This is a genomic window from Streptomyces sp. NBC_00647 (assembly GCF_045207245.1).
Lineage (GTDB): Bacteria > Actinomycetota > Actinomycetes > Streptomycetales > Streptomycetaceae > Streptomyces.
Genome location: NZ_CP109040.1, coordinates 400,918 through 516,260, shown reverse-complemented (window position 1 = coordinate 516,260; position 115,343 = coordinate 400,918). Strand labels below are relative to the sequence as shown.

Below are 115,343 nucleotides of genomic sequence, written 5' to 3'. Positions count from 1 at the left end.
GTGCCCTCCGTGGCGATCTGCGAGCTCCTCGGCGTCCCGTACGGCGACCACGACTTCTTCGAGGAGCGCTCCCGCAACTTCGTGGGCGCCGCGACGTCGGCGGAGGCCGACGCGGCCTTCGGCGAGCTGTACACGTATCTGCACGGCCTGGTCGGTAGGAAGCAGGCCGAGCCTGAGGACGGTCTGCTGGACGAGCTGATCGCACGCCAGTTGGAGGAGGGCGAACTGGACCACGACGAGGTGGTCATGATCGCGCTGGTTCTGCTGGTGGCCGGCCACGAGACCACCGTCAACGCCATCGCCCTCGGAGCCCTCACGCTCATCCAGCACCCCGAGCAGGTCGACGTGCTGCTGCGCGACCCCGGTGCGGTCTCGGGAGTGGTGGAAGAGCTGCTGCGGTTCACCTCCGTCTCCGACCACATCGTCCGGATGGCCAAGGAGGACATCGAGGTCGGCGGCGCGACCATCAAGGCCGGGGACGCGGTGGTGGTCTCCATCACGCTGATGAACCGCGACGCCAAGGCGTACGAGAACCCCGACATCTTCGACGCCCGGCGCAACGCACGTCACCACGTCGGCTTCGGCCACGGCATCCATCAGTGCCTGGGGCAGAATCTCGCCCGCGCCGAGCTCGAGATCGCCCTCGGCGGGCTCTTCGCCCGCATCCCCGGCCTGCGGCTGGCCGTCCCCCTGGACGAGGTGCCCATCAAGGCCGGACACGACGCTCAGGGCCCGATCGAGCTCCCCGTCGTCTGGTGAGGATCCGGGCGGAAGGAACGGAAGGAACGGAAGGAAGGGAGGCGGGCCACGCCATGCGCATCACCATCGACCGCGACCGGTGCATCGGCTCCGGCCAGTGCGTCATGACCGCACCCGGCGTTTTCACTCAGGACGACGACGCGCTGGTCGCCCTGGTCCCGGGACATGAGGACGGGGCGGGGGACCCGCGTGTGCACGACGTCCCCATGGCCTGTCCGGTGCAGGCGGTCGCGATCTTCGAGGACTGAGCGGCACCGGCCGTGAGGCATGGCGTCCGCAACCGTGCGCGTGGCGGCTCTCCGGGAGCTGCGCTCAGGCCACCGTTCGCCGGCATCCCGCAGCGGCGCATCACGGGGACGCGGAACTGGATGAGTCGACTCACGAGGCAGAGCATGGATCCGTCACGCTCATCGGCCGGGGTCGGGCCCGTCCCGTCCTGGGCCCCGGCCCGCACAGCGCCTTGTCCGCACCGTGGCCCAGCAGTTCGTGGAGCAGCGAAGTCGCGGGCAGTGCCGGGTGGAGGTACACGGACTCCCGGCGTTGTTCGACGGCGGCCAGCAGCTTCCGGAAGGTGGTCCTCGCCTCCTCGATCCGCCCGCCGTGATGTTGCGCCTGGCCCAACAGGCCCAGGTGGAGCGGGTGGCGGATGTATGTCCTGGACTGGCCCAATTCGGCCAGCGAGGTGTGGATGAGGGCGAGGCCGTCTTCGTGATTTCCTGCGTGCGCCAGACCCCACCCTTTGACGACGCCCAGCATGGCCTTCCAGTAGAGAAGTCCATGTTCGCCCGCAACGCGGGCGCCTTCGTCGCTCGAGGCGAGTGCGGTGCGGGTGTCACCCTCCCAGGCCGCCACGACCCCGTCCACGTACAGCGCGAAGGAGCGGTCGGACGGCCTGCTTTCGTACTCAGTGAGGCTCAACAGTTCACGTCGGCGCGCGCCGGCGGTCTGCCGGTGTCCCAGGAGCCAGTGGGTGAAGGTGTTGTAGGAGCGGCAGGAGACGCGTGGGTCGTGCTGGAAGGTACCCGCCAGCGAATGACCCTCGTTGGCGAAGCGATCCGCCATGCCGACGCCGCGCTCCAATTCGGCGAGCGCCTGCGGGAGCATTCCGCGCACATGCAGCACGGTGCCTTCGCCGTACGCCGCACCGAGCGCCGCCACGGGCTCCCAGGTCCGGCGCGAGATGTCCCGCAGCAGGCCGGACAACTGCCGCGAGGCGTCGTAGCGCCCGGTGACGAGGTGCGCCGCGCACAGCGCCCAGAGCACCGACGGGTCCTCGGCGGCATCAGTGGCCGTGTTGAGGGCGCGACCGCGCGTCAGTGCGGTCTCGGCCTCGGGGTGGCCGTAGCCGCGAGTGGTGGCGAGTACGTGGCCGAGTTGGATGTGCAGCTTCTGTTCCAACCTCACCGTGTCGGAATCGTCCGGCGGCAGAAAGCCGACCAGGTGCACCGCGCGGCGCAGCCAGATCTCCACCTGCTCGTACGCCATGGACTGCTCGGCGTGTTCCGCGGCGAGCAGCAGTCGAGGCAGCACCTCGGCGGCGGGCAGCGCACTCTTGGCGTGCCAGCTGTGATGTGCCACCCGCTCGATCTCCTCGTCCCCCACTTGCCCGCGCCCGCGTGCGCACAACGCGTTGGCGACCCTGGCGTGCAGGTGGTGGCGGTCCTCACGGGGGAGCTCGTCGACGAGCGTCTCCTGGACCAGGGCGTGTGCGAAGTGCAGCCGCCCCGGATGGTGCGGGTCCTCCCCGAGCAGGCCGGCGCGGATGGCCGACTCAAGACCCGCGACGACCGGTTCGGCGCTCGTGGCGGTCCGGTGCAACAGGCCGGTGCCCACCTCGGCGCCGATGACGGCGCACAGGCGAAGCACCCGCAGGACAGGCTCGGGTAGCGCGGCGAGCCGCTGGTGCAGCGCTTCACGTACGCCGGTGGGAATGTGGGCCAGGAGCGCGTCCACCGCATCCGGGCGACGGAGGTTACGGGCATCGCCCACGAGAGAGAGAAGCTGCATCACCAAATACGGGTTGCCTCCGCTGCGCCGGTGCAGCACCTCGACAACCTTCGGGGCCACACCAGATCCTGCGTGTGCCTCGACGAGGGCGCCGACGGCCTGGAGGGAAAGCCCACAGAGTTCCAGCGTCTCGGTCCTGGGGCCGCGTAGTACGTCGGAGACCATCCGGCGCAGCGTTGCGTCCGACTCGGCCTCGAACTTCCGGGCCGTGAGGACGATGCTGAGCGGATGGCCCTGGCAGCGGATGCTCAGGAGCCTGAGCAGGTCAAGGGAGGCGGTGTCCGCCCATTGCAGATCTTCGAGGAACAGCACGAGCGGGTGTTGCCCGGCGAGGGCGAGTAACACCTCGCAGACCGCGTCGTGGGCGAGGAAGCGGGCCTTGCACCAGTCGGCGGCCCATTTCGGGCCTCCGGTCCGGGCCGCCGACCGCTCGGGCATCAGTGGGGCGAGCAGGGCGCCGAACGGTTCCGTCGCGTCGCGAAAGGCATCCGGCCGGGTGGCGGACAGGCGCCGCAGGATCTGAGTCCACAGCCAGTAGGCGGGGACGCCCTCGCCGGGAAAGCAGTGGCTCCAGACCACCTCCAACCTGGACCCCTTCTCGGGCGCGTCCATGCTCTCCAGACGTGCCGCAAGTTCAAGCAGCAGGCGGGTCTTTCCGACTCCTGGGGGGCCGAGAACGCCGGCTACATGGCCGTGGCCCACGACCGTGCTCACGGCGGCGGTCGTCAGGCGGTCGAGCTCCTGGCTGCGGCCGGTGAACGGCGAAGGGGCAGCCGTCCACCCCGACGCGGACTCCGGGGATTCCCCGGCTTCCGGGGCGGCTGCCGGCCCGGGTACAGGCCGCCACTGGGCTGCCCCGGTCTGGGCGCCGACGGCGTCCGCCCGCGCGCCCTGCGGCACATCGGGCCGCGCCTCCGGGCGTGCGTCGGTCCCGGTGATCCCCTCGGTCCCCGTGATCCCCTCGCGTCCGACGGCCGCGCCCCAGTCGTCTGTCCCGTTGGCGTCGTCGGTTGCCACCGCCGTGCCGTGCTCCCGGGGCGTGACGGCCGCCCCAGCGTCCCAGGAGCCCTCGAAGCCCTCCGAGTTCTGTACTGCGTCGTCACCCTTCTCGTTCATCACGAGCGGGCTATGTGACGCTCCGGTGGACTCAAGTGGTCGGGGAGACACCTGCTTCGAGGGGGCGCTCGCTCCCGGCTCCGGGCGCAGGATCGCGCTTCTGACCCCGCGTAGTTCGGCTGCGGTGTCCACGCCGAACTCCTCGACCAGATGGCTACGCGTCCGCTCGTACACCTCAAGCGCCTCGGCCTGCCGACCGAGCCGGGACAGTGCCGTCATGAGGTGGCCGACCAGCCGCTCCCGCGTGGGATGACGGCGCGCCTCCCCGTCCAGATCGGCGGCGACCTCTTCGGCCGCGCCGAGGGCCAGCCGCGCCTCCGCGCGGGACTCGACGGCGGTGAGCCGGATCTGTTCGAGTCGGGTGCACTCGTCGCTGAGCGGCGGATGGTTGTCGAACTCCGCGTACGGCGAGCCGTGCCACAGCCCCAAGGCCTCGGTGAGCCGGGCGTGCGCGGTGCGCGGATCGCGCTGCTCCAGCAGCCGCCGTCCGTCGGTGACCAGACGCTCGAAGCGCCAGGCATCGACCTGTTCGGGGTCGAGATCGAGGACGTAACCGGGCGTCCGATGACGTAGCACCGAAATTTGGCCTGTTCCCGCCTTTGTGTGCAGGGACCGGCGCAGATGAGAGACATAGCTCTGGAGCGTGGCGACGGCATGACGGGGCGCTCCGTCACCCCACAGTTCCTCGACAAGCAGTTCGGTGGGCACCACGCGGCCGAGGCGGATGAGCAGCAGGGCCAGCAGGGTTCGCCGGCGTGGCGGGCCGAGCGGCAGGTCCTGCCCGTTCAGTCGCGCCGACATGGGCCCCAGGACGCTCAGTTGGAGCTCAATCTGACCGGTCGTCGTGGCTGACACGTTCGCGGTCGGAGGTAAAGGCATGAACGGTCCCCATCGTGCTTGCGGATATGGCTGACCGACGGTTTTGAAGTGGCTGGTCTCACACCGTCCTCTACGGATCCTGGCATGGCGAACGACGCCGTCCAAGCTGGAGATCCATCGATTGGCAAGAAAGCGGCAGGTGTTCGGCAAGGATTTCGACACGGGTCCGGAAAACGATGGCGGGCGACGGCAAGGGGTCGCCAGCGGCTCGACCAGGACCCCGCAAGGGCGGTGACGCACGATGTTCAACATCTGGCGATACCGCTGGTCCCAGGGCCGATGACGCCCCTGTTGACGGCCTTCACGGCCGCTCACCGGCCTCCGAATTTATTTCGCCGAAGTTTCCTGACAGGGGGCACTCTCTTGCTGATTCCAGCAACTGCAACTCCGGGCCTGTGCATGGCGAGTCTCGATAAGACCCTGACCATCCAGCAGGCGAACCAGGAGTTCTTCAGGCAGTTCAACGGCTCGTCCGAGGACATATGCGGTCGCAATTTCCGTGACGTGGTGCACCCGAGCGTGCAGCAGCCGCTGGTGCGTCAATTCTCCAATTTACTTGAAGGGAAGAACCATCGTTTCGTCACGCCCGTCATCGCCGTGGGGCCCGGCGAGGAGTCCGCCTTCACCGTTCCCCTCACCGCGGTCGCGGTGCGCGGTGGCCTGCCCGACACGACCGCGATCCTGGTCATGATGCCCACGGCCGGGGACGCCGAGCAGACGCGTGTGGTACCCAAACGCAAGAAGATCCTCTCCACGATGGACGCGCGCATCCTCGAAGGCATCGCCGCCGGCGTCTCCACCGTCCCCTTGGCCGCGAGCCTCTACCTCAGTCGGCAGGGCGTCGAGTACCACGTGACCTGCCTGCTGCGGAAACTGAAGGTGTCCAACCGTGCCGCGCTGGTCTCCCGCGCCTACTCCCTGGGCGTGTTCAAGGTCGGCACCTGGCCGCCCGAGGTCGTGGACGACTTCGTGAAGTGAGCGGGCATCAGGCCCTCCCGGCGCCCGCTCGCGCGCGTGGCTGTGGCCGCGTTCACCCGGGTCGAGCACAGGGGCGCCGGACTCGCCGCTCACGCAGTGCCCGGCAAGCACCTGGCGGAACGGCTCGAGTCGCGCCCAGTGGAGAAGCACCCCATCAGCGCCTACCACAAGCTCCGGATCGCAGGACGGTCCGAACCGGCCGCGTCTTCCCCTGCGCTGCCCGGCCCGGCGGACGCCTGACGGCAGGCTTGAGCGCTTCCCGCGCCCAGGAGCGGGCCGCACCGCAACACCCGCTTCCGTACCCCGGGTGACCGAACCCCCGGGCCCGGCCCCACAAGGCCGGCCCGCCCGATCCGGATTTCGTCGACGGCCTGGGCGGTCTCCATGCGGGCCGTTCTGCCCCGGACCGTGTCACTCCGGCCGTGTCACTCCGGCCGTCCCTCCGATTCATCCTTCATCTCTCCCAAGCTCAGGAGCCACAGCGTGATTGCACACCAGCCTCTGTCGCGGCGCCGCATGCTAGGCGTGGCGGCCTTGGGTGCCGCCGCACTCGCGGGGCAGACCACGATCACCGCCGCCGCCCCCCGGGCGGCCGCCGCCACCGCAACCAGTGGTTCCGGCGGCACGTTCGTCCCCGCCGTCGTGGTCGGCACCGGTTACGGCGCGGCCGTCCCCGCCCTGCGCCTCGGCGAGGCAGGGGTCCCCACCCTGATGCTGGAGATGGGCCGGCTGTGGAACCAGCCCGGTCCGGACGGCAACGTATTCAGCGGGATGCTCAAGCCCGACAAGCGCTCGAGCTGGTTCAAGACCCGTACCGAGGCTCCGCTCGGCTCGTTCCTGTGGCTCGACCTCGCCAACCGGGACATCGAGCCCTACGCGGGTGTACTGGACCGGGTCAACTTCGACCAGATGTCCGTGTACGTGGGACGCGGTGTCGGTGGCGGTTCGCTCGTCAACGGTGGCATGGCGGTCACGCCCCGGCGCTCGTATTTCGAGGAAGTGCTGCCCCAGGTCGACGCCGACGAGATGTACACCACGTACTTCCCCCGCGCGAACTCCACCCTCCGGGTCAACAACATCGACAAGAGCTGGTTCGAGCAGACCGACTGGTACTCGTTCGCGCGTGTCTCGCGCGGGCAAGCCTCGAACGCGGGCCTGAGCACCACCTTCGTGCCCAACGTCTACGACTGGGACTACATGCGCCGTGAGGCGGACGGTGCGGTGCCCAAGTCCGCGCTGGCCGCCGAGGTCATCTACGGCAACAACCACGGCAAGGTCTCACTCGCCAAGAGCTACCTGGCGGCCGCCCTGGGCACCGGCAAGGTCACCATCGAGACCCTGCACCAGGTCAAGACGATCCGTCAGCAGAACGACGGCACATACCTGCTGACCGTCGAGCAGAGGGACACCGACGGCACGCTGCTCGCGACCAAGGAGGTTGCCTGCCGCCACCTCTTCCTCGGCGCCGGCAGCCTCGGCTCGACCGAACTACTCCTGCGTGCCCGCGAGACCGGCACTCTCCCGGACCTAAGCCCTGAGGTCGGCGGAGGCTGGGGCCCCAACGGCAACATCATGACCGCCCGCGCCAACCACATGTGGAACCCGACGGGCACCAAGCAGTCGTCGATCCCGGCCCTCGGTATCGACGACTGGGACAACCCGGACACCCCCGTCTTCGCCGAGATCGCCCCCCTGCCTGCGGGTGTCGAGACCTGGGTCAGCCTCTACCTGGCCATCACCAAGAACCCGGAGCGCGGCACCTTCGTCTACGACGCAGCCAAGGACCGGGCGGACCTGCGCTGGACCCGGGACCAGAACGCGCCCGCGATCGCAGCCGCGAAGTCGCTCTTCGACCGCATCAACAAGGCGAACGCCACCATCTACCGGTACGACCTCTTCGGCAAGCAGATCAAGGCCTTCGCCGACGACTTCTGCTACCACCCGCTCGGCGGCTGCGTCCTCGGCAAGGCCACTGACAACTACGGCCGCGTCACCGGATACAAGAACCTCTACGTGACCGACGGCTCACTCATCCCCGGAAGCATCGGCGTCAACCCGTTCGTGACCATCACGGCGCTGGCAGAGCGGAACATCGAGCGCGTCATCAAGCAGGACGTCGCGGATTCCTGACGAGCGGCAGGCGCGGCCCGCCCGCGCCCCCTTCTCCTCCCGGCGAACGCCCCGCCACGGTGGGCGGTCGAACCGAAATCGAAAAGGAACGACTCCGTGAACTCCCCGCTCACCGAGGACAACAGCCTCTGGATCCGCAGGTTCCACCCGCGCCCCGACAGCCACGTCCGGCTGGTCTGCCTGCCCCACGCGGGCGGCTCCGCCAGCTTCTACTTCCCCGTGTCCCGGTCCATGCCCGACAGCGTCGACGTGCTGTGCGTGCAGTACCCCGGCCGCCAGGACCGCCGCACTGAACCTCTCCTGGACTCCGTACCGGCGCTCGCCGACAAGGTCTACGAGGCCCTGCTGCCCTGGACCGACCGGCCCATCGCCCTGTTCGGCCACAGTATGGGCGCCTCCCTCGCCTACGAGATCGCCCGACGGCTGGAGCGGGAGCGGGGCATTGTGCCCGCCACCCTCATCGCCTCCGGCCGCCGCGCCCCGTCCACGCACCGCGACGAGACCGTCCACCTGCGCGACGACGACGGCCTCGTCGCCGAGATGCGCGGCCTCAGCGGCACCGACCCCCAACTGCTGGGCGACGAGGACGTCCTGCGCATGATCCTCCCGGCCATCCGGGCGGACTACCGCGCAGCCGAAACCTACACCTGGGAACCGGGGCCGCCCCTGCGCTGCCCCGTGACCTGCCTCGTCGGCGACGACGACCCGAAGGTCACCGTGGAGGAGGCCGCCGCTTGGTCCGAGCACACCGACGGCCCGTTCATGCTGAAGGTCTTCCCCGGCGGCCACTTCTTCCTGGCCCGTCACCAGAAGGAAGTCGTCGGTCTCATAGCCACCAAGTTGGAGGTGCTCGACCGGCCATGAGCGGGCGTTCTGTGGGTCTCCGCCTGATTCCAGCCTGAGTCGGAGGGCAGCGCGCCGCGACCGACGAGGCGCGGCGCCACGGAGGGTCCCCTCTGCCACCGTCCGCGCTGGGCAGGGTGTCGCCCGACTGTCGCTGCCGACAGTCAGTCGCACCGTCCCGCCGTCGATTGCGCGCAATCGACGGCCATGAGCCCTGTCCTGCAATCCCGAACAATCTGCCTGCAGGCGCGGGCCCAGCGCATCCTGAGATCTCCAACCCGGCTGCGCGGAGGACGAGATGGCGCTCGGTAGGTGTTTCCACCCCGGCTCGTTGAGTGATCGTGAGCCCGGCTGGTCAGTGGATTCGCTGTCCAGAATGCACGCACACTCGACGAGGTCCCGGCAGCCGGGGAGAACTGGCCGGCCGTCACCTGCCGGGCAACCTCAAGTACGTCTTCCGCTGAACCAATTGGGCTGGCCACGGCAACGATCGTGGTCGAGGGCCAGCCTCGTGCCTGCACTGGCCACGGCAACGGGCCGGCACCCGGCTGGGCTCAGCGTTCGGTCACGAAGACGTGCGCGGCAGTCTGCGTGGAGAGTTCGGCGGCCTCACCGCCGTTGCCGACCATCACGCCGCCGGGCGATGACGTCACGCTCACGACCGCGCCGGGCTGCACCCCGGCGTGCCGCAGGGTGTACATGAGCTGGGGGTCTGTTTGGATCAGCTCTCTTATGCGCCGTACGACCGCGCTCGCGCCGTTCGGCCCGGGCTTGAGGTCGCTGAGTCTGACCATGCTTTCGTCGGGGAACGGATCCACGGTGCTCTTCTCGCCGAGTTCCTCCAGGCCAGGGATCGGGTTGCCGTACGGCGACTCGGTGGGGTGGTTCAGCAGCTTGAGTACGCGCCGCTCCACGGCCTCGCTCATCACGTGCTCCCAGCGGCAGGCCTCGGCGTGCACCTGTTCCCACTCCAGCCCGATCACGTCGACGAGCAGACACTCCGCGAGCCGGTGCTTGCGCATCACGCGCGTGGCGAGCCGGCGGCCCTCCGGCGTCAACTCCAGGTGCCGGTCGAGCGCGACGTGCAGCAGACCATCGCGCTCCATCCGGGCCACGGTCTGGCTGACGGTGGGGCCGCTCTGGTTCAGACGTTCGGCGATGCGGACGCGCAGGGGGACCTCGCCTTCCTCCTCGAGCTCCAGGGTGGTGCGGAGATACATCTCCGTGGTGTCGATGAGTCGGGACATGTCGATCGTCAGGCGTGGGTCTCGGCGGTGGCGGTCAGGACCGCGCGGCCGAGGATGTGTCCGGCCATGGTGAAGCCGAGGACGGCCGGGGTGGCGTCGGCCGCGACGCCGATGGACTCGACGCCGAGGGCGTGCACCACGACGAAGTAGCGGTGCGGTCCGTGCCCGGCCGGCGGGGCGGCGCCGATGAAACGGGCGGCGCCGGCGTCGCCCGGCAGCTGGAAGGAGCCCTCGGGCAGGCCCGAGCCGGTGTCGTCGCCGGCGCCCTCGGGCAGTTCGGTGACGGTGACGGGGATGTCGGCGACCGCCCAGTGCCAGAACCCGGACCCGGTGGGGGCATCGGGGTCGTAGACGGTGACGGCGTAGCTCTTGGTGCCTTCCGGGGCGCCGCTCCAAGACAGCTTGGCTGCGGTCGGGATTCTCGCCGGTGCCTGCAACCAGGGGCTGGGCGCCCAGACCGGCGGCCGGAGGGTGACACCACCGCACCGGAAGTCCAAGAAGAACCCCCCGGACTGGTAAGAGGAGATGTACGACCGCTGGCGCAAGGCGCACTCTTCGCGTCGTATCCGGGTCGAGCACGCATCGCACATCTGATCAGTGTGATCGGCGCGACGATCCAGACGGGTCGGGGCGTGCCAGCCCCGCGGGGCCTCGGGCCTGCGCCGAAGTGAGATGCCACGCCAAGAGCAAGGGGTCCGGTGGTCGGCGGCGGGCCTTTGGCCAAACAGGCGGGGCGAGGCTTGTCCGCAGGTGAGACGGATCTGCTCAGTTCTGCCGATCGGGGCCGCGCTCGTCGACGGTCACCGTTGGGTCGGAGAGGAGGCCATCGCCGTCGACCGGCCGGGTGACACCGCCGCCGAAAGTGGGCGGGCCCCGCCAATGCGCAGAGTCAGGGCCCGAACTGGGAACGTGGGGGAGCGGTGTGGCCCGGCGACATCCCCCGAACGTTGGGCCGGGCTGGCCTGCTGCAGGGGTTTGACCGAAGATGCGCGGTGGGGAGCGTCTCGCAGTGCATTGCACGGAGGCCCACGGCTGACGTGACCTTGGCATCAACCGCTCCGCCGTCGGTGTGTGCCCGTGGCATTCAGGCCGGCGCGACGACGGACTTCGTTTTGAACACGGGCGTCAGTCGCGCTCGCTGTACCGTCCCAATGTAAGCCGGGATCACTACCCATCACGCTAAGTGACGAGTCTATGTCGCCCTGATGTCTGAACAGTGGATGGCTGGCAGAATTGGTAGCAGCCCATGTGGCGTCGTGTGCGGGACTTAGCCCACCGTCTGCCTTGGGTGGAAGGGGACATCTCGTGCCATCGGACCGACCAGGGGGCGAGACTCCTGGTCCGCTCCGCTCGGAGCCAGGCACGTTGCTGGAGCACGTGGCCGTGGCTGTGCTCGGTATTGACGAGGATGATCAGATTTGTTTCTGGGGGCCTGGTGCGCAGCGCCTTTTCGGATACGAATCGGCGGCAGCGCTGTCCAAGCCCGCCGCGGCCCTCTTTCCCGATCCGCCCCGGGGCGCCCCAGAGGCCGCTATGCGGCTGGCGGAGCGAGGCCGAACTCTGGGGTACTGGCGCGGCCGTCTGCCCACACTGCATCGGGACGGTACGGTCTTCGACTGCGGTTTCCGAGCCTTCCCCGTGAACGGCGCCGAGGGCCGTTCCGTGGTCCTGTGCTTGGCGAGCAGGGCTGACGATCTCGACCGGGTGAAAACCAAGCTTGCCTTCCTCGACTCGCTCTTCGAAACCTGCCCCATCGGTCTGGTCATGCTCGACGAAGACTTGCGATACGTTCACCTCAACCAGGCGCTGGCCGACATGGACGGGCTTCCGATCGAGGACCATATCGGGCGGCGTATGGAAGAATTCATGATCACTTCCGACGGAGGCGAGTACCAGCGCATGCTGCGGGCCGTCGCCGAGAAGGGCCGGCCCGCCGTGAGCACTCTGGTAGTCCTCCGCGCGGCAGGTCATCCGGATCATGACCAGGTGCGGTCGGTGAGTTTCTTCCCCCTGAGCCAGGCCGGCGACACGCGGCCGGGAGTGGGCGGGCTGCTGGTGGACGTGACTGACCGGGAGCAGGCCATCGTGGAGGCCACAGCTGGCCGGCAGCGGCTGGCTTTGCTGGACCGGGCCGCGGCCCGGGTCGGCACTACTCTGGACGTGAACGTCACCGCCCGGGAGCTGGTCGAAGCCGCAGTTCCGGATTTCTCCGACGCATCCGTCGTGGAAGTCGTGGAGTGGCTGGATGAGGCTGAGGTGTTCAACCCGGAGCTTCCGCTGTTCACACGCCGGATCGCCTCCCGCACGACTCTGCCCCCACCCGCCGTCGAACTGGTGAGCGGACTGGAGAGCGTGACATACCCACCGGGCTCCGCCATCCACCAGATGCTGCGAACAGGGCGCCCCGTCTTCGTTGCTGTGAACGACGACTTCATGACCCGGACTGTCATGCATCAGGATCGCGCCCAGCTCCTACGCGACAGCGGCTTGACCTGCATACTCATCGCCCCGCTCATCGCCCGGGGCACAGTTCAGGGACTCGCCATGTTCGGCCGCTCAGCCGCCAGGCCGGAATTCACCGAGCAGGACCTCAGCCTCGCCAGTGAGCTCGCCTCCCGCGCCGCATTGTGCCTGGACAACGCGCGTCTCTACAGCCGCGTCCAGGACATCGCGCTCACACTTCAGCGCGCACTGCTCCCCACTGCCCTGGCGGCCAGCCCATACGTGAGCGTCGCCCACCGCTACCTCCCCGGCAGCCACATCACCGAGGTCGGCGGCGACTGGTACGACGTGATCAACCTGTCCGAGGACCGGGTGGCACTCGTCGTCGGCGACGTCATGGGACACGGAGTGCCGGCTGCCGCAGCCATGGGCAGGCTGCGCATCACCACCAAGGCACTGGCTCGCCGCAACCCGGAACCAGACGACCTGCTCACCGAGCTCGACGCCTGCGCCCAGGAGGCCGGCATCGAACTGGCGACCTGCCTCTACATCGTCTACGACCCTGCAACCGGCCGTGCCCGCATTGCCAACGCCGGCCACCCCCCGCCCATGGTGCGCCACCCGGACGGCACGGTCGAGACCATCAGCGACGTACTGGGAGTCCCACTCGGGGTCGGCGGGCTTCCGTTCCGAACGACCGAGATTGACCTTTCCGAGGGCGACACTCTCGTCCTGTACACCGACGGCCTCATCGAAGCACGCGGCCGGGACATCGAAGAGGGCATGGAGGCACTCCGCATCCAACTGCGTGGGACTTCGGGTTCGTTGGAAACGACAGTGGACCGCATCCTTTCGAGCCTGCTACCCGACGCACCGACGGACGACACGGTGATCGTCCTCGCCCAAGTGCGACCCGCTTCTCCGTCTGGTCGCCATCAAATCGTCGCTGTATGAGGGAGCGGGACGGAGTCTGGCGGACCGGGGTGGCCTATGTTGTGGCGGGAGCCGGCCTGGTCGTTGCCGCCGCGTTGTTCGCGGCTGGCCATGGTCCGGGACCGGCCTGGGTGACGGCCAGCGCCGGGGCGTTGTTCGTTGCACTGGCTGTTCCAGGCAAGCGGGCCATTGAGGCATGGGGAACCCGCTGGGCTGAGCCTGTTGAACAGATGGCCAGGCGTTCGACTGCCCGTAGTGCACTGCTTGGTCGGGGTCAACGTGTAGCCGATTCAAAACAGTGGATGGCACTCAGCATCCACACGGCTATCCCTCTGCCTGCGGACGCTGACCCAGATCTCTCGGGCAGTCTTCCTCAATACATCCCCCGAGAAGCAGACGCCGACATTCATGCATGGCTCAACAGCCACACGAAGACCGGCGGCCTCATCGTGCTGGTTGGGGACGCCGCAGCAGGGAAGACCCGATGCCTGTATGAAGCCTTGATTGCTGAGGTGGCCGATTGGTAGATGCCGGAGGTGGAGACTGGCAGCCAACTCAACACCTTGGTTCAAGAAGGGGTGAACCTGTCACGTTCGGTCATCTGGCTGGATGAACTACAGAACTTCTTCGCCGACGAGACCCTCACGGCCGCCTCAGTGCGTCAGTTGGTCCTCGGCCGACAGGGGGCCTGTGCTGCTCGCGGGCACGATCCGGGCCGCGGAACTCGACCGCCTCCTGTCTGCAGCTTCCCCTGCGAGCGGCACCGTCGGATCCGGTAGTCCGGATGCCATCGGGCTCAACCATGCACGGCAGGTCATCAAAATGCTGGCGCGTTGGTCGCCTCGCAGCGGGTTGGGGGAACGCGCGATCCGGTTTCACCTCAGCGGGGATCTGACACCGGACGAACTGATGCGGGCCCGGGCCCTGGCCGAGGTCGACCCGCGGATTGGGACAGCTCTCCTCGGGTCAGGTGGCCATCGGATCACCGCAACACAGAATTGATCGATCGTTGGAGGCTGGACACGGTGGAGGATCCCAGCGGCCAAGCGGTTATCACAGCAGCCGTTGTCGCCCGACGTTGTGGCCATCCAGAGCCGATCCCCGGACGGCTGTTGCAGGAACTGGCCCTCCTGTATCTGGCTGAGCGAGACGGCCTTCCGCTACCGGACGAATGGCTCTCGGCCGCTATCGCATGGGCCGAGAGCCCCATCATGGGCAAGATCAGGGCTCTGCGCAGATCGACGACGCATCCCGGTGCATTGGAAGGCTTCCGCGTGTCCGACGTCCTGCTTCAGCACTCCCACACGGCCTCCCAAAGCCCTGCGGACACGCTGCTCGGCCACAGCGGCATATGGACCACGCTGCTGGAACATGCGGGCGGTCGAACGGTAACGGAGGGCCCCACGACACCCAAGCGAACGGCAGACCCCATCTCAGTGCTGCGCACCTTGGGGTCATCCGTCGCCCCTCAAATCCGACTGGGACGTGTCCGGGCAGGCCATGGTGTCTGTCACCTGCGTGTTTCGTGGGTGCAGGTCCTGCTGGGTGGGGTAGAAGGGCGGGATGGATACCGCCGTGCTGGAACGGATGCTGGACGAGGCCTTCGATCATGCTGTTGTGCACCACGGCTACACCAGCTACATGCGTGACTACGAGGTGATTGTCTACGCGACGGCTGATCCTTCGACGGCCATGGAGTCGTCCTACAAGCGGTATCTGTTCCGGTACTGCGTGGAGGCCCGGTGTGAGACGTCGGTGCCGGCGGAGACCTGGCGGGTCTCTTTGGACGATCGGCTCATCGAGCAGGAAACCGGTACTGAGCTCGATGGATACGTCTGGGGCGTGAAGTGGCACTGCCTGTATCCGGGAGCCAGGCTCCTGCCCGACTCGGAGGCGGCCCGGCGCTGGTCGAACGAGCTCGGGATCGGCTTTCACAAGGTGTGCCTGGAAACCAACGCGCACACCCTGACCTTGCTCTTCTCCGACCTTCAGGTGAGCGAGGTCCCCGTCGGCTACGCCCCCTTCGTCACGGAGTAGGCGGGCAGGGTTCGTGAACCTGCGACCGATGTATGCCCAGGACAGGCGGCCGGTCTCTGTCGTTCCCGCTGCCTGCGCAGCAGGTAGCCCGGCCCCGCCAGAGCGCTCCAAGGGACCGGGCTACGGCTGAGAACCTTAGACCGGACAGCGGAAGCCAGAGCTCACTCATGAAGCCCAAGCTTTCGACGAGGTCTTCGGGCGAGGGCGCGTGCTGCCTGACCCGCGCGGGGGCTACCCCAGCCGCTCCCTGCCGCTTGAGGCGGGACTTGTGCGTTCTCCCCAGGGCCGCAGCATCGCGTGGCTGCACGGGCGGCCCGGTCCTTGAGGGTGGAGTCGGTACCGGGCCGCCGCCTCCAACGTGCCCCAGGCAGCGTGGCGCTGCCCGGCGGATGCGGCACACGGGTGATCAGGAGGCGACGAACGCCTCCGCCGACAAGTGCCCGCCCCCGCCAGAAGCTGACAGGGGCCGGGCTACGCGACGATCCTCGCGAACAAGCTGGCCTCCGCCCTGCTGGACCGCTCCTCGCCCGCACCGGCTACGCGTCGCAGCAGACCGACGGCGGTGAACCCGGCACCCGCACGGCCAACCTCTGGCACCCCGCGGACGAAGCCCCGGAACACGACTACGGAGCACACGGCTCCTTCGATGAGACGTCCCACCCCCGCTCGGCCCAAGCGGCACTCGCGCGACACCGCGGGCTTGTGTCGGCCGCCGCGAGGGGAGCGGTGGTGATGGGGCTGGGAGCGGTGATACGGCTCAGGCGACTGCGTTGCCCGGGAAGAGGCGCCGCTCAGTTCGCCGGGTGGCCCGGGGTGATGTCATGGGTGTCGTTCAGCGTCAGCAGAGGGGTGCTGCCCGCGAGATTCTCCGCCGCCTCCGGAGCGAGCAGGAAACCGACGTGGTCGCCGCCGTCGATCCGGTTCTCCACGCGGCCGACGAACCAGGCGGGGGCCTCGTCAAGGATCAGTGATCCGCCCGGTCCCGGGTGCCACGGGACGTCGGTGAACTTGTCCGTACGGTCGCCGGTCTCGCCGCCGAAGAGCCGGGCCAGCCGGTCCTGGTCGCGGCGGAGCAGATGGACCGCGATGCGTTCGGCGTGCTCGGCCACCCGGTACGTCCGGTTGGTTCTGGACAGCCAGACCATGAACCGGGCGGGCTTGAGCGAGCACTGCGAGGCGAATCCGACCAGGCAGCCGGCTTTCTCCCCGTCGGCCTCCGCGGTGACGAGGTACATCGGGTAGTCGAGCAGGTCGGTGAAGGGATCGAGATCGGTCACGGTGTTCGGCTCCCGCCTCAAGAGATCGGCTGTCGGCCAAGCGTTCACCATGCGCGTGTCCCGGTCGGCTCACGACGCACTGGGGGCGCGGTACGAGCGGAGTCCCTGGGTACCCGGACCTGTGCAGCAACGCGTCTCGGCGCGACCGTGAGCCCGGATCGGGCGACCTCCCCGACGGCCCGCGCCCAGGCGCGCGAGGCCACTTCGAACAGACCCCGACGGGCACCCGAACGCCACAGAACCAGCCAGCTTCTTCTCACAACAGTCCGCACAGAAGTACCAGAAATTTACAGAGGCGGTGATCAGCGTGGCCACGACGCGCCATGAGACGTCCACGCAACGCAATACCCGCGCCAGCGACAGGAAAAGCGACGCGAAAGTGGTGGGAGCCCTACTGAAGCGACAACAAAGAACATACGCGGCGCAGGCCGGAATCCGGTTGCGTGACACCCCGGCTCCGCTCTACCAGATGCTCGTACTGGCGAACCTGCTCAGTGCCCGCATCAAGGCGGACATCGCGGTCACGGCAGCTAGAGCACTGTTCGAAGCCGGGATGCGCGACAGCCGGTCGATGGCGCGGGCGACCTGGCAGAAACGTGTCGACGCGCTTGGCAAAGGCGGATACCGGCGCTATGACGAGCGCACCTCCACCATGCTCGGTGAGGGAGCGGAACTGCTGCTCGACCAGTACGACGGTGATCTGCGGCGGCTGCGCGAGGAATCCGATCCCACCAAAGCCCTGCAGCGCTTTCCGGGCATCGGTCCCACGGGAACCGATATCTTCCTCCGCGGAGTACAGGCCATCTGGCCGGAGTTCCATCCGTACGTGGATCGCAAGGCCCTGGACGGCGCCCGACGGCTCGGACTCCCCGCCTCGCCGGAGAAGCTGGCCGGCCTCGTGACCCGTCGCGAGGTGCCCTTGCTGGCGGACGGCCTGGTACACGCGGCCCTCGACAAACCCATGGTCGACGCGGTGCTCGCCGCCGCGGACCGGGCATGACGGGTGGGTGGCCGACTCTCGCTGCGCATCGGTGGGCGCAAGAGCGGTAGTGACTGTTGCCTGTGCAAGGTGGCTGTTGGCTGCTCGGTCAGGGACGAGGGGTCCGAAGAATTGCACCGCCCTGCTACCGAACGACCCCGGTATCGAACAACGCGCACAGACGGTCACGTGCGCGATCAGAGGCGGAGACCCTTGCGCCGGGCTGCCGCACGGGCACGAGCCCACGCCTCGGGGAGCTGCCGTTCCCGGACCCCGGCCGCGGTTCTCTCCTGACCGTGCAGCAGGCCCCAGGTGAAGCCGGGTTCTCCCGCCGCGTGTGCGGCGATCGCAAGACTGCGCAGGGTGTCACGGGCCACGACACTGTCGTGCTGGTCACCGCTCACCTGCTGTACGGCCTTGACGCGCTTGCCGAGGCGTCGAACAGGCTTGGCCAGGGCGGGGCGGGCCGCCTCCGCGGCGTAGCGAAGCCGCTTGGCGGCCTTGCGGGCGTGGTGGATCCGGGCGTCACGTTCCGGTCCGGACGGCATGTCGAGCGCCCGGTCCATTCGCTGGGCAAGTCGCCCGTACTCCTTCCCAAGCGCCTTGACCATGACCTTCTCCGGTTTTCCAGCCGCCTTCGCACGCAGCGGCGGCGCCTCGGCCAACCGGTTCAACTGCTCGAGCAGGTTCAGGTAGCGGGGCGTGGCGAGCGCGTCGAGGGTGCGTCGACGGCCCTCGGCCTGCCGCGCCGCGTCCCAGGCCTGCAGCCGTGCGCCAACCGGGCCCAGGACCAGTTCACCGGGAAGTTCCCGCACGCCGGAGGTCAGCCGCTCCCGGAGCACCTCATGGTCGCGCTCCACACCGAGCTCGGCCCCGAGCCACCTCAGATCCCGCCGGACGGGGTCGGTGACCTCACGGTCGAGAACGGATCGGTAGGAGCGCAGGCAACTGCGCAGACGGCGGGCCGTGGTGCGCATCCGGTGCACGGCGTCGGGCAGGTCGCGACGCACAGCGGGGTCGAGGTCCGTAAGGGCGTCGACCAACCGGCGAACGTACGTGAGCACGTGATCGCCGGCCGATCCCGGGGCGACCCCGGCGCGCGTATCCTCCGTGCCTTCGAGGAGGGACGTCGTCTCGGACAGGGCACGGACGACTTTCGAGGGGCCCTGCGCGCGGTCGACACCGTGGTTCCGGAGTACCTTTTCGATGGCGTCCAGGAGTGTCGGATCACCGTTGTCGGCGAGTTCGACCTCCATCTCCGTCCACTGCGTGTGCGCGTCGTCGTCCAGCAGCGAGTCGGCGCGCACCGCATCCGTACTCAGCTCGGCCAGGGCGTCGCCCCCGGCGTCGAGAAGTCGGCGCAGGGACCGGGTGGAGCGGATCCGCACGATCGGCCGCAGCTCTGCGCCGCGGGTGCGCGAGAGAGTCAGGGCCCGCAGGTCTTCAGGGACCTCTTCTGACGACAGCGGGAGCCGGATCTCCTCCCGGGTGTCTTTCTCCAGGGGTAGTTTCAGGTGCCAGCCGGCGTCGGTGCCGCCTGTGCGGCGCCGCAGGGACGCCCTGGTGTGTGCCAGTCGCAGGTCCTCGGTGTCGTAGTAGACGGCATCCAGCTCCTGCGTCGCATGTTCTGCGAGCGAGGCGACCCGGTCCACTTCCGTCAGCTCGGGCAGCCATGAGATGTCGTTCCCCGGCGGCGCCGCGTATTTGCGTTCTGTCTCTCGTGTCGAATGGACCATACAGATCGCGTTGACACATTCCCTGGGCTCAAACCCGACGTACGCCACTTCGCGGGTTCACCTTTGCGCGCACGGTGGATCGGAGGCGGACGGAGACCCGTGTCGCTCCAGCAGCCAGGTGACGGCGTTGTGGTCCAGGCGACCCTAGGACGCGCACCGAGCCGATGCCGGCGAGGCGATTCGTACCGTGGAGATGGCCTTCGCGGGTGTGGAACGGCGGGCGGCGGCGAGATCGACGGCCCACCGTTCCACCTGGGTCTGCCGTAGAGGACTGGTTGCGCTGCCTCAGGACACGTCTGGTGAGCTGCTGCAGCAGACCTCTGACCGACGCGGTGATCACCGCCGACGCTCTCCACACGCAGCACGATCACGCCTCCTAGCTGCGCGAACGCGGCGCCCACTACCTGGCCGTCGTCAAAGGGAACCACCCCGCACTGCACGAGAGGGTCCGCGGGCTGCCCTGGCGCGACATGCGCCTGGACCACTACGAACGCGGCCGGGCCCATCACCGCGACGAGATCCGCCGCCTGAGGACCGTCGCGTTCGCGCACCTGGACCACCCGCACGCCTGCCAGGCCCTCCAGGTCGTGCGCTGGAGACGGGACCCGGGCTCGGGCAAGCTCTCGATCGAGCGGATCCACCTGGTCACCAGCCTGCCGCCCGGCGCCGCCAGCGGCAGCGAACTCGCGGCCTGGATCCGCGGCCACTGGAAGATCGAAAACCAGCTCCACCATGTCCGCGACCGCACCTTCGGTGAAGACGCCTCGAAGATCCGCACCCGGCACCTGCCCCGCATCATGGCCGGCTTGCGCAACCTCGCCATCGGCGTCCACCGCCAAGACGGCCGCACCAACATCGCCGCCGCCCTCCGCCACACCAGCCGCGATCCCCAGCGGCCCCTCACCGCCCTCGGACTAACCTGACAAACCCAGACGCAAGATCACTTCTCAAAGACCCTGGGGCTGGGGCCACGTACGGCTGATGGGATGGTGCGCCCGCGAGCGCTTCCATCAGGTCGCCGGGTGATCCTGCCGCGGCTGGATGCCGCCGGACAGACCTTCGGGGGCGCCGGTCAGACCCTCGGCCGTGCCCTCTGCGCCGCCGCGTGGGTGTCAGCAGGTCGAGCCGGCCGGCGCTCCTCGGGGCCGCGCCGCGCGCAGCCGCGGCCCCGCTGCCCGTACGGGCAGCGCGGACACGGCCCTGCAGCTCCTCAGGGAGGCGCACGGTGAGCTGGACGCCGGCCCCAGGCCGTTCGCGGCCTTCCTGGACGTCGCCGGCATAGGGGCCCCGACCGCGGCGTTCACCGCTGCCGAGGCCCATATGCCCTCTGCCGCCCAGCAGTTCGCAGCCCTGGCGGAACAGACCGCAGCCCGCCGTGTCCGTGGCCGGGGGCAAGGAGTTGTCGCCGGCGCAGTGCGTGTTGTACGCGGGTGTTGCCGGGCCCTGCGCTAGAAGGTCAGGTTCCAGGCGTCGATCTTGCCTGTGTCGGAGGCGGCGTTGTCGTTGACGCGCAGCTTCCAGGTGCCGTTCGCGGCCTCCGAGGAGGCGTTTACGGTGTAGGTCTGGGCGATGTTGTCGGCGCTGCCGCCGGCGTGGTTGTGCAGCGTGTAGACGGTGCCGTCCGGCGCCACCAGGTCGACCTTCAGGTCACCGATGTAGGTGTGCTTGATGTCCACACCCACCTTGAGGGTGGCCGGGGCGTTGCCGGTCACGCCGGTTATGGCGATGGGGCTCTCCACGGTCGCGTTGTCGTTGATGGCGAAGTCCGCGAGGTTCTCGAAGTACTTACCGGGCGGCGGGGTGGTCCCGACGGCCTTGAGGGCGTCGACTTGTCCTTCGCCGAAGAACGAATTGTTGGCCGTCGTGCCCGTGCAGCGGCTGTCCGAGGGGCAGGCGATGTCGTTGGCCTGGGCGGCCAGCTTGGCGCGGATCTGCGCCGGGGTGATGCCCGGGTTGGCGCTGGCGATGAGTGCCGCCACGCCGACCACGTGCGGGGTGGCCATCGAGGTGCCGCTCTTGCTGCCGTAGCCGCCGCCGGGGACGGTGGAGTACACGTTGCTGCCCGGCGCCGCGACGTCGATGACGCCCTGCCCGTAGTTGGAGAACGAGGCCTTGGTGACACCCGTGCCGTTGGCCGCGACCGTGACCACGCCCGGCAGCTCGGTCGGGATGTCGAGGCAGGCGTTGGTGATCGTGCGGGTGACCGGCGTCGAGTCGTTCGGGCTCGCGGAGTCGGTCGTCTTGTGGGCGAGGTCGTAGTTCTCGTTGCCCGCGGCGGCGATCTGGAGGGAGCCCTTGCCCTCGGCGTACTCCTGGGCGCGCTTGACGCCCTCGATGATGGCGGCCTGGTCGATGTTGTCCGGGCAGTTGAACTGCCACGGGTCCGTGTAGTAGCTGTTATTGGTGACCTTGAAGCCGTGGTCACCGGCCCAGACGAAGCCGCAGATGGTGTTCTCGGCGAAGAAGAAGGAGTTGCCCGGCTCAGCGACCCGGACCGCGGAGATCTTCACCCCGGGGGCCACGCCGACAACGCCCTTGCCGTTCTTGGCCGCGGCGATGGTGCCCGCTACGTGGGTGCCGTGCGTGTCGACGTCCCGCCAGGCGCCGACACGGGTGTCGGGCTTGCCGTAGGCGCAGGAGACCGAGTCGGCCGCGTTGAAGTTGGGCGCCAGGTCCTGGTGCTGGTCGTCCACACCGGTGTCCAGGATGCCGACCGTCACGGAGGCGGAGCCCGGGTTCACGGCCCAGGCCTGGTCGGCCTTGATCTGGCTCATGTCGGCCCGGACCGGTTCTCCGGCCGGGGTCGAGGCCTGGGCCGGATTGGCCGGGAGCGCCGGGTTGTAGGCGTCGGCCGGGACGTCCGAGGTGCGCGTGGCGCCGACCTGCTGCACGCCGGCGACGCCGCGCATGGTGGCGGCGAATTCGCTGGACGCCGAGTGGGCGACGATCACGCCGATGGCGTCGAAGTTCGAGAAGACGGTGCCGCCGTTGGCCGCGATCGCGGAGCGGACCGCCGAACTGTCACCGGGGGCGGTGATCACGAGGTAGGCACGCGTGCCGGCCACCCAGGTCGCACTCTTGGAAGCCGGCACGGCGGCCGGAGCGTGGGCCTTGGCGCCCGGCGCGGGGGAGGGGTCGACGGGGAGCGTGCCCGCGAGGGCGCCCGGGGCGCCGAACGCGAGGGCGGCGCCGAGCGTGGCCGCCAGGACCAGCGTGCGTCTAGTCCGGCTGGATATGTGGAGTATCAATGCGTCCTCCGGAGACGGCCCGGCCGTGCTGAGGGCACCGGCGGGGCCGTACGAAACGAGTGGTGGATGCAAGATGTCAGGCGCGTGCTCCCGTACGGAAGTACCTTTCCGCGCAGGGGCGTTAGAGGGGAATGGCTGAAAAGGGACGTACTCCGGGCATCGGGGGGTCGGGATCCACCGGGAGCTCGGCGACGCCGACCGCGCCCTGGCGTACGCCGCCGACCTGGTGCCGGCCATCGACGGGGTGGACGGGCTGCTGGTGTGGTGGCTGACCGAGGTGCGCCCGCAGTTCGGTGACGAGCCCGCCGGCGGGCAGGCCGTGCTGCTGCCCAGCCGCCGGCACACCCTCGAGGGCGGGCGGCGTCCGGCCTGTGCGGTCACCCTGCGCGACGGAGACCAGTGTCCGGAACCCGTCCCACTTGGGCTCCACAGCGCGGCCCGGCCGTAGATCGGGCTCGGGCACGGGGGCGCTCAGCTCGGTTCTGGCAGCATCCACGTCGCAGTGGATGCCTTCCACCGGATGTCCCGGTGTTGTCCTCTTGCCTTTACGCGGGGACCGAGGCGAGGGCGTGTTCGTCGCCCAGCGCCGCGAGGTGGCGTTCGGCGTCCAGGGCCGCCTGGCAGCCGCTGGCGGCGGCGGTGATGGCCTGGCGGTAGGTACGGTCGACGACGTCACGGCATCTACGCCGGCGGCCTCGACGCGCTCCTGCTCACGGTCCCGCCGCCTGACTGCACTTCTCGCACGCCGGGCACCGAAAGGGTTGTGGGGAAAGTCGGTGACATCCCTCACGTGCCCGATCCTCATCAACGTGCCGCGATAGTACGTGGCGTGTGGCTGATATAGGCGGATCTGGCATATGGAAGCAGGCATACGCGGCATCTCGGCCGGAGTCACCGGCCCGGGTCACCGGCCTCGAGCCGCCGGACTGCCTCTGCCGCCCTTCTGACGGAGTGTGAGGCGCGGTCGGTGTCCGGCGCGGCGGCCCGGCACAATCCCGGGCCGGATTCAAGGGTGCTCTCGCCTACTAGGCGAGGTAGTGGAAGCCCCCGTTGTCGTGCCCTCCCGCGGCTTTTAACAATGACGGCCCCGCAAGGCGTCCCCGCAGGTCAAGCACAGTGTCTGTGCGAAACCGAGCCCGTCGGAGGCGCAAGGAGAGTCGACCGAACGAGGTCCGCATGAGGAACCACCGGAAGCACGGCAGGAAGACGCGCCGCCGGCCCATAGCCGTCGCCGTCCTGGCGATGGGCGCGGTGGCGGTGCCGTCGGCCGCCATAGCGTGCATGGGCGACGAAGGAGCCGAGGCCACCACCGCCACGTCCAGCGGTCCCTGGACGGACGGGAGGAAGGGGTCCTGGGACCGGCACCGGACGGACGGGAGGAAGGCATCCTGGGACGGGCACCGGGGGCGGGACGTCCGGACCGCGAGGCCCACGGCGACGGCTTCGCCCTCGGCCTCGCCGACGACCTCTCCCAGGACTGAGGCGCCCGCCCTGGAGAAGGCCAAGGCGCCCGTCTCGAATGGGACCACCCCGCCCGCCCCGACGAGGACCGCCGCCGCGCCGAAGCCGACCGCCGTGCCCCCCTCGACGACCGCCTCACCGAAGCCGCCCACCGTCACGGCTCCCGCCGCAGGCACGGCGACCCCCGCCGTCGCCCGCGTGGTCGCCCTGGTCAACAGCGAGCGCGCCAAGGTCGGTTGCTCCCCGGTCGCCCTGAACGCGAAGCTCTCGCAGGCCGCCCAGGCCCACAGCGCGGACATGGCGAGCCACAACACCATGTCGCACACCGGTTCCGACGGGTCCGACCCGGGACAGCGGATCACGCGCGCGGGCTACCTCTGGAGCACCTACGGCGAGAACGTAGCGTACGGGTACTCCACGCCCGACCAGGTCATGGCGGGCTGGATGGCCAGCGCCGGCCACAAGCGCAACATCCTGGACTGCGGCTTCAAGGAGATCGGTGTGGGGGTGGCGCAGCCCGGCAACTACTGGACGCAGGACTTCGGCACGGCCCGCTGACGCTCACGGGGCCCACGCCCGTCATGGCCCGCCGACCATCACGCCGGCCGCGGCCGGCGTGGGTGCCGTTCTGTCCAGGGCGCAGGTACTGCGCGAGTCCGGGTCGCCAAAGAGGATTGAACGTGAGGGCCCTGATGGTGGGCACCCAAGAATCCCGGCTGGTCGTGGTCCGCGGCGACAGCGCCTCAAGGAAGTCTGGCGCCGAGCCGGGGTTCGCGGTCGTCCTCGCGTACGCCGATGGGCATCCGGTCGGCTACGCCTACGGCAACCGCATCGAGCACGGTGACCGGTACTGGCAGCGCACTGCCCCGGAACCGGCGGAGGAGTACACCCGCCGTCCGGCTGTGGCGTTGAAGGAGATCGGCGTACGGGACGAGTGGCGGGGGACCGGGACCGCGCGACGTATGCATGACGCCTTCCTGGCCGCGCGGGACGAGTCGTACGTGACGCTCATGGTGAACCCGGCGGCCGGTGACGGGAAGGTCCACCAGCTCTACCAGTCGTGGGGCTACCAAGACCTCGGCCAGAGCCAGCCGTCACCGGCGTCACCGACGCTCATCGTGATGATTCGCTCCGCCCGCTGACACGGGCGGAGGCCGCCTCAGCTTGTGCTTGACTTGTCGGCGGCCTCGGTGAGGTCAGAAGCGCACGCGGGCGTTGTCGCCGTCGATACGGACGATGCACTCTTTGAAGAGTGCCATGGGCCAAGCTTCGTCTTCTGGCTATGTTCACGAGATTGGGTTCTGGCACAACTTCTGTGGAGCTCTCACGCTCTGTAACCTGCCGGGACTGGATGGCCCTCGTGACTCGTTGACAGATCTGTTTGGAATCATGCCCACATGGACTTCGACCTCGCCCCGCCGACTGGCGTTGGCCCGTTGCGGATCGGTATGACTCGGCACGCGGCCAATACAGCGCTGGACTCGCTCCGCGATCTCTCTGCGATCTCGGAGTCTGATCGACCGGGGCAACACGTCTTCCGTCCCAGCGGGCTCATGATCAGCATCCACTGCGTGCGAGACATGCTTGAAGCCATCGAGCTGGGAAGGCCGTCGTCCCAGACGGATCGGGTGTTGTTTCAGGGTGTGGACGTGTTCGCACTTCCATCCCGCGAGGTTGTCCAGCGCATGGGTGAGTTCACCTCGATCGAGGAAGATCCTGACGACGATGCTTCGTTCATCGCCCCGGACTTGCTGCTGAGCTTCTGGCGTCCGTTCGCAGCCGACGATGAGCCTGAGGAAGAACAGGGCTACCACTTCAGCTCGGTCCTACTGGCACGGCCTGGCTACTACGACACCCCTGCTCAAGCTGCGGAGCGACTCCAGCAGAGCTCGTGACGGACCCGTCCGGATGCCAGCAGGACTCGTTTCCGCAAGAGACTGAACCCGGCCCGGCAGTACATCTGGCGCTTGATCATCTTGATCCGGTTGACATGGCCTTCGACTGCTCCCGAGTTCCAGGGCAGAGTGAGACCAGCGATGACGGCATCGCGGTCGCGGTCGATGCCTGCGGCGAGAGTATGGAGACTTGGCAGGTCATCCTGCCGGACGGCGGCGAGCCAGTCCGGAAGACGCGCGCCCTGGCGCTCGGTCAGCATGACGGCGAAGGAGCGGACGTGCCGGGTGAGCGCGTCAATCTCGGGGCAGTGGGTGCGAACGGTTTTGAGCTGCACTTGTTCAGCCTCGGGAAGGGTTTCCGGGCGCCGGAGAATCCATCCGGCGACCGTTCGGGGCGAGGGCGGCCGGGCAACCACCGGTCGTGGTGAGGTGCGCTTCTTGTGCAGGTAGGCGCGGACGCGCTGGTAGCTGCCCTTGTAGCCAAGTGGCACGATCTCCTCCCACAGCTTCCAGGCGTTGGTGCAGCCCTCGTTCCACCGTTCGTCCAGGTATGGCTTGTAGTCATCGAGGACGGACGTCCGGTTCTGCCACTGCCCGGTAAAGAGCTCTTCCGGCCTGGCGGCGTCGGCGAGCTGCTTGACGGTTCGCCAGGTCATGCCGAGCTGACGCTGGACCGAGCGGCGGCTGTGCCCGGCCTCCAGCAGAGCATGGACGTCGGCGTGCCGGGCCCTGGTGCGGTCGGCGAAGCGATGGCTGGCCGGCCAAGGCGAGCCGGATGGATCTTCCTCCGGCTCAGGTTCCGGATCGGGTTCGGCGAGGGCTGTGACAAGCATGCGGAGGCAGTGGCGGTGCTGGGCGACGGCTCGTTCGGCAGCCTCGCTCACGTTGTGCCAGAGGTGCCACCGGTCCGCGGCCTGAACGGCCTGGGGGGCACCGACGGAAGCACCTTCGGCGAAGAACGGCGCCCGGTCGCGGCAGATGACCTCAATGCCTGGCCGTTCGGCGAGCCAGGCCGCCAGGCTGGACGCCTCCCGGTCGGGCAACAGGTCGACAGGGCGGCGGGTCTCGACATCGATGAGGATGGTGCCGTAGTGGCGTCCCTTGCGGGTGGTGTACTCATCGACACCGACCACCCGCGGCGCGGCCACCTCGGGCTCGGGAAGCGCGTCCACCAGCCGCAGCACCGTACTGCGGCTGATGGACACCCCGAGGACACGAGCGATTCGGGCGCCCGCCCGGCCCGCGAGGGCCAGGCCGACCGACGCCAGAGTCGAGCGCAGCCGTTCGGTCCGCTGACTGTGCCGGCGTGTCAGGCCCGGTATCTGCTCGACGAAGGTGCGGCGGGTGCAGCCCGAGTTTCCGCAGGTGAACCTCCGGACCCTCAATTGAAGGACAACCCGTCGGCCTCCGCTGGGAACATCAGCGGGAAACCGCAGGTAGAAACCGTGAATCCCGGTCGACCAGGTACCACAGACCGGGCACGCGGCACCGTCGGCGGTGCATTGCGCATCGACGCGCACTAGCGCGATGTTCACGTCTACGGACAGCACCGCGACGTCAGCGATCGACGGGAACAACAACTCCTTGAGCCGGAGCAGGAACTCTTCCACGGCTCTGAACATTCCGCCCAACTGCGTTGCCCACGGACCATTTCGGGCGACTTCACGTAGCGCTCGAAAAGGCCCAGCATTCACTCAGAGTGGCCGCCTCACAGAAGTTGAGCCAGAGCCCGAGATTGGACAGCAGATGTTCGCCACTTCGGGAGGCACGATGAGCTCTTCGACCTGGCGAAACTGGGCGTCCTGCTAGTCGGGCAGGCTTCCTGGAATTGTTCCGTCGAGGCGTCCATCCGTTGGTGATGGATTGGTGGACCGGGAAGCGGTAGGAATTGCGGCAGGCGTGATGTCAGCCATTGTCGGTCTCGTGCAATACCTGAGGCCCCGCAATCCCGAGCCCCGCTCGCCGGCGTCCTCTAGACGGACAGAGTCCGGGGCTGGGGTCGGTCCGATCCCTCGCATCGAGCGAGAACTTCGCGGCCTCGAAGGCGACCGGCCACTCGCTCCCAGAGTGAATGCAAACTGGGATGAGCTGGGGTTGCCGCCCCAGCCTCGCGACTTCAGCGTCAAGGGCCAAACGGTATACGCCCGATCATTGACGGATGCTCAGCTCCTTGGCCTCTTCGAGCACGTGGAGGGCATCGTCCCGCCGGTTCAGTGGGGAGTGCTAGGCAAGGAGCTGGAGCGCCGAGGTTACAGGCGGGGGATGGATTCGGCGCCTGGCTCCGGTCCTGAGTGGAGCGCGGCGGGATCGCGCAAGGGACCTGGGCGTTTCGTCGAGGCCGAGGGAGTCCAGGCGGTCAACGCGAGCTTCACCGCGACCTGCCCCGGCCGTGACGTCTGCGGCAGAGCACCTGGTTCAGCGGTATAGGTGCATCCCTGGCCTGCGGCGTGAACCCTCAAGCCAAGGAGCCCTGGGTCCGGGAGGCCTATCGGCTGACGTGCGGTCCGCTCAGACTCTGAGCAGCAGACCGGGCGGATTGAATTGGGACCGCAGGACACTAGCTGCTCCTGGCGCGCCGACGCCCCCGGTAGTTCTCGGTACGCTGGGTGGAAGGGGGCGACGGGGGGCGAAGATGGACATTGCCCTGATCACTACGCTTATCGGCGCGGTGGCCGGCGGTATCGTCACATTTGGTGGAACCTGGCTTCATACACGCACCAGCGTTCGCACGGCTGCCAGGCTGATCTACGCCGAACTCACCCGGGACAGCACCGCTGTCGCCTATTTTCGGCAGACCGGGCACTGGGCCGCGCCGACGTTGAACCGCGCCGCATGGGACAGCCAGGGTGCGTTGCTGGCGCGTCGGCGCAGCAGTGCCACGTTTGAGGCTGTGCACCGTGGTTACGCGGCTCTGGAGATCGTGCCGTTCATTGCGGACGACACCCTCTCCGCGGCGGATCGCGGCGAACTCCTGGACTGGACAGTGGAGCGGTTGACGCGGGCCATCTCCGCGATAGGGGAGGTCGCGCAGGTACCGAAGGTCCAGGTTCGGGACTGGACTAGGCGGCTGGAAGGCGCCCCATTGGCAGGCCGGACTTCAACTCATCCGCTGTTGCGTTCAGGAGTGATCCCGCTTTCTCTGTACGAGCGCTTGACCGAGGAGGGTGGGCTCCAGCTGACATACCAGGGCCTCGGGTGGCGTGTGACGGATGGTGAGCTGACGTTCATCGGCGACCGGTCACCCCCCGAAGACGTGCAGCACATAGTCTTCGAGGCTCGGTGGGGGGAAGAGCTTGACAGGCTTCCTGTGGCCCGTGCCACTGGCGACGAACCGGTGGGCGACTCTGCGGTCGATGAGACCTATGACGGTCTCGTGGCCACATCCCGATTCCTGCGTGAGGTCTTCGGCCGCGAATATCTTCTCGATCCCCGACTGCCCGTACCGGCGGTCGTTCACTACGGCAGGAAGTACAACAACGGCTTCTGGAACGGTTCCCTGCTTGTTCTGGGAGATGGGGACGATCAGACCTTCTCCCGGTTCAGCCAGTGCCTTGAAGTCGTGGGAGCCGAGTTGATGAAGGCCATGATCCAGCAGACGGACCTTGTCTTCCATGGACAACCCGGGGCACTCATCAACTCGTTGTGCGACGTCTTCGGAGTGATGGTCAAGCAGTACGCGCTCGGGCAGAGCGTCGAGGAGGCCGATTGGCTGCTCGGAGTCGGTCTCCTGGCACCCGGGATCAATGGAGTCGCGCTGCGTTCGCTCAAGGAGCCGGGCACGGCCTACGACAATGACACTTTGGGCAGGGATCCGCAGCCCGCGACGATGGGCCAGTACCTGCAGACCGAGCGCAACAACGGTGGCACCCACATCAACAGTGGCATCCCTAACCGCGCCTTTTACCTCGTGGCAGAGCGGCTCGGTGGCAAAGCGTGGGAGCGCGCCGGATGGATCTGGTGGGATGTCCTCACCGGTGGCGAACTGGCGGAAGAGACGCAGTTCGTTGACTTCGCCCGGCTCACCGTCGCTGCCGCCCTCAACCGTTACGGCCAGGGCGAGGAGCATCAGGCGGTCGTTGATGCCTGGTCGAGTGTGGGCCTCCCCACTGACCAGGTGCATTGAGCCTTCTTTAAGTCTGAACCTGCAGGTCATCGGCTGGTGTGACGCCCATGCATGGACTTCCGCGTGCCTCGGGCGCGATGCCCTTGCGTGCGGCGTGGACGGCGATCAGGCGGTAGCCGTCGTCGGGGGTGACGGCGCACAGGCGGCCCATGCGGTCGGTGGTGACGGTGACGGCATCCGTGGTGAGGTCGGGCGCGGTGGTTGCGGCCATGGGGTATCCCTCCGGGGCGTACTGGGTGACTGGGCTGCCTGCTCTCAGGTCGGGAGCTGCGCGAGCGCGACGGCTGCGGGGGTGATGACGTAGTGGCCCTGGGTGCGGAGCTCGGCGGCCACGGCCGCCGCCGTGGACGTCGCTTCGTCTGCGGGTGTCGGCCGGACGTACGCTTCGATGCTGTTGTTCCAGGTGAACCCCCGTGAGGTGAGGCTTGTTCGGTCTCGGCGGTGAGGTCCTGCGGCGCGCGGGGCGCAGCGACGACTCCGTGTCCGGGGTCGGGCGCGACCAGGTACATGGCGGGGCCTCCCGGCGCCGGTTCCCGCCGGCCTGAGCGGGAACCAGCGCCGTGGGTCAGATGGCGCTGATGGTGTGGTCGGCTTCCAGCACGCCGAGGAGGCGTTCGTCGGGTACATCCGTTGCTTGATGCCTGCGCTCGACCGGGCGACGATCCGCCATCACCGGCATCGTGGCCACGACCTAGGAGTTCGAGTGCACTTCCGCGAGCTCACCGAACGCACCTCGACGCACCGGTGACGCGGGGGATGGCTACTTCTTCATCGAGGACCGGTCCGGTTTACTCGGCACAACCGCCCATGGTCGTCGAGCAGGAGGGCGACCGCTACGGCGTGTTGAAGGCGTACGGCGTTGGGGAACTTTTTCGGCGCTGCCGGGCCGCGGTCGCTGGACAGATCTGCTGAGCGGATCGAGCGGCCTGCCGGTGGCGTCCCCGTCGGGGCGCCGCCGGTCAGCTGCCCGCGTTCCGTTCCGCGATCCGCAGATTGTCGGCGATGTCCACACGCACCGGATGCCCGGCCGGCAGGCCCATGCTCTGGGCGTGGGCGCGGCGCAGGACCGTGAGGCCGTCGCGACGGAGGCCTGCGGCGAAGAGGGTCGCGCCGAGGGTGTTGGCGGTGGTGAGGGTGGATTCGTGGGCGGCTCCGAGGCGGCGGGCGCGGCGCTGCCAGGTGTCGTCGAGAACCGCGACGGACGCGGAGACGTCGCCCTGGATGGCCAGGGCCGCGCCGAGGTTGTGAGCGCAGTCGAGGGTCGCGGGGTCGTCGGGGCCCCAGGCGCGGGCCGCACGGTCGGTGGCCTCGCGGGCTATCTGCGCGGACGCAGCCGCCTTGCGCTGCTGGTAGAGGGTGGAGCCGAGCAGGTTGAGCAGGCCGATGGTCTCCCCGTGGTTCGCTCCCAACTCCGCCTCGCAGTCGGGCAGCAGGCGGCGCAGGAGCACCTCCGCCGCGGCGAAGTCGCCGGTGTCGAACAGGACGCGCGCCGTGCGGAGCTGCCGGCGCAGGCCGGTGCGGTTCGGGCCCTTGCGACGCCACACGACGCCCCCTCGCCCACGGCGTCGTTGCCGTGTCGTTGTCCCGGTGGTGCGGCCGACCACCATATAACCGCGGCACGTTGATTGGGGAGGGCGCGGGCGCGGGCCGCGCCGCGGTGGCACGATGGGGCGGGCACGGCAACGGGAGGACACCCATGATCGAATCCCTGGCGGCGGTCGCGACGGCCGCTTCGACGACGCTCGTCGCCGCGATGGCGACGGACGCCTGGGGCGCCGCGCGCTCCGGGTTGCTGCGGCTGTTCGGGCGGGATGACGCACCCGAACAGGGTGCGCTGGTCGCGCTGTTGGAGAGCGAGGCCGCCCTGGTGTCCGGGGCGGAGGATCCGGAGGCGGCGCGCCGGCAGTTGGCACCGGCGTGGCAGTTGCGGCTCGAGCAGTTCCTTCACGCGCACCCGGAGGTGGCCGACGACGTGCGTGAGCTGACCCGGCGGCTGCAGGACGAACTGCCCGCCCAGCAGCGCCACTGGGTGCAGCACGTCGAGGCGCGAGACCATGGGCAGGCGTTCGGCGCGCAGGGTGGGAACGTGATCGTCCATCAGGAGCCCGGTGCCGGCCGCGGTGACCGCGCGACGTGAGCGAGCAGCACGTCAGCGCGACGGGCGGGTTCGCCTACGGTGTCGTCGGCGCGGACATCCATGTGTTCGGCGACGGCACGCCGTTGTACGTGCTGCGCCGGTGGGCGCCGACCCCAGAGGCGGATCCCCAGTGGCTGCGGCAGCAGCCCAGCCGGATGCTCCACGCTCGGTTCGCCGTGGCGCCGTTCACCGGGCGGGAGGACGAGCTGGGAGCGCTGCACGCCTGGTGCGCCGGCGGTCCGCAGCGGGCGGCGCGCTGGCTGCACGCGCCGGGCGGGCAGGGCAAGACCCGGCTGGCCCAGCAGCTGGCCGCCGAGTTGTCCGGGCAGGGCTGGAAGGTGGTCACCGCGGTCGAGGGGCCCGGGACCGTACTGCCGCCGCCCGGCAGCCAGGACCTGACGCCGGACACTGCGGCCGGCCTCCTGCTCTTGGTCGACTACGCGGATCGCTGGCCGCTGACCACCCTCACCTGGCTGTTCAGCAACGCCCTGCTGCACCGGCCGGACGTGCGCGCCCGCGTCCTGCTGCTGGCGCGCGGCACCGATTCCTGGCCCGCGCTGCGCGGGGCGCTCGCCAGTGAGCAGATCGACGTGTCGGCACAGGCCCTCGGGCCTTTGGACGAGCCGAGCGGCCCGGCGGCCGGGCAGGGCGAGCGGGGGGCGATGTTCCGTGCGGCACGCGCCGCCTTCGCCGAGCGGTACGGGATCGTAGCGCCGGCGGGCGAACCCGACCTCGCCGACGACGACTTCAGGCTGGTGCTCGCCGTGCACATGGCCGCCCTGGTCGCCATCGACGCCGCGGCCTCGGGACGGCGCGCCCCACCCGATCTGGCGGGACTCACCCTCTACCTCCTCGACCGCGAGCACCTGGGCTGGGTACTGCTGCACGACCGGCGGGGCGCGGGACGGATCACCCTGTCCCCGGCGGTCATGAACCGGGTGGTCTTCGCCGCCTCCCTGAGCGGCGCGCAGCCGCAAGAGCAGGGAGCATTGCTGGTGGACGCGCTGGAGGTCGGGCAGCCGACGCCCACCGTGCTGGCGGACCACGGCGTCTGCTACCCGCCGCCCGAGGGCGTGGACGGCACGGTCCTGGAACCGCTCTATCCGGACCGGTTGGCGGAGGACCTCGTCGCGCTGACCGTGCCGGGCCACGCGGCCGACTACCCGGCGCAGGCGTGGGCGGCGGACACCGCGGGCGCCGTGCTGCGGCACGGCTCCGGCCCCGCCCGGGGGGTGTCGACGCTGATCGCGGCGGCGGGCCGCTGGCCGCACCTCGGGCCCGCCTGCCTGTATCCGCTGCTGGCCGCCGATCCCGGCCTCGGCGTGGCCGCCGGGGGCGCTGCCCTCACCGCTCTGGCCGAACTGCCCGACATCACGACGGCGCTCCTGGAGGACGTGGTGGACGCCGTGCCGCACCCGACCCCCGCGAACCTCGTGGTGGGACGGGCCGCCGTCAACGTCCGGCTGTTCGCGTCCCGGATCGCGGCGGCGCCGGACCGGCACGAACGCGCCTGGCTGTACGCCGGGCACGGCAACGACCTGCGCGAACTGGGGCGCAGGGTGGAGGCGCTGCGGGCGGCGCGGCGCGGGGCCGAGCTTTTCCAGGAGCTGGCCGCCGACGATCCGGAGACGTACGAGGAGCACGTCGGCCGCACCTTGACCAACGTCGCCGGTCTGCTGCACCGCACCGGCGAGGTCGACGAAGCGGTGGCGACGCAGCAGCGCGTGGTGGACCTCTTCACCCGTCTCGCCCGGGACGATCTGCGCCGGTACGAACCGTACCGGGCGACCGCGCTGGCCAATGTCAGTGTGCGTCTGGAGTCGGCCGGTCGGTGGGAGGAGGCGTACCGGGCCAACCAGGAGGCGGCGAGCGCGTACCGCAGGGCGGCCGTCCACGATCCGGGGCAGCGCAGGGGGTTGGCGATCGCGCTGTCCAACGGGGCGGCCCTCACGTTCCGTCCGCCTGCGGAGGACGTCGCCCTGCGTGAAGCGGTGCAGTTGGGCCGGGAGTTGGTGCGCGAGGGGGCACTGGTCGAGGACACGCCGCTCGTCGCGTCGCTGGAGCGGCTGCGCGAGCACCTGTCCGCGCGCGGCCAGCACGCCGAGGCCGTTGCGCCGGCGCGGGAGGTGGCCGAGCTCAACCGGCGCCTCGCCGAGACCGATCCGCACCGGTACACCTCAGCGTGGACGACGGCGCTGATGAGCCTGCACGGGATCCTGCTCGACGCAGACCGTCCCCGGGAGGCCGTGGAGGTCGGCGAGGAGGCGGTGACGTGGCTTCGCCGGCTGGCCGACCGCGCGCCCGCCACCTACATGTCGTCCCTGGGCGACGCGGTGTCGCGGCAGAACAGTGCGCTCCGGGCGGCGGGCCTGCCGCCGGAGCCCGAGGTCGACGTTCCGCGGCGGGTGCTCGACCCCGACTCCCTGGGCCGGCAGGTGCCGGAGGCTCGGATCGCGGTGGACGGGTGGCTTCCGGAGCTGCTGCCCGTTCCACACGCGTCGGCGGCGGTACTGGAGGACACGGCGAGCGGGCTCGCGCGTCGGCGGGACTGGCCGGCGTACTGGGAGCTCGTCCGCTCCGCTCCCCTCGCCGACGCGGTGCACCTCGTACACCGGATCCCGCGGCGCGCCGGGGCGCCGGACCGTCCGCTGGACGCGGAACTGTTCGGCTGGCTGCGGTCCCTCTCCCCGCGCCGCGCCCGGGCCCTCGTAGATGAGGCGGCCGGCGCGGCTACCCGGACGCTGCCCGAGGACTTCGGCCTGTTCTCCGCGGCGCACAGCGCGTTCGGGCACGGCGGCGAGGTGCTGGCCATCGCGCACGTGACGGACGACCTCGACGAGCAGTCGCGCGACGTGATCGAGACCCTTGAGCCGGAGTCCGGCACGCGGACGGTGCTCCACCGCGGCCCCGTGTGCCTCAAGTCGCTCGCCGTCCTGGGCCCCGGGGACGTGGTCGCGCTGCGCCGCAGCGAGGGGTACGCGGCCCGGGCGGAACTGGTCCGGCACACGTTGTTCGAGACGCGGGTGCTGGCGCAGAGCCGCACGCTCACCGGGGCGCACCTGGCGGCCACGGCGTACGGGTGCGTGGTCTCGCTGCCCCTCACGCCGCAGGTCCTGGTCCTGAAGACGACCGGGGAGTTGCGCCAGGTCGACCTCGGGCAGTGGGCGCTGAGCACCGGCGGTCCGATGGCGGTGACCCCCAGGGGCGACCGCATGGTGCTGTGCGACGGCTACCGCCTGATCGCCGTCCACGCCGCACTCGGCCACGCGCTGGACGCGGCCGCTGTACCGGCGGAGCACGCGCCGGTACGGGAGCTGGTTTTCGCCGGGGAGGACGCGCTCGTGACGGCGGGGCGGCACGGCGGGCTGGTGCTGTGGCGGCTGGACGCCGGCGGGATGCGGCCGGTGGCGTCCCGCGACACCCCGATGCTGTCGCAGCTGTGCGCGGTCCCGGCCTGGGACGTGGTCAGCGCTCACGCCGGCTCCGAGGGCCGGGTCCGCTTCTTCGACCCGTGGCGGGGTCTCGCCCCGGTCGACGCCCCGCCCGCGATCGTCGGCTCCGCCCGTCGCCTGCGCGCGGTGCTGGCGGCGCCGGGCGGACGTCACGTCATCTACTCCGGGCAGCTCGACGTGGAGGCGCCGCCGCGGCGCCGCTCCTTCGCGTTCGTGACCCGGGTGCACGATCTGCACCATCCCGGTTCGCTGTTGCGGCGGTTGCCGGCCGGTTTGGGCGACGCTGAGCGCGCGGCTTTGGCGCGGGCTGACGGGGAGAATCCGGGCGTGCGCGACCTGTTGCGCCTCGCGCACGTGATGGCCACCCGCCTCTGATGACCGGGGAGCCTGAGCGTCGAGAGTGCGTACGGGTGACCCGGGCCCAAGGACCTCTCTTCGCGGTGGTCCCGCGGCGTTGGGTGATAGAGCGGATGTTCGCCCGGCTGGGACGGTGTCGCCGCCCGTCGAAGGACTACGAATACCTGCGTGTGTGTTCGGAGAACGTCATCTACCTCACCATGGCCATGCTCCTCGTGCGGCTGCCTCGCAAGATCAGCCCGCTGACAGGCTTTTCAGACGTCTTCTGGATGGCCCTCTCGGGCGTGGAACTGGCGGGCGGCGGCGAGGTTCGCGGCCCATCGGGAGTCCTGTGACCGGGGCGCGTCCGGTACCGGCTCGCCCTCTCCCGGGGGCTGTGCCGCCCCTGCAGTTCGCCTGGATGCGGGTGAACTGGATCGGTCGTGATTCGCCTGAGAGCCCGCCGGGGGTTGGGCTGTGTTGCCGGAAGCGTGATCACGGGGCGTCTCTCGCCGGGGCCGGTGCGCCCGGGTACGTCATAGCGCGAACGCCGGGACCCCGGGGGTACGGGTCTCACCGCACACCCCCCGAGCCCGCGAGGGCGCCGCGGGCTGCGGCGCGAGGGCCGGCCCGATCAGCGGCATGACGGCCGCCAGCATCTCCGCCTCGCTCGCGGTCCCGTCCACGACCAGATCGGCCGCTGCCCGGGAGGGCGCGACATGGGCTGCGTGGCGGTCCCTGCCGGACTGCAGATAGTTGCGCAGGGACAGCCGGGGGTCCTGCCGCTGCGCCTCGATCTTCCGGAGGATCTTGCGGGCCAGGCGTATGTCGTCGGGGGTATCGACGTACACCCGCCACGCCGCCCGCCGAACCACGGACGGCAGTGACAGCGCGAACAGGCCCTCGACCACCACCAGCAGCACGCCGGGGCGCAGCAGCGCCGCGTCGATGGCGTGTGCCACCGCTGCCTCGTCGATCGACCCCGGATGGTTCCAGTCGAGGACGGCGTGCCCGTCGGCACTGACCGTCCACACACCCCTCAGGGGGTCGTGCGCGGGCACGTAATAGTCGTCCAGATGGATCAGCGCCACGCTCTCGGGACACTGCAGCGACAGGGCTTCGGCAAGGGTGGACTTGCCGGATGCGGTGCCGCCTGCGACCGCCATTACACCCGTCATACGGGCGCTCCTCATGTGCTCAAAGGGGATAGACGAAGCGGCCGGACAAGCCGGGTGCAGGGAATGTACGGCGGCGTGATCGCCCATGGCAAGCAGGGGACGAGGCCCGGTTCAGCGGAGACCCGGGGCCGCGACCTTCGATCGACCTGCACGCCAGTCTCGGCGATGCCGCGGACCTTCAGCGTGGCGTAGCGGCCCTGGGCGCGGGCGTGACGTCGACGCGCGGGAACGAGTAGTCATGCATCCGACTCGACGTCTGCTCACCACGGCGGCCGCCGTCGCCGCCGTCCTCGCGACCGCCCTGTCCGCTGCTCCGGCGGCCGCTGCCGCTTCCGCACCGTGTACGTCGACCTGGCGGGCCGTCCAGAAGGTGTCGGTGCGCAGGCCGGCGTGGAACGAGGGACCGGTTGCGACGACGAATTCGCCGATCGTGCGGTACCTGCGCTGGGGCGAGCGGGTGCGGTCGTGCATCGTCGCCATCGGCCGGGACTCGTTGCAGTACCGCGAGTGCGGCGGCGGGAGCCTGTGGCAGGTCGTACCCGGAGGGCAGGTGCCGTCCGGGTGCCTGCGCGCCGGGCATGAGCAGACAAGCAGACCCGGTGCCCCGCGATCACGACCAGGCAATCGCGCTCACCCTCGCCACCGCTTCTACGGCCAGAGTCGCTTCCACACGATCGGCTTCCCCGCCCACGGGAGGACGCCCCTGCTCGACGCCGAACGCCCGACGGTCATCGCCGTCGGCCCCCTGGTGCGCGAACTGCTCATCGCGCTCACCAGCACCACACTCAAACAGACGGAGACCCGGCACATCGAAGAAGTGCTGCGCGACCGACAGCGCCGCGTGACAGCCCAGCCCGTTGCCCTGCCACCGGCCCGCGACCAACGACTGGCCGACGCCTGCCGCCTCGTCGAAGAGGACCTGCACCAGCCCTGCACCCTTGCCCAGCTCGCTGGCCGCGTGCACACCAGCGAGCGCACCCTCTCCCGCTTCTACCGCGACGAGTTCGGCATGACCTTCCCCCAGTGGCGCACCCGAGCCCGGATCTTCACCGCGATGGTCATGTTCGCCGAGGGCGCCACCGTCACCGACACCGCCCGCGCGTGCGGATGGTCGACAACCAGCGCCTTCGTCCAGACCTTCGCGCAGACGGTAGGCATCACCCCCGTTATCTATCAGCCACGACGCGGTGATCCAGTACCGGCTGCCCACCACCGGCGAGATCGGCCCACTGTTGCAAGCTGCTGTTCCAGTGGGACCGCGGCGGCGAGAGATCCCGCATGTCGGGCGAGTTCATCCGCACGGCGCTGGGGGAGGTCCTCGCCTTCATCGGGCTCACCGACTCAACCGGCCAGCCTCTGGTCTTCGCGCCGCACGACTTCCGCCGTCTGTTCATCACCGATGCCATCCGTTCCGGCCTCCCGCCTCATATCGCGCAGGTCATCGCCGGCCAGGCCGACATCAACCCCACTATGGGCTACAACGCGATCTACCCAGCCGAAGCCACCGAAGCCCATCGCGCGTTCATCGCCCGCCGCCGATCGCTGCGACCTGCCGAGGAGTACCGCACCCCTACCGATGCCGAGTGGGAGGACTTCCTCGGCCACTTCCGAAGCCAGCGTGTGGCCGAAAGAGTCACCCTTGCGTGCGGCGGGCTTCGACGGGCTTCGAAACGTTAGCGCCCACCTTGCGGCAAACCTACGGTGAACCCTCACGAAGCCCGGCCGCAGCACGTCGCCTCGCGGTCTGGCCCACGGGAAGTTCTCCAGGCGCCCATCGTGACGCACCACGTGAGAACCCTGGCAGAGAGGGATCCGAATGCAGTCGATCAAGAGGCTTGCAACCCGTACGGCCATGGCAGTTGCCCTCGGAGTCGCCACGCTCACCGTGGCCCCGAGCAGCGCCTCTGCGGCCGAAGCCCAGCCTCAATTCTGGAACTACCGGTGCGAGTACGGCAGGGCCTGCGTCTATCACGTCGATGGCAACGTCTGGAACGTCGAACAGTGCGGAGTCAGCGGCTTACACGACTACTACGACTACGCCAAGGCTCACGGAAACTCGTTCCGGATCTGGTTCCAGGATCGATTCGAGGATCCGGAGGAATTCATCGACGTGCCGGCATGGACTGAGAAGGCGCTGCCGAGCGATGTCGATCACCTGGCCTACCGCGTTCAGGTGTTCTGCTGAGCCTGACAACCGGTCTCCACGACCGAGGGCCCCCGCAGCGGGGGCCCTTTCGGGTTCACGAAGAACTGCTGCCGAGACGCCGGGCTGTGCTGGCAAGCACTGCGGCGGTGCCGAAGCAGGGCCGCCATGACTCGGCGACTGTGCTGCCATACGGGAGCAATAGCCGATGGAGGGGACGCCGGAAATCTCCAGGTCGGGCCTGGCACGTACAAGAAGCACGGGGTGCCGCCATCGGCCACCGGCATCCAAGGAGATGTCGACGTTCACCTCGACGACAAGCTCCGGCTCGACGAGGTGGACATCGAGAGTCTGCGTGCTGCCCCAGCCCGCCGAGAACCGGCGGCGCGTCCAAGGGTGTCGGCCCGTTCGCTGTTGAAGCAGAGTTCCGACGTTGGCAGCGAGCTCACGAGTAAGGGGAGTGGTGCGGCCGATGAAGCGGAGACGGCCCTCGGTATCGAGTCGGCCGAGCAACAGGCTGGACGGCGCACTCACGCGGCCGGTCACCGCGCCGACAATCGCGTCGCTCGAGTGACGGACGCGAGCCTTCTCCCATCCGCGCACCTTGCTCTCGAAGGCGCCGGTCAATCGCTTGGCGACGATCCCCTCAATTCCTGTCGGAGCCCACTCGCGCATCCACAGCGCCTCGTCGCGGTCGACCGTCATCGGACGCGGGACGACGTACGAGGCCGGTGCCTGCCCAGGCGTCGGGTCCAGAGCGACGAACACGAACCACTCGCGGTCGCTCAGGGACGGCAACTGCGTCTTGGTCCCGCAGCGCCAGTTCGGCCGCTGCATAGGGCTTGCCGTCTTGACCTGTACCTCGATCATGTGACGGGTGCCATCGGCTCGGACGGCGAGAATGTCGGTGCGCTCCAGCCCGTCGCGGGTGAGCGCGGCACCCCATCCGGCGCTTGCGAGCACCGAGCAGACCCAGTGCTCGCCGGCGCTCTTGGTCATCTTCGTGTCCACGACAGAGAGTGTGCGCGATGGCCACGACGCTTCGCGAGCGACGTGGGGTTCCCTCTCCACGGCGCATCAGAGCGATCCCAGGACAGGGCCTCATCCCACCACCGGGCCACCACCGCATGGGCCGGAGCGAAAACCTGCTCCGGCTCCACCCCGGCCCGCAACCCGCGCCTGGCCACCCCGCCCACCGCCGCTGCGCCGCCGCCACCTCCGGCAGGTCCCGCAACGGAAGGTGTTCCAGCGGCTGGTCGGCGTCCGCGTCCAGCAGCCAGCGCCCGTGCCGGATGCCGACCCGCCGCCACGGCGGCACGAACCGCACCGCCCGCACCTGCCCGGGGCGCCGCGCGGTGCACAGACGGCACCCGAAAGCGGCCGGCCCTGCCACCGCGGACGCCGCCCGCCACCGAGCCTGCGCCTGGACAGCGCTGCCGGTCCCGGGGTCGTCCACGGCAAACGTCGGCAACGCGTGCGCCAGCACCGCCGGCTCAACCCCGCACAGCCCCGCGAGCACACGCCGCCCGGCTTCGTTGGGCACCAGCTCGGCATCGGCCCGCACACCGCCGTCCTCGTGCCGGGCGGGGGAGTTGCGGCACGACCACAGCCGCACCACGTCGGCGGCCGCCAGCCCGTAGCGGGCCGCGGCCCGGGCGATCAGCTCCCCGGCCAGCGGCACGGTCCGCAACGCCCTGCTTCCACAGTTCTCACCGACACCCCTCGCCCGCTCCCCGACCAGAGCAATGTGACATGCCTTGCGAGGCAAGCACGCCCGATCGCCGGGAACCTCACCGGCACATCGCGCTGCCCCTGCCTGCAGGGCCGCCGGGGCCGCCCGTCGTGTGCCACGGTGCTGGCCGTCGGCGAGGCGGCGCGGAGCGGTGAGCCGTCGGGATGCGATGGTGCGGGCGGTGCGCCGGCGTGCCGCGGCCAGGTCGGCGGCCAGCTCAAGGCCCTCGCGGGCAGCGATGGCCTCGGCGGTATCGGCCGGTGCGCCGAACTCGGCAGGGGCGAGGCGTTCGTAGAGAGCCTGCAGTTCGGGGTCGGTGAACCGGGCACGCGTCATGGAGATCTCCTGAGGGTGTGCGGGCATGCCGAAGGCCCCGTCGCCGAGGCGGCGACGGGGCCTTCAGGGATGCTGACGGGCGTGGACGAGGATTGGACCGAGCTGTGCCGGGATGGTCTCGGTTTCTCCGAACCATGGGACGGCACATACGACACTTGAGCACTCCACCTTTCCGGCGTGACCCTGACAAGGGGCTGGGCGTAGGATCGGCTCCCTTGATCACGAGGGCTGGGGGCACGGGTGAAGGCACGGGGAAACGGATGGCTGTTGGTGTGCGCGGCACTGTCCTTGTGGGGGCTCACCGGCTGTGCGGGCACGGGCGGAGAAACGCCCGGCCCTCAGACGTCGAGCGGCTCGCCCGGCGCTACCCCGGTCACCTCCGCCGCTGCGGGACCACCGCTTTCGGCCCGGGCCCTCCAGTCCATCGCCCTCACCGGTGACGACGTTCCGGGCAACAGAGGTGTCTCGGCGGACGAGCGGGCGCACACGGATTTGAAGAGCACCTTCCCGCCGGTCTCGGACAGCTCCTGCGAGAAGCTGCTCGACGCACTCGGCGCCGGCGACGCGTCGGCCGTCGTGGACCAGGTCTTCAACTGGAAGGGCAGTATCTGGGCGGGCGGCGGCACCCTCGCGTCCTACGCGGGCACGGATGCCGAGACGGCCTTCGCCCGTGTCCGTACATCACTGCCGGCCTGCCACGACTACAGAGGCGTCGGCTTCACGGGGAAGTACGCCGCGCATCTGGCGCCGGAAACGATCCCCCACCTCGGCGACGAGTCGATCGCCTTCCGGATCACCGTACCGGTGAAGCAGGGGCCCGGCCTGCGCAGTGGCCGCCGCGTCTCCGTACGGAACGAGCAGCACATTCTGGTGAGAGTCGGTGGTGTGACTGCGCACTTCACGATGCTGGACGTGGACCACGAAGACCACTTCCCCCTGGCCCTCATCCGCAAGGAAGTTGCCCGCATGGCACAGGCCCAGCACCGCTGAGGCGAGACACCCCGCCACGAGCACGCCGACGAACCGTTCGCCGAAAGGGCCCAGAACTCGTTAACCGGGTGGCGGCCGCGCCCTGGCGCATGCGCGTCGGGACGTACAAGCCGCGCTCGACGTCACCACCGGCCAACACGTTTTGCACGCCACTGCGGGGGCAAGCCGCGGGACCGCCCCCGGGCCTGTCCGGCGTTGTCTGCTGCCCCGTTCACCGTGGCCAACCCGTGATGCCGATGCGAGGACAGCCTCCTGGACGGCGCTCAGGCTCCGCAACTGCCCTGTCCTCGAGCCTGGGACGGGTGCCACGGAGCTGGAGCGACGTTACGCGATCACAGTGGTCAGCCTTGAGGATCCTGCGGTTTGACCTCGACCTCGCGCAGGCTCTGCTCTTTGAGCTCGGTGCGTGCCTCGGTGCGGTGTCCCCGGGCGATGTAGTCACGCACGACTGCTTCGACGGCGTCCTGGGGCGAGCCGATCCCGGCCAGGACCATCACTTCCACCACCAGTTCGGCATCGAGACTGATGTTGATCTTGGCCATGAGAGGCCTCCCTTCGCCGGCCCGGGACTTTAACAGCCGCACAGCACCAGGGCGCCAGCCCCGGCGACCACGCAGAAGGACAACTCCGGTGGGAATCCCGACCATAGCCCGACCACAGCAGGTCAGCGGCCGGTCGGCTCGCCGACGAACAGTTCGACGTCACCAGGGGAGAGATCAGGGCGGGGGACGGTACAGGCGCGCGGGGTGCCGCCAGCGGCCGGAGGCATCGCTGCGGCGCTGCTTTCCGTGCGGCGCAACCGTGCGAGGCGCGGCTCGTTGGCCAGGAGTGCTCCCCCTTCCTTTCCGTACCGTCGCCGGCCCGCACGGACTACCGCTGCTGGGAAACCTGCCCGCCTTCGGGCGTGACCCCTTGGCGTTCCTGGAACATCTGCGCACTGACTACGGGGACGCGGTGACCTGGTCGCTCGGCCCGATGCGGATCCTCTTCCTCGCGCACCCCGAGCACATCGCGGAACTGCTCGGAGCCGACGAGCGAGACTACGAGACTCTGGACGCCGGCTGGGCGTTCAAACGACTGATCGGCAACAGCGTCATGCGCAGCCAAGGAGCCGAATGGCGTCGCAAGCGATCCATGGTCCAGCCCACGGTCCGGCCCCGCCAGGTACACCGATACGCGACCACGATGGTCGACTGCGCGGCGGAGCTCGGCGACCACTGGCGAGACGGGAGCCGCGTCGATGTACTGCGCCAGATGTCGCTGCTCTCCCAGCGGATCGTGCTCCGAACGCTGTTCGGCAACGACCTTGGACAACACGCCCACGCGCTGGGTGAGGCGATGTCGCAGGCAGGACGGGAGATCGGCGCCGAACTACGGGGGATCGGGCTCTTCCTGCCGCCGTGGGTGCGCACCCCCGCCCGGCGGCGCCTGCTCGCCGCCGTCGCGACCATCGACGACGAGATCGACCGGCTCATCCACGCCTGTCAGGCAGCAGGGGAGGGACACGGCCACGGTGAGGACCTGCTGAGCAGACTGCTCGCAGCCCGGGACGAGAAGGGCCGGCCACTGACCACCACGCAGGTACGCGACGAAGCCGTCACCCTCTGGATCGGCGGCCACGAGACCACATCCACGGCGCTGACCTGGACCTGGTACCTCCTGTCGGCGTCCGCGGACGCCCGCCACCGTCTCCACGAAGAGCTAGACCGCGTACTCGGCGGCCGCCCGCCGACCATCGACGACTACGAACAGCTGACCTGGACTCAGCAGATCATCAAAGAATCCCTGCGGCTGTACCCACCCGGATGGATGATCCCGCCCAGACTCGCGCAGAACGGCGCCACCCTGCACGGAAGCTCGATCCCGGCCGGGACGACGCTCTGGTGCAGCCAATGGGTCACCCACAGAGACCCCCGCTGGTTCCCGAACCCGCTTGCCTTCCGCCCCCAACGCTGGGACGCCGGCCCCGAACAGTCCACGCCTCCCTGCGCCTGGTTCCCGTTCGGAGGCGGTCAGCGCGCCTGCCTCGGCGCACGGTTCGCGCTGGTAGAGACAGCACTCGTCCTGGCCACACTTGCCCAGCGCTTCCACTTGGACATCGAAGGCGACCCGACGCCCACAGCCGGACTGCAGCTCCAGCCGGCCACACCGCTGCACGCCACCCTGCGCACCCGATAACCCGCCCCGCGTCCCAAGGCCGAGTCACCAAACGCATACACGCACCGGCGCTGTCGCGACACCGCCGAACACCTCACGTTGCGGTGGGCGTTGTGGCAAGTGGCGCGCTGGCGACCTGCACATTCGATGCGCGACGCAGCCCGCCCGTGAATCGTTTTTGCGGTGAATGTGTCCGCCCGTGAGAGTGAGAGACAGCCGGTTGGGCGTCCGTTGAGGGTGGGGTGGCCTGTAGAACGCGGGGGTGTTCAAGAACTTTCTGCGGGGCTTCGGCGCGCTGACACTTGCAGTGGTCCCGCTCATCGCTTCCAGTCCCGTACAAGCCGCCCAGGCTCCTGGCAGAGCGCGGGCCGCGCAGGTGACGACGCTCCCTGACGCGATCGGCCGGGTGCGCCTGGCTGATGAGGACCGCTCCGGTTATACCCGCTCGCCCTTCCGGCACTGGAACGCCGGCGATATCGCCACGGACGGCTGCAACACCCGCAACGAGGTCCTCGTGGCCGAGGCCGTCATGGCTCCGGCGGTGGGCCCCGGTTGCCGGCTGACCGGCGGTGTCTGGTTCTCCTACTACGACGGCCAGGAGGTCACCGATCCAGGTGCCGTGGACATCGACCACATGGTGCCCCCCCCGCCGAGGCCTGGGATTCGGGCGCCTCCGCCTGGACGGCCGCCCGGCGTGAGGCCTACGCCAACGATCAGGGCGCGCCGGCGGCGCTGGTCGCGGTGACAGCCCGTACGAACCGTCAGAAGTCCGACCAGGACCCGGCGGAGTGGATGCCGCCGGCCCCGGATGCGCAGTGCCGGTACGTGGGGGAGTGGGTGGCCACCAAGCTGCGCTGGCAACTGGCGGACGCTGCTGAGAGCGAGGCGCTGAAGGTCTTCGCCGACGGTCCTTGTACGGACAGCGTCGTGTCGTACACCCCCGCCCCGTAACCGCCTTCCCCGCTCCGCATTGCCGGCCCCTCAGCGTCCCGGCTCTCCGGAGCAGTGTTTGTCCTGTCCATCCGTTTCGCTGAAAGGTGTGTGTCATGGGCCGAGGGTTGATCGTCGTGGACGTGCAGAACGACTTCTGCGAGGGAGGCAGTGTCCCGGTCACGGGCGGGGCGCGGATCGCGAGCGCTGTCGCCGATCTGGTGGAACGCAGCGCCGGGTCTGACTATCAGTACGTCGTGGCCACCCGGGACCACCACATCGATCCGGGGAGCCATTTCTCCCAGAACCCCGACTTCAAGGACAGCTTCCCCGTCCACTGCGTGGTCGGGGGCGAGGGCGGCGAGTTCCACCCGAACTTCGCTCCCACGGCCGCGGGCGGCAAGGTGGACGCCGTCTTCTTCAAGGGAGCCCACAGCGCCTCCAAGAGCGGTTTCGAGGGCGCCGACGAACACGGCACCTCGCTGGCAGACTGGCTGCGCTCGCGGGAGGTGGAAGAAGTCGACGTGGTGGGCATCGCCACCGACCACTGCGTGCGCGCGACCGCGCTGGATGCCGTCAAGGCCGGGTTCCGTGCCCGCGTGCTCATGGACCACTCGGTCGGCGTCGCACCGGAGACCACAGCATCGACTCTGGAGGACTTCCGCCGGGCAGGCGTGGTCGTCTCCGGTGAGGCGCCGGTCTCGCAGTAACAGCCGGGGCGCCTGTCCCCCAAGGGGACGGGCAGGACACGAGAACGAGCTCCCGGGATTCCTTGAAGGGTCGCGGGAGCCCCTCTGATGAGCTGATGTACCGGACTCATCCGGCCGCTCTCCGACGTACGGTGCACGCCCTCATTCGGGTCGGCGACACAGGCGGTGCCGTCGGCGGCCGCACCATCCGACTAGGCCGATGAGCCGGTCACGCTCTCCCACATCGCGATGCCGGCTGATGCGCCGTTGAAAGGGACGACATGACTACGAGGAAGCAATTGATGCGTCTTCGTCATACTTTGGCCGCTGCGGCGGGTGTCACCGTGCTGCTCCTGAGCGTCCCCGGCTCCGCCTACGCGGCCGAGGGCGACTTCAGTTACACCCATAGCGACAGCAGCGGCGCCGAGGAGCAGGCCACTCTCCACGACCCCGCGAGCAGGAGATGCATCACCCTTCCCGAGGCTGCCCAGGAGTACAACCAGCCACCCGCTCACTCACCGAGGAATCGCACAGACACCTTCGCGATCGTCTTCACGAACGCCGACTGCTCGGGCGACGAGTACACATTGCGTCCGCACACCGGCATCGCGGGCGAGCGCCTGAAGTTCCGGTCAGTCATTTTCCACTGACCTGCGCCACTCCTCGCCTCTACCCGGCCTGACGCGGAGCCGCCGCGTGCCAGAGAAAGAGACGTCGCCTGCCGTGCCTCTCGACATGGCAGGTGTTGCTGCGACCGGGCGACCCGTTCTGGTGCCGTAGGCGGTTCAGCGAAAGCAGTGCGCACGGGGCCACAACTGTGCCTCATCCGGGTCGTTGCTCACCTTGTCGACGCGCACCAGGCGCGTCCGGTGGATCAGGGGGAGTAGAGCAGTGGTGGCGGTGGATTCCTCGGTGGGACGGCCGGTTCGGCGGAGCGTGCTGGTGACGGGTGCCACTGGCGGCATCGGTGTGGCGACGGTATTGCGATTGGCCGGTGCTGGCTTTGATGTAATCGGCACAGCGCGTAGCCAGGAGAAGGCGGACCACCTCATCGCTTCCGCCGGCGCGCGCGGGCGGTCGCTGCGCACGGTGGTGCTGGATGTCGCTGAGCCGTCTTCCTGCGAGGAGGCGATGGGAGAGGTCGCCCGGATGACGGGTGGCGGCGTGTGGGCGGTGGTGAACAACGCCGGGGTGCCGCAGGCGGGCTCGCTCGAAAACGTGAGTGATGAGCAGGCGCGGCATCTGCTGGAGGTGAACCTTCTGGGGGCGATGCGGATCTGTCGCCTCGCTCTCCCGCAGATGCGTCGACGTGGTCAGGGCCGCATCGTGAACGTGTCGTCGGGACTGGGGCGGGTGCCCTGGCCGCTGGGCGGCTGGTACAGCGCGAGCAAGCACGCCTTGAGCGCGCTCACCCACTGCCTGCGCGTGGAGATGGCGCATGCCGGTGTCCGCGTGTCTTTGGTGGAGCCTGGAGCATTCGCCACCGCGATGCTGGACCGGGCGGTAGACGATCTCGCCCAGGTTGATCGCGCCGACGCGGCGGGATACGACCGGTCGCGGGCCCTCTTCGGGGCTGTCAACGCACGTGTCCCCACTCCGGAGCCGGTCGCCCGGACCATCGAGAAGGCGCTGGCCTCCCCCCGGCCCAGGGCCCGCTACACGGTCGGCTTCGACGCCCGTCTCCTGGTGCCGCTTCACGCCGTGTCACCGCTGTGGCTGTCGGACCGGGTGAAACACGCGGTCAGCGGCCTGCCCCACAAAGCTCCGGCGCGTGCCGGCGTGGTGAAGGAGTCGGCATGAGTCTCTACAGCCGCATCACCCAGGTCGCGGTCCACCTGCCTGACGGCCGCCAAGGCGCGCGAGCTATCGAGGACCGGCTGCGCGAGCACAGTCCGGGTGTACGGGTCCCGGCCGGCTTGCTGTCCAGGCTCTACGGGCTGCAAGAACGCGTCGTCGCCGCGGACGGCGACTTGCCCTCCGGCCTCGCCTCCCATGCCGTCGACCGTGTCCTGGCCCAGGCGGCCCTCGAACCTGGTGAAGTCGACCTGCTGCTGTTCGCCGCCGTCAGCGCCGATGTCCAGGAACCCGCCAACGCCCACATCGTCGCCGCCCAGACCGGGCTGTCCTGTCCCGTCTTCGACGTCTCCAACGCCTGCAACAGCGTCCTGAACGCCCTGGAAGTCGCTGACGCTTTCATCCGCGCCGGCCGTTACCGGCGGATCCTGATCGCGTGCGGGGAAACCCTCAGCCGCCTCAGCCGGTGGAACCTGACACCCACCACTCTGCGGACCGGGCTGGCTTCCCTGACCGGCGGGGACATGGGCGCCGCCCTGCTCGTCGAAGCCTCCCCCCGGCCGGGCATCATCGCTCATACGTTCATGGCGAACTCCGCGGGATGGCCGGCTGCCACCCTCTTCAACCCCCACCACGCCCCCGGCGGCCCGCCGGGACTGCACATCGACTCCGAAAGGCTCCTCGCCTCCTTCCTCGGCATCGACACCCGCGCCGCACAGTGGCTGAAGGAACAGCACACCGACCCGAACGAACTCGGCCTGGTCTGTCTCCACCAGCCGTCCGTCCCCTTCGTCCGCACCTTCTGCGAACGCCTCAGCATCCGGCCCGACACGGTCGTGCCCACCTTCCACCGCACCGGCAACATGGGCGCAGCCACCCTCCCCCTCCAACTCGCCCACGCCGCCGACCAAGGCCGGCTACGCCCGGGCACACAGGTGGTCCTGTTCGGCATGGCCAGCGGCGCCAGCGGCGGCGTGATGTTGATCAGCTGGTAGGCACAGGGGCGCGCATACTCGCACTCGTGACACCACGGCCAGCCAGAGCGGTTCTATTCAGCCTTCCGGAACTGCGTGCTCCATCCGACGGATGCCATGGCCGCGCCGTCGCCGCATTCTCACTGACGGCCGGGCTGTCGGTGCCCACCCGTACCCTGTCGCCCAAGCACGTGCGACAGGAGGGCAACGTGGCCCGCAGCGGGATCAATAGACGCGAGCTGGACAAGCTGGAGGCAGGACGAGGTGGACACCAGCGTTGCGCTGGCCACCGAGCTGAGGCGCCCAGTCTTTTTCCTTGTTCTGGAGGAACCAGGAAACTGCCTCCGGCGTGAGTTCGGCTGGATGAGCGGGACAGTGACAGGAGTCGACCAGTCGCACCTAGCTGGTGAAGGCGGGCAGGGGCCTCTGGCACTGCTGGTCACGCCCGGTCAGTGGGGCGACGCCCCACATATGATCCCGGTCCTGGACCGAATCCGCGTTCCCCGCCCGACAGGAGGGCACCCGCGCACCCGGCCGGACCGTCTGAGTGGCGACAAAGCGTACAGCTCCCGCCGCAACCGCCGTTACCTGCGGCGTCGGCAGATCAAACACACCATGCCGGAGCGCCGCGACCAGCGGACCCACCGCCAGAACCGCGGCAGCCGAGGAGGTCGACCCACCAGCTTCGACCATTCACGCTACGCCCGCAGGAAGGAAGCCGAGCGGACAATCAATCAGCTCAAGGGCTTCCGGGCCGTCGCAACCCGCTTTGACAAGCGGGCCTACGTCTTTCACGGCACGGTGACTGTAGCCGCGGTCCGACTTTGGCTTCGCTCGTGACCCGCGGGACGGTCTTTAGCGCGATGTCGGCAGGCCGAGGTCGGTGGCGTTCATGAAGTCGAGCATCTTCCGGTTGGTCAGCTCCGCGTGGTCGATCTGCGGGCCGTGGCCGGTCCGGGAGATGATCTCGGCCTGTGCGCCGGGGATCAGCCGGGGCACGCGTTCGACCTGCCGGTCGGGGTGCACCAGGAGACGACCCGGGCCGCCTGCCCGGCGAGTCGATGGCACTGCAGATTCCCGAGGGGGCAGGGGACACGGCATGAGCGAGGAGCATCACGTGGAGGGCGTCTACCAGGGCAGAGGCGTACCCCATCGCGGCATCGCCAGACTCTCCCCGCCGCCGCCCTGGCGGACCTTCGACGGAGGTCCGCTCGTGCCAGCCCCGCACACACCGAGGGACGGCTCCGAGGAAGTGCAGCGTGCGCGGTCCTACGAGGCCGAACCCGCCGTCGTCGAGATGGTCAACGCCGCGCTGTTGTTGCGCCGCCCGCTGTTGGTGACGGGCCGTCCGGGCAGCGGCAAGTCGTCGCTCGCTCACAGCATTGCCCACGAACTGCAGCTCGGCCCGGTGCTGCGCTGGCCGATCGTCCGCGCATCGACTCTGAAGAACGCGCTCTACGAATACGACGCCCTGGCCCGAATGCAGGAGGCGAACCTGCGGCGGGTCGGGGACACGCCCCTGGACGTTGGTTCGTACATCCGGCTGGGGCCGCTCGGCACCGCCCTGCTGCCCACGCCTCACCCGCGTGTGGTGCTCATCGACGACTTCGACCAGAGCGATTTCGACCTGCCCAACGAACTCCTCCCCATCCTCGAGGAGGGTGAATTCGAGATTCCCGAGCTGGTACGGATCTCCGCGTCCGAGCCGTGGGTCCAGGTCATGACGGCCGACGGCGAGAGGGTTTCCGTGCAGGGCGGACGGGTGCGGTGTCACGCCTTCCCGGTGATCGTGTTCACCAGCAGCGGTGAGCGGGAGTTCCCGCCGCGCTTCCTGCGCCGCTGCTTGCATCTCGGCCTTCGTCCGCCCAACCGGCAGCAGATCGAGTCCATCGTCGCCGCTCATCTGGGCTCCGAGACGTTGGCGCGCAGCCAACCCGCCATCGAGGAGTTCCTGAACCGCCAGGCACAGGGCGACGTCTCGACGGACCAGCTGCTCAACGCCGTGTTTCTCGCCACTTCATGGGGTTCCTCGGACAGCGCCCGACTCGCCGCTCGTCTGATGACGCCGCGGGAGGCGGAGTTCCACGAATGATCGAACGGCTGCGCGGCGCACTCGGCGACCTCGGCCAGGACCCGACGGCTGAGGAGCTCGCCGATGCTCTGTGGCTGGCCGCCAGACAGCCCGTCACGACGCCTCCCGACGGGCTCGGCACGGGCCGACCCGCCGCCCAGCCCGGTTCCGCTCCTGAGCCCGGCCTCGTCGCCCCGTTCAGGTCGGCCGACGTCGTTAAGGCGTTCCAGCCACTGCGCGGTGCCGGTCCCCGCCCGCGGCGGTCGCGCGACGAGGAGATGCTGCACGACTTCGTCTCTTCGGGGGTGGTGCTGCCGCGGCCGAAGCCCGCGCACAGGATCGACCTGACGCTGGTGGTCGACGCTGGCCCGTCGATGGAGCTGTGGCAGGCGACCATCAGGCGCTTCCGCGAGCTGATGGCCCGGGTCGACATCTTCGACCATGTCCGGACCTGGCTGCTGGAGGATCAGGGACCTCGTTCCTCCGCTGCCGTCATGGTACGCGCCGAGGGCGGTGCGGCCGGTCGGCGGGCCGACGAGATCGTGTCCGCGTCCCGGCGCCAGATCGTCTTCGTGGTCAGCGACTGCGTGGGCAGCCTCTGGCAGCGCGGGACGATGGACCGACTGCTGCGGCGATGGAGTCGTAAACAGCCCGTCGCCGTCCTCCAGATGCTGCCGCAGCGCATGTGGCGGCAGAGCGCGCTGGCACCCGTGCCCGTGCAGTGGCAGTGCGGATCGCCGCCCGGTGCGGCCAACACCCTGCTGACCTGTCGCCTACGGGGCGGTGGCGGACGCCCGGACGGCGCGGTGATCCCCGTACTGGAACTGAGCCCTCGCTGGCTGAACTCGTGGGCGACGGTCGTCTCCGGCACCGGTGCGGGATGGGTCAACGGGCTCGGTCACATCGTCGGTCCCGACAGGAGTCTGCGCGAGCCGGCACGGCACTTTCCCGACCGAGCCGTCGAACCCGCCGACCGGATCCGGCGTTTCCTGGCCACCGCCTCCCCGGAAGCCGCCGAACTGGCCCCCTACCTGGCCGTGGTGCCGCTCACGATCCCGATCATGGGGCTGGTCCAGCGGGTGATGGCGCCGCACACACTCCCCAGTCACCTGGCCGAGGTGTTCCTCGGGGGACTGCTGTGCCGGGTGGGCGACGACGGGGACGAGAGGTACGACTTCCATGACGGGGTGCGGGCGTTGTTGCTCACCCGCCTGACACGGGCCGAGGCCGTGCGGACGCTGGCAGTCGTCTCCGACTGGGTCGAGACACGGTACGCCCCGGGCGTCAGTGCCGTGACCCGTGAGGTCAGGCAGCGTGTGCACGTTCCCGCCGCCACGCCGCGGGCACTGGCCGCCGCGCCGGAGGAACCCACCTCACCGGAGGTGACCCGCCCAGCGGACGCATCCGGTTCCCGGGCCGGGCCCGACCTCGTCGAAGCACCTCCGCTGGCCCCGGAGTCCGTGACGGGGCGCCCTCCTGTCACGTCCCCGAAGCCGCAGATCTGGGGCGCCGTCCCCAGCCTCAATCGACGTTTCACCGGCCGCGAGGAACTCCTCGCCCAGCTGCGTGCCAAGCTGGCCGCCGGCGGGGCGGCCCGGCTGACCTGCTCGCTCCATGGCATGGGCGGTGTCGGCAAGACCCAGCTGGCGGTGGAGTATGCACACCGCCACGCCAGCGAGTACGACTTGGTGTGGTGGATCGCGGCCCAGCAGCTCAGCGCGATCCGTGTCTCCCTGATCGAGCTCTCCGTCCAACTCGGACTTCCCGGCCCGCTTGAGACCGGTGAGCCCTGGACCCGGGCTCTCGCGGCACTGCACAGGGGTGAGCCGTACGCGCGCTGGCTGGTGATCTTCGACAACGCCGACAGACCCGAGGACATCCAGGACTACCTGCCCCAGGGGCCCGGACACCTGATCGTCACCTCACGCAACCCCGCCTGGTCGCTCGGGGAGGACGCTGTCGACGTCGGTGTGATGAGCCCCGAGGAGAGCGTCCGCCTGCTGCACCGTCATCTGCCGCCCGCCCGCCGGCTCTCGGACGCCGACGCCGGACGCCTCGCTCAGGCCGCCGGCGGCCTGCCCCTCGCCCTGGTGCAGGCGGCCGAGTTCCGGGCCAGTACGGGTATGCCCGTGGACAAGCACCTGCTCCGCTTCGAGGACGTGCATGTCCAGCCGGCGCTGCGGACCGAAGCTCCGTCACCGGGAGTGCCCGTGCCGGTCTACAGGACATGGAAGATGGCGATAGACCGTCTCCGCACGGAACACCCCGACGCCGTCCAACTGCTGGAGCTGTGCTGCTTCTTCGCGCCGGAGCCCGTTCCCCTCTCCATGCTGTCGACGCCGGAGTCGGCCGGTCTGCCGAAGTGGTTGGCCGCGACGCTCTGCGAGGAGGCCACCTTCTACCTCGCTCTGCAGGAGCTCAGTCGCTTCGCACTCGCCCAACTCGACAGCGAGCAGGACACAGTACAGGTGCACCGGCTGGTGCAGGCCGTCGTGCGCAGCAAGTTGTCGGCCTCGGACCTGCGACACATGCACCTCGAGCACGCGGTGCACAGCCTGCTCCTACGCCATGCGCCCCCAGATCCCTGGGAGCGGGGGAACTGGGGGCGGTTCAAGGAGATCCAGCCACATCTGCTGCCCTCCGGGGCGCTCGACTGCCATGAGGCGGAGGTACGGCGGCTGGTCATCCCGCAGGCGCAGTACCTGGATGCGAGTGGGGACCGAGCGGGCGCCCGCGAGCTCCGCAGGATCGCGCTGCTGAAGTGGAGAGCGGTGCACGGCTGCGAGGACCCCGATGTGCGGGCCCTCGAGCAGGCGCAGCGGAACGGGGGGACGGCGTGACGCACGAGACGCGGGGGGAGAACCGCTCCGAGCGGATCGGGCGGTTCGCGCGGCAACTGGACAGGATCTACGAGAGCATCGGGCGCCCGGAATTGGACGTACTGGCGTCGATCGCCGACGAGCAGGGGAGCGTACCCCTCGCTCCGCGCGCCGTGGAGGAGAAACTGCGAGGGGAGTCCGCACCCTCCTGGGAGTTCGTCGCGACCTTCGTCAGCGTTTGCGAGAAGTACGCCACCGACAGTGGACTGAGCCTGCCGCAGCACCAGTTCTCGCTGCAACGGTGGCGCGATCAGTACCAGGACATGCTCCAAGGGCTGTCGACCGAGCGGTCCGTTCCCGACGGCACGCCGGATGAGCCGGGACCACCACGCCGCCTCTCCACCCTGCCCCCGCCCCCGCCGGGCTTCGGCGGCCGAAGGAAGGAGCTGGATCAACTCGGCTCCCTGCTCGCCGACCGTGCCTCCTCTCCGTGGCTCATCGTGATCCACGGCGAGGCCGGGATGGGCAAGACGGCGCTGGCGACCGTGTGGGCGCACGAGATCGCCCCGCTGTTCCCGGACGGACAGCACTTCCTCCCCGGCACAGCGGCGAACGCCGACGAGGAGGCGGCCGACGACCGGCTCGGCCAACTCCTGCGGGACATCGGCCCCCTGACGGAGGGACTGCCCGACGCGACTGACGGGCGGCTGGATCTGCTGCGCGCGCATATGGAGAGGCGGCGTCTCCTCATCGTCCTCGACGACCCGGACGAGGCCACGGTCCGGGCACTGCAACCCTTGAACGGAGGGTCGCGATCCCTCTTGGTCGTCACCTCCCGCACCGATCCCGGCGGCGCGACCTCGCATGGCGAATCCGCCGTCTTCCGGCTGGGGCCGCTATCGCAGAGCGAGGCTTGGGCGCTGCTGACCGCGCAGGTGCTCCCGGGAAGACTCGATGCCGACGCGTCCGCGCTGGGCGGCGTGCCCCCCGAGACGGCCGGCAACCCACTGATGCTGCGGCTGCTGGCCGGCGTGCTCGAGAGAGACCACCGGACCGGCCTGGAAGAGCTGATCGACACCTTCTTCCGCCGCGGGGGCCCTGGCCTCAGCGAGATCCTCCGGCGCATCTACGACCGCCTCGGGGAGCCGGCGGCCATGCTGCTGCGCAGGCTGTCTCTGGTGGACGAATACGAGGAGATCCCACGACGGCTCGTCGGATTCCTCGCGGGGGACGTGCCCCCCGATGCGCTCTCGGCGGCCCTGGACGAACTGACGTCGGCCGGCCTGGTCATGACGTCGCCGGACGGGGAGGTCATCCGGCTGACGCACGCGGCCGTGCGCCAGTTCGCCCTTGGACAGGTCAGGGCGCAGGACTCCGACGAGGAGGCGATCGCCGTACGCGATCGCGCGCGCCGTTTTTTCCTGCTCTCCCGCGGCTACCGGCCCCAGCCCGAGCGCTCGATCGCCCGGGACGCCTACACACTGGACGACCGGCTCTCGTACTTCCACTATGCCGCGGCCATAGCCGAGTTCATCCGTCACCGGCAGACACTGCCGCCGCTCACCATCGGACTGAAGGCGCCGTGGGGAGCCGGGAAGACCTCGTTGATGCGCATGATCCAGAACATCCTGGACCCCCGGGACGACACGCAGCCCTGCCGTATCAGACTGAACCGGGATTCGGGCCGGGGAAGGGTCACCAACAGGGAGATCCTGCGTGAGGCTGGCGCACTCACCGCCGACGAACCGGCCCCGGCACGGCTTCGAGCCACCCTCGACGAAGGCGCTCCGTTGCAGGAGGGGGAGTGGCGGCCCACGGTCTGGTTCAACCCCTGGATGTACCAGAACGGCGAACAGATCTGGGCAGGACTGGCGCACGAGATCATCACCCAGGTGACCGAGCGGCTGCCGGTCGCGGACCGCGAGCGGTTCTGGCTCAAGCTCAACCTCGCCCGAGTGGACCGCAGCGTCATCCGGCGGCGCTGGTACCGGCTGCTCGCCGAGCGACTGCTGCCCTTCCTCCTCTTCTGGCTGCTGGCCGTCGTCGTGGCCGTGGCCTTTCTGGTCGTCGCGGAACTGGTGGGTCCCGCGCGGGAGATCCTCCGCTATGTGTCGGCCGCGGTGTTCGGCGGAGGCACACTGGCCCCGCTCGCCCTGGGCGCCCTCCGGGGGTTCGCCTTCCTCGGCAAGACGGCCACGGGACCCCTGTCCATCCTGGTGAACAGATCGGATGTCCTCGGCGGAGGCCAGCGCCTGCTCGGTGCCGAGCTGAAGAAGGGCTTCGACCAGCTTGTACCCGATCCGGGCTACGCGGGCCGCCTCGGCTTTCTGCACCTGGTGCAGACCGATATGAAACGGGTCCTGGACCTCATCGCCACCCCGCATCGTCCACTGGTCGTCTTCGTGGACGACCTCGACCGTTGCTCGCCGAGCGCGGTCACTCAGGTAATCGAGGCGATCAATCTCTTCCTCGCCGGGGAGTTCCCGCACTGCGTCTTCGTCCTCGGCATGGAGCCGGGGACGGTGGCGGCCCATGTCGAGGTCGCCTATCAAGACCTGGTGAAGGCACAGCGGGACGGGCGGCTGGCAGGCGACTGGTCCACGTTGGGCTGGCGTTTCCTGGAGAAGATCGTCCAACTGCCGCTGAGTGTTCCACCGCCGCGGGGAAACGACGAGTTGGCGGGCTATCTCCGCTCCCTCGTCATGACCGGTGTGGCATCGTCTCCTCGGGTTCCCGACACCCCCAACGGGCCGGCCACACCCGAGGGCCAGGGCGGGGACCGGGGCAGAGGAGGGCGGGAAGGCCCGATGGTCGGCGCTGTGACCCCCTCGGCCCCGGGCACCCGAGCCGGCGGTAGAACTCTCGCAGGATCGGATCAGGACCTGACCAGACCCGACCCGGCCGAGGTCGACGCCATCGAGCAGTCCCTGCGCGCGCGCCGACCGACCCCCGACTCTCTCCGAGCGATGGCGCTCGTGGCACAGTTCGAGGTGCTCGGGCTGCCGGAGCCGCTTCACCCCGCTGCCCTGGCCGCCGCTGATCGAGTGATCTCCGATCTGTACAGCGATGCCGACGCCCATGCCGTGCTCGAAGATCTGCTGCCGGTCCTCGACTCCCGCAATCCACGCGAGATCAAGCGTTTCGTCAATCTCTTCCGCTTCTACAGCTTCATCGCCGAACGCCAGCGACTGCTTGGTGCGCCGATGCCCGAGCAGCGGCAGATAGCGAAACTTGCGGCATTTGCCATCCGCTGGCCACATGTCATCAGCATGCTCGGTGCGTCCGACACCGACGGGGCGCTCGGCAGTCTGGAGCAGGCGGCGCGGCACGACGATCCCGATCGCTGGACCGCCGAACTGCGCCGTAGGTTCCCTGTGTTCGTCGCCGCGTCGGATGGCGCGACGGGGGACACCTCGGCGCCTGGATGGGGCGACGATCTCCGTGCCTTCCTGCGCGACGACGTCCAGATCGGAGCGGTGGCCTCGCGGTTCCTCTAGCCACTGGAACGTGTCGGCTCGAGGCGTGCTCATTTGCCGTGGGGGATCCATTCCTGCAGGCTGAGGTGGTTCGGCACCGGTGGAGGTCGAGGCGCCGTGGCCGATACGGCCACGGGAGCCGGCGGCCTCGACGTCGTCCTACGACCGCGGCCCAAGACCCCGTCGACTCGCCTTCCACCGGCCGCACGCGCAGCGGCAGAGTCCTGCCAGGCCCGTACAGGTCATGATCGTCCACGATCCCCACCGTCAAGACGCCTGGACGTGCCCGCCAAGAGCAGCTCACACTGATGCGTGGCCCAGGCAACGCCGCTGACTCGAATGCAACCGGGGTAGAGCGCAACGGGACACGCCTGGGGTGGATCCCCCGCGAGATGGGTGCGGCTCTTCTGGAGTGAAAAGTTGAGCTTGGCGAACGCCGCTCGGGGCTGTGCGCGGGGGCGCTCGTCTCTACCGTGGTGGTGCACCCGCACCTGGTCCGCCAGGCTCTGCTCATGCGGGGCGATCGCCCGTCCCACGTCCCCCGCAACCCAATAGGCGACAGCAAGGCTGTCCCGGGAGGCGAGAGTGTCGCGGTGGTCTTCGCCCAGGTTCTGTCTCTTTGGTCAGCGTCGAGTCCAGATGAGGATGCTGGCCAGGTGGAGTGCGGCTTGGTAGGCGATGGCGAGTTTGTCGGTTCGTGTGGCCAGGCCTCGCCACCGCTTGAGGCGGTTGATGCAGCGTTCGACGGTGTTTCTTTGCTTGTAGGTCTCGGTGTCGAAGGCGGGCGGTCGGCCGCCTCGACGGCCTCGCCGCAGGCGGTGGCCCACCTGGTCGGATGGTTGAGGGATGGCCGCTCGGATTCCGCGACGCCGCAGATGCGCCCGGATGGCACGGGAGGAGTAGGCCGGTCCGCCAGCACGGCCGAGGGCCGTGTTCGGGGCCTGCCCGGGCCGCTTCGGGGCACACGGATGCGGGCCATCACCGTCTCGAAGGCCGGTGCGTCCCTGGCCTGCGGTGACGGTGAATGCCAGTGGTCGGGCCCGACCGTTCGCGGCCAGGTGGACTTTGGTGCTCAGCCCGCCGCGTGAGCGTCCGACTGCATGGTCGGCGGGCTCGGCGCGATCGACGGCCCCTTTTTCCGTGCGCCGGCGGCATGCTGGTGGGCCCGAACGACGGTGGAGTCCACAGATACGGTCCAGTCGATGTCGTCGTCGGAGTCCGCTGCGGCCAGAACGGTGGTGAGGATCCGCTCCCAGGTACCGTCAACGGCCCACCTGATCAGGCGTTTGTGAGCGGTTTGGAATGAACTGAGCTCGTCGGGAAGGTCCCGCCAGGGCGAACTGGTTCGGTACTTCCACGCGATGGCCTCAAGGGTGCGGCGGTGGTCGGCCCATCGCCGCCCACGAACCAGATCGGCCGGCATCAGCGGCTCGATCCGATTCCATCCACCGCGTCCTCGGGCAGGATGTAGGGCACACCGCTCAGCCGCCGCGCAGGGCGCAGCACCGCAGGTGCCAGGGACGGGAGCGATGCGCATGACGGTCCGCTCCACCACCTCGGAGACGTCGGGTGATGCCTCGCCGTAGCGGCCCGCTGCCGTGGCTTCGACGCTACGTCTGCGATGGGACGATCCCCAGTTGACGCAGGATGCCGAGTTCGTCGGGCCGGCCCCACCGCTCGACGATACGTCCGCCCCGGATCCTGAAGATGTTGGTTCCGTGCAGGGTCAAGGGGCGGCCTTCGGCCGGGGCCGGCACCCCGAGCAGTTCACCGCGTTGCGTCCCGCTGGCGGTGAAGTGCTCGACGACCAGGTCGCCCTCGGCAATCATCAGGTGCGGCTCGCTGTGCCAGTCGGGACATGCCTCCCGGAACAGCGCGCCGGCGGAGCGGAAGCCTTCGCGGTCGGCAGGCGCGTTGAACGGAGGGTCGTGGTCGACGAAGTCCTCGGCCAGGTACTCGTCGACCGCGCCGAGGTCGCCCTTGGTGAACAGCGCGTCGATGAACGCGCGCACAAGGTCTTTGTTCTTGGCGAGGGTGGTTTCCGAGGTGTTCATGGCCTCAGTCTCGCCGTCCATAACCTGGCACAAACCGGGCACTCTGCCTGTTCACCCCGCTGCATCGCGATGGCCCGCTGCCGTGTCTGCTGAAGCTCGGCCGCCGTCGCCTGCGGCAGCGGATCACCGTACTCCCGGCAGTACCACCGAGCCGTCCCGTCGGCCCCCACACGCGCAACCCAGATCATCTAGCCGCGCCGGGCCTGGTCGGCTACGGCGGCGACACCGAGCGGTCTACCTGCACCGGCATGCGGTGTGTACAGCTACCGGATGTGGGTGTGCAGGGCTGGAATGCTCATGCCTGCGCTGGTGTGGCCGGCCGCGACGGCGGCGGCCCCGGGTGCGCGCCCGGCACTGTCCAGGAGAGCACTGTGGTCACGGCTGCTGCTTTGTGCGGCTGGCTGAGGCTTGTTGGGCGTCCGCGCCGGAGCTGACGTGTCGTTGGGTCTCCTGGGGGCCGTGCCAGTCCAGGCACATCACGGTGGCATCGTCTTCGAGCCGGCCGCCGGCAGCGTCACGGACTGCGGACGTCAGCATCAACGCGGTCTCCCGCGGGTGCAGGCCCCGGGTGCGCTCCAGCAGGGCGGGCAGGTCGACCTGCTCCCCGTGCCGTTCGACCATGCCGTCGGTGAACATGAGCAGACGGTCACCATGGCGCAGATCGAGGTCCTGAACGCGGTAGGGGAGGGTCGCGAACTCGGACAGCCCGAAGGGATGGTCCACCTCGCAGTTGATCACCTCTACGGCGCCCTCGCGCATGCGCAGTGGCCAGGGGTGTCCCGCGTTGACGAGCTGGGCCCGCCCGGTGCGGAGATTGATGCGCAGCAGTTGCCCCGTGGCGTGCCCTTGGCCGTGCTCGACCAGGGCCTGGTCGGCGCGGTGGGCCTGTTCGGCCAGGTCGGCTCCGGCGCGACGGGCGCCGCGCAGGGCACTCACCAGGACCGTGGCGGCGAGGGCGGCGTCGATGTCGTGGCCCATGGGATCGGTCACCGACACGTGCAGCGCGTCCCGGTCCAGGGTGTAGTCGAAGGTGTCGCCGCTGAGGTTTTCGGACGGCTCCAGGCTCCCGCACAGGGTGAACTGCGCGGCCTCGCACGACAGTGACAGGGGGAGCAGCTGGTACTGGATCTCTGCCGCGAGGGTGGGCGGCCTGGAGCGTTTCCCCCAGGTGTAGAAATCGGTGAAACGCCCGTTGGCGATCACGATATAGGCCAGGACATGGGCGGCTTCCCCGACCTCATCAAGGATGTCCTCGCCGGGGGCGGCCGGCAGGAGCAGTTCCAGCAGCCCGATCGCATCCCCCCGGTTGGTGACCGGCACGATCACCCGCTGCCCCTGACCGGTCGCCTCCTGATACAGCCGCTGGGTACGGATCACCTCCTCGTAGACACTGCCGAACAAAGGGATCCGCTCCGCCTCCCGCCCGTCCTCCGCTGGGGCGGTCGACAGCCGCGCCACCGCCTTCCCCGTCAGGTCGACGATGAGGAATGAGACCTTCGTGGCCTCGAAACGCCGCCGCAGGTCCTCCGCGATCACGTCCACCGCCTCCACCGGCGCCGCTGTCTCCGCTGCCGTCAGCAACCGGGGAAGTCCACTCTGCCCACCACTCACGACCGCAGTTCCTTCCGTCCGCCTCGCCTACCAGCAAGAGAATCACCACGGCGAGCGTCAAAACATGAAAAGTAACAATAAGTGCAGATCATTGCGTTATGTGTTCACGGAAGTGAGTTTGTTTCCTGGCGTCCACTCGCTGACGCGGCCGTCGCGAATGCTCCAGTCGCGAACTCGACGAAGGGGTGGCCGCCTCTGCCCCGCTGTTGGGCAGCACAGCCGAGACGCTCACAGGTGCCCCAGTCCAAATCAAGGGGTCCATGGCTCATGAGACACACCGAAGTCTGGAGAACGACGGCCATCGGGCCGTGCTGATCCGGGATACGGCGGGGGCTCGGTTGCAGTCCCGTTCGGGGCGGATCGTGACGTCGTGGTGGATGGACATCGCGCTACCGGCCATGGCGTTGCTGCCTGGCCCTGTGCTGGACGGTGAGCTGGTCATCTGGCGGGGCGGTGCCCTGGATTTCGGGGCGGTGCAGTCCCGGGCCGCGTCCTCGCCGGCGCGGGCCCGGACGTTGGCCGAGGGCCTCGCGGCGGCGTACGCGGTCGGAGATTGCCTGAGTCATCCGGTGCACGGTGACGTTCGAGGGAGGCCCTATCTGGAGCGGCGCGCCTTCCTGCTCGACGTGCTCGCGGATATCCCCCCGCCGATTCAGGCGGTCCCGGCGTCGGACGATGTCGGCACGGCCCGGGACTGGTACGACAGCCTGCGGCCGCTGAACTTCGACGGCGTCGTGTGCAAGAGGGCGAGCTCTCCGTACCGGCCGGGGCGTGTGTGGGTGAAGGTCCGGCACTCCGAGCCGGTTGACGCCGTGGTGGTGGGTTTCACCGGCCCGCGCTCGCGGCCGCGGGCGCTCGTCGTCCGGCTGCCGGACGGCAGCCGGGCCCTGTCCCACCGCTTGACGGCTCCTCTGGCGGCGCAGGCGGCCGAGCTGCTGCCGGAGCCCGGGACGTCCCGCTTCGCCTCGACGCGGGATGGCGAACGCTCACGCCGAGAGCGGGCCGGGGCTTGTGGCGGAAGTGCTCGCCGGCAGTACCCGCACCGGACAGTCGGTCACCCACCTTTTACCTGCGGAAACAGATCTAGAATCAAACAAGTGAGCGAAGAACGGGCAGGGCTGGAGCCTGCGCGGCCGTGGCGTCCTGAGGACGGTCCGCGGCCGGTGGTCTGGACGTGGCCGGCCACGGACCCACCTGCCTTGTGGGTGTGGTCGCGGGGTTCCTGGCGGTGGGCGTCAGTCGCGGCCCGCCTTGACTGGGCGGACGGCCGCAGGGCGTACACCGTGACGGTGGACCTGGACGGCTCGACCACGGTCACGCATCGCACGTAATGGTGCCCGCACGCCGCGCTGCGGGTCGCGCACCGCAGCAATGCGGAGCCCTCGCGGGGCCCCGTCGGGGACGGGGACATGCCGTCACCGCCGCCGTGGGCCCGGCGTCACTCGTCGTCGGCGGCCGTTCGGCGGGCCTCATCCATGGCTGAGGCGAACGCGGCGGTCGCGTCGGCGCCGCTGATAGATGGCCTGTGTGGTGACACCGGCGGCCGCCGCCGCGGCCTTCGCGCTGGTGTGGGGTGCGTGCGCAGGGCGGCGAGAAACCGGGCCACGGTGGCGGGGGTGAGCCGGGCCCAGCGGCTGGCCGCGTAGGGGGCCGCCGCCTCGGCGGCCGCGGCGCAGGCCTTCGCGTACGCGGGATCGGTGCGCCAGGTGCCCACGTGGCGGCTGCCGAGGATGAGTTCGGCATGGTCGGCGGCAGTCCGAGGGCCAGGAGTCGCAGGTAATCCGCCCGCGCTGTCCTTGCCTTCTCCGCCGCGGCGTCCGGGCCTCTGCCGTGAGCCGGGTGTCCGTGCGCGCCGTGGCCCAGAGCGCGGCCAGGTCTAGCCGTAACTCGCGCGCGGCATCGCCCAAGCCACGGCCGTGGCGGAGTGCGGTGATGAGCTGCGCGGATACCTCGGGCGCGAGGGTGGCCATGGCCGCACCCCAGGTAAGACGGGCTTCTCCGAACGAACGATCATGGTCCGACTGTCGGTCGGACCCTATCGTGGCGCCATCGTCGTCCTCGATAGCCGCCGCCCCCTGATGCTGTGTCAGCGCTCGCTGTCCCAACGTCTTCCCGGCCGCGCCAACCGAGGTCGTCCCCGCGCCCGAGTGGGAATCCCGCGAGACAGTTATTGTCCTTTTGCGGCTTCTGCTCTGCCAGTTGGGGCTCAATCGGGCGTGTGGCGCCACCGCGGGGTGGTGTCCGCGGCGGAGGGGTGTTCGGTGGGGGAGCCGGGTGCGTGGGGTGAGGTTGCGGCGGGGTTGAGCGTTTCCCGGCCGGTGCTGGTCGCGCGGCTGCTGGAGCTCGATGCTGGCGGGGCGTCGACCGCGGCGCATGTGCGGGCGGGTGCCCAGGTTGCCGGGGTCAATGTGCGGACGGTGTGGCGGTGGCTGGAGGCGGCGCGGACGGAGGGGCCGCGTGGAGCGCAGGGCGCGGGCCCGGCTGGAGCTGTCCGATCAGGAGTGGGAGGTGCTGGCGCAGGCGGGCGGCACCTGAGGGATGCCGGGGGAGAGAGGCCCTCGCAGGCGTCGTTGTACCGGGTGGTGCTGCGCGAGCCCGTCGACGCCAGGTTTCGACACCCAGACGTGGCATGCCTGCCTTTGCGCCCTCGACCTGGCAGGTGTGCAGATGTTGCAGACCCTCTTCGACGTCGCGCGCGTCCACGGCACCGAGGTGCGCCTCATACCCGTGGCGGTCCCGGCCCACTGGAACGGTCCCGTTCTGAAGAGAGGACCGGACGTGGCTGCCCTGCTGGAGGCACAGGCCGACCGAGGCCGACGGCTCGGGCACCTGCCCCTGGCCTGAGGCTCATGCCACGTTCACGCGCGGATCGCACCAGGGCCGAGGACATCTGGCCCGACAGGCGGCGAGCCCGCGCCTGCCGTGGGGCTGGAAGAGGCATGCACGACGGAACCCGGTAGAACGGCCGCTGCCTGGGAAGACGCGAATTGATCTTCGTTGGCGTCCCAGGGGAGGAAACATCGCCATGGCCGTTCCCGTACGCGCCCGGCGTACCGCGCGCCGCTCCCGCCGGTTCGAACTCCGGGCGACGGCAATCTACTTCGCCCTCCTCGCGGTCATCCTCGCTCTGGTGGGGGCGGCCGCCCGCACTGCGGCTGCGGCCGCGGTGCACCGTCCCGCCTGGGCTGTGGCGCTCGCCCTTGTGGGCGTCGGCGCCGTCATGGCCGGCTGCCGCGGGAAGCGCCGCATATCGGCGGCGAGGATCGCGCGCCGCGCGGCCGTAGCCCTGGACGAAGCCACGCAGACGGCGGTCGAAGCGCTCGACGCGGCGTCACCGGCTCCCGCCGTCGGCCTGGTCCCCGCCGGGGCCGGCGCCTGCGGCGGCCGCCTCGGCACGGAACTCACCGTCCTGCTTCCCGAGACCGTGCCCGAGGCGCCCGCGGACACAGTGGAGATCGCCTACGAGACCCTGGACCCGGACGAGTTCGAACAGGCGGTGGCCGAACTGTGCCGGCGCGACGGCTGTCTGGACGTGGACGTCGTGGGCGGGGCCGGGGACCTGGGCGCCGACGTCGTGGCGAGGACGCCCGACGGGCGCTCGGTCGTCATCCAGTGCAAGCGGTACTGCGACGGCAACCGGGTCGGCTCACAGGACCTGCAGCGCTTCGGCGGCACCTGCTTCACCGTTCACGGCGCCGATGTCGCCGTCGTGGTCACCACCAGTGACTTCACCGCCCCCGCGCTCGACTACGCAGAGCAGTGCGGCATCGTGTGCGTCGACGGTCCGCAACTGCGCCGCTGGCAGGAGGGTACGGGACCGCGGCCTTGGGAGGCGCAGCCGTCGGCGGCCTGAGGCGGGTCGCGTTGGCGGTTCGATCTCAGGGCCTGCTGAGTCCGAAGGAACTGCTGCCTGCGACGATGCGCTGGTGAGCTATGACCTTGCGGTGTGGGACGGCGAGCGTCCACTCGACGACGACCAAGCGGGCTCGACCTACGACGAGCTCTACGAGCGCTACCTGGAGTCGGACGATGTTGCCGCACTTCCGGTGCCGCGCATCAGGGCCTACGTGGAAGCCCTCGTCGAGCGATATCCGGACGACGTCGCTCGCAGCGTATGGGCGTCCCCGCCGGTCATCGAGGAGGCATCGGGGCCGATGGTGTACCTGCTCATGTCCTACAGCAAGGCTGAGGAAGTGTCCGAGTACGCCGCCGCGCTGGCCCGTGAGCACGGACTCGTCTGCTTCGACCCGCAGGGAGAATGCCTCCGGCCGTGATCTGCCCGTTCGTTCAGCGGGCGGAGCAGAGGCAGATGCCCTCGCCGAGGCGGCCGGGCGCGGTAGGCCGTGGCGTAGCCACGGCCCGGCCGGCCCGGCGGCTTTTCCGGCGCCACCACAGCCGCGAGCAACTGGCGCCGAGCCCGAGGATGCGACCGGCTGAGCCGATGGTGGTCGTCGTCCCCCCAGGAGGACCAGACAAGGTACGCGGTCTCTACCGTCCGGCCGGGCGGGTACGGCGGCGCAGCAGCTCCATCCCTACGACGAGCAGTAGCTGCTTCCCGGCCTGGTCGAACTGCTCCTGGAGGGCGGGCTCGCGAAAGCCAGCTCTCCGGCGCCGGCGGTGAGACCGCCGCGTTGGGCGAAGTAGTCGGTCATGGAGGCACGGTGGACGGCGCGGGAACGTTCCAGCAGCGCACCTCCAACGCCTGGTCCAGAGTGCGGCCCAGCGCGGCGATGGGGCCCTCGACGGGCGCCTGCACGGGACCGGCCGCGCGACGAGGCTGCTGGCGGCGAACACCAACTTCGGGTCGATCACATCCGGCACGGCATGCACCAGCTCGGCCCGTCCCGCGCATCACACCGTCAGCGCCATGCCGTTGGCCCCGCTCACGGGCCGCGGCGAGCCGGGAGCTGGCGCGCATTTCCTCGGCAGCCTGCCGGGCAGAGGCAGGCGGGGCTGATCGTCGCGCGGCGCCCAGGCCGTTTTCGGACGGGGTGGGCACCGGAGGCCGTCAATGTACGGCGGTGGCCCGGGGATTGACCTCACAGCGCTCGATCTCGTCGAGGGGGCCCGCGCTGGCCACGGCCGCCCGGACTCTCGCTTTGCCCTTCGCGGCGACCAGCACCTGCTCGTATGTCTCGCTCATGGTGAAGCCGTGCGTGTCCTTGTAGTTGATCTTCACGCCGAAGGTGCCCTCGCGCTCGTTAGGATTCCTGACCACGACGGTCGTGTACGGGTCGTCGGCGTCCGCGCAGTGTGTGAGCACGGCGGTGCCGTCCTTCAGGGGCCGGGTGGCAGCGACGGAGAGGGACGGCGTGGGGGTGGAACGCTCGGTCGGCCGCGAACGCTGGGTGTCGCCGTCTTCACCGGTAGGCGACCCTGAGTCGGCGCCGGGGGCGCCCGCCGCTGCCGTCGACGCGGACTGTGGAGAGGACTTGGCGTTGCCCGGCTTCGTGGCACCGCATCCGGACATCGCTATGACTGCCGCCAAGACCACGCCGGCGGTCAGGTGCACCCGCTTGATCACGTCACTCTTTCGAAGAACGGAGCCGCAGGTTCGATTCCTGGACGGCTGCGCTGGTCAGCGCGTGCAGAGGCTACCAGCGGGCGGAGATTTGGAACTGGCCACGTGATCATCACGTCTCGGCCGAGCCTTAGACCCGCTTGAGCCTCCCGTGCAGAAGCGAGCGGAGCCGTTCCAGGTCCTCAGCGCTCTGAGCCCCCCGCTTGGGGAAGACAATCAAGGTCGGGGTCAAGCGCGTTCCGCGTACCAGCACGAAAAGCCGTGGTGTCTCCAGGTATGAGCGGAAGTGTGTCCACTCGGCTGCAGCGGAGCCTCGCTCGGCAGAGCTGATCACCACGCCGTGATCGTTCGCGACCATGCGGAACTCCGCTGCGTCGGCTGCCTTGCGTGCCTTGGCGCGCCGCTCTGCAACCAGGCGCTGGTACATCACGCCCACAGCGGCTGCCAGCGTGATGATCCACCCGTAAACACGAAGATCAAAAAACAGGGCACTGCCGGCCCAGCCGGCCAGCAAGGCCAGCCATGAGCAGATCAACTTGCCCGGTGAACGCCAGGCTTGGGCACTGATCGCCTCTTCGAAGTCCTCGACCGTCAGCCGGTAGGCGAACTCCGCGCCCGTGTCACCGTCCAGGTCCTGCTGCGCGTAGCTCCCGCCCCCGTTGCTCATGATCGGGATCCTAGTGTCGCTACTGCGCGCAGGACTTCTCCCAGGTGCAGCATCATCTGGGCCGGAGATCCGCCGGTGACGGCGGGCAACGCTCTCATGGATCCTTCTCCTCAGTGACGGTCGGCGGTGGTCGAGGCCAGAACACGTCGAGGAGATCGAATCCGGGCGGCCTTTCACCTTCGCGTGAAGCGGGTGCGCTCTAGCGTTTCCGTCATGTCAGGAAGAGCACCGCAGTCTCGCCCGCGCCGCCAACAGCGCCCGGAACCCCACGACTACAGTCTCCCGCGGTGCCGGGACGACGGAGCCCTTGTTCTGGGCCCGAAGTCCTTCGTGCGCAAGGCGACCGAGGTGAGCAGCGGTCGTGCCGGCATCGTCAAGCACCTCCCGTCCAACGTCTAGGGGGCACGGCGCCGGCGCTTCCACCAGGAAGCGCTCTACATGCACCGGATGAACGGCACCCCCGGCATCCTCCCGGTCTGGGACATCGACGACGCCCACGGCAGCGAGCCCCGCTGGTATGCCATGCCCCGCGCCCAGCTGGTGGAAAAGGCGGTGGGCGAGCCCTCCGGTAAAGGTGAGCTGCGTAAACCCTGCGGCGGGCTGCAGCCGCAGGGCCTGCACGAACGCCAGGCACCCCCGGCACAGGCCCTTCTTCGCATGCAGGGGAAGGCCATCGCGTGCGCAGCGCACGCACCGATCCCGCGGGTGATTCCCCCGGCGGTGCCAGCCGGCGCAGCCGTGGCACAGGCGGGTGGTGATGCCCCAGCTGCCGCAGTGTGCGCAGCCGGTCACGATGCCGGCGAGTGCCCCCTTCCGGTGCGGACGCATCTGGTCGATTACCTGTCTGGGCCCCTGCCACAGACCCGCGTGTGCAGCACCTCCTGGGCAGCAGCCGCGCCGAACTGCATCCCGCGGCCCTGGTCGAGGATCTCGCGCGTTACCACTCCTTGATGACGGCGAGAGGGGCGCCCCCGCACGAGGCGGCGAAGTAGGACGGCGACCAGAAGTGGTCACCCCGCAGGTACTTGCGGATGTGGCCGGGGAACTCCTGCCGCAGGCGCCGGGCGGAGACACCCTTGAGGGAGCCTACGAGCCGGGAGATGGCGACCTTGGGCGGGTAGCGCACGAGCAGGTGGACGTGATCGCGTTCGCCGTTGAACTCCCGCAGCTCCGCGCCGGTGCACACGCAGCGCATGACCTCTTCGCAGCGCCGAAGGATCTCGTCGGTGAACGGTCCGCGCCGGCACTTGGGAGTGAAGACCAAGTGTGCGTGGAGGGTGTAGACGACGCTACGACCCCTGCGGATATCGGGGTTTGGCTCCCAGCGTGGTGACATAGAACTGCCCCGGTACGCGAAGTGTCGCTATGCCTGGCGCGGCGCAGCGTTCAGTATTGCTCGGTCTCCACGAAACCCGCGTCCGCGTCGTTGTCCGCGCCGAGGGCGGCGGCGGTCGGGTTGAATCCGGGCGGGCTGTCCCTGAGGCCCAGGCCCATGCCAGCGAGCTTTTCCTTGACCTCGTCGATGGACTTCGCGCCGAAGTTGCGGATGTCCAGGAGGTCGGCCTCGGAGCGGGCGACGAGCTCACCCACGGAGTGGACGCCCTCACGCTTGAGGCAGTTGTACGAGCGGACGGTGAGCTCGAGCTCCTCGATCGGCATTACCAGATCGGCGGCGAGGGCGGCGTCCACCGGGGACGGGCCCATGTCGATGCCCTCGGCTTCGATGTTGAGCTCGCGGGCCAGACCGAACAGCTCGACCAGGGTCTTGCCGGCCGACGCCATGGCGTCACGGGGGCGCATGGCCTGCTTGGTCTCGACGTCGACGATCAGCTTGTCGAAGTCGGTGCGCTGCTCGACACGGGTCGCCTCGACCTTGTACGTGACCTTCAGCACCGGCGAGTAGATCGAGTCGACCGGGATGCGCCCGATCTCCTGACCGACCTGCTTGTTCTGGACGGCGGAGACGTAACCGCGGCCACGCTCGACGGTCAGCTCCATCTCCAGCTTGCCCTTGCCGTTGAGCGTGGCGAGGACGAGGTCGGGGTTGTGGACCTCGACACCGGCCGGGGGCGCGATGTCGGCGGCGGTGACCAGACCCGGGCCCTGCTTGCGCAGGTACATCACGACCGGCTCGTCCTGCTCGGAGGAGACGACCAGCTGCTTGATGTTGAGGATCAGGTCGGTGACGTCCTCCTTGACGCCCGGCACGGTGGTGAACTCGTGCAGCACGCCGTCGATACGGATGGACGTGACCGCCGCACCCGGGATCGACGACAGGAGGGTTCGGCGCAGGGAGTTGCCGAGGGTGTAGCCGAATCCCGGCTCCAGCGGCTCGATCACGAACCGGGAGCGGAACTCGTCGACGACCTCTTCGGTCAACGAGGGACGCTGAGCGATCAGCACGTGGTGTTGCCTCCAGTGGTTTGGCGCCGCTAGGTGACGCCGTGGACATCACGAAGGGTACGTGCGCTACGGGCGATACGGTCTCCGCAGCGCCCGAACCGCCCGACTCCCCAACCCAGTGAGGAGGCTTCGGGCCTCCCCCTTCGCCCGCCCCCGCGCTTCTTCACCCCGCGTCCAGGTCGCGGGCGCGCAGGACGGCCAGGCAGGCATGCGCGGCCCTGGCCGGGTCGTGATTATGGCGTTGGGCGGGTGAGGTGGCAGGGGTGGCGTGCACCCGTCGTCGGCGGCGATGCGTGCCCCGACCTGCCGCGGCGAGAGTTCGCGCAGGGCCCGGGCACACGCGTCGAAGGCGTGCACCAACAGCGGTTCGGGCAGCTGGGTCCACGTGGTGCCGAGTGGCGTGCAGCCGGCGGCGATGCGACGTGACCCGCGGAGCAGCACGGTGTGCCCCGGGGTGCGGACGGCTCCTCGGTGACGAGCAAGGAGTCGGCGAGCCGGCCGAGGGTGAGGCCGCCGAGCCGACAGGACTTCAGCTCGGCGCCGACGGGTCCGAGGACGTCGGCGGCGGGTTCGGGCAGCTCCCAACGGTGCCGCAGCTCCCAACGGTGCCGCAGAACCAGCGCGGTGCTGGTGGCGGCATGCGCGAGATATGCCTCGGCGGTCTGGGAGGTCCGGTCGCCCGAGACGCGGCGGCCCAGCGCGAGGAGCCGCGCCCGGCGCATCGGGCTCTGCCGGGGTCCGCCCTCGCCGTGCCGGCCGGTGCGGTGGCGGGCGTCGAGTTCGGTGAGGAGCTCCGCGGTCCGGCCCTTTCGGTGGGGTGTGGTGCGCTCGGTGTATGCCCGCAGCTGATCGGCCAGTTCGTCGACGGCTCCGGCGGTCCAGTGCAGCCCGTACCCCGTGAGTTCGTCGCGCAGCGCCCGCAGCGTGACGCCGAGGACGGACGGGTCCAGCGCCGGCCGCGCCGTCGAGCAGCAGTGGCCTGTGCGTCTGGGCACGCTCGACCTGACGGCCTTGCAGGTGCTGCAGGCCCTCTTCGACGCCGCGCACAAGCACGACACCGAGGTGCACCTCGCGCCCGTGGCGGTCCCGGAAGGCTGGGCGTGCCCCGTCTTCGCAAGGACGGCGGAGATGGCTACCCTTCTTGAGGCGCAGGCTGACCAGGACTGGCCGCTCGGCCAGCTCCACCTTGCCTGAAACCTTCCTGCCATCAGGCTTTGTAGGTGATCAGTGAGAGCATTGTCGCCGAGGAAGGCCCTGGGGGTCGTCCAGGCCGGAGCCGCGAAGGAAGCTGCCGCTGTGAGCCAGCCTGGATGCGTTCAAGGGTGATTTGGGACATCAGGTGTATGCCGCCGACGTTGTCGGAGACGCTCGCCGCGGACTGCGCACCTGGAAACCCTGAACCTGCGCACTGCTGGTGGATCAGGCGTTCGCCGGGAGGGCCGCCGCCCGGCCCTCCTGTGTCATGAGGACTACCGAGCCCCGTTGGACACGCCGCCCAAAACGCAGTGCCCTCGTCCAGCGCGCCGCCTACCATCTGCGGGCCCAAGTAGGACACTCCGCCAGCTTCGAGGCGCGTCGTCATGCCGCCGCGAGGTGGAGGAATTCCTGCACACCCTGGGCGCCGGCGTAGGGCTGGAACCGGGGGAGTAGGGCTTCGACGAGGCTGGTGCAGCGCGGCGCTCCGATGCGGCGGGCCAGCAGCAGCGACTGGGTGGCGGCGGCCGCGGCGGGCTCGGGTTCTTTCTGGTCGAGGTGGCTGGCGGCCTGGTAGGTGAGGAACACGCCCCGTGTCTTGTCCCGTGCGACCGGCAGGAGTTGTTCGCCTTCGGTGATGAGCTGGTGGGCGCGGCCGATGTCTCCGAGGTCGAGGAGGGCCTGGCCGGAGTCGACGGCGAGGTCGGCCTCGGACACCCAGGAGCACCAGGCCGGACGGTCGGTCCCGGCATCGCTGAGGTGTTTTTCGGCGGCTGCGAGAGCCCGCAGTACGGCGTCGCGCTCGTTCAGTGCTGCGAGGGTGCGGGCGAGGCGGAGTTGGAGGAGGCAGCGGGCGGCCGGGTTCTGCGCGCCGGTCAGCGCGTGGTTGAGGATGCTGGCCGCGGTGGTGTGGTCCTGGCGCCAGGCGGCCTGGTAAGCGAGATCGCCCAGGAGGCCGGCCCCCATGTCGTGGTCGCCTGCGGCGTGAGCGTTGTGAAGCCCGGCGACCCAGTACTGGCTTGCGGGTGTGTGCTGGCCCAGGTCGAAGCGGTGCCAGGCCACGGTTTGGGAGAGCGAGGCGGCCAGCGCGTGCAGGCGCTTGCCGGTGGCGGGGGAGTAGCGGCCGTGCTCGATCAGTTCGGTCACGGTGGCCAGGTAGGCGTCAAGGAGTATCGCGGTGTGCTGGCGCTGCTCGGTGGCGAGGCCGGCGAGGGGCTGGGTGGTGTTCTCCAGCAGGGTCAGGAAGTCGTCGTCGACGGGTTTGCCGTCGCGGGCCTGGGCGAGTGCGCTGGTGGGGCCAAGTGCCCAGTCCGCAGCCAGTGCTGACAGGGCGGCGCCGGGGATCGTTAAGAAGGTTCGGCGTTCCATCGCTGTTCGCAGGGCCTCTCTGAGGGCGGGCACAGAGCTGTCGGGGGCAAGGGAGACCAAGCCGTCGGTGGTGAGCGGAATCCAGTTCGGCCAGTCGCCGGCGCGGACGATGTCCGCAGGCCAGCCGAGCGCTTCGGCGATGTAGATCTGGGATTCCTCGCTGGGTCTGACGCCCCGCTGCCACTTGCGGACCCGTGCCTCGTCGGTTCCAGAGCGCAGACCACGCTGGCGGGCGGCGGCACGAATCCCGGACACGAGTTGGTCCATCGTCATCCCGGCAGCGAGGCGAGCCATGACCAGCGGATGCGGGGTGGTCTCTTCCACAGCTCCATCCAATCACCGAGGGCAATCGGGCCGTCACCGTTTCTGGAACGGGACCTCCCCGGGACCCCCTCCAACCGGTCGACGTCATCGAACAGTTGAGCCCATTCTCGTCTCGTCGCCCTCCACGGCGGCCCGACTTCGTCCAGATGGGAGGGGGTTCGTCATGACGTACGACCACTGATCCGCGCTGCGGTCTTCCACCGCTCCGGTCCCGGCCCGCGGCGCCCCCCTCGCCAGCCGGGACCGGTCCCCGCCCCCTCCACCCGAAGGAGAACCTCGTGGACACGCTGCCTGTCGGTCCGGCGCGCTACGACCCGCTGGCCGATGCCACACTCGCCGACCCGTATCCGGTGCTCGCCGAACTGCGCGCGCAGGCCCCCGCGGTCTGGCACGACGGGATGGAGTGCTGGCTCATCACCCGGTACGCCGACTGTGTCCGCGTGCTCCGCGACCACACGCTGTTCGCCCGGGACCCGAGGCGGCTTGGCTCGGCCGTCCCGGAGGCGTCGTTGAGTGTGCAGGTCCTCGACCCGCCGCACCAGGCGCCGGTGCGCTCCCTGTTCATGACCGCACTGCACCAGCAAGACCTGCCGGCCCTCCAGGAACGCACCCGTCAGCACGCCGCCTTCCGCCTGGTCGCCCTCACCGCGGAGTCGTCATGGGAGGCGATGCGCGACCTCGCGCAGCCTGTTGCCCTGGCGTCGATCGCCGACCTGCTCGGTGTCACGCCGCCGCCGGTAGCCGAGTGGGCTCAGGTGTCCGACACGATCATGCGGAGCATGGACGGTGGCCTGAACCCCGACCTGATCGAGCCCGGCCGCCGCGCCCGTGAACAGCTCAGCGAGATAGTGGCGTCCTGGTTCACCACCACCGGCCGACCCACCGGGCTGCTGGGGCACGTCCGCGCCCGCGCCACGGAGGCCGGCCCCGAGCATGCCGCCTACGCGGTGCACACGGCCCGCGTGATGTTCCAGGGCGGCTACAGCACCCTGACCGCGGCGATCGGGAACCTGCTGGACATCCTGGCCCGCCATCCCGAAGTCCTCACCGTGCTGCGTGAGCGGCCAGGGCTCCTACCTCGCGCCGTCGATGAACTGGTCCGTTTCGACGGGCCCGTGCAGGGCACCACCCGCCTAGCGGCCGCCGACGTCACGATCGGCGACGTCGCGGTGCGCCGCGGCGCGAAGGTGACCGTGCTGTTCGCCGCCGCCAACCGCGACCCCGACGCGTTCACTACGCCCGACGAACTCGTCCTGGACCGCTCACCCAACCGGCACGTCGGCTACGGCTGGGGCACCCACGCCTGCCTCGGCACCGCCATGGCACAGCGCATCCTGACCGCGCTCGTGGAGGCCCTGCTCGATACGAGGCGCGGGCTGCGCCCGGCCGGGCCCGCGCGGCGCCGGCGCACGGCCACGATGCGCACCTTCGCCAGCCTGCCCCTGTCCCTCCAGCCCTGACCCCTGCCCATCCGCGCCGTACTACTCGTCCAGGAGTCTGCGTTGAGGATCATCATCGCCAATCACATCGACCCGGCCATCCGCAATCGGCGCGACCTGCGGGCATGGACGCAGCGCGCCCTGTGGGGCGCCCGCGACGGCGACCTCGTCATCTTGAGTGCGCCGCCGGACCCCGCCTTCCTCACCTACGTCACGAGCCTGACCGGCACCGATCCGGACCGGCTGCACCTGGTCGTCCCGCCGCCCGGCCGCTTCGAGGGCCGCCTCCTGGACCCGCAGGCCCTCACCCACCCCGGCACCCTCACCCAGGCCCGATCCGTGCTCGACGAGCACGGCGGCACCCGCACGGTCCAGGAGGTGTGGGCGCTGTGGCCCTCCCCCTCCGTCGCCTCCTTCGCCGCAGCGCTCGGCCTGTCCGAGCGCCTTCCCGGCGCCGCCTTCCTCGCCCAGGGCGGCGGCGAACTCGTCAACAGCAAGGCGACGTTCAGGATCCTCGCGGCCGCCGCCGGTGTGCCGGTCGCGGCAGGCACGACTGTTCGGGACCCAGGCGACGCTATCGCCTCCACGCTGTCGCTGCTGGAGAGCGCCGGGGCGGTCGTGGTCAAGCAGGCCCACAACGGTGCCGGCGTCGGCAACGAGCTTCTCGTCACCGACCGAGCGCTGGCCACCGGACATGCAGGCGCCCGCCACCGGTGCCACCTGCCCACCAACGACATCCCGGTGTCCGTCGCCGCCTACTGGCACGAACGCTGGTCGTGGGCCAGCGCCGAAGGCCGCTTCCCCGTCGTCGTCGAGGCGTTCGTCCCCGACGCGCGCACCGTGTACTGCGAGCAGCACGTCACCGACACCTCCGTACGCCCGACCGAGTCGGGCGAGCTGCGCTACACGGACCGGCACCTGAGCCACGAGAGCGTCCCGCTCCGCGACCTCACCCCGGCCGTCCGCGAGCAGCTCCTGGAGGGCTCCGCCCGCCTCGCCAGCGCGTACCAGGCGATCGGATACCGCGGCCGCCTCAGCACCGACGCGATCGTGCGCCCCGGCGGACGCGTGCTGTTCACCGAGGTCAACGCCCAGATCACCGGCTCGTGGCACATCTACGAGGCCTTCGCCCACCGCATCGTCCACGCGCACGAACACCCTGCCCGCACCGTCACTGAAGCCCACGTCCCCACCCACTGGACGGTCCCCGACGGCGCCACCTTCCACCAAGCGCTGACCGAGCTCGGCCTCGGCTACAGCCCTGCCACGCGCACCGGCGTGATCGTCTCGATGCCCATCGCCGACCAGCCCGAGGGCCGGGGCGCCCAGTTCACCTTCTCTACCGTCCACGCCGGTGACGACGGCTACGCCGCGATCATGAACGCCCTGGACACCCGCTTCGCCACCACCCGCCGCGCGGCGGACCTTCCGGAAGGCACCCTCGTATGACCGGCACACCCGCCGCATCGCCCGCGTCCGCGGCCCGCCTCACCCAGACATTCGACGCCGTCCGCCTCGCCCATGAACTCGCCGCGGTCACCGGCCACCAGTGGAAGCGCCAGCGCACCCACCACACCGCCGGGCACATCGGCCCGGACACCCCGACCGACTGGCGCGTCCTGCCGCTGCACAGCCCCGGCGGAGACCCGGAACGCACCGACCCCGGCGGCCCCGGCCGCGACGACTACACGCCCACCCGGTGGCTGCACCAGATGCCCTACCTGCAGACCGTCCTCGACCAGATCCCGGCCCCGCTCAACGCCGTCCGGCTCCTCGCCCTCGGTCCGGGCGCCGCATCCCAGCCTCACTGCGACCCCAAGTACGCGCTGGAACGCGGCATGGTGCGCCTGCACATCCCGATCCTCACCCACCCCGACGCCGTCCTCATCCTCGACGGCACTCAACACTGCTGGCAGCCGGGCGAATTCTGGTACGGCAACTTCTCCCGCAAGCACCAGGTCCGCAACACCGGTCCCGCCCGTCGGGTCCACGCGGTCATCGACGCGCTCCTCACCCGCGAGCTCGCCGCCCTCTTCCCCACACCGTGGCAGGACGCCCTCGCCTCCGCCGACGTGCTCTACAACCGGCAGCCCACCCCGGAACGTGCCGGCCACCTGCCTGCCACCGTGACCCTGCCGTCCGGGTTCACGGACTTCGCCACCGACACCCCGCTGACCGGACCAGGCGTGGCCGTGCACGTCGCCCGGCGAGACGAGCGGCTCTGCCTACAGACCGGCGAGCGCACCTTCGCCCTCGCGCACATCGCGGACGGCGAGTACCGCTACGCCGGCTGGAGCGAACAACGCACCCTGCGCATCGGCCCCGACCACGTCGCCGTCCACGCCCGCACCGGACGCGCCGTCACCAGCCAGCACGTCCCCCTCCCCGCGGCCACTGACCGCACCAGCGCCTGACGAGAAACGAGGACGCCCCATGCTGAACAGCTACGACGACTTCACCCAGCTGACCGAGATCATCGTCGGGTCCGCGGAGAACTATCTCGGGCACGACCGCGACTTGACCTTCGAGTTGTTCTTCCACGAAGCCCTCGGCGGCTACCGCTCCGACTGGGCCTACCCTCGCCTGGCCGCCCGCGGCACCGGACAGGCAGAGCACTGGAAGATCAGCCAGCGCTACGCCGAGGAACTGCACGAGGACGTCGAGGACCTCGCCACCCTCATCGGCTCCCTCGGCATCACCGTGCACCGGCCCCTGCCGCTCCCGAAAGACGCCGCGGCGATCGCCGGGCTGGGCTGGCAGGCCGCCCCGACCCCGGCCCTGAACATCCGCGACAACACCCTCATCGTCGGCAACGAGATCATCGAGACGGCCCCCGCGATCCGCAGCCGCTACCTAGAGACCCGCCTGCTGGCACCGGTCTTCCGCCGCTACTTCGAAGCCGGCGCCCGCTGGTCGACGATGCCTCGCCCCACCCTCACCGACGCCTCCTTCGACCTCAGCTACGCCCGCGACGCGGCCACCACCCTCGGCGGCCCGACCGAGCCGGTCACCAACCCGCAGCCCAGCCCCTACGACGTCGGCACCGAGATGATGCTCGACGGCGCCCAGGTCCTGCGCCTGGGCCAGGACCTCATCGTCAACATCGCGCAGGACAACCACCGCATCGGCGCGGACTGGCTCGAGCAGCAGGTCGCAGGACGTTTCCGTATCCACCGTGTGTGGCGCATGGCCGACAACCACATCGACTCCATGCTCCTGGCTCTGAAGCCCGGCGTGTTCCTCGCCCGGCACGCAGGCCTGCGCGACTTCCTGCCGGAGGCCTTCCGTACCTGGCGGTTCATCGTCCCGCCCGAGCCGGACCCCGGCAGCTTCCCCGCCTACGACGACGCCGATCTCCTCCTCACCAGCCCCTACATCGACATCAACGTCCTCTCGTTGGACGAGGAACGCGTGCTGGTCAACGCCGACTGCTCCGGGTTGATCAAGACTCTGGAGAGCGAGGGGTTCACCGTGATCCCGGTCCAGCACCGCCACCGGCGCCTGTTCGGCGGCGGCTTCCACTGCTTCACCCTCGACACCTGCCGTACGGGCGGGCCGGAGGACTACCGGTGAGCGTGCCGGTGCTGCTGCTGGAGGCGGCCGGCCCCGAGTCCTGGGCACTGGTCCGGGCCGCGGCCGCCGCCGGTCACCGCGTGCACGCCGTCACCGACATGGCCACGCTCGCCACCTACCCCGACGAGCTGCGCCAGTTGCTGGCGGGCTCGCTGGTCACCGACTTCGCCCAGCCCGAGCGGGCCCGCGCCGACATCACCAGCTACGGCCGCCGGATCGGCGCCCGGGCCCTTCTGACCGTCAACGAGTACCTCACTGATCTGGCCGCCCGCGCCTGCGCTGACCTCGCCCTGCCGGGCAACGACCCCGAACAGGCCAGCGCGGCCCGGAACAAGGCCGCTATGGCGGCCGCGTTCGAAGCCGCCCGCGTCACGACCCCGCGGACGATGACCGTTGCCACCGACGCCGAGCTGCAGGCCCGGTTCGCGGCCGGGGACGTCGTCCTCCCTTGCGTGGTCAAGCCGGCCGACGGCGCCGGATCGTCCGGCGTCACCGTGGTCACGAATCCTGCAGAACTGGAGCAGGCCTGGCGCTCCGCCCGGTCGGCGCAAGTGATGTACGGGCTGCCCCGCGACGAACGCGTGCTGGTCCAGGACCACATTCCAGGGCGCGAGTTCAGCGTCGAGTCCATCACCCAGAACGGTCAGTCGACCCACCTGTGCATCACCCGCAAGCACATGACCAGCGGCCTGCACCGCGTGGAACTGGGCCACAGCCTGCCCGCCCGGCTGACGCCAGCGGCCGAACGCGCCGTCCTCGAACAGACCGACCGGGCCATCGCCGCCGTCGGCGTCCGCAACGGCGCCACCCACACCGAACTCATCGTCAGCCCCGGCGGCCGGCCCAGCGTCCTGGAGATCGGCGCCCGCCTCGGTGCCGGACACATCGGCATCCTCATCCAGCACGCCCTCGGCATCGACCCCTGGCACACCCTGTGGGACATCGCCCTCGGCCGACCCGTCACCAAAATCCCCGCATCGCGCGGGTACGCGACTGTCCGGTTCCTGACAGCACCCCGCCCCGGGCGGCTGATCTCCGTCACTGGCCTGCCCGAGCTGAGCCCGACCGTCCCCGCCGTCCACGTCCGCGCGGCCGTAGGTGCCCGGGTCGGGCCGGCCACGTCCAACCGCGGCCGCCTGGGCCACGTCATCATCACCGGCGACCGCCCGCGCACCGTCGACGACCAAGCCGAGCAACTGCTGAGGCGGATCACCGTCGCGGTCGACGAGGAAGGGGCGGCATGCTCCTCCGGCCGGCCCGCGCACGATGCCCGCAGTCACCAGGTCACCAGTGCCGTGGAGTTCGACCGGCTCTTCGCACGTGAGGGAGTCGACAACGCATTCAGCAAGCTCGTACACCGCGTCGACCCCCACCTGCCACCGGGACTCGGCCCGTTCTCCTTCCTGTGTACGGGCCTGCTCCACCACATCAGCGAGCAACTCGCCCTGCACCAAGGGCAGGTCCTGGCCGATCTGGGGTGCGGACCCGGCGGTCTCGGCCTGTGGCTCGCCGGCCAGGCACGGGCAGCCCTGACCGGGATCGACTTCTCCGCCGTCGCTATCACAGCGGCCCGAAACCGTGCCGCGCAGCTGCCCGTCTCAGCGGCCTTCAGCGTCGCCGACCTCGCGAGCCTGCCCCTGCCCGACCAGAGCGTCGACCGGGCCCTGTCGCTCGACGCCCTGCAGTACGTTCCCGACCGCACGACAGCAGCCGGGGAGGCGTTGCGGATCCTCAAGCCCGGCGGCCGCCTGGTCCTCACCGGCTGGCAGCCACGGATCCCCGGCGACGAGCGCCTCCCAGCACGCCACCGTCACACCGACTGGCACCGCGTGCTGCGCACGGCGGGCTTCACCGACATCCACACGGCCGACGATCCCACCTGGGATACCGCCTACCAGGAGATCTACCGCCAGGCCCTCGCCGTTCCCAGCGAGAGAGGAACCGCGCTGGCCGGGCTGCAGGGCGAGGCCCGACGCAGACTGCCCACCGCGAACCTGCTGCGCCGGATCGCCGTCACAGCCGACCGGCGCCAGATTGTTGCCGGTTGAAGCTCAGGTCAGCTGTGCGAGGACGGCAGCGACCAACTGGTAGGTGTCGCGCACGCCGTCGGTGTTGTGCAGGCGGTGACGCTCCAAGCGGATGGCACCCACGTGACGGGCCTCGTAGACCAGTCCGCGCCAGGTGGCGGCGGGGGAGAGGTGGCGGGGCCCGTAGGTGTCCCAGAACGCGGTGCGTTCGTCCTCCTTGGCGGTGGCCATACGGATGGTCCAGTCGGCGTCCGGATCGCCGAAGAGCGTGCGGTCCAGGTCGAGGACGCCGGTGATCACCGGCTCGGGGGAGTGCGGATCGAGCATCGTATTGACGGTCCACAAGTCACCGGTGAGCAGGCACGGCTCGGTGATCTCATTCAGAGCCTCCCGGTGGTCGCCGGCGATGTCCGCGACCTTGCGCAGGTCCGCAGCATCCAGGCCAAGGCGGCTGACGTCGTCGGCGATGGCGGTGAGGGAGGCGACGACCGCGGCACCCCAGGTGGGGTGTCCGGGGCCCGCGACGGGTCCGAAGTGCGGGCCGCGGACAGCGTGAACCCGTGCCGCGATCTCCCCGAGCTGGGCGAAGAATCCCGGCCACAGGTCCCTGGAGTATGCGCCGAGACGGTCGGGCGCGGGCACGCCGTTCAGGTGGCTCTGCACCATCCAGTCCCGGCCGGCGATCTCCTGCGACCAGTCGGCGAACAGGACGCGGGGCATCAGGTCCCCGACAGTGGCGAGGTAGGGCACGGAGGCGTACTCGTTGCGCATCAACTCGTGCTCGGACGCGAACTGACGCTCAGGAGAAGGCGCGACCCGAAGGATCACCGGCTCGGTCTCGCCGCCCAGAGTGATCCGGTAGGTGGTGTTGTACATGCCGCCGCCAAGCTCCACGGCGGACGTGACGCGTGCGGTGCTCCCGAAGGCGCGCCGGCCGATCCTCTGGATGTCCTCGGCGGTGACGGGCTGCTGGAACGCGTGCGGGTCGCGGGGGATGGATCGGAAATCCATAAGGCTCCTTCAGGCCCGAGGAGAGGCAGTTGACGGTTCAGAAGTAGGCGACGGAGTTACGGGAGCGGTGGGGCGTAGTGGTCGGCTTCCCGACCCGCGCGTCCCCGTGCAGGAGTTCGCCCTCAAGGGCGTACCGGCCCTGGTGCTTGCTGATACCCGTGATCGCGGCAACGGCGAGCACCATGCCCTCGGTGTTGACGATCTGCACCTCGTCCTGGGCCAGAGCCCGGTCCGCGTTGAACTTCCAGATGCCACGGCCCGCCACCCACGCCTCGTCCTCCGTCATCCCCGGGCGCCACCCGATCGCGGACCGGCCGAGGCTGTCGCCCGGCTCTGCGGGCCGCTCCGGGCCCAACTGGATCTGAAGCACACCCACTCCTTTAACTTCCTAATTTGTTGAGAAGTTACGACCGTGCCGCTAACTTGTCAACAAGTTGAGAAGTTCGGTAGTGGCGGGGCAGCGGACTGGCCCACGGGCCGGACTCGCGGGGACGCCCGGTACCCGTTGGCAAGGCGCTTGTTCCGCGCGGCCACGACGCGACTTCCACACCGGGCGTTCCATATGCGCCAGATGGCGGGTTAAGGTCACGTTCCGCGAGGATCTTGCACGGAGGCGCCGGGGATGGAGAACAGCACGCCAGGACGCACGGGCCGCCCCCCAGGCATACGAAACCGTCGAAGGCGAGCTGACATCCCGCCAGGCGGCCATCGTCCGCTACATCAGCGAGTCGGTCACCCGGCAGGGCTACCCGCCCTCCATGCGGGAAATCGGCCAGGCCGTGAACCTCTCCACCACCTCCTCGGTCGCCCATCAACTGGGAGCACTCGAACACAAGGGAGTCCTCTTCCGCGACCCACACCGTCCCCGCGCCTACCGAGTGCGGCCCTCCTGGGCCCCCGAGCTCGGCGCCCGGAGCACGGAGCCGGTCGAGGTGCCGCTGGTCGGAAAGATCGCGGCCGGCGCACCCCTGCTCGCCGAGGAGATGTTCGAGGACGTCTACTCCCTGCCCCGGCAGTTCTGTGTCAACTGCCAGCGTGTTGCTAAATCGGCAGCGGGAGTCGTGCAAACACTCCTGGTAGAACGCTGCAGCAGGTCGGTCGATCGCGGCGGAGGGAACGTCGAGGAGATGAGGTTGCTGCCCCGGGTGCGACGTTGCAGGCATCGGCAGGGTTGAGGCCCGATGTGCCGCCTCTGCAGAAGTGGCTTGGGTGGCGGTGAGGCCGCTTTGGAACATCACCCGGTGATCTGCAACCTGCCGGGGCCAAGTGGCCAATATCGAGAGGCCGCTGAACGACGTCCCAGCCACCGGACAGCGGCTGGGCGCCACGGTCGCCCTCTCGGCCGCTCGCACAAGCTCGTGCCGAAAGTGCCAGGGATGGCTACCCTTCCTGGCCGAGCAAGGACTCCAGCGCGGCCCGTGCCTCCTCCGGCCGTTCCGCGCTCACGGTGACCCGCCGCCCGTCCGATGTGGTGATCTCAACGGCGGTCCGCGCCCGTCGCCTGACCAGCCACGCTGCCAAAGTCCTAGCCAGGGAAGTCAGCCCTCTGCTGTCCAGCGCTGCGACCTGCAGTGCCGCCAGACTGCCCGCCTCCGTCAGACCTGTCGGCGCAGGTTGTGTCACGAGCCGGGCTCGTCCGCGGAAGGCAGGCTCTTCCTGCAGCTGTTGCAGCAGCGATTGCAGGTCCTCCGCGTCTCCGAGCCCTGTCCGGATCTGGACATCCGTTGCTTCCCCGGCGGGCTTTGACGCCAGAGGGCGGCGGATCTGGTCGGCTTCTTCGGAGCGTCCGAGCCTGTCGAGGGCGTCTGCTTGAACTGCCAGTGCCCGGTGCAGGTCGCTGGAGAACACTGCAGGCAGTTGCGCAGTGAACCGGCGGAGGATCTCCACTGCCTCTCCGGCCTCTTCCAGGGCCCTGTCCAGGTCATGGTGCTCTCTGGTCCGTAGCCACGCTGCCGCGCTGAGCGATTGTGCGAGGCCGGGGAGGAAGGCGTCCGGGGTGGTTGCTGCGAGGCGTCGCCGGAGTGAGATGGCTTCGTCGATCGTTGGTGCTCTGCGAGGGCGGTGTAGCGGCGGGCCTGCTCAGGTGGGTCGCTCTGATCTGCGGCAAGAGGGCATCGCCACCGCCGACCAGGCAATTGAGATCTACCGGCGGCTGGCCACACGGGGGCGGAGCCGGTCGCGAGGACGGCGCCGATGGCATGGCCAGCGCATCCCCGCCCGCTGGCCCTTCCTCGGTAGATGACACGGGTTCTCCGTCCGACGGTCGGCCACGCGGCAGAGCACCTTCTGGACCCCGCTCAGCTGCCCGCAGGATCTGGCTGGCCTCGGGAAGGTGTTCGCCGGACAGCGGCAGGCGCGGCAGACGCTTCACTCGATCGTGTGGGGATCTGAAGATTACTCGTATCTGATCACACCACCCCTGCGGTCGCGCCACAGTCTCTACGTCGTCTGCCCGCCGGTAACCGCAACTAGGTCCGAGATCCCCGGGTCGTCCGCACTCGGAGCCGGCCACTGCAGGGCGACCCGGAGCGGGCGAGCCTGCAGTCTTCGGCTCTCATGGAGGCCAGGGCCCGGATGTCGCTCTCCTGGATGGGAGATGCAGTGGACCATTCGCTGGGGCACTTTGCGCCCTGACGGGCGGTGAACTTGCGGAGCAGGCCCTCTTCTCCGGCTTCGCTGAACTGACGATGTGGGTCCCGCGCACGCTACGGCCGCGGCGGGGAACTCCAGGCGGTGCACAAGGCCTGGGAACGGGTCGGCGTAGGGACCCTGTGTCCCGTATGGAGTCCGTCGCGCCGGTCGCGGATCGTGCCGAGCCTGCGCGGCGGGCCCGACGACGAGGCCCGACGCGCCACCATCGGCCGGAGGCGTGCAACGGTTGCGCACCCCAGTACCGCTGTCTCGCCGTTCTCCCGGTTCGGCCCTCCGCCGTCCGCGCTCCGGTATGACCTAGTCACCCTGCTGTTCCAGAAGGGCGCTCCGTTCGGGGAGTTCAATGCGGAGGCGCCCGACAGGAGGGAGGGCGGGAGGGGGTGGCGGACTCCGCGCCGTTCGGCGGGGCCGGTCCGTCTTCACTCGTTGCCGCTGGTTGCCGTCGTGGTGGAACGCCGAGCCTGGCGTTGGGTGCGTCCGCCTTCCTTGCTCTCACGGGCTTGGACGGCGCGGACATCGCGACCGGGGCCTCCCGGCGGGGTGTTGGCCGCGTGGCGCCCTGCGCCTTGTGGCGTAGACCTCCGACTCGGTCTTGGCTGTTGGTGGTGTGGGGGTGGTGTGTTGGGTGGTGTGGGTGGGGTTGGGTGGTTGGTCTTTTGTGGGGTGTTGGTGTGTGCGGGTTGTTGTGGTGGGGTGGGGGCCGGGTTTATAAAGAACCGTCCACCCGGTTTTGTTTAGGGCTGGGTGCGGTGAGCTTCGGTGCGGTGACGGCTGCCGCCGGGTACCGGGTGCCGGGTGCCGGTGGTTGGTTGCTGCGGTGGCTGGTGCTGTGCCGGGTGCTGGTGGCTGTCGGTTGCTGGTGGCTGGTGGCTGGTGGCCGGGTGCTGGTGGCTGGGTGCTGCTGGCTGTCGGGTGCCGGGTGTCGGTGTCGGTGTCGGGGTGTTGGGGTTGGGGGTTGGTGTGGTGGGTCGGGTGCATGTGGATGTGTTGGTGGTGGGTGGGGGGCCGGTGGGGTTGTGTCTGGCGGCGGAGTTGGCGGGGGCGGGGGTTCGGGTGTTGGTGGTGGAGGTGCGGGAGTCGGTGGAGGTGCGGCCGAAGGCGACGGTGTTGCATGCGCGGTCGGTGCAGTGTCTGGTGCGGCGTGGTTATGGGGGTGATGTGGTGCCGGTGGAGTGGGGGGCACCGGTGGCGGGGGTGTCTGCGGCCGGTGTGTCGGCGGGGTGGGGTGGGGCCCTTGTGGGTGGGGTGTCGGGGGTGGGTGTGTCGTCGGTGTTTCATTTTGGGGGGTTGGGGGGTTGGTGATTTCGGCTCCGGTGGGGGAGCCGGTGCCGGTGGTGCGGTGTGTGCAGGCGGAGTTGGAGGTGGGGTTTGAGCGGCGGGCGCGGTTGGCTGGTGTGCGGGTGGTGCGGGGGGTGGTGGTGGAGGGGTTGGAGGTGGAGGGGGATTGTGTGCGGGTGGTGGGGCGTGGGCCGTGGGGGGTGGTGAGTTGGCGGGCGGGGTTTGTGGTGGGGGCGGATGGTGCGCGGGGTGTGGTGCGGGAGTTGGCGGGGTTCGGGTGTCGGTCGTGGCCGGCGTCGGCGCGGGCGTTGATGGGGTGGGTGCGGCCTTCTCGGGTGGGGGAGTTGGTGGCGGGGTGGCATCGGACGCGGCGGGGGTGGGTGGTGGTGAAGGAGGCGGGGGATGGGGGGGTGCATGTGCGGACGTTGAATTGTGGGGGTGGTGAGGTGGAGGGGGTGCGGGGGCGGCCGGTGTCGTTGGGGGAGTTGCGGGGGGAGGTGTCGTGGATTGTGGGGCGGGATGTGGTGTTGGGGGAGGGGCGGTGGTTGTCGCGGTTCAGTGATTTTTCGCGGGTGGCGGGGTCGTTTCGGCGGGGGCGGGTGTTGTTGGCGGGGGATGCGGCGCATGTGCATTTCCCGGTGGGGGGGCAGGGGTTGAGTACGGGGCTTTTGGATGCGGTGAATCTGGGGTGGAAGTTGGCGTTGTGTGTGCGGGGGGTGGCGGGGGAGGAGTTGTTGGATTCGTATGACGTGGAGCGCAGGGCGGCGGCGTTGCGGGTGGTGGAGAGCACGCGGGCGCAGTTGGCGTTGATGCGGCCGGGGGCGGAGCTGGATCCGTTGCGTGATCTGTTCGGGTCGTTGATGCGTGAGGGCGGGGCGGGGGGTCTGGGGCAGATGGTCAGTGCGCAGGACACGGTGCTGCCGGTGGCGGAGGGGTCTGTGTCGGGGTGTGAGGGAAGGTTTCTGCGCAATGTGGTGTTGCGGGCCGGGCGCGGGGTGACGGATGTGGTCGGTGTGCTGCGGGGTGGGGCGGGGCCGGTGTTGTTGCTGGCCGGGGAGTCGGGGGGTTGTTTCGTGGACCAGGTGCGTGGGTGGTCGCGGGTGGTGCGGGTGGTGCGGGTGGCGTCGATTCCGGGTGTGGACTGTGAGGCGTTGCTGGTGCGGCCGGACGGTTACATCGCGTGGGCGGCGGACGGGGGAGGGGGCTGGATGTGGCGCTGAGGGCGATGCTGGGTCCCGGTGTGTGTGGCGGACCGGCGGGGCCGCCGTCTGAGGGGGTGCCGTCTGAGGGGGTGCCGTCTGCGGGGGTGCGGTCTGCGGGGGTGCCGGCCGGGTCGCGGCGGGTGGCGGGCAGCGGGACGCGGCGCTGAGGGTGCCCGCCGGAGCCCGCCGGAGCCCGCCGGGGCCGGAGCATGGGCTGGAGCATGGGCTGGAGCTGGAGCTGGAGCCGGAGCCGGAGCCGGAGCCGGAGCCGGAGCTGGAGCCGGAGTGGAGCCGGAGCCGGAGCATGGGCCAGGGCCGGGCCAGGGCCGGGCCAGGGGCCGGGGCAGGGGCCGGGGCAGGGGCGTGGGGTGGGGCCTGGGCTGGGGGTGCGGGTGTGGGTGGCGCCGGTGGCGGGGTGTGGCGGGTGATCCGCGGATGTGTGTTCGCGGGTCGCTGTGGTGAGTTCCTCGGGCGGCTCGGCCGCCGGGTCCGGGGCGTGGCTCACCGTCTCGGGGCGGTCCGTCTCGGTCATCGGGTGGCCGGTCCCGGGCGGGGTCCGGCCGGGCGGCTGCGTGGCCCGGGCTGCGGAGGGGCGGAACCGGTGCGGGCGCGGCGCTGAGGGCGGTCGTGGAGCCGGTTCGGGCGCGGCGCTGAGGGTGGTCGTGGAGCCGGGGCGGTGTGCCCGCCGTGGGGTCGGTGCCGGCAGTGCCCGCGGTGCGGTCGGTGCCGGTGGTGGTGTCGGTGCCCGCCCCGCTGTGCCGGTGGTGCTGTCGGCGGGTTCGTGGGGGACGGCGGGGGGTCGGGCAGGGCGCGCCTGGGGATGCCGGGGGGTCGGGCAGGGCGCCTGGGGGGTGCTGGGGGCGTTGCGGGGCCGGGGTTGTGGGTCGGCCGCGTTGCCCGCGGGTGCTTGCCGGGTCCTGGCCCGGTCCCGGCTGTGTGTCTGCCGTGGGGAGCGGAGCGGGCGGGGTTGCCGCCCGGTTTGTGGCGGGCGGCGGTGTGGGGGTGGGGGTGGGCTGCGGGTCGTGTGGTGGGTGCGGGACCCGGGGCCCGTGGGGCCTGTGGCCTGGGGTTTGTGGGGGTGGGCCGGTCAGTTGGTGGTGGGTTGGGGGGTGTCGTGGTGGTGTTGCTGGAGTTCGTCGAAGACTTTTTCGCCTCGGCCGTCGGCGAGGTCGACGGAGGCCAGGACGGAGGAGTGGACGACGGAGGGCAGCAGGTGGCGCAGGAGGTCGGAGATGCGGCGTTGGAGGTCTTGGTAGTCGCAGACGGCCTGGGACATGGCCTGGACGCCGGCGAAGGCGCCGACCATGACGTCGGCGGTGGTGTGGGGCTGGACGTGGGGGAGGAGTTCGCCTTGTTGCTGGGCGGCGGTGAGGGTGTCGCGGATGGACTGGCTCCAGCGGGCGAAGGGGCCGCTGCGGTCCAGTCCCTGGGCCTGCTGGTCCAGGGCGAGGCGGACCCCGGCGCGGACCATGGGGTCGGTCTGGAGGCGGTAGGCGTGGAGCATGCCCATGTCGACGAGTTCCTGGACCTTGCAGGCGCGGGGGATGGAGGTCTGGCCGTCCTGCTGGGACAGCACGCCCTGGGCGAGGTGTTCCTTGGAGGGGAAGTGGAAATACAGTGCGCCCTTGGTGACTTCGGCCGCGGTGAGGATCTCGCTGATGGTGGCGGCCTGGTAGCCGCGTTCCTCGAAGACGCCGGCAGCCGCCGAGAGGATCGACTGCCGGGTGCGGATCGCCCGGTCCTGCATGGCCATGTCGGCCTCCTTCCGTGCTGTTCTTGCTGGGCATATGCCCGGTCCGCCGACCCGGCAAAAGAAACCGTCCAGTTTGTATATTACAGGTTGTCGGGCGTGGGGCCTCCTGCCTCGGCCGATTGCGGGACACGCCGGCCGGGCGGATGTCCGGGAGAGCGGTGCCGGTCCGTGGTGAAACCAGGACGGGCCGGGGCGAAACCGGGGCCGGGCGGGGCGGGAGCAGGCCGGTTCGATGCGCTTGCGGGCCCAACTGGCGGTGGGCCGGGGCGGGGCGGCGTGCTCGGCGGCCGGGCTGCCGCTCGCGCGGACCGTGCCCGGACCGCCCGCCCGGGGGTGTGCCGCATGGCCGGGGTGAGGGCGGGTCCCCGGGACGGTTCGGTGCGGGGCCCGGTGATGCGGGGTGAGAAGCCGGGCGGCCGGTATGCCGCTGCGCGGATCGCGTTCGCTCACCTGCCAGGACCCGAGTACCGCCGAACCCGAACCCGAACCCGAACCCGGGCCGGGGCCGGGGTGGCTCCGGGCCGGGTTCGCGGTGAGGCGCGGGCCGGTTCGCGGTGGTGCCGACGGTGCTGGGCTGAAGCCGGGTCCGGGTCCGAGGTCGGGCCCAAGTCCGGTTGGCTGCGGGCTGGTTCACGGTCGGATCCGGGCCGGTCCGCAGTGGTGCCGGCCGTGTTGGGGCGAAGCCGAGCCCTGGCCCTGGCCCTGGCTCTGGCCCGGGTCCGGGTTCGAGGTCGGGCCCAAGTCCGGGTGGCTGCGGGCCGGTTCACGGTGGCTCCCGGGCCGGTTGGGGTGATGCCGGGCCCGGGCCCGGGTCCGGGCCCCAGTCCGAGCCCGAGCCCGAGCCCGAGTCCGAGTCCGAGCCCGAGCCCGAGCCCGAACCCGAGCCCGAGCCCGAGTCCGAGCCCGAACCCGAGCCCGAGTCCGAGCCCGAACCCGAGCACGGGCCCGAGTCCGGGCCCGAGTCCGGGCCCGAGTCCGGGTGGCTGCGGGCTGGTTCACGGTCAGGTGCGGGCTGGTTCGCGGCAGTGGCAGTGGCAGTGGCAGTGGCAGTGGCAGTGGCAGTGGCGGTGTGGCGGTGGTGTTGGGGTGGGGCGGGGCTGGATTGGGGTGTGGTGGGGCCGGGGTGGGTCCGGGTCGGGTCGGGTGTGGTCGGGGTTGTTTCGTGGTGGTGGGGAGGGGTGGGGGTTGTGATTTTGGTGACGGGGGCGACGGGGACGACGGGGCGGGCGGTGGTGGAGGGGCTGGGCCGGCTGTCCGGGGGTGTTCGGGTGCGGGTATTGGTGCGTGATGCGGGGCGTGCGGTGGGGTTGCCTGCGGGGGTGGAGGTGGTGGTGGGGGATCTGGGGGACGAGGCGTCGCTGGAGCGGGCGCTGTTGGGGGTGCGGGCGGCGTTCCTGCTGACGTGCCGGGTGGGTGAGGGTGATGATGTGCGGTTCGTGCGGGCGGCGCGGGCGGCGGGGGTGGGGCGGGTGGTGAAGCTGTCGGCTGCGGCGGTGACGGATCCGCAGGCCGGGGATGTGGTGACGTGCTGGCAGCGTGAGGCCGAGGCGGTGGTGTGTGGGTCGGGGCTTGAGTGGACGTTGCTGCGTCCGCGGGCGTTCATGTCGAACACGTTGGGGTGGGCGGCGTCGGTGAAGACGGAGCGGGTGGTGCGGGCGTTGTGTGCGACGTCGCGTAATGCGTGTGTGGATCCGCGGGATGTGGCGGCGGTGGCGGTGTGTGCGCTGACCGGGCCGGGGCATGCGGGCCGCGCCTACACGCTGACCGGGCCGCAGGCGCTGACGGTGCGGGAGCAGGCGCGGGAGCTGGGGCGGCAGTTGGGGGTGGAGCTGGGTGTGGAGGAGCTGGGCCGGGAGGCGGCCCGGGCGGTGTTGGGGCGGCGGTATCCGCCGCTGGTGGTGGAGGCGTTGCTGGACAGTGCGTGCCGGCAGCGGGCGGGTGCCAAGCAGGTGGTGGAGCCCGCGGTGGCCGCGCTGCTGGGCCGGCCGGCCCGTTCCTACCGTGACTGGGTCGGTGACCACCTGGACGCGTTCCGGCTGTCCGGTGCGCAGGGCGCCGGGGCGCCGGTGGGGTGAGGCGGCCGGGAAGGCCGGGTGCGTCCATGGCCGGGAGCCGCCGGAAATCTTTCGTGTTCCCCTTCCGGGTGGGGAGCGGAAACCCTGTTCGCGCCGGACTGACGGTTCAGGACTTCGGCACGGCTTTTGGGGTGTGTTTCCCGCCGGCCGGCGGGCTGTTCACGGGAGCGGTGGTCCGGTCCTGCGGGTGGGAGGGGCCGGCGTCGCGGAGGCGGACGGGCCTGCCGCCACCGCTGGGTCACCGCACTCCGGTCCCCGGCGGCGGTGTTTCCCGGTCCGTCGGTGTCTTTGGCCGGGCGCGGTCATCGGGCCTGGTCATCGGGGCCGGTACGGCAGGCGGATGCGGATGCGGGTGCGGGTGCGGGTGCGGCGGTGGCGGGCCTCGAGGAGCTGGCCGGGGGTGGGTCCGTCGAAGGTGGAGGAGATGCGGGCGAAGGCTTCCAGCAGGGACAGCAGGTGGGGGTCGACGTCCGGGTACTGCCGTTCGCGTTCCACGAAGGGTTCGATGGCGGCCCAGACCTTTGCCGGTCGGCCCCGGACCATCAGGGCGGCGGTGGTTTCGTCGATGACCCCGACCGCGTACAGGCTGGCCAGGGTCTGGAAGAAGTAGGCGATGTTGTAGACCGCGGTCTTCGCCTGCGGCGGCAGGCCGCGCAGACCGCCGTCGGGCGAGTGCCGCTGCCTGAGTTCGCTGCACACGTACACGTACTGCTCGTGCATCTGCGGCTTGCGGAACTCGGCCAGCAACTCGGTGAAGGCGGGCAGGTGGTTGGCGTGCCGCGCGGTGCGCACTTGCCGGGCCCCGAACCACATGGAGGCCACCACCGCGCTCACCGAGATCAGGATGGCGAGCAGGTTCAGCCAGGTCGCTGCGTCCACGCTCCGATCGTAGGGGCGGAATTCCGGCCACCGCCCCGGCCGTGCGCGTCCCGGCTGTGCGCGTCCCGGTTGTGCGTGCCCCGGCTGTGCGCGGGGGCATCGGCGTGGCCCGTCGCGGCACCGTCGCCGTCGTCTTGGTCGGGCTCTGGCTCCAGCCCTGGCCGACGGCCGTGCCGGCTCGCCTCGGCCGATTTTGCCGACACGGCCTGGACCGAGGAGAACAGCAGCTCGTTCAGCTGCGGCATCAGCTGCGGCAGTACTTCGTTCGCGGTGAAGGACTGTCGGCCGCGCCGTCGTCGGGCCGGCCGGTTTCTGGGCGGACTTCAGTGGCCTCGGGCGGTCGGTGCGCGCGTGACTGGCTGGCCGCGCATGAAGCCGGTTGCCCTCGTCAGGCCCCCCCTTTGGAGTCAGTCATCTGCCCCCTTGGGAGTCGGTCGTCCGGGGAACCGGGAGGCGTTCTGCCGGCGGACCGCCGAGATCAGTCCGCCGGGCTGCTCCTCGTGCTGCGGCGGGGTGCCGGCCGGGCGGCCGTAGGCGCCAGCGCGCTCGCGCAGGGTGTGGCTGTGGGCCTCCCAGCCGTGCCCGGCCAGCCAGTCCACCGGGTCGTCGGGCATCTCCGAGACCCACATGGACGCCGCCGATCCCTGCGCGGCGTCCGCGCCGAAGCGCTCGATCACGCCGCGCGAGCCCAGGGTCAGCCCCATCCGGCTGCCTGCCGCCGACTGCGCGCTGATCCGGGCCAGCAGCAGCTCCACCGCCTCCTGGGGCAGATAGATCAGCAGTCCTTCGGCGATCCACGCGGTCGGCACGGCCGGGTCGTGCCCTGCGGCGGCGAGCGCGCCCGGCCAGTTTTCCCGCAGGTCCACCGCGACGGTGATCCGCTCGCAGCGTGCGACGGCCCGCTCCTGGCGCAGCACCGAAGCCTTGAAGTCCAGGGGCGCGGCGGTGTCGATCTCGAACAGCCGGGTGCCCTCGGGCCAGTCCATCCGGAAGGCCCGGCTGTCCATGCCGGCGCCGAGCAGCACGACCTGGCGGACCCCGGACGCGGAGGCCTGCTGCAACACCTCGTCGAGGAACCTCGTCCTGATGACGATGGAGAACGACACGGCCTGCCGGCGGCGTCGCGCGGCCTCGTCGTCGGGCAGCGGCGGCGAGGAGGGCCACAGGCCGCCGGCGGTGGCGAAAGCCTGTGCCAGCGGGTCGCGGAACAGTGCGTTCTCCCGCTCGGTCTCCAGCGCCCGCACCCTGGCCACTCCCACCGCCGTGGCCCACACTCCCGACGGCTGCATCCGCTCCTGCTCATCAGCCACCGCGCCAGCCTAGATGACCGGTTGCAAGGGTCCGATGAGGGCAGCCGGCTTCATGCGCGGCCCTCCAGTCATGCGCACCGACCGCCTGCGGCCACGGAAACCGCACCGTCATGAGGCGAAGACCGGCAGCCGCCCTGTGTGGCCGCACGAAGGGGACCTGAGCCCGTTGTCGTGGACAAGGCCGGTGGTGGGCCGCCGTGGCGGGCGTGTTGCGGCCCCCCTTTTTTTCAGCTGCCGGGCCGGACCATGTCGTCGGTGTCACCGTCCTCGGAACGGTGCCGGACGTTTTTGACGGCCGGTTCCGGTTCGGGATGCGCGGCGCGTTCGCGCAGGTCCGCGACCGCGAGGAGCAGTGCGAGGATGCTGAATCCGACGGCGGTGAGCAGTCCCAGCTGGATGGCGGTGACGGACTGTCCGTGGTTGGCCTGGTGGGCGAAGTACACCGCGCCGACCACGGCGATTCCGGCTGCCGAGCCGATGCGCTGTCCCGTCTGCAGGACTCCGCCGGCCGCACCGGCGCGGTGCACGGGGACGCGGGTGAGGGTGAGTGTCGTGTTGGGGGAGACCGTGAGGCCGGAGCCGATCCCGGCGACGACCATCGGCAGGGCGGTGGCCCACCCCACGCTCTGCAGGGGTACCAGCTGCACCGCCGCGATCACCCCGAGCAGTCCCACCGCCACGGCGCCGAGGCCGGTGACGACGAGCATGCGTCCGTGGCGCATCACCAGACGGCCCCCGATCGTGGCGCCGACGGCCGAGGCGGCCGCGAAGGGCAGCACCGACAGGCCGGCCGCCAGCGCGCTGTATCCGACGGTGTTCTGCAGGAACAGGGAGTAGACGAAGAAGACGGTGGTGAAGCCGGCGAAGTAGGTGAGGCTGATCAGGGAGCCGAACGTGAAGGACCGCAGGGAGAACAGGCCCAGGTCGACCAGGGGAGCCTGTCCGCGCCGTCCCTGGCGCCGTTCCCAGGCCCAGAACGCGGCCAGCAGCAGCGCCCCCACCGGCAGCAGTGCCCACTTCAGCCGCCCGGTCCACTGCTGCTCCTGTACGAGGGGCAGCATGAGCGCGAGTACCGCGGCGCCCAGGAGCAGCACGCCGAACAGGTCGAACTCCTCCTTCTTCTTGCCTGCCGGGGCCGGGAAGCGGGGCAGCAGCCGCAGTCCCGCGGCCAGGGCGGCGGCCCCGATGGGCAGGTTGACGAAGAACACCCAGCGCCAGCCGTCGCCGGTGCCGGCGGCGTTGATCAGCAGACCGCCCGCCAGGGGGCCCAGTGCCGTCGAGATGCCGATGACGCTGCCGAGCATGCCGAAGGCCTTGGCCCGTTCGGCGCCCTGGAACATCTGCTGGATCAGTCCCGAGGTCTGCGGGGCGACCATGCCCGCCGCCGCGCCCTGCAGGAGCCGGAACAGCACCAGCCAGGAGGCGCTGGGTGCCAGGCCGCAGGCCGCCGAGGCCAGCGTGAACGCGGCCAGCCCGAGCAGGAAGGCCTGCCGCCGCCCGCGCATGTCGCCCAGCCGGCCCGCGGGGACGAGCACCAGCCCGAAGGCCAGGGCGTATCCGGAGACCACCCAGGACTGGGCGGCCTCCGAGGCGGCCAGCCCGTGCTCCATCGAGGGCAGCGCCACGTTCACGATCGAGGTGTCGAGCAGGGAGATGAAGCCCGCCGTCAGGCAGACCGCGAGCGCCTTCCACCGCCGGTCGTCGGAAACGGGCCGGGCCTGGACTGTGGTCATGGGGTCACGCTAAGCAGCAACCGCCCGCAACGCAGGGAAGGAGCCCTTCCGCGCGCGTCGTAAGCCGTCAGGCCTGCACCCATGCCTTGGGCAGCGGCAAGGGTGCACCGCACTGTCCTGGCGTTGCACCGCGCTGTCTTGGCGGTCGGGCGTATTTTGCGGTGCAGGCCGGCTGAGATGAGGAAGCGGGCGAGGCGGACGGCGGGACGGCAGCGCAGCCGTCCCTGTGCGTCCGGTCCCGGCTCAACGCACGGGACGACCTCGCGGCGGCGTAATCCGCAGGTCGGTGGTGCGGGTTTGCTGGGTCCGTTCTCCGGCCTCGCTCGCCCGATCGAGGCCCGTCTGCTCAGTCCCGGCGGGCCCTGACCGTGCTTGTGTTCAGCCGTCGTCCGCGACCACCTGGAAGCGCTTCGGGTGCCCGGGCCGGCGCGGGGGATGTGGTGACACCCGGCGGGCGTGCAGGGGCCGGTGAAGTGCCGGGCAGGTGCGGGCGGACGGGTCTTGGTGTCGCGGGTGGCGGATCGTCAGCAGTCCGGACCCCCTGTCGGCTTGGCCGGCAGGGGAGGGAACGCTCGGGCTGAAGGCAGTGTCTGTCCGGAGCCGGATGTGAAAGTGACGGTCAGCCGGCAGTCCAGTGCTGAGGCGATGCGCTCGAGGAGGGCCAGTGTGGGCAGGTCCCGTCCTGATTCAATGCGTGAGATCGCGGCTTGCCCGGTCCCGGCGAGCTCGGCCAGGCGTGTCTGGGACATTCCGCGCTGCCGGCGCCAGGAGCGGACCAGGTCTGCTGTGTCGTTCACTGCCCGTCCTTGCTGTAACGGGGCAGGCCGGCAGTGTCGATCTTCCAGTCGGCGATGGTGACGGTGTCCGAGAACGTGTAGTGCTGCCTGTTGTCGTAGGTGGGCACGCCGCTTCGGTGCACCGGTGCCCAGTAATGGACTGCGCTCCCGTCACGGGGGTCGACGATGAGGTAGTGCGGCACTCCCATGGCCGGGTAGTCGCGCAGCTTGCCCTCGTAGTCGTTGCTGGGATTGGACCGGGACACGATCTCGATCACCAGATGGCAGCGGCGGGGGTCGATCGCATCACTGTCGGCCACGGCCTCTTCCTCGTCGATCACGACGAGATCGGGTACACGCAGGATGCCGAGACCGGCATCTTCCATGTCGGTTTCGAGCATGAGGAGCATGCCTTTGCCCAACTGGGGCTCCAGCTGGGTGCGCAGGCGGTGGGCAACCAGCTGATGCTGCTTCTTCGGGCTCATCATCATCAGCAGTTGGCCATGGCTGATCTCCGGCCAGGCCAGCGGTTCAGGCCTGTCGAAAGTCTCACGGAACTCACGCAGATGCCAGTAGATGCTCTGTTCCGTCATACCCTCACCGTACATGACGAAATCGTCATGCATGGTGGGCCTCGCAGCCGCCGGGAGTCTTCGCGCTGCCTTCCGGGAGGCGAGCGGGACTACCGTGCCCGCGCCGGACTGGAACGGCCCGTTGTGCCGTGCCCGGTTCGGACTCGGCGACTTGGGGGTTCCGGCCCGTCGGGAGAGTTCACGGGCCCGGGCAGTCACCTCCCGGTGATGATCACGCCTCACGACGGGGAGCGCCTCGAAGCCTCCTTGCACCGGACGCCGGGAGGGATGAGCGCCAAGAACCCGAACGGCAGTGACCGCGGGGATGTGCCGGGTAGCGAAAGCCTTCGGCGCGCGGGTCCGGGGCGAGGAGGCGAGTACCGCCAGAAGCGGCATCCGGACGGCGTCACGGCGCGTGACCCCGTTCACGGACGTCTTGCCCGAGCCCCGAGCCCCGAGCCCCGAGCCCCGAACCCTGTGCCCTGAACTGCCCGTATCCGGCCGCCTCTTGCGGCAGGGACGTAGAGTCGGGCCCATGCGCTTGGACCTGCCGCCGATACGCGCAGAGCATCCCCTGAACGCTGCGCTGCTGGACTTCCTGCGGGCGCAGGGCTGTCCGCCGGGCGGACCGGACGACTACGCGCTGGGCGCATGGCAGCTGCACACCCACCCCGATCTCCTGGACAGGCTGGCCGAGTTGGCCCGGCACGCGCCCCTCCATGCCGCCTACGGCGTCCCGGTCCTGGCCCGCGAGGGCATCGCGGCCGCCGCTGCTGTGGGGACCTCGGTCCTGCTGGTGCGCCTTCCCGCGGCGCCCTCGGGCCTCGAAGCCGGCACCCCCGTCCCGTTCCTGGCCGGTCACGGATGGCAGGCCGTCGATGCCTGGCAGAGCGAACTGCCCTCCGCCGAGGGAACCCGCAGGCTCTCCGGCACCGTCCGCCGAGCCCTGGCCGGCGTCCGGGACCCCGCCTCGTAGCGGCACACCGCCGACGGCAGGGCAGGGCAGGGCAGGGCAGGGGCGGCGGGCCGTTTCCCGCCGTCCGGGGAACTTCACCGGACGGGCCGGCGACACCGGTTTCGCAGGGTTGCGACCGCCGGCGGGTGAGATCGGCTCGCACGCTCTGGCCCCGCGGCCCGGTCGTCGGTGCCGGGCCGCCGTGGCCGCCGGCGGCCACGCCCTCTCGCCACGCCCTCGCGCCCGCCGTCCGCAGCGCCGCCCGCGCCCGCCGTCCGCGGTGCCGGCCGTGGTGCCGGCCGTGGTGCCGGCCGTGGTGCCGTCCGCGGTGCCGGGCGGCGGGGCGGCGGCGCGGACGGCGGGCGGGCGCCCCGGCCGGGTCCGTGGCCGGCTGCGGGTCTTGGGGGCGGGCGGTCCGGGCGGCACGGGATGCGGCGCGTGCCGCCGGGTCTCGCCGGTGCCGGACCGCCGTGCCTGCCGTGTCCGTCGTGGCGGTCCGGTGTCCGGGATGCCCGGCCGGCGGGGGCGGCGGAAAGTCCGGGAGCCGGGAGCCGGCCCGGCGCGCGGGTCAGGCGGGGTGGGGGTCGGTTCCGGTGGTGGCGGTGAAGACGGGGGTGTTGTTCTGGTGGGCGAGGATGCGGACGCGGCGCTGTCCGGCGTGGCCGGGCAGGGGGTGGGCCTCGATGGTGCAGGGGGCGTCGAGTTCCGCGTAGCGTTCGAAGGTGCTGGCGAGGTGGCGGACGAAGGTGTTCTGGCCCAGGGTGGCGACGGTGGCCTGGCGGGCGGCCTCGAGCAGGACCATGCCGGGGACGTGGTCGACCTGGTGGTCGAAGAGCACGGGGTGGCTGGTGTCGGTGCGCAGCAGCCAGCGTCCGGGTCCGCCGGCGGGGGACAGGACGACGTCGGCGGGTGAGGTGCGGCCCACGTGCTGCGGGGCCAGCGGGGCGGTCAGCGGTGCGGGCACCCCGGCCAGCGCGGTCTGCTTGCCGCGCAGCCGGGCGTAGACGGCGGGTGTGGTGGCCGTACAGGAGCCCGACGCGCTCGCCACCGTGTGCCCGCCGCGCCGGAATACGGCCTCGAAGCGGATCGCCGATGCGGCGCCGCGCCGCCAGGTGACGTCGTGACAGGTCATCTCGATGCCGACGGAGGCCGGTGCGCTGCCGGTGGCCAGGTGTTCGGGGCGCACGTCCAGGGTGAGGCTGTGCATCAGGAAGGGGTGCTCGAGCGGCACGCCGAACTCGGTGTGGGCGAGCAGGATGGCCGCCTGGCGGAAGGACTCGGCGGCGATGAGGGGGTCGTGGCGGCCCTGGACGGCGGTGAAGAAGCTGTGCCCGCGCGGCCACTGGGCGCTGACCTCGAAGCGGTCCGCCGCGATGCGCTCCCAGTCGGTGAGCAGCACCTCGGCGACGCTGGCGCGGTGGACGAGTTCCTTGGGCACCGTGGTGGTCAGGGTGGCGAACCGCGGGTCCCGTCCGGCGGGCCCCGCGGCGCCGTCCGGCGGGGCGGGCAGGGGCGCGGTGGCGATCGGGGCCGGCCCGGTGCGGAACGTGGTCATGGACATGTTTCCCCCTGAGCTGCGTTGGCCTGGCGTCGGATGTGCTCGCTGAGAATCAGGAAGATACAGACCACCCGGTTTAGTTTCTAGGGTTCTCCGCGAGGTCCTGCCCGCGGGAAATGGAGCAGTTTGCTCCGAATCGGCGCCCGGCCGGCGCCCCGGACCGCCGGACGCGGCCCGTGAGCTGGGGCGTCGGGTCCCGGCCGCCGCGCTCCGGGCGGGGGCGAGCCGATCTCGAGCGGCACCACAGCGTCTCTCCAGCGCCCTGGCCGACGGTGACGTGACGGCCCGACACGGCCCGCCGGGGGAGAGGGGTGATCGATGAGCAGCGGGGACACGGTGCTGCGCGTCGAGCGCGGACAGGCCGACGAGGCGGAACTCGCCGCCCTGACCGCGGTGCTGCTCGCGGTCCTCGGCGCACGCGGACGGGCCGGCGGACGGCCCGGGGAACCGGCCGGCGGACGCGAGGACGAGCCGGCGGGCGAGGGGCCCGGGGGGTGGGCCGGGACCGGCCCGTCCCGGTGGCCGGGGCCGGGAGGTTTCGTGCCGGCGGGCAGCTGGGCCGACGGCGTCTCGAGCGGTTCTTGAGTAGAACAACTTTAAACCGCTTCAGCGGTTTGTTAATGTCCACGTACGGACCCGGGGCGGGACCTCCTCGGCCTTGTCCCAGGAGGGGACCTGACATGACGACGACTGCCCCCAGCGGCCCGGGCCGCACAGCGCCGCCGCGCGCGGGCGCGTGGCGGAACTCCACGCCATCCGCGCGCAGGCACTGCAGGGCCCCGGCGAGGAGGCGACCGCGGCCCAGCACGCCAAGGGCAAGCTGACCGCCCGCGAACGCATCGCCCTGCTGCTGGACCCGGACTCGTTCCAGGAGGTCGGGCAACTGCGCCGGCACCGGGCGACCGGGTTCGGCCTGGAGGCCAACAAGCCCTACACCGACGGCGTCGTCACCGGCTGGGGCCTGGTCGAGGGCCGCACCGTCTTCGTCTACGCGCACGACTTCCGCATCTTCGGCGGCGCCCTCGGCGAGGCCCACGCGCAGAAGATCCACAAGATCATGGACATGGCCGTCGCGGCCGGCGCGCCCCTGGTGTCCCTGAACGACGGCGCGGGCGCCCGGATCCAGGAGGGCGTCTCCGCGCTCGCCGGCTACGGCGGCATCTTCCAGCGCAACACCAAGGCTTCCGGTGTCATCCCGCAGATCTCGGTGATGCTCGGCCCGTGCGCGGGCGGCGCGGCCTACAGCCCGGCGCTGACCGACTTCGTCTTCATGGTCCGCGACACCTCGCAGATGTTCATCACCGGACCCGACGTGGTCAAGGCGGTCACCGGCGAGGAGATCACCCACAACGGCCTGGGCGGCGCCGACGTCCACGCGCAGACCTCCGGGGTGTGCCACTTCGCCTACGACGACGAGCAGACCTGCCTCGCCGAGGTCCGCTACCTGCTCTCCATGCTCCCGCAGAACAACCGCCAGAGCCCGCCGCGCACCGCGTGCACCGACCCGGTGGGCCGGCGCGGCGATGCGCTGTCCAGCCTGGTCCCGGCCGACGGCGCCCACCCCTACGACATGACCGAGGTGATCGCCGAACTCGTCGACGACGGCGACTTCCTGGAGGTCCACGAGCACTGGGCCCGCAACATCATCTGCGCGCTGGCCCGCCTGGACGGCCAGGTCGTCGCCATCGTCGCCAACCAGCCCCGGCACCTGGCCGGGGTGCTGGACATCGCCGCCTCCGAGAAGGCCGCCCGGTTCGTGCAGACCTGCGACGCCTTCAACATCCCCCTGCTCACCCTCCTGGACGTGCCGGGCTTCCTGCCGGGCGTGGGCCAGGAACACGGCGGCATCATCCGCCACGGCGCGAAACTGCTCTACGCGTACTGCAACGCCACCGTGCCGCGGATCTCGCTCGTCCTGCGCAAGGCCTACGGAGGCGCCTACATCGTCATGGACTCCCAGTCCACCGGCGCCGACCTCACCTACGCCTGGCCCGCCAACGAGATCGCCGTGATGGGCGCCGAAGGCGCCGCGAATGTCATCTTCCGCCGCCGGATCGCCTCGGCCGCCGACCCCGAGGCGATGCGCGCCCGCATGGTCAAGGAGTACAAGGCCGAGCTGATGCACCCCTACTACGCGGCCGAACGCGGCCTGGTCGACGACGTCATCGACCCCGCCGAGACCCGCGAGGTGCTGATCGAATCGCTCGCGATGCTGCGCACCAAGCACGCCGACCTGCCCTCCCGCAAGCACGGCAACCCGCCGCAGTAACGGAGCACCACGATGGCCAAACAGGAACGCGCGCTGCGCACGCGCGAGGCGCTGATCAACTCCGCCGCCGCGGTCTTCGACCGCGAGGGCTACCGCACCGCCTCGCTCACCGCGATCAGCGGCCAGGCCGGCGTGAGCAACGGAGCACTGCACTTCCACTTCGCCAGCAAGGCCGCCCTCGCCGAAGCCGTCGAGGAGGCCGCCGCACACCGGCTGACCCGCATCACCGTCCACGGCGAACAGCGGCCCGGCCAGGCCCTGCAGTGCCTGGTGGACGCCACCCACCACCTGGCCGGCACCCTCCACGACGACGCCGTCCTGCGCGCCGGGTTCGCCCTGGGCTCCGAACACCTCTACACCGGCGAACGGGACCTGCGCCGGCAGTGGACGCAGTGGGTCGAGTCGACCCTCAAACGCGCCGACGGCGAGGGCGAACTCGCCGACACGGTGGTGCCGCGCGACGCGGTGGTCGCCGTCGTCGCGGCGACCGTGGGCTTCGAGGTCCTGGGAGCCCAGGACGCCGAATGGCTCTCCTACCGCACCCTCACCCGGTTCTGGCGCCTGCTGCTGCCACGCCTGGCCGCACCCGCCGCCCTGGGACACCTCCAGGCAGCGGGCACCCCGGCACACCCCCCGCACCCCCCGGCCCCCGCACACCAGGACCCGGCCCCCGGCAACACCCCCGGCCCCCCACCGGCCCGCCCCGGACCCTGACCACCGCACCGCGCCGCGTCGCACCGGCCGCAGCCGCCGCCTTCCGTGCAGAGCGGCTTCGGCCGTTCCTGGCCGGTAACGGGCGTTGTGGCAAAGGGCGTTGTGGCCGGTGACGGGACCACCGGCAGGTGATCGACGGGATGCTGTACCGGGTGCGGACAGGGTGCGGAGGGGGGTGCGGCGGGGTGATGTGCCGGAGCGGTTCGGGCCGTGCAGGACGGTCCGTGAACGGCGTTGATCGCGGCCGGCCGACGGGACTTGGGAGCATCACGGGACGTGACAGCGCCCCAGCCCGCCGAGCACGCCTTGGCTCCGGTCGCTGCGGGCCGCCTCCGCTGCGGGGGGTGGCCGGCACCGGTCAGACGGTCAGGCGGTCAGGCCGAGCGCGGCCAGGCGGTCGGGATCGGTGAGGATGTCGAGCCCGGTGATGCGGCCGTCCCGGATGGTGAACGACATGACGGACAAAGGCCGGTCCCCGGTGAACGAGACAACGCCGGGCGAGCCGTTGACCAGCACCAGACGCGCGTTCGCCGCGTAGCGGGCGAAGGTGATCGCCTGGGACGCCACGTCGCCCGCGCCGTGCCGCAGGATGCTCGGGACGAGCGTGCCGCCGTCGGAACGCGCGATCACGTCGGGGTGGAGGACGGTGCAGCGCCTCGAAGTCGCCGCCGCGGGAGGCGGTCAGAAAGGCGTCCACGACATCGCGCTTGCGGGCATTGTCCGTGTCGGCCGCCGGGGCGGCGTCCTGAACCCGGCGGCGGGCGCGGCTGGCGAGCTGCCGGGTGGAGACCGCGGTCCGGCCGAGGGCGGCGGCGATGTCGTCGAAGGGCACGTCGAACATGTCGTGGAGGACGAAGGCGAGCCGCTCGTCCGGGGAGAGGGTCTCCAAAACGATCATGAGTGCGATGCCCACCGAGTCTGCGATCAGGACCTCCCGCTCGGGGTCGACGCGGGCCGCCGCGGTGACCACCGGGTCCGGCAGCCGGACGGCCCCGTCCTGCTCGGGCAGCGGATCCTCGCGTCGCGAGGTGCGCGAGCGCAGCATGTCCAGGCATGTCCGGCCCACGACCGTGGTGAGCCAGGCCCCCAGGTTCTTCACGTCGCTCACGTCGGTGCGGCTGAGCTTGAACCACGCCTCCTGGACGGCGTCCTCCGCCTCGGCGAGCGAGCCCAGCATCCGGTAGGCCACCGCCCGCAGCCCGGGCCGCTCGGCCTCGAAACGGTCGGCCAGAAAAGAATTCTCGCTCACCTGTCACACCCCCGCGTCCGGATCCGTCGGTCCAGTGACAGACGCTAACGGATCACCAGGAGAGCATCAGATGAACACCGCGATCACCACCAGTGCCCGGATGAAGAACCCCGCTCTGGTCCTGCCGGACGCCATGAAGGGCATCCAGAACATCTACAAGGCCATGTACCAGGGCGGCGTCTCCCCGCAGATCCTGGAACTGGTCCACCTGCGGGCCAGTCAGATCAACGGATGCAGCGCCTGCGTGTTCGCCGGCGTGGCGGGCGCCAAGAAGCACGGCGAGAGCGACGAACGCCTGCACGCCGTGGCCGCCTGGCGCGAGGCGCCGTTCTTCACCGGTGAGGAGCGCGCGGCCCTGGCCCTGACCGAGGCCGCCACCCGGATCGCCGACCGCTCCGGCAGGGCCGTCCCCGACGAGGTGTGGAACGAGGCCGCGGACCACTTCGACGAGGCGCAGCTTTCCGCGATCATCCTGATGATCGGCCTCACCAACTTCTTCAACCGCATCAACACCACCATCGAGGAGCCCGCCGGCACCACCTGGTGACGGCTCTGCCGGCCTGCCGTCAGGGCGCGCAGGCGCGCAGTGCATGCCCAACCCGTCCGCAGCGGCGGTGCCGGTGGCCGCGGAGCCTGTGCCACCGGCACCACCCCGGGCTCGGGCGACGTCGCGTCGCGCTGGACCTCGGTGGCCCGGGCGGGACCGGCGCCGGCTTCCCGCACAGCTCCCGACCACCGGTTCCACGGAAGCACGGACAGCGCCCTGAAGTGCCCCCGTGCTTCAGGCGGCGGGCCGGAGTCGCTCGCCTCGCCGTCCCGCCCACGTGACGCTCACGTGCGCGGGACGGCGTCGCCGGGGAGAGCCGCGAGGATGACCGCAACGGCTTGTGCCGCACCGTCCAGTTCCTGCAGCCGGCCGTCGGCGAACCGCACCCGGTAGCGGCCGTTCCCGACCGGCATGGCCCCCGGCAGGTCATCGCGGACGGGCGGCGCGGCCCGCCTGCTGAAGGTGAGCCGGCAGGTGCTCCGCCCCGGCGACAGGGCCCGGAGCCGCTCCTGCCGGAAGGCGGCCTCGACGAGATCGTGCAGCGCCGTGTCCGGCATACGTGCGGCCGCCTCGCGCAGCCGGCGCCACCTCACCGCCACGGCCTCGGTCTCCCCGCGCTCACGGGCCTCGGCCAGCTCCCAGATCCTCAGAAAGGGGGCCACAACTGCCACGGATTTCCTGATCGTTCATAGTCGTCTCAAGTCAGGCATCTCACGTAGCTTGGTTGTGTGAAGCTTTCGGAGTGGGCGCGTTGGCAGGGCGTGAGCTACCAGACCGCCTGGCGTGGGTGAGGGACGGGATGATGCCCGTGCCGGTCCGTCAGGTGCCGTCCGGGACGTGGCTGGTCGACGAGGTTGCCGCCCCGTCGTCCGGGCGTGTGGTGGCGTACTGCCGTGTGTCGTCAGCCGACCAGAAGGCCGACCTGGATCGGCAGGCCGCGCGGGTGGTGTCCGGCGCGAACGGACTGGGCCTGGCGGTCGCGGAAGTCGTGACCGAGGTCGGGTCGGGGCTGGACGGGCGACGCCGCGAGCTGCAGCGGCTTCTTGCCGACCCGGACCGGCTGTGATCGTGGTCGAGCATCGTGACCGGCTGGCCCGGTTCGGCGTCGAGCACCTGGAGGCCGCGCTGTCGGCGTCCGGCCGGCGCCTGGTCGTCCTCGACCCTGCCGAGACCGCCGACGATCTGGTGCGGGACATCACCGGGGTGCTCACCTCCATGTGCGCTCGCCTGTACGGGCCGCGGGCGGCGAAGAACCGGGCCGCCCGCGCGGTGGCCGTGGCGACCGGCGAGGCCGCCGAGTGAAGAAGTTCCGGCCGCAGCCGGGGTTCGTGGTGCAGGCGTACCGCTTCGCGCTGGACCCGAACGCCGCCCAGGAGGCCGCTCTTGGGTCGCACTGCGGTGCGGCGCGCGCGGCGTACAACTGGGCGGTGGGCTGGGTGACCGCGTCCTGGTGGCAGCGCCGGGCCGAGGAGACGTACGGCGTCGCCGGGGCGGAGAGGACCGAGTGGCGGCCGTGGTCGCTGCCATCGCTGCGCAAGGCGTTCAACGCCGCCAAGCACACGGACCCCCGGTTCGCCTCCTGGTGGGAGGAGAACTCCAAGGAGGCGTACTCCACCGGGCTGGCGAACGCGTCGGCCGCGTTCGACAACTACGCGAAGTCGAAGAACGGCAAGCGGTGCGGCCGGCGGATGGGGGTGCCGCGCTTCAAGTCGAAGCGCAAGGCGCGCCTGTCCTGCCGGTTCACCACCGGCACCATCCGGGTGGACGCCGACGGACGGCACGTCACACTGCCCCGGCTCGGCACGATCCGTACGCACGAGCCCGTCGCCGGGCTCCTCGCCCGTGTCCGGGCCGGGACCGCGCGCATCCTGTCCGCGACCGTCCGCCACGAACGCGGACGCTGGTTCGTGTCCTTCCAGACCGAGGTCAAACGCGACCTCGTCCGCGTCGCACGGCCCGACGTCGCGGTCGGCATCGACCTGGGTGTGAAGACCCTCGCAGTGATGGCCGACAGCACCGGCGAGATCCGCACCGTGCCCAACCCGCGGCACCTGGACAGCGCCCTGAATCTGCTCCGCCGGGCCTCCCAGACGGTCTCCCGCCGACGCGGCCCCGACCGCCGCACCGGACAGAAGCCCTCCCGCAGGTGGGAGAAAGCCAACGCCCAGCGCAACCGCGTGCACCACCGCATCGCGAACCTCCGCGCCAACGCCCTGCACAAGCTCACCACCGCCGTGGCCGCCGAATACGGCACCGTCGTGGTGGAGGACCTGAACGTCGCCGGGATGCTCCGCAACCGGCGCCTGGCCCGCAGGATCGCCGATGCCGGATTCGGGGAGATCCGCCGCCAGCTCACCTACAAGACCCAGCGCAACGGCTGCCGCACCCTGGCCGCCGACCGCTGGTACCCCTCCTCCAAGACCTGTTCCGGGTGCGGCGCGGTGAAAGCCAAGCTGCCGCTGCACGTGCGGACCTACGAATGCGACGCCTGCGGCCTGGTCATCGACCGGGACGCCAACGCCGCACACAACCTCGCCGCACTCGCGGCAATCGCAGCAACAGGTACCGGAGTGGCCGCAGACCTGGACACCCCCAAGGTGTCGAAGCCTCGTGGAGCCGACCAGAAGACCCGCACCACTCGCCACCGTCGCAAGACGGGGACGGGGCGGGCAGGTGGCGCAGCCCTGCCGCAGCAGCGGCAGACGGAAACGAGAGACCGTCCTCAAACCGAAGCCCTGACGCTCTGGTGATGTGACGGACCTTCCGGGCCGAAATACCCGGAATGCTGAGACCTGACTACTGACTCAGCAACGGCACTGCGCGACGAGTTCCCGGACCCGGGGTGCCCGCAACCAGAAGTGCAACGCCCCGGCAACCGCGGAGAGATCCGGGGTGGTGCCGCAAGCCATGCGGACACCACCGGTCCCGCAGTCGACGATGAAGCGGCGCTCACCGAGGGCCATCAGGACCCGCGCCCAGCGGCCGCCGGCCTCCACCCGGGCAGCCACGCAGCGCCACCCCGGTGAGGACGCCAGCTCGACCGCGAGCCCGTGGCCCGCGCGATCGGCCACCGCCTGCAGCGCGTTCCGCAACGAGCCCGCCCGCACGACCTCGGGATAGAGCGCCACGTACGCGTGCATCGGATCGCTCGGCGCTGCGGCGCCGTCAGGCCGTTCGGGCACGGCACCGAGTCTGCCAGTCCGGCACACCGCCCCCACCGCCCCCGCGCGGCCCTCCCGCCCGCCGCAAGGGCGGGCAACCCGGCCCGGGGACGGGCGAGTTCACAGCGGGCACGGGGTGGGACCGCCAGGCCGAGGCCGCATCCGCGTCACCCGCACGACCACGGCCGACTCCCGGGCCGCCCCCACCGGCACCCGGCATGCCGGCACATTGAACAGACCATCCGGTCTGATTCGAGAAGGGTTCCGGCTCCTCCCGCAGTCGCCCTCTCCACCGGCTCCGGCGTGACACGACCGCCGCCCTAGCCTGCGGATCCCCGGGGGCGAGAGCCTGCCGGACCGGGGCGCAGACTGGACGACACCCCGCCCTCGCTCGGAAAGCAAAGGTTGCATACGAGAAGAATGCTGGAAGTCGCGCCCGTCTCGCATACGTCCTTCTCCTCGGCGTGACGGCCCGTGGGTGCGCCCGGCCCGGCTGCCGCTGCTGCGCCCCGCGCCCCCTCGTCGATGTACCCCCGAGCCCCCGACCGTCCACCCTTGTTAGCCCCTTTCGGTGCACTGTCCTGGCAAGTTGAGGGTGCAGCCGGCCCGCACGGCCGGACCGGCGGCAAGTGGGCCGGTGCCGGGGCGCGGGTGGTACCGGGGGCGGGCGGCGTGCCCGTGCCGCTCCGGCCGGCGCGCGTCACCGGAGCGGCGGAAAGACGTTTCGCGGGCGCAATCGGCGGCGGATGGCAACCGGGCGTGAGGGAGGGGTGCCGACGGGGCGTGGCGGGTGCATCCGGTGCGAGGCCGGGGGGTCTTGGGGAAAAGATGACTGCCCGACCGGATTGACAAACCGTCTATGCTGTTTTTTTATCGGGGGTGGGACAGATGCCGCAGCACGCCCGCTCCGGTGCCGGCGCGCTGACCCCGTTGCACGCGCTGACCTGCCTGCATCCAACAGGGGAGAAACGATGGACATCGAAGTACTGGGCCCGCTGTCGGTGCGGGAGCACGGCATCCCCATCGCGCCGACCGCCCCCAAGCCCCGGCAGGTGCTGGCTCTGCTCGCGCTCAACGCGGACCACGTCGTCCCGGTGTCCACGCTGATAGAGGAGCTGTGGGACGAGAACCCGCCCCGCAGCGCCCGCACCACGCTGCAGACCTACATCCTGCAGCTGCGCGAACTCATCGGCGAGGCACTGCTGCGCGGCGGCGACGAGGGGACCAGGGCCAAGGACGTCCTGGTCACCCTGCCGGGCGGCTACCGGCTGGAGACCCGCGGCGGCACCCTGGACTTCCAGGAGCTGGAACGGCGCGCGGGAGCCGGCTACCGGGCCATGGACGCGGAGGACTACGCCGGTGCCGCCAAACGGCTGCGCGAGGCACTGTCGCTGTGGACCGGCACCGCGCTCGCCGACGTCCAGGCCGGCAGCCAGATCACCCTGGAGGTGAGCCGGCTGGAGGAGACCCGGCTGTGCGCCCTGGACCAGCGCATCGAGGCCGACCTGCGGCTCGGCAACCACCGCGGGCTGCTGTCCGAACTGACCGTGCTGGTCAGCCGGTACCCGATGCACGAGAGCCTGCACGGCCAGTTCATGCTCGCCCTGTACCGCTCGGGCCGCCGCGGTGAGGCCCTCAACGCCTACCAGCGCCTGCGCACCACGCTGGTGCGGGAGCTGGGCCTGGAACCGTCCACGGCGCTCGGCAGGCTCCAGCGGTCCATCCTGATGGCCCACCCCGAGCCCACCCTCACGGCCGGACCGGAGAACCCCGCCGCACGCCTCGTCGGCCGGATGGCCTGACCACCCCGGCACCCCGTCCCGGCACCCCGCTCCGGCACCCCGCTCCGGCACCCCGCTCCGGCACCCCGCTCCGGCACCCCGTCCCGGCATCCTGCTCCGGCACCCCGTCCCGGCATCCTGCTCCGGCACCCCGTCCCGGCACCGCGGGCCCGCCCGCACGGCCGGCTGCGGCCGGTGCCGCGTCCCAGCGGCCCCTCCCTCCCGATGACCCCCCGTCCGGGAGGGAGGGGTCACCCATGCCCGCGGCCCGGGATTTCGTCCGCACCCGCACGCGGCGGTTCCACGGCATCCCGACGTCCCGTCAGAACGCGGAAGGCCGGAGGCGGGAAGAGCACGGCGTCCCGGCCGGCCCGGGCACGAGGCAGGCCGCTCGGCGCTCCGCGGAGGCTGCCGAGCGGGCCTCCCGCACGCTCGGGATCTGAGCCCGTCCCGCCTTCGCCGCGGACCGCAGGAGCACAGGTGCCGGCACTCGCCGGCAGCCCAACGCGCGCTCCTCACCGGGCCGCAGGCCACAGGCCAAACGAGCACCGCGTGCCGCACGAACCTCCGGTACGCGCCGCTCGTCCGCGGCCATCGCCCCGGCACCGCCGGCACCGGCACCCGTACCGCACCCCGGCCGGCACCATGATCCGCACCTTCCGTCCCCCCCCCACCGTCCTGCCTGCACCGACCGCTGTCACGGGGGCCCGGCCTCACATAGAATCCTGCCCACTTCCCCCACCCGCCGGCCGTAACGTCCCGTCACCCCAGGGGGAACGACATGCCCACCTGGCGCCGCATCGCCGCCCTCTGCACGGCCCTCCTGACGCTCGCCGGATGCGGCAGCCCGCAAGGCGGGCACCGGAATGCCTCCCGCGGAGCCGGCACGAGTGACCACCGCACCGGAGCCGCCTGGCGCTACGACTACACCGGGAAGAACACCAACGCCGCCTTCGCCGACATCGCCGCCGCCTCCGCCGACGATGCCTGGGCCATCGGCAAGAGTCCCGTCACCGGGTGGGTGGACATCCACGAGACTCTCCTTTTCCACTACGACGGAAAGACATGGCGCCCCTACGACCTCCCACCCCCGCTGCGCCACCTCGATGACCTCTCGTCCGTCCGGCTCGACGCCGCCGGGCCGCACGACGTGTGGCTCTTCGCGGGCGCCACGACGAACCCCGGCGGGGGCCGCTCGCCACTCGCCGCGCACTGGGACGGAACGGCGTGGCAGGCCGTGGACCTTCCCCGGGATTTCCCCGAAGTCGTGAGAGGCGTCGCCGTCTTCGGCCCCGGGGACGTCTGGGCCGTAGACGGTTCGGACACCGCCTGGCACTGGGACGGGCGGCACTGGCAGCTCTTGCGGCTGCCCGGCACGGCGCAGGCCCTGGCGGGTGCATCGGGGCGGGACCTGTGGGCCGTGGGGTTCAGCCTGACGCGGGAGCAGGTTGCGCGCCCTGCGGCCATGCACTGGGACGGCCGCACCTGGACGAAGGCGACCATGCCCTCCATGCCGCCGGGACCCAAGGACGATCCGCATGACGGCGAACTCACCCGCGTCGTCGCCCTGTCCGCCCACGACGTGCGCGCCTTCGGCACCGTATCCAGCGAAGGCGGAGACAGCGACGCGTACTCCGCCGGGCTCGCACTGCGCTGGGACGGCACCCGGTGGAGCGAGGACGACGGGGAGCCGTGGGTGACCGGCGAGGCCGGGAACGCCATCATGCTCACCCCCAAGCGCTATATGACACTGTCCGGCGAGGAAGAGCGGATCACCCAGCCGCCCTGCCTCGCCGGCCGGCCGGGCAGGCTCGGTGAGGGCGGCTGCCGGCAGAAACTCCACCTCAAGGACTACACCGCAGTCCCGGGAACCCGGCAGGTCTGGGGCGTGGGCTCCGTCAGCAGCAGTACGTTCCCTTCCCGCCCCGTCATCGTCCGCTTCACCACAGCCCCTTGACCCGGGACATCAGGACATCCGCCGGATCGCCGCCACACAGCTTCTCGGGCCCCACCCCGCGACGTGGCCCGGCAGCGCCCGAACGCCGATCCGGCCAGGACCTGCCCCCTCCGGCCGGACACCGCCCGCAGGACACCGGCCGACCCCGACGGTTTCGGAGCTGAGCGACACGGCCCAGGACCGCCTGCCGGGCACGCTGATGCCACGGGAAGCACCCGGTCCCCGGGCGAGTGCCGCCAGGGCCCGCCGCGGCGATGAACAACGCCGGCAGAGCCATGGGTGTCGCGAGACGGATGACCACGATGGCCTCCGTCAGCGCGTGGTGTCGCGGAGGCAGAGGGCGGCGAGCCGTGGGAGTCGGCGGTGCATCTCACGGGCGTCGTCGAAGTCGAAGTCCTCACCCATGTCATTGCTGTCTCGTGCGGGACGCTCGCGCGAGGCCGTGTAGGTGGCCCACGCCTCGTAGAAGTCCTCTTCGTCGCCGGTGATGCGCCCGAATGCGCCGCTGGCCGCGTAGTTGGCTTCTTCGTCGAAGATCGCTTCGTCGCGGTGCGCCTGTGCGGCGGCGATCACTGACGGGTGCTCAGCGAGTCCGTCCGGAGCGGCTGCCGCCTTGTCGTACCAGTCGCGGCCCAGGGCGATGAGGCCGGCGCGGAAGTCCGTGAAGCTGTCGTCCGAGCAGCCTCCGCCGATGAGATAGGCGGCGGCCCACACGTCCCACCGGTACACAGCACCACTCGCCTCGTCGAAGCGCTCCTGGTAGCCCAGGATGTCTTGCTTGGTGCGGGTGGCCAGCTCGTCCACCAGAGCTTCGGCGAACGGCTTGTCCGCCGTGGTGGCAGAGCGAGCGGCTTCGATGGTGGTCCAGAACGCGGAGGTGTCCATGGCCGGGCACTTTGCCACCCCGGTAGGACAACAGCTCCTCGGAGCGGATCGCCACCGCCACCGTGACCACTGGGCCGTCCCCGATCCGAAGACACCGAAGTGCCCGTCCCACGTGCCCCTCCCATGCCCACCGAGCGGCGAACCACGAGAACACCGTCGATCACGGGAGCGGACAGAAGCGACCGACGGCGACCGTTCCCTATGGAGCCACGGAAGCCCGGCCGTGCGGGCAGGGCCGGCAGCTGTGCCTGCCAGTTCCCGGCCCGCCGGGCGGGGGCGTGTCGACTGCGGCGGGTCGCTCCACCGGGACCGGTACGGCCTGCGCGCCGACCGGGCACGGGCATCTCACGCGGCCCGAGCGCGGACCCGTACGAAGCCCCGAACCGCCCGGGCCAAGGCCTCACCGCATGGCGGCTACTCCGTCGGATCCTGCTCGATGCGCCGTGCCGCACGCTTGACCGCCTGCTCGACGTCGTACCGGCTTGCCCCGCTCTCGGCCGCGTGCGCGGTGATCGCGGCCTGCACCGCGGCAGACGCCTCGCGACACGCCTTCCACTGCGCGTCGTACTCCTCGCCGGCGAGTCCGGCCACGCGGGCGCGCTCCTGCTCGGCGATCCGCTCGAGGTTGATCAGTTCATCCGGGATGTCCACGGCCGGAGTGTAGGCCGGGCACGGGGGAGCACCCGGCCGGGCGCGCGGGCCGAGGACCGGGGGCTGGAGTGATGGTGAGGTGTCACGTACGTCCCGCTGCCTGCACCCGCCCCTTGCCCGGACACGAGCGGGGCCGCGTCGGATGACGGCCGCCGGCACCGTTCTGCGGCCGCGCGGCGTCGCCCGCGGCCGCACCCGCGGGGCCTGGCCGGCTGCCGGCTACTGGCCCGCCGCCCGCTGGGCGACCAGCTGGTCGAAGCGGCGCATCAGGGCGTGCTGTTCCGCGGAGAGCCGTTCGATGCGGTGCTGCAGCCGGGCCAGTTCCCCGCTCAGGCTCACAACTGTCGCGTCGGGGCCGGCGGTCCCGGCCGGCAGCGGCAGCGGGGGCGGGGCCGGCAGCGGCATCGGGTGCACCGACGCCATGTGCCCGTGTCCGGCCGGCCGGGGCGGCGCCAGGTCCGGGTCGTGCCGCAGGATCGCGTCCAGCCGCTCGCGCAGGGCGGCCCCCGGCTCCACACCCAGCTCACGCACCAGCCGCCGGCGCGCCTTGTCGTACACGCCCAGCGCCTCCGCCTGGCGTCCGCACCGGTACAGGGCCACCATCAGCAGGTCGTGGAACCGCTCCCGCATCGGGTGATCGGCCGTCAGTTCCTCCAGCTCGCCGATGATCTCGTCGTGCCGGGCCGCCCGCAGACATGCGTCGTAGAGCGTCTCCAGCACGGTGAGCCGCTGCTCCTCCAGCCGCGCCGCCTCGGCCGCGCAGATGCCGCCCCGGGCGCTGCCCTCCAGCGCGGGCCCCCGCCACAACGCCAGCGCGGCGCGCAGCAGTTCGGCCGCATGCCGCGGATCGGTGGCGGCGGCGGCCCGGCCCCGGGCGGCCAGTTCCCTGAACCGCTGCGCGTCGCTCGCACCCGGGCCCGGGCGCAGGAGATAGCCGGGCGGGCGCGTCACGAGCCACTCCCGCTGCCGCCCCACCACCCCCGCCCCCGCCCCCGCCCCCGGTCCGGGTTCCGGTTCGGGTCCGGGTTCGGGTACGAGCCGGCGCAGCCGGGCCACATGGGCCTGCAGCGCGTTCGCCGCGTTGGCGGGCGGACGGTGCCCCCACAGTTCGTCGATCAGCTGGCGGACGGGCACGACGTGCCCGGATCTGGCGACCAGCGCGCCCAGCAGGGCGCGTTGCTTGGTGCCCGCCGGAAGGATCCTCAGACCGGTTCGCTCGTCCTGGATCTCCACGGGACCGAGAATGCGGAACTGCATCTCTTCCTCGTATCTTCCTCGCGGCTGCCCAGACCGGCCCGGTGACGGCACGCCGCGCACGGTGCCCACTGCTCAGCCGGTACGGGCCGGCCGCCACCCGGCCGGACAGGCCTTCGCCGGCCGGACGCGGCCGGGCACGTCCCCGGCCCGCGCCTTTCGGCCTCTCACGCCGCGGCCGTCGCCGCCACCGCCGGACCGCCACCACGGCCACCGGCAGCACCGGCCCCGGCACCGGCAGCACCGGCCCCGGCACCGGCAGCACCGGCACGGGCGACGGTTGGGCCGGTCGAGGCGGTGGCGGGGGCGGGGGCGGGGGAGTGGGTGAAGGCGGGGGCGACCTCGGCGGCGAACAGCTCCATCGCGCGCACGGCGCGCCCGTAGGGCAGATGCCCCGGGTTGAACTGCAGGCTCAGACAGCTGCCGGAGCCGTACCAGGCACGGACCGTCTCGATCTGCGCGCGCACGTCGTCGGGCGTGCCGGCCAGAACCTGATGGCCGGCCAGCGCCCGGTCGAAGTCGTAACCGCCGTAGTCGTAGTCGTATTCGTGTGCCGTGGTGCCGGGGGCGCCGGGCACGGGGTGCCGCCCGTCCGCCCGGAAGGCCAGGCCCGTCAGCCGTGCGCGGTGGTCCTCGCCGGCCCGGGCGGCCGCCAGGGTCACCTCCCGGTCCGTGCCGAGATAACAGGTGTAGGCGATCTGGACGCGGCCCTCGCCCCGGTGGCCCGCGGCCCGCCGCGCCGCTCGGTAGGCCCCGGTCATCCTCTGCGCCTGCCGGCGGCCGCCCGGGACCGGGGAGAGCTGCAGATGATGGCCCCGGGCGCCCGCCCGGGCACACGACCCGGCGCTGTGCGCCGCGTCGACGAACACCGGCGGATGCGGGCGCTGGTAGGGCAGGGGGAAGCCGGTCACCGGGCCGAAGCGGTGCACGTCGCCCTCGAAGCGGACCTCCTCGCCGCTCCACAGGGCGATGCACGCCTCGGCGGTCTCCTCCACGGGGGCGGCGCCGTCCCCGCCCGGCACGCCGAACAGCCCGGACTGCGGACCGCCGTGAGCGAAACCGGCGTCGAGACGGCCGTGCGAGAGGTTGTCGAGCAGGGCCAGGCGCGCGGCGATCTGCACGGGGTGCGCGAACGGGGAGACGGCCGCGCCGGCCACCAGCCGGATGCGGCGGGTCTGCGCCGCCGCCGCCGTCAGGAACACCACCGGGTCGGGACTGTAGCCGCCGCACGCGGAGCCGTAGTGCTCGCCCGTCCGGACATGGGCGAAACCCAGTTCCTCGGCGAGCTCGACCAGCTGAAGACTCTCGTCGTAATAGGTGCTCGCGCTCTTCCGCGCCGGGTCGACGGCCGGGAAAAAGTTCACACCGAATTCCATGAGGGGCTCCGTCCCGTGATCCGTTTCCGGCCTGCCGGAAAAACCTGAAAAGACTCCTCGGTCACCGGACCATAGACGCAGCGGGACGGCCGCGGGACAAACACGAGCGTCTCTCGAGGAACCGTGTGCGCAGCCTCGAGGAAACCCTCCGGGCAACCCTGCGCACAGCCCCGCAGAAACCTCTCCCGAAGGGGTGGTCAGCCGCCGGCGGCGGACGTCCGTGACAGGGCCGTCAGTTCCGGAAATCCCACCTCGGTCCCGCGCCGGTGCCACGCGGCGAGCAGCCGCAGCGCACCGGCCGCGTCCGGCCCGCGGCCGGCCGCCTCCCCCGCACCGTCCGGGCCCCCGGACGGTGGCGTCCCTGTGGCACGGGCGGCCAGCTGCCGCAGCAGCTGCCGGGTCAGGGGATCCGCGTCCGTCGGCACGGCACGCTGCGCACGGCTGTCCATGGAAGGGAAGCTAATGACGCCCCGAATTTTCCGGAAGACCCTGCCGGACACCGTGTGGAAAGGGTCAGTGCGATGTCAGCGCCTTGTCAGGAACGGATGTGTGGAGAACTGCTCGAAGGCGTCTTGAGGATGACGCCGCGAAAGACTGAGAGAGGCTACGGTTCGTCTCGTCCCCGGCTTGTGAGGAAAAGACAGGAATTATCTGAGCGGCGCAAAATCGACGCCCAATTGGATACCGGTACGGAGGAGACCATGAAGATTCAGGTTCTGGGTCCGTTGAGTGCCGCCGTCAACGGGATGTCGATCGTTCCGACGGCGGGCAAGCCCCGGCAGATCCTCGCACTGCTCGCGCTCTACCCGGGACGGGTCGTGCCCGTACCCACGCTCATGGAGGAGATCTGGGGAACCGAACTGCCGCAGAGCGCGCTCACCACCCTGCAGACCTACATCCTCCAGCTGCGCCGCAGGCTGGGCACCGCCATGGGACCCGGCGCACCCGGCGCCGCCAAGGACGTGCTGGCCACCCGGCACGGCGGCTACCTGCTGCAGATACCCTCCGAAGCCGTCGACGTACGCGAGTACGAGCGGCTGGTGACCCAGGGACAGCAGGCCGTGGACGAGGACGAACAGGCGGCCGCCGCCTACCGGGCGGCCCTGGACCTGTGGCAGGGCCCCGCACTGGTCGACGTACGCGTCGGCCCCATCCTGTCCATCGAGGTCATGCGGCTGGAGGAGAGCCGTCTGGTCACCCGTGAACGCCGCATCGACGCCGACCTGCGCCTGGGCCGGCACGTCGAGGTCATCGCCGAACTCACCGACCTGATAGCCCGTCACCCGCAGCACGAGGGACTGCACTCCCAGGCCATGGTCGCGCTCTACCGCTCCGGCCGGCAGGCCGCCGCACTCGGCGTCTACCACCGGCTGCGCGGCCGGCTCATCGAGGAGCTCGGCGTCGAACCCGCACCGCAGCTGCAGCGCCTGCACCACGCGATGCTCGCCGTCGACCCCAAGCTCGACATCCTGCGCGGGCCGCGCCGCTCCTCCACGTTCGACCTGTACGCCGCCTGACCCGACGTCCGGTTCAAGCCGTTCTCCAGAGGGGTCGGCGAGGCTCGGGCCATGGACGTAAGGCTGTACTGCTTCGCGCACGCCGGCGCCGGGGTGTCGAGCTTCGGCCGCTGGCAGCAACTCTGCGGCCCCGGCATCGACGTCGTCCCGCTGCTGCTGCCGGGGCGCGGCAGACGCCGCCGCGAACCCCGGGCGACCGACCGCGACGGGCTGCTGGGAGATCTGCTCGGCCCGCTCGCCGACGCCGCCGACCAGGGCCCGTACGCGCTCTACGGGCACAGCCTCGGCGGCATGGTCGCCTACACCCTCACCCGTGCCCTGCTCGACGCCGGCCTGCCCGCACCCGCCCTGCTGGCCGTCGGCGCCTGCCCCGCCCCCCACCTCGCCGCCGCCCGCACCACCGGGCCCGGCCAGACCACCGACGGGGACCTGCTGAGTCTGCTCGGCGCGCTGGACAGTGCCCCCGACACACCGCTCACCGGGCCGGGCAGCGTCTGGCACCGCACCGTCCTGCCCGTGCTGCGCGACGACCTCGAACTGGCCCGCGCGCTGCGCGCCGCCGCCGTCGACGACGGGGCAGGCCCCCTGCCGGTGCCCGTGCTCGCCGTCGGCGGGCGCGTCGACCCCGTGGCCGGCCCCGCCGCCCTGGACGGCTGGCGGCAGTGGACCAGCGGCCGCCTCGTGCGCCGCACACTGCCGGGCGACCACTTCTTCGTACGCGGCCCCGAACTGCCCCGCCTCAT

General features: G+C 70.6%; 93 protein-coding genes and 9 pseudogenes (2 of these 102 only partly in view). 60 read left to right on the top strand and 42 right to left on the bottom strand.

The features are described 5' to 3' along the window. On the top strand, nt 1–759 hold the 3' portion of the coding sequence (locus tag OG788_RS02430; RefSeq protein ID WP_406368818.1) for a cytochrome P450. Its footprint begins 456 nt before the window's first position; the window shows 759 of its 1,215 coding nt (coding positions 457–1,215); its start codon lies off the left edge, out of view; the stop codon is at nt 757–759. A 53-nt stretch (nt 760–812) separates the two neighbouring features. Further along, nucleotides 813–1,007, top strand: a complete 195-nt coding sequence (locus OG788_RS02425; RefSeq protein WP_398190093.1) for a ferredoxin — start codon at nt 813–815, stop codon at nt 1,005–1,007. A 130-nt stretch (nt 1,008–1,137) separates the two neighbouring features. Here OG788_RS02425 and OG788_RS02420 read toward each other — a convergent pair whose 3' ends face one another. After that, nucleotides 1,138–4,683, bottom strand: coding sequence for a BTAD domain-containing putative transcriptional regulator (locus OG788_RS02420; RefSeq protein ID WP_406368817.1), 3,546 nt, complete (start codon nt 4,681–4,683; stop codon nt 1,138–1,140). Nucleotides 4,684–5,160: 477 nt separating this feature from the next. On the opposite strand from OG788_RS02420, the gene OG788_RS02415 reads away from it, so the two are divergent. From OG788_RS02415 to OG788_RS02405, 3 genes are all read left to right on the top strand, one after another. Then, nucleotides 5,161–5,739 (top strand): LuxR C-terminal-related transcriptional regulator, encoded by a 579-nt coding sequence (locus tag OG788_RS02415; protein WP_037651888.1) that lies wholly within the window; start codon nt 5,161–5,163, stop codon nt 5,737–5,739. Nucleotides 5,740–6,255: 516 nt separating this feature from the next. Continuing rightward, nucleotides 6,256–7,869, top strand: coding sequence for a GMC oxidoreductase (locus OG788_RS02410; RefSeq protein ID WP_406376650.1), 1,614 nt, complete (start codon nt 6,256–6,258; stop codon nt 7,867–7,869). A 96-nt stretch (nt 7,870–7,965) separates the two neighbouring features. Beyond that, nucleotides 7,966–8,733 (top strand): thioesterase II family protein, encoded by a 768-nt coding sequence (locus tag OG788_RS02405; RefSeq protein ID WP_406368816.1) that lies wholly within the window; start codon nt 7,966–7,968, stop codon nt 8,731–8,733. Between the two features lie 533 nt (nt 8,734–9,266). Here the strand turns inward: OG788_RS02405 and OG788_RS02400 are convergent. Together OG788_RS02400 and OG788_RS02395 are read right to left on the bottom strand one after the other, a co-directional pair. Further along, nucleotides 9,267–9,959, bottom strand: a complete 693-nt coding sequence (locus tag OG788_RS02400) for a metal-dependent transcriptional regulator (RefSeq protein WP_406368815.1) — start codon at nt 9,957–9,959, stop codon at nt 9,267–9,269. Between the two features lie 8 nt (nt 9,960–9,967). Then, nucleotides 9,968–10,504 (bottom strand): YbhB/YbcL family Raf kinase inhibitor-like protein, encoded by a 537-nt coding sequence (locus tag OG788_RS02395; RefSeq protein ID WP_406368814.1) that lies wholly within the window; start codon nt 10,502–10,504, stop codon nt 9,968–9,970. An 820-nt stretch (nt 10,505–11,324) separates the two neighbouring features. On the opposite strand from OG788_RS02395, the gene OG788_RS02390 reads away from it, so the two are divergent. The 3 genes from OG788_RS02390 to OG788_RS02380 all read left to right on the top strand — a co-directional run bounded on the left by OG788_RS02390 (nt 11,325) and on the right by OG788_RS02380 (nt 15,371). Next, complete coding sequence (locus OG788_RS02390; protein ID WP_406368813.1) at nt 11,325–13,355, top strand: SpoIIE family protein phosphatase; 2,031 nt, start codon at nt 11,325–11,327, stop codon at nt 13,353–13,355. Next, nucleotides 13,352–13,861: a hypothetical protein gene (locus OG788_RS02385; RefSeq protein WP_406368812.1), complete on the top strand. Its 510-nt coding sequence runs from the start codon at nt 13,352–13,354 to the stop codon at nt 13,859–13,861. The genes OG788_RS02390 and OG788_RS02385 overlap by 4 nt, the downstream gene beginning before the upstream one ends. Nucleotides 13,862–14,897: 1,036 nt before the next feature. Beyond that, nucleotides 14,898–15,371 carry a hypothetical protein gene (locus OG788_RS02380; protein WP_406368811.1) on the top strand — a complete coding sequence of 158 codons (474 nt, stop codon included), beginning with the start codon at nt 14,898–14,900 and terminating at the stop codon, nt 15,369–15,371. Between the two features lie 791 nt (nt 15,372–16,162). Here OG788_RS02380 and OG788_RS02375 read toward each other — a convergent pair. After that, a complete protein-coding gene (locus OG788_RS02375; RefSeq protein ID WP_406368810.1) occupies nt 16,163–16,648 on the bottom strand; it encodes a flavin reductase family protein in 486 nt (161 codons plus the stop codon). 307 nt (nt 16,649–16,955) lie between these two features. Here OG788_RS02375 and OG788_RS02370 point away from each other — a divergent pair, with 307 nt between their 5' ends. Further along, complete coding sequence (locus OG788_RS02370; RefSeq protein ID WP_406368809.1) at nt 16,956–17,648, top strand: hypothetical protein; 693 nt, start codon at nt 16,956–16,958, stop codon at nt 17,646–17,648. Between the two features lie 176 nt (nt 17,649–17,824). Here OG788_RS02370 and OG788_RS02365 read toward each other — a convergent pair whose 3' ends face one another. Beyond that, on the bottom strand, nt 17,825–19,363 hold the full coding sequence (locus OG788_RS02365; RefSeq protein WP_406368808.1) for a CHAD domain-containing protein: 1,539 nt from the start codon (nt 19,361–19,363) through the stop codon (nt 17,825–17,827). 380 nt (nt 19,364–19,743) lie between these two features. Between OG788_RS02365 and OG788_RS02360 the strand changes: the two genes are divergently transcribed. Beyond that, the gene (locus OG788_RS02360; protein ID WP_406376649.1) at nt 19,744–20,286 is read left to right on the top strand and encodes an ISAs1 family transposase; all 543 of its coding nucleotides are present in this window, start codon (nt 19,744–19,746) and stop codon (nt 20,284–20,286) included. A gap of 525 nt (nt 20,287–20,811) precedes the next feature. Here the strand turns inward: OG788_RS02360 and OG788_RS02355 are convergent. After that, nucleotides 20,812–22,611: a S8 family peptidase gene (locus OG788_RS02355; RefSeq protein ID WP_406368807.1), complete on the bottom strand. Its 1,800-nt coding sequence runs from the start codon at nt 22,609–22,611 to the stop codon at nt 20,812–20,814. A 226-nt stretch (nt 22,612–22,837) separates the two neighbouring features. Between OG788_RS02355 and OG788_RS02350 the strand changes: the two genes are divergently transcribed. Continuing rightward, the gene (locus tag OG788_RS02350) at nt 22,838–23,059 is read left to right on the top strand and encodes a hypothetical protein (RefSeq protein ID WP_406368806.1); all 222 of its coding nucleotides are present in this window, start codon (nt 22,838–22,840) and stop codon (nt 23,057–23,059) included. Between the two features lie 97 nt (nt 23,060–23,156). On the opposite strand, the pseudogene OG788_RS02345 reads toward OG788_RS02350, so the two are convergent. Continuing rightward, a pseudogene (locus OG788_RS02345) lies at nt 23,157–23,285 on the bottom strand (thioredoxin-disulfide reductase); the annotation flags it as partial. Between the two features lie 502 nt (nt 23,286–23,787). Here OG788_RS02345 and OG788_RS02340 point away from each other — a divergent pair. From OG788_RS02340 to OG788_RS02330, 3 genes are all read left to right on the top strand, one after another. Further along, entirely contained in the window at nt 23,788–24,630 is an 843-nt protein-coding gene (locus OG788_RS02340) for a CAP domain-containing protein (protein WP_406368805.1), read from the top strand. 134 nt (nt 24,631–24,764) lie between these two features. Then, on the top strand, nt 24,765–25,214 hold the full coding sequence (locus OG788_RS02335) for a GNAT family N-acetyltransferase (RefSeq protein WP_406376648.1): 450 nt from the start codon (nt 24,765–24,767) through the stop codon (nt 25,212–25,214). A 255-nt stretch (nt 25,215–25,469) separates the two neighbouring features. After that, complete coding sequence (locus OG788_RS02330) at nt 25,470–25,967, top strand: hypothetical protein (protein WP_406368804.1); 498 nt, start codon at nt 25,470–25,472, stop codon at nt 25,965–25,967. Here OG788_RS02330 and OG788_RS02325 read toward each other — a convergent pair. Continuing rightward, the gene (locus tag OG788_RS02325; protein ID WP_406368803.1) at nt 25,934–27,577 is read right to left on the bottom strand and encodes an ISL3 family transposase; all 1,644 of its coding nucleotides are present in this window, start codon (nt 27,575–27,577) and stop codon (nt 25,934–25,936) included. The genes OG788_RS02330 and OG788_RS02325 overlap by 34 nt on opposite strands. Before the next feature lie 1,022 nt (nt 27,578–28,599). Here OG788_RS02325 and OG788_RS02320 point away from each other — a divergent pair. Next, complete coding sequence (locus tag OG788_RS02320) at nt 28,600–30,090, top strand: M4 family metallopeptidase (RefSeq protein ID WP_406368802.1); 1,491 nt, start codon at nt 28,600–28,602, stop codon at nt 30,088–30,090. Nucleotides 30,091–30,097: 7 nt separating this feature from the next. On the opposite strand, the gene OG788_RS02315 is transcribed toward OG788_RS02320, so the two are convergent. Beyond that, nucleotides 30,098–30,301: a hypothetical protein gene (locus OG788_RS02315; protein WP_406368801.1), complete on the bottom strand. Its 204-nt coding sequence runs from the start codon at nt 30,299–30,301 to the stop codon at nt 30,098–30,100. Between the two features lie 748 nt (nt 30,302–31,049). Then, a complete protein-coding gene (locus tag OG788_RS02310; protein WP_406368800.1) occupies nt 31,050–31,634 on the bottom strand; it encodes a tetratricopeptide repeat protein in 585 nt (194 codons plus the stop codon). A gap of 152 nt (nt 31,635–31,786) precedes the next feature. Between OG788_RS02310 and OG788_RS02305 the strand changes: the two genes are divergently transcribed. From OG788_RS02305 to OG788_RS02295, 3 genes are all read left to right on the top strand, one after another. Then, nucleotides 31,787–32,227 carry a hypothetical protein gene (locus tag OG788_RS02305; RefSeq protein ID WP_326783507.1) on the top strand — a complete coding sequence of 147 codons (441 nt, stop codon included), beginning with the start codon at nt 31,787–31,789 and terminating at the stop codon, nt 32,225–32,227. Next, nucleotides 32,224–36,054, top strand: coding sequence for a hypothetical protein (locus OG788_RS02300; RefSeq protein WP_406368799.1), 3,831 nt, complete (start codon nt 32,224–32,226; stop codon nt 36,052–36,054). Before OG788_RS02305 ends, OG788_RS02300 begins: the two co-directional genes overlap by 4 nt. 95 nt (nt 36,055–36,149) lie before the next feature. After that, nucleotides 36,150–36,371, top strand: coding sequence for a hypothetical protein (locus OG788_RS02295; protein ID WP_406368798.1), 222 nt, complete (start codon nt 36,150–36,152; stop codon nt 36,369–36,371). A 180-nt stretch (nt 36,372–36,551) separates the two neighbouring features. Here the strand turns inward: OG788_RS02295 and OG788_RS02290 are convergent, their stop codons facing one another. Next, nucleotides 36,552–37,193: a uridine kinase gene (locus OG788_RS02290; RefSeq protein ID WP_406368797.1), complete on the bottom strand. Its 642-nt coding sequence runs from the start codon at nt 37,191–37,193 to the stop codon at nt 36,552–36,554. 85 nt (nt 37,194–37,278) lie between these two features. Here OG788_RS02290 and OG788_RS02285 point away from each other — a divergent pair. Next, nucleotides 37,279–38,307: pseudogene (locus OG788_RS02285) on the top strand (helix-turn-helix domain-containing protein); the annotation flags it as partial. Between the two features lie 164 nt (nt 38,308–38,471). Continuing rightward, a complete protein-coding gene (locus OG788_RS02280; RefSeq protein ID WP_406377032.1) occupies nt 38,472–38,870 on the top strand; it encodes a hypothetical protein in 399 nt (132 codons plus the stop codon). Nucleotides 38,871–39,210: 340 nt separating this feature from the next. Here OG788_RS02280 and OG788_RS02275 read toward each other — a convergent pair whose 3' ends face one another. Then, nucleotides 39,211–40,347, bottom strand: coding sequence for an ATP-dependent DNA ligase (locus OG788_RS02275; protein ID WP_406368796.1), 1,137 nt, complete (start codon nt 40,345–40,347; stop codon nt 39,211–39,213). 841 nt (nt 40,348–41,188) lie between these two features. On the opposite strand from OG788_RS02275, the gene OG788_RS02270 reads away from it, so the two are divergent. Together OG788_RS02270 and OG788_RS02265 are read left to right on the top strand one after the other, a co-directional pair. Beyond that, the gene (locus OG788_RS02270) at nt 41,189–41,563 is read left to right on the top strand and encodes a hypothetical protein (RefSeq protein WP_406368795.1); all 375 of its coding nucleotides are present in this window, start codon (nt 41,189–41,191) and stop codon (nt 41,561–41,563) included. 111 nt (nt 41,564–41,674) lie between these two features. Further along, nucleotides 41,675–42,394 (top strand): hypothetical protein, encoded by a 720-nt coding sequence (locus tag OG788_RS02265; RefSeq protein ID WP_406368794.1) that lies wholly within the window; start codon nt 41,675–41,677, stop codon nt 42,392–42,394. 341 nt (nt 42,395–42,735) lie between these two features. On the opposite strand, the gene OG788_RS02260 is transcribed toward OG788_RS02265, so the two are convergent. Then, entirely contained in the window at nt 42,736–42,936 is a 201-nt protein-coding gene (locus OG788_RS02260) for a type II toxin-antitoxin system VapB family antitoxin (RefSeq protein WP_406368793.1), read from the bottom strand. A 286-nt stretch (nt 42,937–43,222) separates the two neighbouring features. On the opposite strand from OG788_RS02260, the gene OG788_RS02255 reads away from it, so the two are divergent. The 7 genes and pseudogenes from OG788_RS02255 to OG788_RS02225 form a co-directional block, all read left to right on the top strand. Next, nucleotides 43,223–44,572, top strand: a complete 1,350-nt coding sequence (locus OG788_RS02255; RefSeq protein WP_406368792.1) for a cytochrome P450 — start codon at nt 43,223–43,225, stop codon at nt 44,570–44,572. A 241-nt stretch (nt 44,573–44,813) separates the two neighbouring features. Continuing rightward, nucleotides 44,814–45,502: pseudogene (locus tag OG788_RS02250) on the top strand (HNH endonuclease family protein). A 95-nt stretch (nt 45,503–45,597) separates the two neighbouring features. Next, nucleotides 45,598–46,191, top strand: coding sequence for an isochorismatase family protein (locus OG788_RS02245; protein ID WP_406368791.1), 594 nt, complete (start codon nt 45,598–45,600; stop codon nt 46,189–46,191). A gap of 281 nt (nt 46,192–46,472) precedes the next feature. After that, nucleotides 46,473–46,820: a hypothetical protein gene (locus OG788_RS02240; protein WP_406368790.1), complete on the top strand. Its 348-nt coding sequence runs from the start codon at nt 46,473–46,475 to the stop codon at nt 46,818–46,820. A 244-nt stretch (nt 46,821–47,064) separates the two neighbouring features. After that, the gene (locus OG788_RS02235; protein ID WP_406368789.1) at nt 47,065–47,970 is read left to right on the top strand and encodes an SDR family oxidoreductase; all 906 of its coding nucleotides are present in this window, start codon (nt 47,065–47,067) and stop codon (nt 47,968–47,970) included. Next, nucleotides 47,967–48,959, top strand: a complete 993-nt coding sequence (locus OG788_RS02230; RefSeq protein WP_406368788.1) for a 3-oxoacyl-ACP synthase III family protein — start codon at nt 47,967–47,969, stop codon at nt 48,957–48,959. The genes OG788_RS02235 and OG788_RS02230 overlap by 4 nt, the downstream gene beginning before the upstream one ends. Nucleotides 48,960–49,334: 375 nt before the next feature. Further along, a pseudogene (locus OG788_RS02225) lies at nt 49,335–49,778 on the top strand (transposase); the annotation flags it as partial. Nucleotides 49,779–49,793: 15 nt separating this feature from the next. Here OG788_RS02225 and OG788_RS02220 read toward each other — a convergent pair. Next, a complete protein-coding gene (locus OG788_RS02220) occupies nt 49,794–50,006 on the bottom strand; it encodes an alpha/beta fold hydrolase (protein ID WP_406368787.1) in 213 nt (70 codons plus the stop codon). A gap of 31 nt (nt 50,007–50,037) precedes the next feature. On the opposite strand from OG788_RS02220, the gene OG788_RS02215 reads away from it, so the two are divergent. Genes OG788_RS02215 through OG788_RS02205 form a run of 3 tightly spaced genes read left to right on the top strand, consistent with a single transcriptional unit; the run spans nt 50,038 to nt 57,325 of the window. Then, a complete protein-coding gene (locus tag OG788_RS02215) occupies nt 50,038–51,030 on the top strand; it encodes an AAA family ATPase (protein ID WP_406368786.1) in 993 nt (330 codons plus the stop codon). Beyond that, nucleotides 51,027–53,849, top strand: a complete 2,823-nt coding sequence (gene fxsT, locus OG788_RS02210; protein WP_406368785.1) for an FxSxx-COOH system tetratricopeptide repeat protein — start codon at nt 51,027–51,029, stop codon at nt 53,847–53,849. Before OG788_RS02215 ends, fxsT begins: the two co-directional genes overlap by 4 nt. Further along, nucleotides 53,846–57,325 carry a P-loop NTPase fold protein gene (locus OG788_RS02205; RefSeq protein ID WP_406368784.1) on the top strand — a complete coding sequence of 1,160 codons (3,480 nt, stop codon included), beginning with the start codon at nt 53,846–53,848 and terminating at the stop codon, nt 57,323–57,325. Before fxsT ends, OG788_RS02205 begins: the two co-directional genes overlap by 4 nt. Nucleotides 57,326–57,927: 602 nt before the next feature. On the opposite strand, the pseudogene OG788_RS02200 reads toward OG788_RS02205, so the two are convergent. The 3 genes and pseudogenes from OG788_RS02200 to OG788_RS02190 form a co-directional block, all read right to left on the bottom strand. Then, nucleotides 57,928–58,727: pseudogene (locus tag OG788_RS02200) on the bottom strand (IS5 family transposase). Between the two features lie 187 nt (nt 58,728–58,914). Then, nucleotides 58,915–59,358 (bottom strand): ester cyclase, encoded by a 444-nt coding sequence (locus OG788_RS02195; protein ID WP_406368783.1) that lies wholly within the window; start codon nt 59,356–59,358, stop codon nt 58,915–58,917. Between the two features lie 375 nt (nt 59,359–59,733). Beyond that, the gene (locus OG788_RS02190; protein WP_406368781.1) at nt 59,734–60,969 is read right to left on the bottom strand and encodes a PP2C family protein-serine/threonine phosphatase; all 1,236 of its coding nucleotides are present in this window, start codon (nt 60,967–60,969) and stop codon (nt 59,734–59,736) included. Nucleotides 60,970–61,229: 260 nt separating this feature from the next. Between OG788_RS02190 and OG788_RS02185 the strand changes: the two genes are divergently transcribed. Next, a complete protein-coding gene (locus tag OG788_RS02185; protein WP_406368780.1) occupies nt 61,230–62,300 on the top strand; it encodes a hypothetical protein in 1,071 nt (356 codons plus the stop codon). A 107-nt stretch (nt 62,301–62,407) separates the two neighbouring features. Here the strand turns inward: OG788_RS02185 and OG788_RS02180 are convergent, their stop codons facing one another. After that, a complete protein-coding gene (locus OG788_RS02180; protein ID WP_406368778.1) occupies nt 62,408–62,683 on the bottom strand; it encodes a hypothetical protein in 276 nt (91 codons plus the stop codon). A gap of 953 nt (nt 62,684–63,636) precedes the next feature. Here OG788_RS02180 and OG788_RS02175 point away from each other — a divergent pair. The 3 genes from OG788_RS02175 to OG788_RS02165 all read left to right on the top strand — a co-directional run bounded on the left by OG788_RS02175 (nt 63,637) and on the right by OG788_RS02165 (nt 65,243). After that, nucleotides 63,637–63,813 carry a hypothetical protein gene (locus tag OG788_RS02175; RefSeq protein WP_406368776.1) on the top strand — a complete coding sequence of 59 codons (177 nt, stop codon included), beginning with the start codon at nt 63,637–63,639 and terminating at the stop codon, nt 63,811–63,813. 181 nt (nt 63,814–63,994) lie between these two features. Continuing rightward, the gene (locus tag OG788_RS02170) at nt 63,995–64,822 is read left to right on the top strand and encodes a restriction endonuclease (RefSeq protein ID WP_406368775.1); all 828 of its coding nucleotides are present in this window, start codon (nt 63,995–63,997) and stop codon (nt 64,820–64,822) included. A 73-nt stretch (nt 64,823–64,895) separates the two neighbouring features. After that, nucleotides 64,896–65,243 carry a hypothetical protein gene (locus OG788_RS02165; RefSeq protein ID WP_406368773.1) on the top strand — a complete coding sequence of 116 codons (348 nt, stop codon included), beginning with the start codon at nt 64,896–64,898 and terminating at the stop codon, nt 65,241–65,243. A 734-nt stretch (nt 65,244–65,977) separates the two neighbouring features. On the opposite strand, the gene OG788_RS02160 is transcribed toward OG788_RS02165, so the two are convergent. Continuing rightward, the gene (locus tag OG788_RS02160) at nt 65,978–66,493 is read right to left on the bottom strand and encodes a hypothetical protein (protein WP_406368771.1); all 516 of its coding nucleotides are present in this window, start codon (nt 66,491–66,493) and stop codon (nt 65,978–65,980) included. Nucleotides 66,494–66,620: 127 nt separating this feature from the next. Next, nucleotides 66,621–67,157, bottom strand: coding sequence for a YcxB family protein (locus OG788_RS02155; RefSeq protein WP_406368769.1), 537 nt, complete (start codon nt 67,155–67,157; stop codon nt 66,621–66,623). 213 nt (nt 67,158–67,370) lie between these two features. Between OG788_RS02155 and OG788_RS02150 the strand changes: the two genes are divergently transcribed. Both OG788_RS02150 and OG788_RS02145 read left to right on the top strand, forming a co-directional pair. Further along, nucleotides 67,371–67,556, top strand: coding sequence for a hypothetical protein (locus tag OG788_RS02150; protein ID WP_406368767.1), 186 nt, complete (start codon nt 67,371–67,373; stop codon nt 67,554–67,556). Between the two features lie 48 nt (nt 67,557–67,604). Beyond that, nucleotides 67,605–68,108, top strand: coding sequence for a hypothetical protein (locus tag OG788_RS02145; protein WP_406368765.1), 504 nt, complete (start codon nt 67,605–67,607; stop codon nt 68,106–68,108). On the opposite strand, the gene tnpA is transcribed toward OG788_RS02145, so the two are convergent. From tnpA to OG788_RS02130, 3 genes are all read right to left on the bottom strand, one after another. Further along, the gene (tnpA, locus tag OG788_RS02140; RefSeq protein WP_406368763.1) at nt 68,095–68,493 is read right to left on the bottom strand and encodes an IS200/IS605 family transposase; all 399 of its coding nucleotides are present in this window, start codon (nt 68,491–68,493) and stop codon (nt 68,095–68,097) included. The genes OG788_RS02145 and tnpA overlap by 14 nt on opposite strands. Before the next feature lie 50 nt (nt 68,494–68,543). Continuing rightward, nucleotides 68,544–69,560, bottom strand: coding sequence for a DNA-directed RNA polymerase subunit alpha (locus OG788_RS02135; protein ID WP_406368762.1), 1,017 nt, complete (start codon nt 69,558–69,560; stop codon nt 68,544–68,546). Nucleotides 69,561–69,793: 233 nt separating this feature from the next. After that, nucleotides 69,794–70,555, bottom strand: coding sequence for a hypothetical protein (locus OG788_RS02130; RefSeq protein ID WP_406368760.1), 762 nt, complete (start codon nt 70,553–70,555; stop codon nt 69,794–69,796). Between OG788_RS02130 and OG788_RS02125 the strand changes: the two genes are divergently transcribed. Continuing rightward, on the top strand, nt 70,542–70,754 hold the full coding sequence (locus tag OG788_RS02125) for a hypothetical protein (RefSeq protein ID WP_406368758.1): 213 nt from the start codon (nt 70,542–70,544) through the stop codon (nt 70,752–70,754). The genes OG788_RS02130 and OG788_RS02125 overlap by 14 nt on opposite strands. Before the next feature lie 384 nt (nt 70,755–71,138). Here OG788_RS02125 and OG788_RS02120 read toward each other — a convergent pair whose 3' ends face one another. After that, nucleotides 71,139–72,446 (bottom strand): XRE family transcriptional regulator, encoded by a 1,308-nt coding sequence (locus OG788_RS02120; RefSeq protein WP_406368757.1) that lies wholly within the window; start codon nt 72,444–72,446, stop codon nt 71,139–71,141. Between the two features lie 278 nt (nt 72,447–72,724). Between OG788_RS02120 and OG788_RS02115 the strand changes: the two genes are divergently transcribed. From OG788_RS02115 to OG788_RS02095, 5 genes are read left to right on the top strand one after another with little or no spacing between them, the layout of a single operon-like run. Then, the gene (locus OG788_RS02115) at nt 72,725–73,906 is read left to right on the top strand and encodes a cytochrome P450 (RefSeq protein ID WP_406368755.1); all 1,182 of its coding nucleotides are present in this window, start codon (nt 72,725–72,727) and stop codon (nt 73,904–73,906) included. Between the two features lie 42 nt (nt 73,907–73,948). Then, complete coding sequence (locus OG788_RS02110) at nt 73,949–75,334, top strand: hypothetical protein (protein WP_406368753.1); 1,386 nt, start codon at nt 73,949–73,951, stop codon at nt 75,332–75,334. Further along, nucleotides 75,331–76,299, top strand: a complete 969-nt coding sequence (locus tag OG788_RS02105) for an aspartyl/asparaginyl beta-hydroxylase domain-containing protein (RefSeq protein ID WP_406368752.1) — start codon at nt 75,331–75,333, stop codon at nt 76,297–76,299. The genes OG788_RS02110 and OG788_RS02105 overlap by 4 nt, the downstream gene beginning before the upstream one ends. Nucleotides 76,300–76,318: 19 nt before the next feature. Beyond that, nucleotides 76,319–77,458: a glycine amidinotransferase gene (locus OG788_RS02100; RefSeq protein ID WP_406368750.1), complete on the top strand. Its 1,140-nt coding sequence runs from the start codon at nt 76,319–76,321 to the stop codon at nt 77,456–77,458. Further along, entirely contained in the window at nt 77,455–79,506 is a 2,052-nt protein-coding gene (locus OG788_RS02095; RefSeq protein ID WP_406368748.1) for a methyltransferase domain-containing protein, read from the top strand. The genes OG788_RS02100 and OG788_RS02095 overlap by 4 nt, the downstream gene beginning before the upstream one ends. A 3-nt stretch (nt 79,507–79,509) precedes the next feature. Here OG788_RS02095 and OG788_RS02090 read toward each other — a convergent pair whose 3' ends face one another. Together OG788_RS02090 and OG788_RS02085 are read right to left on the bottom strand one after the other, a co-directional pair. Next, complete coding sequence (locus OG788_RS02090) at nt 79,510–80,496, bottom strand: phosphotransferase family protein (RefSeq protein WP_406368746.1); 987 nt, start codon at nt 80,494–80,496, stop codon at nt 79,510–79,512. Between the two features lie 37 nt (nt 80,497–80,533). Further along, on the bottom strand, nt 80,534–80,866 hold the full coding sequence (locus tag OG788_RS02085; RefSeq protein ID WP_406368745.1) for a hypothetical protein: 333 nt from the start codon (nt 80,864–80,866) through the stop codon (nt 80,534–80,536). A gap of 252 nt (nt 80,867–81,118) precedes the next feature. On the opposite strand from OG788_RS02085, the pseudogene OG788_RS02080 reads away from it, so the two are divergent. Then, nucleotides 81,119–81,512 (top strand): annotated as a pseudogene (locus tag OG788_RS02080) (LexA family protein); the annotation flags it as partial. 364 nt (nt 81,513–81,876) lie between these two features. Here OG788_RS02080 and OG788_RS02075 read toward each other — a convergent pair. Next, nucleotides 81,877–82,383, bottom strand: a complete 507-nt coding sequence (locus OG788_RS02075) for a hypothetical protein (protein WP_406368743.1) — start codon at nt 82,381–82,383, stop codon at nt 81,877–81,879. Between the two features lie 1,560 nt (nt 82,384–83,943). On the opposite strand from OG788_RS02075, the gene OG788_RS02070 reads away from it, so the two are divergent. From OG788_RS02070 to OG788_RS02060, 3 genes and pseudogenes are all read left to right on the top strand, one after another. After that, nucleotides 83,944–84,450: an FAD-dependent monooxygenase gene (locus OG788_RS02070; RefSeq protein WP_406368741.1), complete on the top strand. Its 507-nt coding sequence runs from the start codon at nt 83,944–83,946 to the stop codon at nt 84,448–84,450. Continuing rightward, nucleotides 84,369–85,154: pseudogene (locus tag OG788_RS02065) on the top strand (FAD-dependent monooxygenase); the annotation flags it as partial. The gene OG788_RS02070 and the pseudogene OG788_RS02065, both read left to right, overlap by 82 nt. 6 nt (nt 85,155–85,160) lie before the next feature. Then, nucleotides 85,161–85,646: a hypothetical protein gene (locus OG788_RS02060; protein ID WP_406376647.1), complete on the top strand. Its 486-nt coding sequence runs from the start codon at nt 85,161–85,163 to the stop codon at nt 85,644–85,646. A gap of 1,069 nt (nt 85,647–86,715) precedes the next feature. On the opposite strand, the gene OG788_RS02055 is transcribed toward OG788_RS02060, so the two are convergent. Beyond that, complete coding sequence (locus OG788_RS02055) at nt 86,716–87,381, bottom strand: ScbR family autoregulator-binding transcription factor (RefSeq protein ID WP_266766307.1); 666 nt, start codon at nt 87,379–87,381, stop codon at nt 86,716–86,718. A gap of 1,187 nt (nt 87,382–88,568) precedes the next feature. Between OG788_RS02055 and OG788_RS02050 the strand changes: the two genes are divergently transcribed. Then, on the top strand, nt 88,569–89,456 hold the full coding sequence (locus OG788_RS02050) for an NAD(P)H-binding protein (protein WP_406368740.1): 888 nt from the start codon (nt 88,569–88,571) through the stop codon (nt 89,454–89,456). A gap of 315 nt (nt 89,457–89,771) precedes the next feature. Here the strand turns inward: OG788_RS02050 and OG788_RS02045 are convergent, their stop codons facing one another. The 5 genes from OG788_RS02045 to OG788_RS02025 all read right to left on the bottom strand — a co-directional run bounded on the left by OG788_RS02045 (nt 89,772) and on the right by OG788_RS02025 (nt 94,747). Beyond that, nucleotides 89,772–90,335, bottom strand: a complete 564-nt coding sequence (locus tag OG788_RS02045; RefSeq protein WP_406368739.1) for a hypothetical protein — start codon at nt 90,333–90,335, stop codon at nt 89,772–89,774. 407 nt (nt 90,336–90,742) lie between these two features. Next, on the bottom strand, nt 90,743–91,609 hold the full coding sequence (locus OG788_RS02040) for a class I SAM-dependent methyltransferase (RefSeq protein WP_406376646.1): 867 nt from the start codon (nt 91,607–91,609) through the stop codon (nt 90,743–90,745). 263 nt (nt 91,610–91,872) lie between these two features. Beyond that, nucleotides 91,873–93,378, bottom strand: coding sequence for an MFS transporter (locus tag OG788_RS02035; protein ID WP_406368737.1), 1,506 nt, complete (start codon nt 93,376–93,378; stop codon nt 91,873–91,875). A gap of 524 nt (nt 93,379–93,902) precedes the next feature. Continuing rightward, the gene (locus OG788_RS02030) at nt 93,903–94,175 is read right to left on the bottom strand and encodes a helix-turn-helix domain-containing protein (protein WP_406368735.1); all 273 of its coding nucleotides are present in this window, start codon (nt 94,173–94,175) and stop codon (nt 93,903–93,905) included. Further along, nucleotides 94,172–94,747, bottom strand: a complete 576-nt coding sequence (locus OG788_RS02025) for a Uma2 family endonuclease (RefSeq protein WP_406368733.1) — start codon at nt 94,745–94,747, stop codon at nt 94,172–94,174. The genes OG788_RS02030 and OG788_RS02025 overlap by 4 nt, the downstream gene beginning before the upstream one ends. 514 nt (nt 94,748–95,261) lie before the next feature. Here OG788_RS02025 and OG788_RS02020 point away from each other — a divergent pair. Then, nucleotides 95,262–95,702 carry a hypothetical protein gene (locus OG788_RS02020; RefSeq protein ID WP_406368731.1) on the top strand — a complete coding sequence of 147 codons (441 nt, stop codon included), beginning with the start codon at nt 95,262–95,264 and terminating at the stop codon, nt 95,700–95,702. A gap of 547 nt (nt 95,703–96,249) precedes the next feature. Here the strand turns inward: OG788_RS02020 and OG788_RS02015 are convergent. Further along, nucleotides 96,250–97,236 (bottom strand): ScbA/BarX family gamma-butyrolactone biosynthesis protein, encoded by a 987-nt coding sequence (locus OG788_RS02015; protein WP_406368729.1) that lies wholly within the window; start codon nt 97,234–97,236, stop codon nt 96,250–96,252. A 321-nt stretch (nt 97,237–97,557) separates the two neighbouring features. Here OG788_RS02015 and OG788_RS02010 point away from each other — a divergent pair, with 321 nt between their 5' ends. From OG788_RS02010 to OG788_RS02000, 3 genes are all read left to right on the top strand, one after another. Further along, complete coding sequence (locus OG788_RS02010) at nt 97,558–97,824, top strand: acyl-CoA carboxylase epsilon subunit (RefSeq protein WP_406368728.1); 267 nt, start codon at nt 97,558–97,560, stop codon at nt 97,822–97,824. Between the two features lie 151 nt (nt 97,825–97,975). After that, entirely contained in the window at nt 97,976–99,508 is a 1,533-nt protein-coding gene (locus OG788_RS02005) for an acyl-CoA carboxylase subunit beta (protein ID WP_406368726.1), read from the top strand. A gap of 12 nt (nt 99,509–99,520) precedes the next feature. After that, complete coding sequence (locus tag OG788_RS02000) at nt 99,521–100,222, top strand: ScbR family autoregulator-binding transcription factor (protein WP_406368724.1); 702 nt, start codon at nt 99,521–99,523, stop codon at nt 100,220–100,222. 366 nt (nt 100,223–100,588) lie between these two features. Here OG788_RS02000 and sigJ read toward each other — a convergent pair. Beyond that, nucleotides 100,589–101,471: pseudogene (gene sigJ / locus OG788_RS01995) on the bottom strand (RNA polymerase sigma factor SigJ). Nucleotides 101,472–101,541: 70 nt separating this feature from the next. On the opposite strand from sigJ, the gene OG788_RS01990 reads away from it, so the two are divergent. Next, on the top strand, nt 101,542–102,018 hold the full coding sequence (locus tag OG788_RS01990) for a carboxymuconolactone decarboxylase family protein (RefSeq protein ID WP_406368722.1): 477 nt from the start codon (nt 101,542–101,544) through the stop codon (nt 102,016–102,018). A 284-nt stretch (nt 102,019–102,302) separates the two neighbouring features. On the opposite strand, the gene OG788_RS01985 is transcribed toward OG788_RS01990, so the two are convergent. After that, on the bottom strand, nt 102,303–102,689 hold the full coding sequence (locus OG788_RS01985) for a DUF6193 family natural product biosynthesis protein (RefSeq protein WP_406368720.1): 387 nt from the start codon (nt 102,687–102,689) through the stop codon (nt 102,303–102,305). Nucleotides 102,690–102,746: 57 nt separating this feature from the next. Here OG788_RS01985 and OG788_RS01980 point away from each other — a divergent pair. After that, nucleotides 102,747–103,320 (top strand): annotated as a pseudogene (locus tag OG788_RS01980) (IS607 family transposase). Then, entirely contained in the window at nt 103,317–104,768 is a 1,452-nt protein-coding gene (tnpB, locus tag OG788_RS01975; protein ID WP_406368718.1) for an IS607 family element RNA-guided endonuclease TnpB, read from the top strand. The pseudogene OG788_RS01980 and the gene tnpB overlap by 4 nt, the downstream one beginning before the upstream one ends. A 54-nt stretch (nt 104,769–104,822) precedes the next feature. On the opposite strand, the gene OG788_RS01970 is transcribed toward tnpB, so the two are convergent. Continuing rightward, entirely contained in the window at nt 104,823–105,200 is a 378-nt protein-coding gene (locus tag OG788_RS01970) for a hypothetical protein (protein ID WP_406368716.1), read from the bottom strand. Nucleotides 105,201–106,150: 950 nt separating this feature from the next. Here OG788_RS01970 and OG788_RS01965 point away from each other — a divergent pair. Both OG788_RS01965 and OG788_RS01960 read left to right on the top strand, forming a co-directional pair. Beyond that, the gene (locus tag OG788_RS01965) at nt 106,151–106,981 is read left to right on the top strand and encodes an AfsR/SARP family transcriptional regulator (protein ID WP_351557020.1); all 831 of its coding nucleotides are present in this window, start codon (nt 106,151–106,153) and stop codon (nt 106,979–106,981) included. Between the two features lie 760 nt (nt 106,982–107,741). Beyond that, entirely contained in the window at nt 107,742–108,917 is a 1,176-nt protein-coding gene (locus tag OG788_RS01960; protein ID WP_406368715.1) for a hypothetical protein, read from the top strand. 312 nt (nt 108,918–109,229) lie between these two features. Here OG788_RS01960 and OG788_RS01955 read toward each other — a convergent pair whose 3' ends face one another. The 5 genes from OG788_RS01955 to OG788_RS01935 all read right to left on the bottom strand — a co-directional run bounded on the left by OG788_RS01955 (nt 109,230) and on the right by OG788_RS01935 (nt 113,532). After that, the gene (locus OG788_RS01955; protein WP_406368713.1) at nt 109,230–109,802 is read right to left on the bottom strand and encodes a DUF4240 domain-containing protein; all 573 of its coding nucleotides are present in this window, start codon (nt 109,800–109,802) and stop codon (nt 109,230–109,232) included. Between the two features lie 414 nt (nt 109,803–110,216). Continuing rightward, complete coding sequence (locus tag OG788_RS01950; protein ID WP_351543803.1) at nt 110,217–110,453, bottom strand: hypothetical protein; 237 nt, start codon at nt 110,451–110,453, stop codon at nt 110,217–110,219. A gap of 219 nt (nt 110,454–110,672) precedes the next feature. After that, nucleotides 110,673–111,710 carry a BTAD domain-containing putative transcriptional regulator gene (locus OG788_RS01945; protein ID WP_406368711.1) on the bottom strand — a complete coding sequence of 346 codons (1,038 nt, stop codon included), beginning with the start codon at nt 111,708–111,710 and terminating at the stop codon, nt 110,673–110,675. A gap of 164 nt (nt 111,711–111,874) precedes the next feature. Further along, nucleotides 111,875–113,083: an LLM class flavin-dependent oxidoreductase gene (locus OG788_RS01940; RefSeq protein WP_406368709.1), complete on the bottom strand. Its 1,209-nt coding sequence runs from the start codon at nt 113,081–113,083 to the stop codon at nt 111,875–111,877. A 197-nt stretch (nt 113,084–113,280) separates the two neighbouring features. Beyond that, nucleotides 113,281–113,532 carry a hypothetical protein gene (locus OG788_RS01935; protein ID WP_406368708.1) on the bottom strand — a complete coding sequence of 84 codons (252 nt, stop codon included), beginning with the start codon at nt 113,530–113,532 and terminating at the stop codon, nt 113,281–113,283. A gap of 252 nt (nt 113,533–113,784) precedes the next feature. Between OG788_RS01935 and OG788_RS01930 the strand changes: the two genes are divergently transcribed. Both OG788_RS01930 and OG788_RS01925 read left to right on the top strand, forming a co-directional pair. Continuing rightward, a complete protein-coding gene (locus tag OG788_RS01930; RefSeq protein ID WP_406368706.1) occupies nt 113,785–114,600 on the top strand; it encodes a BTAD domain-containing putative transcriptional regulator in 816 nt (271 codons plus the stop codon). A gap of 51 nt (nt 114,601–114,651) precedes the next feature. Next, nucleotides 114,652–115,343, top strand: the 5' portion of a protein-coding gene (locus OG788_RS01925; protein WP_406368705.1) for a thioesterase II family protein. The gene runs 157 nt beyond the window's last position; the window shows 692 of its 849 coding nt (coding positions 1–692); the start codon lies at nt 114,652–114,654; its stop codon lies beyond the right edge, outside the window.

Coding starts and splice junctions, on each gene's coding strand:
- OG788_RS02010 (WP_406368728.1), top strand. CDS start 97,558: ATGAGCAGCGGGGACACGGTGCTGCGCGTCGAGCGCGGACAGGCCGAC.
- OG788_RS02170 (WP_406368775.1), top strand. CDS start 63,995: ATGGCCGTTCCCGTACGCGCCCGGCGTACCGCGCGCCGCTCCCGCCGG.
- fxsT (WP_406368785.1), top strand. CDS start 51,027: ATGATCGAACGGCTGCGCGGCGCACTCGGCGACCTCGGCCAGGACCCG.
- OG788_RS02105 (WP_406368752.1), top strand. CDS start 75,331: ATGACCGGCACACCCGCCGCATCGCCCGCGTCCGCGGCCCGCCTCACC.
- tnpA (WP_406368763.1), bottom strand. CDS start 68,493: ATGTCACCACGCTGGGAGCCAAACCCCGATATCCGCAGGGGTCGTAGC.
- OG788_RS02385 (WP_406368812.1), top strand. CDS start 13,352: ATGAGGGAGCGGGACGGAGTCTGGCGGACCGGGGTGGCCTATGTTGTG.
- OG788_RS02290 (WP_406368797.1), bottom strand. CDS start 37,193: ATGACGGGTGTAATGGCGGTCGCAGGCGGCACCGCATCCGGCAAGTCC.
- OG788_RS01965 (WP_351557020.1), top strand. CDS start 106,151: ATGGACATCGAAGTACTGGGCCCGCTGTCGGTGCGGGAGCACGGCATC.
- OG788_RS02100 (WP_406368750.1), top strand. CDS start 76,319: ATGCTGAACAGCTACGACGACTTCACCCAGCTGACCGAGATCATCGTC.
- OG788_RS02415 (WP_037651888.1), top strand. CDS start 5,161: ATGGCGAGTCTCGATAAGACCCTGACCATCCAGCAGGCGAACCAGGAG.
- OG788_RS02000 (WP_406368724.1), top strand. CDS start 99,521: ATGGCCAAACAGGAACGCGCGCTGCGCACGCGCGAGGCGCTGATCAAC.
- OG788_RS02425 (WP_398190093.1), top strand. CDS start 813: ATGCGCATCACCATCGACCGCGACCGGTGCATCGGCTCCGGCCAGTGC.
- OG788_RS02185 (WP_406368780.1), top strand. CDS start 61,230: ATGGCTCATGAGACACACCGAAGTCTGGAGAACGACGGCCATCGGGCC.
- OG788_RS02245 (WP_406368791.1), top strand. CDS start 45,598: ATGGGCCGAGGGTTGATCGTCGTGGACGTGCAGAACGACTTCTGCGAG.
- OG788_RS02365 (WP_406368808.1), bottom strand. CDS start 19,363: ATGGTCCATTCGACACGAGAGACAGAACGCAAATACGCGGCGCCGCCG.
- OG788_RS01935 (WP_406368708.1), bottom strand. CDS start 113,532: ATGGACAGCCGTGCGCAGCGTGCCGTGCCGACGGACGCGGATCCCCTG.
- OG788_RS02320 (WP_406368802.1), top strand. CDS start 28,600: ATGGACATTGCCCTGATCACTACGCTTATCGGCGCGGTGGCCGGCGGT.
- OG788_RS02055 (WP_266766307.1), bottom strand. CDS start 87,381: ATGGCCATGCAGGACCGGGCGATCCGCACCCGGCAGTCGATCCTCTCG.
- OG788_RS01955 (WP_406368713.1), bottom strand. CDS start 109,802: ATGGACACCTCCGCGTTCTGGACCACCATCGAAGCCGCTCGCTCTGCC.
- OG788_RS02295 (WP_406368798.1), top strand. CDS start 36,150: ATGTTCGCCCGGCTGGGACGGTGTCGCCGCCCGTCGAAGGACTACGAA.
- OG788_RS02260 (WP_406368793.1), bottom strand. CDS start 42,936: ATGGCCAAGATCAACATCAGTCTCGATGCCGAACTGGTGGTGGAAGTG.
- OG788_RS02230 (WP_406368788.1), top strand. CDS start 47,967: ATGAGTCTCTACAGCCGCATCACCCAGGTCGCGGTCCACCTGCCTGAC.
- OG788_RS02150 (WP_406368767.1), top strand. CDS start 67,371: ATGTCAGGAAGAGCACCGCAGTCTCGCCCGCGCCGCCAACAGCGCCCG.
- OG788_RS02400 (WP_406368815.1), bottom strand. CDS start 9,959: ATGTCCCGACTCATCGACACCACGGAGATGTATCTCCGCACCACCCTG.
- OG788_RS02340 (WP_406368805.1), top strand. CDS start 23,788: ATGAGGAACCACCGGAAGCACGGCAGGAAGACGCGCCGCCGGCCCATA.
- OG788_RS01945 (WP_406368711.1), bottom strand. CDS start 111,710: ATGCAGTTCCGCATTCTCGGTCCCGTGGAGATCCAGGACGAGCGAACC.
- OG788_RS02025 (WP_406368733.1), bottom strand. CDS start 94,747: ATGACGGAACAGAGCATCTACTGGCATCTGCGTGAGTTCCGTGAGACT.
- OG788_RS02035 (WP_406368737.1), bottom strand. CDS start 93,378: ATGACCACAGTCCAGGCCCGGCCCGTTTCCGACGACCGGCGGTGGAAG.
- OG788_RS02305 (WP_326783507.1), top strand. CDS start 31,787: ATGATCGAATCCCTGGCGGCGGTCGCGACGGCCGCTTCGACGACGCTC.
- OG788_RS02090 (WP_406368746.1), bottom strand. CDS start 80,496: ATGGATTTCCGATCCATCCCCCGCGACCCGCACGCGTTCCAGCAGCCC.
- OG788_RS02410 (WP_406376650.1), top strand. CDS start 6,256: ATGCTAGGCGTGGCGGCCTTGGGTGCCGCCGCACTCGCGGGGCAGACC.
- OG788_RS01960 (WP_406368715.1), top strand. CDS start 107,742: ATGCCCACCTGGCGCCGCATCGCCGCCCTCTGCACGGCCCTCCTGACG.
- OG788_RS02215 (WP_406368786.1), top strand. CDS start 50,038: ATGAGCGAGGAGCATCACGTGGAGGGCGTCTACCAGGGCAGAGGCGTA.
- OG788_RS02155 (WP_406368769.1), bottom strand. CDS start 67,157: ATGAGCAACGGGGGCGGGAGCTACGCGCAGCAGGACCTGGACGGTGAC.
- OG788_RS02280 (WP_406377032.1), top strand. CDS start 38,472: ATGTCGGGCGAGTTCATCCGCACGGCGCTGGGGGAGGTCCTCGCCTTC.
- OG788_RS02315 (WP_406368801.1), bottom strand. CDS start 30,301: ATGGCCGCAACCACCGCGCCCGACCTCACCACGGATGCCGTCACCGTC.
- OG788_RS01940 (WP_406368709.1), bottom strand. CDS start 113,083: ATGGAATTCGGTGTGAACTTTTTCCCGGCCGTCGACCCGGCGCGGAAG.
- OG788_RS02380 (WP_406368811.1), top strand. CDS start 14,898: ATGGATACCGCCGTGCTGGAACGGATGCTGGACGAGGCCTTCGATCAT.
- OG788_RS02420 (WP_406368817.1), bottom strand. CDS start 4,683: ATGTCGGCGCGACTGAACGGGCAGGACCTGCCGCTCGGCCCGCCACGC.
- OG788_RS02195 (WP_406368783.1), bottom strand. CDS start 59,358: ATGAACACCTCGGAAACCACCCTCGCCAAGAACAAAGACCTTGTGCGC.
- OG788_RS02015 (WP_406368729.1), bottom strand. CDS start 97,236: ATGACCACGTTCCGCACCGGGCCGGCCCCGATCGCCACCGCGCCCCTG.
- OG788_RS02330 (WP_406368804.1), top strand. CDS start 25,470: ATGGACTTCGACCTCGCCCCGCCGACTGGCGTTGGCCCGTTGCGGATC.
- OG788_RS02240 (WP_406368790.1), top strand. CDS start 46,473: ATGCGTCTTCGTCATACTTTGGCCGCTGCGGCGGGTGTCACCGTGCTG.
- OG788_RS01990 (WP_406368722.1), top strand. CDS start 101,542: ATGAACACCGCGATCACCACCAGTGCCCGGATGAAGAACCCCGCTCTG.
- OG788_RS01930 (WP_406368706.1), top strand. CDS start 113,785: ATGAAGATTCAGGTTCTGGGTCCGTTGAGTGCCGCCGTCAACGGGATG.
- OG788_RS02335 (WP_406376648.1), top strand. CDS start 24,765: ATGGTGGGCACCCAAGAATCCCGGCTGGTCGTGGTCCGCGGCGACAGC.
- OG788_RS02145 (WP_406368765.1), top strand. CDS start 67,605: ATGAACGGCACCCCCGGCATCCTCCCGGTCTGGGACATCGACGACGCC.
- OG788_RS02175 (WP_406368776.1), top strand. CDS start 63,637: ATGTTGCAGACCCTCTTCGACGTCGCGCGCGTCCACGGCACCGAGGTG.
- OG788_RS02020 (WP_406368731.1), top strand. CDS start 95,262: ATGCGCTTGGACCTGCCGCCGATACGCGCAGAGCATCCCCTGAACGCT.